The sequence below is a fragment of the Paenibacillus sp. MER TA 81-3 genome, from assembly GCF_023713585.1.
Classification (GTDB): domain Bacteria; phylum Bacillota; class Bacilli; order Paenibacillales; family Paenibacillaceae; genus Paenibacillus_B; species Paenibacillus_B profundus.
Genome location: NZ_JAMAWB010000011.1, coordinates 1 through 115,343, shown reverse-complemented (window position 1 = coordinate 115,343; position 115,343 = coordinate 1). Strand labels below are relative to the sequence as shown.

101 protein-coding genes, 2 tRNA genes and 10 pseudogenes are annotated in these 115,343 nt (G+C 48.3%); 78 read left to right on the top strand and 35 right to left on the bottom strand.

What is annotated here, in order from left to right:
• Positions 1-7: 7 nt before the first annotated feature.
• From M3650_RS17675 to M3650_RS17665, 3 genes are all read right to left on the bottom strand, one after another.
• Positions 8-457: a helix-turn-helix domain-containing protein gene (locus M3650_RS17675; protein ID WP_019424286.1), complete on the bottom strand. Its 450-nt coding sequence runs from the start codon at positions 455-457 to the stop codon at positions 8-10.
• A 402-nt stretch (positions 458-859) separates the two neighbouring features.
• Positions 860-1,378, bottom strand: a complete 519-nt coding sequence (locus M3650_RS17670) for a M67 family metallopeptidase (protein ID WP_251576734.1) — start codon at positions 1,376-1,378, stop codon at positions 860-862.
• Positions 1,379-1,486: 108 nt separating this feature from the next.
• Entirely contained in the window at positions 1,487-2,695 is a 1,209-nt protein-coding gene (locus tag M3650_RS17665; RefSeq protein ID WP_019424289.1) for an MFS transporter, read from the bottom strand.
• Positions 2,696-3,022: 327 nt separating this feature from the next.
• Between M3650_RS17665 and M3650_RS17660 the strand changes: the two genes are divergently transcribed.
• Complete coding sequence (locus M3650_RS17660; RefSeq protein ID WP_251576732.1) at positions 3,023-3,592, top strand: TlpA family protein disulfide reductase; 570 nt, start codon at positions 3,023-3,025, stop codon at positions 3,590-3,592.
• 170 nt (positions 3,593-3,762) lie between these two features.
• Here M3650_RS17660 and cimA read toward each other — a convergent pair whose 3' ends face one another.
• Positions 3,763-5,376, bottom strand: a complete 1,614-nt coding sequence (gene cimA, locus M3650_RS17655) for a citramalate synthase (protein ID WP_251576730.1) — start codon at positions 5,374-5,376, stop codon at positions 3,763-3,765.
• 319 nt (positions 5,377-5,695) lie between these two features.
• Here cimA and M3650_RS17650 point away from each other — a divergent pair, with 319 nt between their 5' ends.
• From M3650_RS17650 to M3650_RS17585, 14 genes are all read left to right on the top strand, one after another.
• The gene (locus tag M3650_RS17650; RefSeq protein ID WP_019424293.1) at positions 5,696-7,000 is read left to right on the top strand and encodes a DNA polymerase IV; all 1,305 of its coding nucleotides are present in this window, start codon (positions 5,696-5,698) and stop codon (positions 6,998-7,000) included.
• Positions 7,001-7,152: 152 nt separating this feature from the next.
• A complete protein-coding gene (locus M3650_RS17645; protein WP_019424294.1) occupies positions 7,153-7,386 on the top strand; it encodes a ferredoxin in 234 nt (77 codons plus the stop codon).
• A 197-nt stretch (positions 7,387-7,583) separates the two neighbouring features.
• A complete protein-coding gene (locus M3650_RS17640; RefSeq protein WP_251576728.1) occupies positions 7,584-9,428 on the top strand; it encodes a CHASE2 domain-containing protein in 1,845 nt (614 codons plus the stop codon).
• A gap of 210 nt (positions 9,429-9,638) precedes the next feature.
• Complete coding sequence (locus tag M3650_RS17635; RefSeq protein ID WP_251576726.1) at positions 9,639-12,521, top strand: FecR domain-containing protein; 2,883 nt, start codon at positions 9,639-9,641, stop codon at positions 12,519-12,521.
• Positions 12,522-12,615: 94 nt separating this feature from the next.
• Positions 12,616-14,307, top strand: a complete 1,692-nt coding sequence (locus M3650_RS17630; protein WP_251576724.1) for a stalk domain-containing protein — start codon at positions 12,616-12,618, stop codon at positions 14,305-14,307.
• A 29-nt stretch (positions 14,308-14,336) separates the two neighbouring features.
• On the top strand, positions 14,337-15,782 hold the full coding sequence (locus M3650_RS17625) for a L,D-transpeptidase family protein (protein WP_251576722.1): 1,446 nt from the start codon (positions 14,337-14,339) through the stop codon (positions 15,780-15,782).
• A gap of 486 nt (positions 15,783-16,268) precedes the next feature.
• Complete coding sequence (locus M3650_RS17620) at positions 16,269-17,363, top strand: quinone-dependent dihydroorotate dehydrogenase (RefSeq protein ID WP_251576720.1); 1,095 nt, start codon at positions 16,269-16,271, stop codon at positions 17,361-17,363.
• Positions 17,364-17,445: 82 nt separating this feature from the next.
• On the top strand, positions 17,446-18,255 hold the full coding sequence (yjbM, locus tag M3650_RS17615) for a GTP diphosphokinase (RefSeq protein WP_019424300.1): 810 nt from the start codon (positions 17,446-17,448) through the stop codon (positions 18,253-18,255).
• Positions 18,252-18,674 (top strand): DUF309 domain-containing protein, encoded by a 423-nt coding sequence (locus tag M3650_RS17610; protein WP_019424301.1) that lies wholly within the window; start codon positions 18,252-18,254, stop codon positions 18,672-18,674. Before yjbM ends, M3650_RS17610 begins: the two co-directional genes overlap by 4 nt.
• A gap of 294 nt (positions 18,675-18,968) precedes the next feature.
• Positions 18,969-19,745, top strand: coding sequence for a DeoR/GlpR family DNA-binding transcription regulator (locus M3650_RS17605; RefSeq protein WP_251576718.1), 777 nt, complete (start codon positions 18,969-18,971; stop codon positions 19,743-19,745).
• On the top strand, positions 19,738-20,970 hold the full coding sequence (locus M3650_RS17600) for an MFS transporter (protein WP_251576716.1): 1,233 nt from the start codon (positions 19,738-19,740) through the stop codon (positions 20,968-20,970). Before M3650_RS17605 ends, M3650_RS17600 begins: the two co-directional genes overlap by 8 nt.
• Positions 20,971-21,199: 229 nt before the next feature.
• Positions 21,200-22,399, top strand: coding sequence for an FAD/NAD(P)-binding oxidoreductase (locus tag M3650_RS17595; protein WP_251576714.1), 1,200 nt, complete (start codon positions 21,200-21,202; stop codon positions 22,397-22,399).
• Positions 22,400-22,463: 64 nt separating this feature from the next.
• Positions 22,464-23,909 carry an MBL fold metallo-hydrolase gene (locus M3650_RS17590; RefSeq protein ID WP_251576712.1) on the top strand — a complete coding sequence of 482 codons (1,446 nt, stop codon included), beginning with the start codon at positions 22,464-22,466 and terminating at the stop codon, positions 23,907-23,909.
• A 260-nt stretch (positions 23,910-24,169) separates the two neighbouring features.
• Positions 24,170-24,547 carry a hypothetical protein gene (locus M3650_RS17585; protein WP_251576710.1) on the top strand — a complete coding sequence of 126 codons (378 nt, stop codon included), beginning with the start codon at positions 24,170-24,172 and terminating at the stop codon, positions 24,545-24,547.
• A 150-nt stretch (positions 24,548-24,697) separates the two neighbouring features.
• On the opposite strand, the gene M3650_RS17580 is transcribed toward M3650_RS17585, so the two are convergent.
• Complete coding sequence (locus M3650_RS17580) at positions 24,698-25,504, bottom strand: DUF1836 domain-containing protein (protein WP_251576708.1); 807 nt, start codon at positions 25,502-25,504, stop codon at positions 24,698-24,700.
• A gap of 225 nt (positions 25,505-25,729) precedes the next feature.
• Between M3650_RS17580 and M3650_RS17575 the strand changes: the two genes are divergently transcribed.
• From M3650_RS17575 to M3650_RS17545, 7 genes are all read left to right on the top strand, one after another.
• A complete protein-coding gene (locus M3650_RS17575; RefSeq protein WP_251576706.1) occupies positions 25,730-27,016 on the top strand; it encodes a hemolysin family protein in 1,287 nt (428 codons plus the stop codon).
• Between the two features lie 196 nt (positions 27,017-27,212).
• Entirely contained in the window at positions 27,213-27,851 is a 639-nt protein-coding gene (locus M3650_RS17570; RefSeq protein WP_251576704.1) for a GNAT family N-acetyltransferase, read from the top strand.
• A 100-nt stretch (positions 27,852-27,951) separates the two neighbouring features.
• A complete protein-coding gene (gene hxlA, locus M3650_RS17565) occupies positions 27,952-28,584 on the top strand; it encodes a 3-hexulose-6-phosphate synthase (protein ID WP_019424310.1) in 633 nt (210 codons plus the stop codon).
• Positions 28,585-28,590: 6 nt separating this feature from the next.
• Positions 28,591-29,148, top strand: a complete 558-nt coding sequence (gene hxlB, locus M3650_RS17560) for a 6-phospho-3-hexuloisomerase (protein ID WP_251576702.1) — start codon at positions 28,591-28,593, stop codon at positions 29,146-29,148.
• 118 nt (positions 29,149-29,266) lie between these two features.
• A complete protein-coding gene (locus tag M3650_RS17555) occupies positions 29,267-29,647 on the top strand; it encodes a winged helix-turn-helix transcriptional regulator (RefSeq protein ID WP_251576700.1) in 381 nt (126 codons plus the stop codon).
• 940 nt (positions 29,648-30,587) lie between these two features.
• On the top strand, positions 30,588-31,892 hold the full coding sequence (locus M3650_RS17550; RefSeq protein WP_251576698.1) for an MFS transporter: 1,305 nt from the start codon (positions 30,588-30,590) through the stop codon (positions 31,890-31,892).
• Between the two features lie 11 nt (positions 31,893-31,903).
• Positions 31,904-32,530, top strand: a complete 627-nt coding sequence (locus tag M3650_RS17545) for an ArsR/SmtB family transcription factor (protein WP_251576696.1) — start codon at positions 31,904-31,906, stop codon at positions 32,528-32,530.
• A 190-nt stretch (positions 32,531-32,720) separates the two neighbouring features.
• On the opposite strand, the gene M3650_RS17540 is transcribed toward M3650_RS17545, so the two are convergent.
• From M3650_RS17540 to M3650_RS17530, 3 genes are all read right to left on the bottom strand, one after another.
• Positions 32,721-33,803, bottom strand: coding sequence for an efflux RND transporter periplasmic adaptor subunit (locus tag M3650_RS17540; RefSeq protein WP_251576695.1), 1,083 nt, complete (start codon positions 33,801-33,803; stop codon positions 32,721-32,723).
• Positions 33,804-33,874: 71 nt separating this feature from the next.
• Positions 33,875-35,260 (bottom strand): ABC transporter permease, encoded by a 1,386-nt coding sequence (locus M3650_RS17535; protein ID WP_019424316.1) that lies wholly within the window; start codon positions 35,258-35,260, stop codon positions 33,875-33,877.
• Positions 35,257-36,009: an ABC transporter ATP-binding protein gene (locus tag M3650_RS17530; protein ID WP_019424317.1), complete on the bottom strand. Its 753-nt coding sequence runs from the start codon at positions 36,007-36,009 to the stop codon at positions 35,257-35,259. The genes M3650_RS17535 and M3650_RS17530 overlap by 4 nt, the downstream gene beginning before the upstream one ends.
• A 343-nt stretch (positions 36,010-36,352) precedes the next feature.
• On the opposite strand from M3650_RS17530, the gene M3650_RS17525 reads away from it, so the two are divergent.
• The 4 genes from M3650_RS17525 to M3650_RS17510 all read left to right on the top strand — a co-directional run bounded on the left by M3650_RS17525 (position 36,353) and on the right by M3650_RS17510 (position 40,642).
• Complete coding sequence (locus M3650_RS17525) at positions 36,353-37,960, top strand: RsmB/NOP family class I SAM-dependent RNA methyltransferase (protein WP_251576693.1); 1,608 nt, start codon at positions 36,353-36,355, stop codon at positions 37,958-37,960.
• A gap of 3 nt (positions 37,961-37,963) precedes the next feature.
• Positions 37,964-38,716: a pseudouridine synthase gene (locus M3650_RS17520; RefSeq protein WP_251576691.1), complete on the top strand. Its 753-nt coding sequence runs from the start codon at positions 37,964-37,966 to the stop codon at positions 38,714-38,716.
• 36 nt (positions 38,717-38,752) lie between these two features.
• Positions 38,753-39,553: a Cof-type HAD-IIB family hydrolase gene (locus tag M3650_RS17515; protein ID WP_251576689.1), complete on the top strand. Its 801-nt coding sequence runs from the start codon at positions 38,753-38,755 to the stop codon at positions 39,551-39,553.
• 330 nt (positions 39,554-39,883) lie between these two features.
• The gene (locus M3650_RS17510) at positions 39,884-40,642 is read left to right on the top strand and encodes a hypothetical protein (protein ID WP_251576687.1); all 759 of its coding nucleotides are present in this window, start codon (positions 39,884-39,886) and stop codon (positions 40,640-40,642) included.
• Between the two features lie 124 nt (positions 40,643-40,766).
• Here M3650_RS17510 and M3650_RS17505 read toward each other — a convergent pair whose 3' ends face one another.
• Positions 40,767-42,224, bottom strand: coding sequence for an RsmB/NOP family class I SAM-dependent RNA methyltransferase (locus M3650_RS17505; protein WP_251576685.1), 1,458 nt, complete (start codon positions 42,222-42,224; stop codon positions 40,767-40,769).
• 448 nt (positions 42,225-42,672) lie between these two features.
• Here M3650_RS17505 and M3650_RS17500 point away from each other — a divergent pair, with 448 nt between their 5' ends.
• Positions 42,673-43,602 (top strand): ABC transporter ATP-binding protein, encoded by a 930-nt coding sequence (locus tag M3650_RS17500; RefSeq protein ID WP_251576683.1) that lies wholly within the window; start codon positions 42,673-42,675, stop codon positions 43,600-43,602.
• Entirely contained in the window at positions 43,599-44,357 is a 759-nt protein-coding gene (locus M3650_RS17495; protein ID WP_251576681.1) for an ABC transporter permease, read from the top strand. The genes M3650_RS17500 and M3650_RS17495 overlap by 4 nt, the downstream gene beginning before the upstream one ends.
• 513 nt (positions 44,358-44,870) lie before the next feature.
• Here M3650_RS17495 and M3650_RS17490 read toward each other — a convergent pair.
• The gene (locus M3650_RS17490; RefSeq protein WP_251576679.1) at positions 44,871-46,046 is read right to left on the bottom strand and encodes a GGDEF domain-containing protein; all 1,176 of its coding nucleotides are present in this window, start codon (positions 46,044-46,046) and stop codon (positions 44,871-44,873) included.
• Between the two features lie 101 nt (positions 46,047-46,147).
• Between M3650_RS17490 and M3650_RS17485 the strand changes: the two genes are divergently transcribed.
• The 3 genes from M3650_RS17485 (at position 46,148) to M3650_RS17475 (ending at position 52,300) form a co-directional block, all read left to right on the top strand.
• On the top strand, positions 46,148-47,284 hold the full coding sequence (locus M3650_RS17485; protein ID WP_251576676.1) for a glycosyltransferase family 4 protein: 1,137 nt from the start codon (positions 46,148-46,150) through the stop codon (positions 47,282-47,284).
• A gap of 169 nt (positions 47,285-47,453) precedes the next feature.
• Positions 47,454-48,818, top strand: coding sequence for a metallophosphoesterase family protein (locus tag M3650_RS17480; protein WP_251576674.1), 1,365 nt, complete (start codon positions 47,454-47,456; stop codon positions 48,816-48,818).
• A complete protein-coding gene (locus M3650_RS17475; protein WP_251576672.1) occupies positions 48,815-52,300 on the top strand; it encodes an AAA family ATPase in 3,486 nt (1,161 codons plus the stop codon). The genes M3650_RS17480 and M3650_RS17475 overlap by 4 nt, the downstream gene beginning before the upstream one ends.
• Positions 52,301-52,385: 85 nt before the next feature.
• Here the strand turns inward: M3650_RS17475 and M3650_RS17470 are convergent, their stop codons facing one another.
• Positions 52,386-53,516 (bottom strand): YkvI family membrane protein, encoded by a 1,131-nt coding sequence (locus M3650_RS17470; RefSeq protein WP_019424329.1) that lies wholly within the window; start codon positions 53,514-53,516, stop codon positions 52,386-52,388.
• A gap of 126 nt (positions 53,517-53,642) precedes the next feature.
• Here M3650_RS17470 and M3650_RS17465 point away from each other — a divergent pair, with 126 nt between their 5' ends.
• Positions 53,643-54,257: a DedA family protein gene (locus M3650_RS17465; RefSeq protein WP_019424330.1), complete on the top strand. Its 615-nt coding sequence runs from the start codon at positions 53,643-53,645 to the stop codon at positions 54,255-54,257.
• Positions 54,258-54,297: 40 nt separating this feature from the next.
• Here the strand turns inward: M3650_RS17465 and M3650_RS17460 are convergent, their stop codons facing one another.
• On the bottom strand, positions 54,298-54,939 hold the full coding sequence (locus M3650_RS17460; protein ID WP_251576670.1) for a DNA uptake lipoprotein: 642 nt from the start codon (positions 54,937-54,939) through the stop codon (positions 54,298-54,300).
• Positions 54,940-55,197: 258 nt separating this feature from the next.
• Between M3650_RS17460 and M3650_RS17455 the strand changes: the two genes are divergently transcribed.
• The 5 genes from M3650_RS17455 to M3650_RS17435 all read left to right on the top strand — a co-directional run bounded on the left by M3650_RS17455 (position 55,198) and on the right by M3650_RS17435 (position 56,784).
• Positions 55,198-55,521, top strand: coding sequence for a hypothetical protein (locus M3650_RS17455; RefSeq protein ID WP_019424332.1), 324 nt, complete (start codon positions 55,198-55,200; stop codon positions 55,519-55,521).
• A gap of 89 nt (positions 55,522-55,610) precedes the next feature.
• Positions 55,611-55,850: a hypothetical protein gene (locus M3650_RS17450; RefSeq protein ID WP_251576668.1), complete on the top strand. Its 240-nt coding sequence runs from the start codon at positions 55,611-55,613 to the stop codon at positions 55,848-55,850.
• Between the two features lie 103 nt (positions 55,851-55,953).
• Positions 55,954-56,298 (top strand): carboxymuconolactone decarboxylase family protein, encoded by a 345-nt coding sequence (locus tag M3650_RS17445; protein WP_251576666.1) that lies wholly within the window; start codon positions 55,954-55,956, stop codon positions 56,296-56,298.
• 170 nt (positions 56,299-56,468) lie between these two features.
• A tRNA-Leu gene (locus M3650_RS17440) sits at positions 56,469-56,555 on the top strand.
• A gap of 70 nt (positions 56,556-56,625) precedes the next feature.
• Positions 56,626-56,784, top strand: coding sequence for a hypothetical protein (locus M3650_RS17435; RefSeq protein ID WP_483311755.1), 159 nt, complete (start codon positions 56,626-56,628; stop codon positions 56,782-56,784).
• 228 nt (positions 56,785-57,012) lie between these two features.
• On the opposite strand, the gene M3650_RS17430 is transcribed toward M3650_RS17435, so the two are convergent.
• Together M3650_RS17430 and M3650_RS17425 are read right to left on the bottom strand one after the other, a co-directional pair.
• Complete coding sequence (locus M3650_RS17430) at positions 57,013-57,453, bottom strand: DUF3888 domain-containing protein (protein WP_251576664.1); 441 nt, start codon at positions 57,451-57,453, stop codon at positions 57,013-57,015.
• 570 nt (positions 57,454-58,023) lie between these two features.
• Positions 58,024-58,167, bottom strand: a complete 144-nt coding sequence (locus M3650_RS17425; RefSeq protein ID WP_251576663.1) for a hypothetical protein — start codon at positions 58,165-58,167, stop codon at positions 58,024-58,026.
• A 165-nt stretch (positions 58,168-58,332) separates the two neighbouring features.
• Between M3650_RS17425 and M3650_RS17420 the strand changes: the two genes are divergently transcribed.
• Positions 58,333-59,184, top strand: a complete 852-nt coding sequence (locus M3650_RS17420; protein WP_251576662.1) for a CPBP family intramembrane glutamic endopeptidase — start codon at positions 58,333-58,335, stop codon at positions 59,182-59,184.
• Positions 59,185-59,201: 17 nt separating this feature from the next.
• The gene (locus tag M3650_RS17415; protein ID WP_251576660.1) at positions 59,202-59,810 is read left to right on the top strand and encodes a TetR/AcrR family transcriptional regulator; all 609 of its coding nucleotides are present in this window, start codon (positions 59,202-59,204) and stop codon (positions 59,808-59,810) included.
• A gap of 107 nt (positions 59,811-59,917) precedes the next feature.
• On the opposite strand, the gene M3650_RS32645 is transcribed toward M3650_RS17415, so the two are convergent.
• Together M3650_RS32645 and M3650_RS32640 are read right to left on the bottom strand one after the other, a co-directional pair.
• Positions 59,918-60,103: a hypothetical protein gene (locus M3650_RS32645; RefSeq protein WP_369011130.1), complete on the bottom strand. Its 186-nt coding sequence runs from the start codon at positions 60,101-60,103 to the stop codon at positions 59,918-59,920.
• Between the two features lie 116 nt (positions 60,104-60,219).
• The gene (locus tag M3650_RS32640) at positions 60,220-60,357 is read right to left on the bottom strand and encodes an SDR family oxidoreductase (RefSeq protein WP_369011129.1); all 138 of its coding nucleotides are present in this window, start codon (positions 60,355-60,357) and stop codon (positions 60,220-60,222) included.
• On the opposite strand from M3650_RS32640, the pseudogene M3650_RS17410 reads away from it, so the two are divergent.
• Positions 60,350-61,027, top strand: a pseudogene (locus M3650_RS17410) (aminotransferase class I/II-fold pyridoxal phosphate-dependent enzyme); the annotation flags it as partial. The gene M3650_RS32640 and the pseudogene M3650_RS17410 sit on opposite strands and share 8 nt — an antisense overlap.
• Before the next feature lie 171 nt (positions 61,028-61,198).
• On the opposite strand, the gene M3650_RS17405 reads toward M3650_RS17410, so the two are convergent.
• The 3 genes and pseudogenes from M3650_RS17405 to M3650_RS17400 all read right to left on the bottom strand — a co-directional run bounded on the left by M3650_RS17405 (position 61,199) and on the right by M3650_RS17400 (position 62,340).
• On the bottom strand, positions 61,199-61,366 hold the full coding sequence (locus tag M3650_RS17405) for a hypothetical protein (protein ID WP_251576657.1): 168 nt from the start codon (positions 61,364-61,366) through the stop codon (positions 61,199-61,201).
• A gap of 157 nt (positions 61,367-61,523) precedes the next feature.
• A pseudogene (locus M3650_RS33160) lies at positions 61,524-61,708 on the bottom strand (cystathionine beta-lyase); the annotation flags it as partial.
• 95 nt (positions 61,709-61,803) lie between these two features.
• A complete protein-coding gene (locus M3650_RS17400; RefSeq protein ID WP_251576656.1) occupies positions 61,804-62,340 on the bottom strand; it encodes a pyridoxamine 5'-phosphate oxidase family protein in 537 nt (178 codons plus the stop codon).
• Between the two features lie 125 nt (positions 62,341-62,465).
• Here M3650_RS17400 and M3650_RS17395 point away from each other — a divergent pair.
• Positions 62,466-63,173, top strand: a pseudogene (locus M3650_RS17395) (MFS transporter); the annotation flags it as partial.
• Positions 63,174-63,400: 227 nt separating this feature from the next.
• Here M3650_RS17395 and M3650_RS17390 read toward each other — a convergent pair.
• Positions 63,401-63,664 (bottom strand): annotated as a pseudogene (locus M3650_RS17390) (aminotransferase class I/II-fold pyridoxal phosphate-dependent enzyme); the annotation flags it as partial.
• A 297-nt stretch (positions 63,665-63,961) separates the two neighbouring features.
• On the opposite strand from M3650_RS17390, the pseudogene M3650_RS17385 reads away from it, so the two are divergent.
• The 4 genes and pseudogenes from M3650_RS17385 to M3650_RS17365 all read left to right on the top strand — a co-directional run.
• Positions 63,962-64,150 (top strand): annotated as a pseudogene (locus tag M3650_RS17385) (phosphoglycerate dehydrogenase); the annotation flags it as partial.
• Between the two features lie 65 nt (positions 64,151-64,215).
• A complete protein-coding gene (locus tag M3650_RS17380; protein ID WP_251576653.1) occupies positions 64,216-64,959 on the top strand; it encodes a YggS family pyridoxal phosphate-dependent enzyme in 744 nt (247 codons plus the stop codon).
• A 21-nt stretch (positions 64,960-64,980) separates the two neighbouring features.
• A pseudogene (locus tag M3650_RS17370) lies at positions 64,981-65,999 on the top strand (benzoate/H(+) symporter BenE family transporter).
• A gap of 11 nt (positions 66,000-66,010) precedes the next feature.
• Entirely contained in the window at positions 66,011-66,163 is a 153-nt protein-coding gene (locus tag M3650_RS17365) for a hypothetical protein (RefSeq protein WP_251576647.1), read from the top strand.
• A gap of 37 nt (positions 66,164-66,200) precedes the next feature.
• On the opposite strand, the gene pdxR is transcribed toward M3650_RS17365, so the two are convergent.
• Positions 66,201-67,631 carry a MocR-like pyridoxine biosynthesis transcription factor PdxR gene (gene pdxR, locus M3650_RS17360; RefSeq protein WP_251576645.1) on the bottom strand — a complete coding sequence of 477 codons (1,431 nt, stop codon included), beginning with the start codon at positions 67,629-67,631 and terminating at the stop codon, positions 66,201-66,203.
• 172 nt (positions 67,632-67,803) lie between these two features.
• Between pdxR and M3650_RS17355 the strand changes: the two genes are divergently transcribed.
• From M3650_RS17355 to M3650_RS17330, 6 genes are all read left to right on the top strand, one after another.
• Positions 67,804-69,048 carry a serine hydroxymethyltransferase gene (locus tag M3650_RS17355; protein ID WP_251576643.1) on the top strand — a complete coding sequence of 415 codons (1,245 nt, stop codon included), beginning with the start codon at positions 67,804-67,806 and terminating at the stop codon, positions 69,046-69,048.
• Between the two features lie 145 nt (positions 69,049-69,193).
• Positions 69,194-70,192 (top strand): helix-turn-helix domain-containing protein, encoded by a 999-nt coding sequence (locus M3650_RS17350; RefSeq protein ID WP_251576641.1) that lies wholly within the window; start codon positions 69,194-69,196, stop codon positions 70,190-70,192.
• 429 nt (positions 70,193-70,621) lie between these two features.
• Positions 70,622-70,834, top strand: a complete 213-nt coding sequence (locus M3650_RS17345; protein WP_251576639.1) for an ATP-binding cassette domain-containing protein — start codon at positions 70,622-70,624, stop codon at positions 70,832-70,834.
• The gene (locus M3650_RS17340) at positions 70,813-71,370 is read left to right on the top strand and encodes an energy-coupling factor transporter transmembrane component T family protein (protein WP_311295100.1); all 558 of its coding nucleotides are present in this window, start codon (positions 70,813-70,815) and stop codon (positions 71,368-71,370) included. Before M3650_RS17345 ends, M3650_RS17340 begins: the two co-directional genes overlap by 22 nt.
• Positions 71,371-71,388: 18 nt before the next feature.
• The gene (locus M3650_RS17335; RefSeq protein ID WP_251576637.1) at positions 71,389-73,185 is read left to right on the top strand and encodes an ABC transporter ATP-binding protein; all 1,797 of its coding nucleotides are present in this window, start codon (positions 71,389-71,391) and stop codon (positions 73,183-73,185) included.
• Positions 73,178-74,923: an ABC transporter ATP-binding protein gene (locus M3650_RS17330; protein ID WP_251576635.1), complete on the top strand. Its 1,746-nt coding sequence runs from the start codon at positions 73,178-73,180 to the stop codon at positions 74,921-74,923. The genes M3650_RS17335 and M3650_RS17330 overlap by 8 nt, the downstream gene beginning before the upstream one ends.
• A 169-nt stretch (positions 74,924-75,092) precedes the next feature.
• On the opposite strand, the gene M3650_RS17320 is transcribed toward M3650_RS17330, so the two are convergent.
• Entirely contained in the window at positions 75,093-76,193 is a 1,101-nt protein-coding gene (locus tag M3650_RS17320; RefSeq protein ID WP_251576633.1) for a hypothetical protein, read from the bottom strand.
• 326 nt (positions 76,194-76,519) lie between these two features.
• Between M3650_RS17320 and M3650_RS17315 the strand changes: the two genes are divergently transcribed.
• The 6 genes from M3650_RS17315 to M3650_RS17290 all read left to right on the top strand — a co-directional run bounded on the left by M3650_RS17315 (position 76,520) and on the right by M3650_RS17290 (position 82,232).
• Positions 76,520-76,825, top strand: a complete 306-nt coding sequence (locus M3650_RS17315; RefSeq protein WP_251576631.1) for a hypothetical protein — start codon at positions 76,520-76,522, stop codon at positions 76,823-76,825.
• Between the two features lie 133 nt (positions 76,826-76,958).
• A tRNA-Leu gene (locus M3650_RS17310) sits at positions 76,959-77,045 on the top strand.
• A gap of 453 nt (positions 77,046-77,498) precedes the next feature.
• Positions 77,499-78,824: a glycosyltransferase family 2 protein gene (locus M3650_RS17305; protein WP_251576628.1), complete on the top strand. Its 1,326-nt coding sequence runs from the start codon at positions 77,499-77,501 to the stop codon at positions 78,822-78,824.
• Between the two features lie 41 nt (positions 78,825-78,865).
• Entirely contained in the window at positions 78,866-79,966 is a 1,101-nt protein-coding gene (locus M3650_RS17300; protein WP_251576626.1) for an acyltransferase, read from the top strand.
• A gap of 2 nt (positions 79,967-79,968) precedes the next feature.
• A complete protein-coding gene (locus M3650_RS17295; RefSeq protein ID WP_251576809.1) occupies positions 79,969-81,105 on the top strand; it encodes a glycoside hydrolase family 18 protein in 1,137 nt (378 codons plus the stop codon).
• Between the two features lie 98 nt (positions 81,106-81,203).
• The gene (locus M3650_RS17290) at positions 81,204-82,232 is read left to right on the top strand and encodes a Gfo/Idh/MocA family protein (protein WP_251576624.1); all 1,029 of its coding nucleotides are present in this window, start codon (positions 81,204-81,206) and stop codon (positions 82,230-82,232) included.
• 219 nt (positions 82,233-82,451) lie between these two features.
• Here the strand turns inward: M3650_RS17290 and M3650_RS17285 are convergent, their stop codons facing one another.
• Together M3650_RS17285 and M3650_RS17280 are read right to left on the bottom strand one after the other, a co-directional pair.
• Complete coding sequence (locus tag M3650_RS17285) at positions 82,452-82,688, bottom strand: DUF3006 domain-containing protein (protein WP_251576622.1); 237 nt, start codon at positions 82,686-82,688, stop codon at positions 82,452-82,454.
• A gap of 5 nt (positions 82,689-82,693) precedes the next feature.
• Positions 82,694-83,710: an MBL fold metallo-hydrolase gene (locus M3650_RS17280; protein WP_251576620.1), complete on the bottom strand. Its 1,017-nt coding sequence runs from the start codon at positions 83,708-83,710 to the stop codon at positions 82,694-82,696.
• A gap of 447 nt (positions 83,711-84,157) precedes the next feature.
• Between M3650_RS17280 and M3650_RS17275 the strand changes: the two genes are divergently transcribed.
• Both M3650_RS17275 and M3650_RS17270 read left to right on the top strand, forming a co-directional pair.
• Positions 84,158-85,858 (top strand): glutamine--tRNA ligase/YqeY domain fusion protein, encoded by a 1,701-nt coding sequence (locus tag M3650_RS17275; protein ID WP_251576808.1) that lies wholly within the window; start codon positions 84,158-84,160, stop codon positions 85,856-85,858.
• 852 nt (positions 85,859-86,710) lie between these two features.
• Positions 86,711-87,166, top strand: a complete 456-nt coding sequence (locus tag M3650_RS17270) for a hypothetical protein (RefSeq protein WP_251576618.1) — start codon at positions 86,711-86,713, stop codon at positions 87,164-87,166.
• A 95-nt stretch (positions 87,167-87,261) separates the two neighbouring features.
• Here M3650_RS17270 and M3650_RS17265 read toward each other — a convergent pair whose 3' ends face one another.
• The 3 genes from M3650_RS17265 to M3650_RS17255 form a co-directional block, all read right to left on the bottom strand.
• Positions 87,262-87,867 carry a response regulator transcription factor gene (locus M3650_RS17265; protein ID WP_251576616.1) on the bottom strand — a complete coding sequence of 202 codons (606 nt, stop codon included), beginning with the start codon at positions 87,865-87,867 and terminating at the stop codon, positions 87,262-87,264.
• A gap of 6 nt (positions 87,868-87,873) precedes the next feature.
• A complete protein-coding gene (locus tag M3650_RS17260; protein ID WP_251576615.1) occupies positions 87,874-89,061 on the bottom strand; it encodes a sensor histidine kinase in 1,188 nt (395 codons plus the stop codon).
• 206 nt (positions 89,062-89,267) lie between these two features.
• On the bottom strand, positions 89,268-89,798 hold the full coding sequence (locus tag M3650_RS17255; RefSeq protein ID WP_251576613.1) for a YxlC family protein: 531 nt from the start codon (positions 89,796-89,798) through the stop codon (positions 89,268-89,270).
• A 349-nt stretch (positions 89,799-90,147) separates the two neighbouring features.
• Between M3650_RS17255 and M3650_RS17250 the strand changes: the two genes are divergently transcribed.
• The 4 genes from M3650_RS17250 to M3650_RS17235 all read left to right on the top strand — a co-directional run bounded on the left by M3650_RS17250 (position 90,148) and on the right by M3650_RS17235 (position 93,201).
• Positions 90,148-90,567 carry a YmaF family protein gene (locus M3650_RS17250; RefSeq protein ID WP_251576611.1) on the top strand — a complete coding sequence of 140 codons (420 nt, stop codon included), beginning with the start codon at positions 90,148-90,150 and terminating at the stop codon, positions 90,565-90,567.
• Positions 90,568-90,819: 252 nt separating this feature from the next.
• On the top strand, positions 90,820-91,326 hold the full coding sequence (locus tag M3650_RS17245; protein WP_251576609.1) for a DUF421 domain-containing protein: 507 nt from the start codon (positions 90,820-90,822) through the stop codon (positions 91,324-91,326).
• A 322-nt stretch (positions 91,327-91,648) separates the two neighbouring features.
• Positions 91,649-92,053 (top strand): hypothetical protein, encoded by a 405-nt coding sequence (locus tag M3650_RS17240; RefSeq protein ID WP_019424371.1) that lies wholly within the window; start codon positions 91,649-91,651, stop codon positions 92,051-92,053.
• Positions 92,054-92,313: 260 nt separating this feature from the next.
• Entirely contained in the window at positions 92,314-93,201 is an 888-nt protein-coding gene (locus M3650_RS17235) for a divergent polysaccharide deacetylase family protein (RefSeq protein ID WP_251576607.1), read from the top strand.
• A gap of 77 nt (positions 93,202-93,278) precedes the next feature.
• Here M3650_RS17235 and M3650_RS17230 read toward each other — a convergent pair whose 3' ends face one another.
• On the bottom strand, positions 93,279-94,073 hold the full coding sequence (locus tag M3650_RS17230; RefSeq protein ID WP_251576605.1) for an N-acetylmuramoyl-L-alanine amidase family protein: 795 nt from the start codon (positions 94,071-94,073) through the stop codon (positions 93,279-93,281).
• Between the two features lie 163 nt (positions 94,074-94,236).
• Between M3650_RS17230 and M3650_RS17225 the strand changes: the two genes are divergently transcribed.
• Complete coding sequence (locus M3650_RS17225) at positions 94,237-94,527, top strand: YqzE family protein (protein ID WP_251576603.1); 291 nt, start codon at positions 94,237-94,239, stop codon at positions 94,525-94,527.
• 161 nt (positions 94,528-94,688) lie between these two features.
• Here the strand turns inward: M3650_RS17225 and M3650_RS17220 are convergent, their stop codons facing one another.
• From M3650_RS17220 to M3650_RS17210, 4 genes and pseudogenes are all read right to left on the bottom strand, one after another.
• Positions 94,689-95,867, bottom strand: a complete 1,179-nt coding sequence (locus M3650_RS17220) for a phospholipid phosphatase (RefSeq protein WP_251576601.1) — start codon at positions 95,865-95,867, stop codon at positions 94,689-94,691.
• Between the two features lie 289 nt (positions 95,868-96,156).
• Positions 96,157-96,867 carry a YqhG family protein gene (locus tag M3650_RS33155; protein WP_483311758.1) on the bottom strand — a complete coding sequence of 237 codons (711 nt, stop codon included), beginning with the start codon at positions 96,865-96,867 and terminating at the stop codon, positions 96,157-96,159.
• Positions 96,868-97,083: 216 nt separating this feature from the next.
• A pseudogene (locus M3650_RS33150) lies at positions 97,084-97,287 on the bottom strand (YqhG family protein); the annotation flags it as partial.
• A gap of 3 nt (positions 97,288-97,290) precedes the next feature.
• On the bottom strand, positions 97,291-99,282 hold the full coding sequence (locus M3650_RS17210) for a DEAD/DEAH box helicase (RefSeq protein WP_251576597.1): 1,992 nt from the start codon (positions 99,280-99,282) through the stop codon (positions 97,291-97,293).
• 321 nt (positions 99,283-99,603) lie between these two features.
• On the opposite strand from M3650_RS17210, the gene M3650_RS17205 reads away from it, so the two are divergent.
• Complete coding sequence (locus M3650_RS17205; RefSeq protein WP_251576595.1) at positions 99,604-102,219, top strand: adenosylcobalamin-dependent ribonucleoside-diphosphate reductase; 2,616 nt, start codon at positions 99,604-99,606, stop codon at positions 102,217-102,219.
• A 408-nt stretch (positions 102,220-102,627) separates the two neighbouring features.
• Here the strand turns inward: M3650_RS17205 and M3650_RS17200 are convergent.
• Positions 102,628-102,756 (bottom strand): annotated as a pseudogene (locus M3650_RS17200) (Tn3 family transposase); the annotation flags it as partial.
• Between the two features lie 230 nt (positions 102,757-102,986).
• Between M3650_RS17200 and M3650_RS17195 the strand changes: the two are divergent.
• Entirely contained in the window at positions 102,987-103,652 is a 666-nt protein-coding gene (locus M3650_RS17195) for an MBL fold metallo-hydrolase (RefSeq protein ID WP_251576593.1), read from the top strand.
• Between the two features lie 759 nt (positions 103,653-104,411).
• Here the strand turns inward: M3650_RS17195 and M3650_RS33145 are convergent.
• Positions 104,412-104,612, bottom strand: a pseudogene (locus M3650_RS33145) (IS5/IS1182 family transposase); the annotation flags it as partial.
• Between the two features lie 38 nt (positions 104,613-104,650).
• On the opposite strand from M3650_RS33145, the gene M3650_RS17185 reads away from it, so the two are divergent.
• On the top strand, positions 104,651-104,806 hold the full coding sequence (locus M3650_RS17185; RefSeq protein WP_251576591.1) for a hypothetical protein: 156 nt from the start codon (positions 104,651-104,653) through the stop codon (positions 104,804-104,806).
• A gap of 127 nt (positions 104,807-104,933) precedes the next feature.
• Here M3650_RS17185 and M3650_RS17180 read toward each other — a convergent pair.
• A pseudogene (locus M3650_RS17180) lies at positions 104,934-105,202 on the bottom strand (YitT family protein); the annotation flags it as partial.
• A gap of 198 nt (positions 105,203-105,400) precedes the next feature.
• On the opposite strand from M3650_RS17180, the gene M3650_RS17175 reads away from it, so the two are divergent.
• From M3650_RS17175 to M3650_RS17125, 11 genes are all read left to right on the top strand, one after another.
• Positions 105,401-105,772 carry a hypothetical protein gene (locus tag M3650_RS17175; RefSeq protein WP_251576589.1) on the top strand — a complete coding sequence of 124 codons (372 nt, stop codon included), beginning with the start codon at positions 105,401-105,403 and terminating at the stop codon, positions 105,770-105,772.
• Entirely contained in the window at positions 105,769-106,548 is a 780-nt protein-coding gene (locus M3650_RS17170; protein WP_251576807.1) for an alpha/beta fold hydrolase, read from the top strand. The genes M3650_RS17175 and M3650_RS17170 overlap by 4 nt, the downstream gene beginning before the upstream one ends.
• A gap of 178 nt (positions 106,549-106,726) precedes the next feature.
• Entirely contained in the window at positions 106,727-107,260 is a 534-nt protein-coding gene (locus M3650_RS17165) for a WD40/YVTN/BNR-like repeat-containing protein (protein WP_251576587.1), read from the top strand.
• A 112-nt stretch (positions 107,261-107,372) separates the two neighbouring features.
• Positions 107,373-108,068, top strand: a complete 696-nt coding sequence (locus M3650_RS17160; protein ID WP_251576584.1) for a response regulator transcription factor — start codon at positions 107,373-107,375, stop codon at positions 108,066-108,068.
• Positions 108,061-109,359 carry a sensor histidine kinase gene (locus M3650_RS17155; protein WP_251576582.1) on the top strand — a complete coding sequence of 433 codons (1,299 nt, stop codon included), beginning with the start codon at positions 108,061-108,063 and terminating at the stop codon, positions 109,357-109,359. The genes M3650_RS17160 and M3650_RS17155 overlap by 8 nt, the downstream gene beginning before the upstream one ends.
• Before the next feature lie 308 nt (positions 109,360-109,667).
• On the top strand, positions 109,668-110,396 hold the full coding sequence (locus tag M3650_RS17150; RefSeq protein WP_019424389.1) for an amino acid ABC transporter ATP-binding protein: 729 nt from the start codon (positions 109,668-109,670) through the stop codon (positions 110,394-110,396).
• Positions 110,397-110,455: 59 nt separating this feature from the next.
• The gene (locus M3650_RS17145) at positions 110,456-111,262 is read left to right on the top strand and encodes a glutamate ABC transporter substrate-binding protein (RefSeq protein WP_251576580.1); all 807 of its coding nucleotides are present in this window, start codon (positions 110,456-110,458) and stop codon (positions 111,260-111,262) included.
• Positions 111,263-111,347: 85 nt separating this feature from the next.
• Positions 111,348-112,019: an amino acid ABC transporter permease gene (locus tag M3650_RS17140; RefSeq protein ID WP_251576578.1), complete on the top strand. Its 672-nt coding sequence runs from the start codon at positions 111,348-111,350 to the stop codon at positions 112,017-112,019.
• Positions 112,019-112,669 (top strand): amino acid ABC transporter permease, encoded by a 651-nt coding sequence (locus tag M3650_RS17135; protein WP_019424392.1) that lies wholly within the window; start codon positions 112,019-112,021, stop codon positions 112,667-112,669. The genes M3650_RS17140 and M3650_RS17135 overlap by 1 nt, the downstream gene beginning before the upstream one ends.
• Positions 112,670-112,765: 96 nt before the next feature.
• Positions 112,766-114,058, top strand: a complete 1,293-nt coding sequence (locus M3650_RS17130) for a sensor histidine kinase (RefSeq protein ID WP_251576576.1) — start codon at positions 112,766-112,768, stop codon at positions 114,056-114,058.
• Entirely contained in the window at positions 114,036-114,959 is a 924-nt protein-coding gene (locus tag M3650_RS17125) for a response regulator (protein ID WP_251576574.1), read from the top strand. Before M3650_RS17130 ends, M3650_RS17125 begins: the two co-directional genes overlap by 23 nt.
• The last annotated feature ends 384 nt before the right edge of the window (positions 114,960-115,343 follow it).

Below are 115,343 nucleotides of genomic sequence, written 5' to 3'. Positions count from 1 at the left end.
CTTTCATTTACATCATAAAGTGGTTGTTCCCTTTGTCGATGAAGGTGAGAAGCACTTCTACACAAGCTGCGCTTTGTGTCGCCAAGCGGTTGAACAGAGAACTGGTATGCTTCGCCTTGAGCTTATCGATCATTGGCTGCAGTTCCTTGGCTTCGCGCTCCAGCTTCTCCATATGAAGCTGCAGTTCGGTAAGTCTTGCAGCAATATCGTGCTCCGCAATCACTTTGCTTAGCTGAGAGAAATATTGTTTGATCTCCTCTAATGAATATTTCTCTTGTTTTAATTGATTAATACGTTTGATTCGCTCGATCGTTTCATGGCTGTACAGACGATAGTTGGTATCCGTGCGCTGCACAGGCTCAAGAAGACCGATCGTCGTGTAATAGTCTATCGTACGCTGACTGACGTTAGCAGCACGAGCGAGCTCACCAATTCGAATTAAATTCCTTCTATCCATCGTCATTCACCTCACTTATCTAATGTATATGATACTAAAAAACAAACCATACAGTCAAACGTTATGGTTTTATATATGTAATATAAACTAACATAATAGACGAGTATATTTAAAACAAACACAATGAATATTAAATGAACATTATTTAAGTAAAAATATATCACATATATTTGTCGACATACTCATTTACAGCTTATAATGACTCGAATAAATTAACAATATGTTGGATTATCTGACATATTGTTCGAGGTATCGTTTATAAATTTAGAATGAGTGAAAGAGAGGAATTCAACAGTACGGATGAAGAGGATATGGGGACTATGGATCATACAGATAAAGATATTCGGAGAAGATAAGCGCGATAATTTGGTATCAGCACGTAACCAATCGCTCTGAGTCATCTTACCTCTCCACAATTGTGATATGAGCTAGCTCAAACAAAATATGGCGGCTGCCATGTCTGTGCTGCGTACTAGAAGCGTGAAGGCGGTATGCTCGTGTATCGGGAGGATCGCCATCCGTTATTTTGTGATGAGCCCCATCCTTATGGAAAGAAACAATGATATAGGCGTCAAATAGGGCAGCGCTTAATGCTATGCCATCCGCATCGTCTGTAGAAGGGATAGGGGGCCTTCCAGGGTGAGAATGGACGAGCAGCAGCGTGTGCTGTTCACGCTCGGCTTGCATGACGAGAGCTACCCATTCTTGGGCATCGGGCTGGAAGGAGTGAAGCCGATCAGAGGCCAGATTCATAAGCGGTCTAAATTCCCTGTACATCCGGCAATGACGCGGTTTGATAAGGACGCCGCACGTTTCGAATGGCAGCTGGGAGCGTGCATGGTTCACCATCGCCTCCCAGACGGCACACTCGATATGAATCGGATCTCTCGTATCCAGTTGATTGTTGATGGAGTCGTGCATTGCTTGAAACCCTCTCTTTGTCCTTGACTTGTCCCAATGAGTGACGAAATGTCTAATCTCATGCAGACATCCAAGGTAAGTGTATCATAATCAAGACTCCTTTTTTGTTTAGCGTACTTCTTTGTCCGGTTTGATGAAGAGGAACACTAGCACGAACGCGATTACAGATAGTGCGGTGACTGTAATGAAAATAACACGGTGTGAGATGTCCATCATCCAACTGAAGAGCGGGGGACCGAACGCAACACCGAAAAAGCGCAAGCTGTTATACAGTGATAAGATCATGCCGCGCTCGGCCTTGTCTATAGAACCGGTAATCATCGTATTCAAGCACGGCAGCAGCATTCCTGTTCCGATACTGCTCACGGTAATGAGACTGATAAAGCCGTACACATTTTTATTGAAGAAAATCGTGAATCCAAGCGAAATCGCCATCATCAACAATCCGATATTCATTAGCCAACGAATGAGCACGCCATTCTTTTTAATTAAATTCCCTGTGATGTAAGCCGTCGTCACCATGCCCAACAGCGGGATGGCGAGCACCAGACCTTTCATGATGCCTTTAATCGAATAGGGCTTCTCTTCCAAAATATCCGACAAATAAAATAAAATGCCAAACAAAATAAATAAGGCTAATGATCCTGCAAAAAAAGCCGGAATCAACCAGCGTCCCTTCTGCTTGAAGATGACCTTAATATTTTGCAAGTACTTCTTAATCGGAACCGGCTCTGGTCTCTGATCTGGCTCATGGATCAGCCAAATAACGGCCACTAAGGACAATGCACAGAAGAAAGGAAAGGCAAAAAAGGGAGCCGTCCAAGTCCACAATGCAAGTGCCGAGCCAAGTATGGGGCTTATTACCTTTCCCGCACCGTTCGAAGCTTCAATCAAGCCGAGAGCTTGGCTTTCCTTCGCATCTTTATACAAGTCCCCGACTAGCGCCATAGCGATTGAGGAGGTTCCTGCTGCTCCCAGGCCTTGCAAGGCTCTAGAACCGATGAGCATCCCGTAGGAGCCCCACAGTGCGCCAAGTCCAGTCAGGATACCTGCAATCCCGTAGACGATGAGTGACGGAATGATGACCTTTTTACGGCCAAAGCGATCGGATAAGTACCCGGTAAACGGTATAACGATACCTGCCGTGACAGAGAACAATGTAATGATAAGACTTGTTTGCAACTGCGTTAAGTGAAGATGACGTTTTACTTCTGGTAAGATCGGCACGAGCATCGAATTGCCTAAGACAAGCACGAGCGGCACGGTAGCGAGTGCAGCATATTCCAGCCACATGGACCGAGCTTGTTGTTTCTCCATTATTCCTCGTTCCTCCGTTTCATAACATTTACCTCGTTACTGTACCCCTGATAACGATGTGTCATTCGATTCGTTACATTACAGGATCGTATTTTTACTGGGAAAGGGGTACAATAACTGTAAATGGATGATTAAAAAGGTCACTTTTCAGCACAGAGAAGTGCAGAGCAAGTTTTCGCAAGAAAACAGCATCGGAAGCATAGGACTTCAAGAGTAAAGGCAAGATTCGATGACTAATCACATCCTGAGATGCATCGTAAAACAAAAGGGGACTTTTGAATAACGAATAACCTCTGTAAGGAGTCCAGCAAAGGAGAAGCAGGTTTTATGAAAAAGAGCGTACTCGTACTTATACTGGGCATTGGACTCATTGGCTTTGGGGCATGGCAAAATCAAATGGGCAAAGCCGCAGATACGTCTGGGCGGGAGCATGGTTCTGGATCCAGCACAGTCCTGCCTACAGAAACAGGTCCTCAGGCCGGGAAGCTGGCGCCTTCTTTCTCGTTAACAAGCACGAATGGAACGACTTTTCAGGTTGGCGGCAAGCAGGAGAAGCCGATCTTTATTAATTTCTGGGCATCGTGGTGCGATCCATGCCAAGCCGAAGCGCCTGATCTGGTGAAGCTGTATGCGAAGTATAAGGATCGAATGGAAATGCTGTCAGTCAACGTCACCTCCTACGATTCAGAAACGAAGGCGAAAGCATTCGTGGAAAAATATGGTCTAGTGAATCCTGTACTGATGGATAAGAAAGGCGAAGCATTTAAGCTTTATAATGGAATCGCATTTCCGACAAATGTGTTGGTTGACAAGAATGGGGTCATTCGTGAATTGTTCGTTGGGCTTCGCCCGCCGAAGGATCTGGAAGAGGCAATCGAGAAGCTGATCGAGGAATGAATGAGCAATCAGAAAAGTGCAGGGAATGGATAAGGAACGGCCGCCTCTACGGAGAGAAGCGCCGTTCCTTATTGGCGTTGCGGAGCATATGGAACATATAAGTGCGTGTTCAAAAAGGCCGCTTTTCAGCACCGTGATCAAAAGGGGACTTATTAAATAACCTCTATAAGCTAATGGTTGACTAGACCGATTTGCTCTTTCCGTTCTGAGGTGAGCTGACGCTTTTCTTTGCCTATTAAGGCGTAGCGAATGCTGTCTACGAGCGCCTCCCAGCTTGCTTCGATAACGTTGCTGGAGACGCCAACGGTGCTCCATGCATTTTGTGAATCCGTAGATTCGATCAGAACACGGACTTTGGCAGCAGTCGTATCGTTTTCATCCAAGACGCGCACTTTATAATCGGAAAGATGCATTTCTTCAATATAAGGATAATGGCGGATGAGCGCTTTGCGCAACGCGTTATCAAGTGCATTTACTGGACCGTTGCCTTCTGCAGCCGTATATATTGTCTCGCCGTCAATATTAAGCTTCACGATGGCTTCCGACACGACGGAGCGCTGTGCGGACTTCTCCACCAAAATCTTGAAGGATTCGAACGCAAATGGCTCCTCCGTCTGACCGGTCGCTTGGCGAAGCAGCAATTCGAGCGAGGCGTCAGCGCCTTCGAATTGGTAGCCTTGATGCTCAAGTTCCTTGATTCGTTCCATGATGGAGCGGGTCTCCGGCTTGCTTGCATCCAGTTCGTATCCGAGCTGCTGCGCCTTGGACAGCACATTGCTCTGTCCTGCGAGCTCAGATACGAGCACGCGCTGCTTGTTGCCTACAAGCTCCGGCTGAATATGCTCATAGGTGCGCGAGTCCTTCAAGATGGCCGAGACGTGGATGCCGCCCTTGTGCGCGAAGGCGGCATTGCCGACATAAGGTTGATTGACAGGCATATGCACATTGGCAATTTCACTTACGTAGCGCGCAACTGTGGTCAATTCTTGAAGCTGCTCGTCTTTTACGCACGAATAGCCCATCTTCAACTGCAGCGTCGGAATGATGGAGCACAGGTTCGCGTTGCCGCAGCGTTCACCGTAGCCGTTCATCGTCCCTTGAATCTGGGTGACACCGGCCTCTACGGCTACTAGGGTATTCGCTGCAGCCAGCTCGCAATCGTTGTGCGTATGGATGCCAAGCTTAACCTGCACTTGAGTGCTGATTTCACGAATAATACGCCCGATTTCGTTCGGCAGCGTGCCGCCGTTCGTATCACACATGACGATCCAGTCTGCTCCGGCTTCTTGTGCCGCTTTCAGCACCGCGAGCGCATATTCGGGATTGTTCTTGTAGCCGTCGAAGAAATGCTCGGCATCGAGCATCACTTCCATCTGCGCGCGTTTAAGGTAAGCAATGGAATCAGAAATCATTGCCAAATTTTCTTCCAGCGTTGTCTGCAGCGCCGTATGAACGTGAAAGTCCCAAGACTTCCCTACGAGTGTCGCTGCCGGCACGCCAGCTTCAATGATCCGATTCAAGCTCGTATCATGCTCGGCCAACGATTGTTTGCGACGTGTGCTGCCGAATGCGGTCAGCTTGGCATTCCAAGCGTATGATTTGACTCTCTTGAAGAATTCAATGTCCTTGCCGTTGCTGCCCGGAATGCCGCCTTCAATATATTGAGCGCCAAATGCGTCAAGTTTGCGTGCAATTTTTATTTTGTCGTCCGCGGAAAGGCTGATGCCTTCTCCTTGGGTGCCGTCACGCAGCGTAGTATCAAAGATAGAGATGACATTCGACATTCTAGGTACCCCCTTAGGTTATGCAAGGATGAATATGGAAAGAAACTATTTTCCTATTATAGCACTGCTTTCAGCGTTGTATAGAGCCGATTTTTTGGATCGCGAGTGAATGGGGAGTCTATGAGTGCCGGACGTATGTCCTCTCCAACGCTCCATTGCGTGCATTTTCAGCTTTATTATGCATTAGGAATTTTAAATCAATCGCTCATTATTTCATTTTTTTGCCTGTTATTTCTTGCATGGAGAAGCAAGTGTATGTAAGCTATAAATAGAACAGGGGTTCTGTTTTGGTTCATAGGTGTAAAGGATGTGAGAGGTTGTGAGCGGCAACGATAGAACCGGTGACGAAGTTCGTCAATATTACCCTTCCAAAGGACGTGTCATCCTGCACCTCGATATGAATGCGTTCTACTGCTCCGTCCATGAAGCGGAAGACCCGGAACAATATAAAGGGCAGCCGACAGCGGTGGCAGGCAGCATTGAGCTGCGCAAAGGAATTATCGTTACTTGCTCCTATGCGGCAAGAAGGCTTGGCATTCGCACCGGCATGCATGTGAGACAGGCGCTTCGCCTTTGTCCTCATTTAATGCTAATCCGTCCAGATTTTCATTTATACCGGCGGTATTCCCGCGCATTTATCGAAATCGCGAAAAGTTACACACCGCTTGTTGAAGTGATGTCAATCGACGAATGCTATATGGATATTACCGGTTCCAAAATATTCGGCACGCCTTTATCGATCGCAGACGAACTGCAGCAGCGGATTCGGGAGGAGCTGTCTTTGCCTTGCTCCATCGGTGTCGCGCCGAATAAGCTGCTGGCGAAGATGGCTTCGGATATGAAGAAGCCGAACGGAATTACGGTGCTGCGGATTCGGGATGTTCCGAAGCTGCTGTGGCACAAGCCCTGCGGGGAAATGTTCGGCATTGGACATAAGACGGCCACGAAGCTGTCGCGCTCAGGCATCCGCACGATTGGAGAACTAGCGCAAGCGGATGAAGAGCGGTTGGTGTCCATGTTCGGCGTACATGGCCATTGGATGAAACGGGCCGCGAATGGTCAAGATGAAGGTGTGGTGAATCCTGAAAGGGAACAGAGCAAGTCCATTGGCCATACGACTACGTTGCCGAAGGACGTCGAGGCGGTTGAAGAAGTACGACGGGTGCTGCTTAATCTAGCTGACCAAGTAGCGCGGCGGATGCGAAGACAGCAATTGATGGCCCAAACGGTGCAGCTGACAATTCGAACGCCGGACATGAAGACGATTACCCGTTCCAATACACTCGAAGATCCGACGGATGACGCCGCGAAGCTGTTAGAAGAAGCGTGGCGGCTCTATGAGCGCCATTGGTCTGAACATAAGCCGGTTCGACTATTAGGCATTACGGCTCAGAATCTGCTCGCGAAGCAGGAAGCAGCTATTCAGCTCGACTTGTTTGATTACGAGCAGCAGCCCAAAAGAGAGCAATTGAACCAGACGATGGACAAGATACGGGACAAATATGGAGAAAACGCACTCGTCACGCTGGGAATGCTTGGTGATGATCCATCTACACTGTTGCGGAACCATCGTGTTCGGGGAACTTCGCTGCAGACTGATTTTTTGCGAGATCAAGACGAATAAGGCAGATTGCAAGTGTTATTCTGCAAGAGCTGCATAGATTGTACAAACGTCTCTAAAAAGTTGGAAATCGTTTGAATTTCGGACTTGTTTGTATTATATTGATAACGGAGGAACCAAGAAGATCTGTACTTTTACAGGAGGGAACTAAACCGATGGCAAAATACACTTGGGTTGATAAAGACACTTGTATCGCATGTGGAGCTTGCGGCGCAACGGCACCAGATATTTATGACTACGATGATGAAGGAATTGCGGAAGTCATTTATGACGGCGACAACAACCAAGGGGTAACCGATATTCCGGAAGATCTGTTCGACGATCTGCAGGATGCTGCAGACGGCTGCCCAACAGATTCTATCAAGATTGCGGACGCACCTTTTAACTAACCTGCTGCACGAATCATTTATAGAGAGAACCTACAGCATCCCCGCGGATTCGCGGGGTTTTTATTTTTTTACAGCTGGAAATTGCCAACGATGCGCTCCTCGTTCTACAATGAGATAGATTGTGATCAAACGAAATGACTATATCATTCTATCAGTATTACGTTGTAGGTGTGGTTCATGTTGTAAAGGAGAAGCGAATGAAAAAAATAGCTGTACCGATGCTAATCGTTGGCATCTTGAGCATGATTACGGCGTACTTGTACAGCTACGGCAATGGCGGCGTGTTCCAAATGGTGGAGCATGCGTTTCGGGACGCCTTGCGGACGAAAAGCGTCGAAGAGCAGATCCCCGACGACAGAATCAAGATTATTGCTATTGATGAAGCGTCATTGCAACAATTGGGACCGTTTCCTTGGCCGCGAGCGGTGTATGCCCAGCTTGTAGGCGAACTTATGCAAGCCGGCGCTCAGGCGGTCGCGTTGGATCTGCTGCTGATTGATCCATCCGAAGAAGTGGAAGACGATCGCGCATTATCCGAACAATTGAGCAAATATGCACACATCTACTTGCCTGTGCAAGTGACGCTGCGCTCGCTCCAACCGGATGGCCAATCGCTTGTCGTGGAGCGCGTCGATCGGCCCGCCCCTTCCATTCGGATTGATCCAGGACAACTCGGGCATGTGAACGTGCTTCCGGATTCCGACGGCGTTATCCGTAATATGAGCTTGGGACTGCCTGATGAGCAGGGGATGATGCTCCCGTCGCTCGACATACTTATGGCCAACCGGCTCTTGCCGAAGGAGCAGCAGATTCGTTGGGACCCGAATGACAATGGGTGGTACCAGGGGAGGGAACGAATTCCGACAGACGACCGCCACCAAGTTGCCATTGATTTCTTCTCATCACCTTATGGATACGGGGAAGAAGCGATGAACGGGTATGACCGGCAATCATTCTGTGATGTGCTGGCTGGAATTGTAGATCCTGCTTATTATAAGGACACGATTGTGCTGATCGGCCCTTATGCGACTTCACTCAGCGACCGTCATATGACTCCGCTGAGCCGTTCGATGACGCTTTATGGCGTCGAAATTCACGCTAACATGATTCAATCTTTGGTGGAAGGACGGTTCTATAAAGAAGCTCCCTTCGGATGGAGCGTGTTCGCCTTAATTACGGGCATCTTTGCGGCCGCATGGTGCGCATATCGGATTCGCGGCGTGCGTGGAGCTCTGTGCGGATTGAGCATGATCGTCGGTTACACTCTCATATGGGTCGGGATATATAGTATTGGGGCGGTATTTATTCCGTATTTAACGGAAGTTATCGGTATGTCCGCGGCCTATATCTTAGTTATAGCGTACCGCAGCCGGGAAGACAGGCGTGCGCGCCAACAAGTGGAAGAATTGTTCGGACGCTACGTTTCTCCGGCTGTCGTGACGGAACTGCTGCAATCCAATGTTCCGATTCGGGCGGGGGGCACGAAGTGCGACATTACGGTTATGTTCATTGATATCCGCGGATTTACTCCGCTGTCCGAGCGGCTCGAGCCGGAACGGACGATCCAAGTGCTGAACCAATATTTACACTTGTGTGCGGAGACCATTTTTCAGCATCATGGCACTCTCGATAAGTTCATTGGTGACGGAGTGATGGCCATATTTGGCGCCCCACACACATTGGATCGACATGCAGAGCACGCTGCACGTGCGGCCATGGAGTTGCAGCAGCGCTCGGAAGATCTGTACCGTAAGATATCTGCAGAGCTTGATGTATCTGTACGTTTTGGTATCGGTATCCAAAGCGGAGAGGCGGTGGTCGGCAATGTTGGTTCGGAGACGTTGCGGCTTGACTACACGGCAATTGGCGACACCGTCAATGTAGCGGCACGGTTGGAATCGCAGGCGAAGCCGGGACAAGTGCTGGTTGGTGAAGAAGCGAACCGACGCATTCAAGATGCGTTCGAGACCCAATCGATCGGGCCGCTTCGGTTGAAAGGCAAGGCGGAAGCCGTCATGGTGTATGAGCTTATATCAAAATAATTGTAAGTCGGCTTGTTAGCAGAGTTAGCAGAACACAAATTTTAAATATAATAACTTAATTGGATGAAATATTTATAAATGTATTTTTTATATTTTTGTGTAATGATCTGGATAAAAACAGAATATTTTTTTACATTTTCATGAAAAGAGGGACACGCATATAGTAGAAATGTGTATAATGTCCGATATGTAAAGGAGAGGAGGGTGAAAGTGAAACAAATTGCAACGTGTAGTCTGGCGTTCATCTTCTTATTTGTCACCTTCATCGGTCCCGGTACGGCGAAAGCTTCGGATAAAGCGGTTCGGTTTGCAATAGTGAAAGAATGGAAAGGGAGCGTGACCGTCACTAAATCAGGTGGGGACAAAGCGCTTCAAGTATTTAATAAAATGAGCATTAACCAGGGAGACCGTATTGAAACCGGACCGAAATCGAGTGTTGTGCTGCAGTTGGCAGGCAATGATGAAGAAGACGAGCTGACCATTGGTGCTGATGCAGATGTCAGTTTTACGGAGCTGAAAATTAAGGACGGGGTAAAGACACGAATCGGTGTGTTGGCCGGTTCGGTGTTCACTAAGGTGAAATCGTTAACAGGGGCGGATGACCGCTTTGAGTTAGAGACGCCAACGGCTGTTATGGCTGTGCGCGGAACGCAATTCGGCGTCTATGTGCACCCTCGGTTAGGCTGGACGCAGTTGCACGTGATAGCAGGTGTCGTACAAGCACAATACCCCGTTGCATCTGAGAGTGGTGGCAAAGATCGCCTAACAGCTGATGGAACAAGCACGTCAGCGGCGGTTAATAATCAAGGCAAGATAACACAAAAGGAAGCTAAGGGTGATGCGGCGTTCGTTACGTTCGAGCATCAGTTCGTATACCCAGCGCAAAGCGCAACGTTCATACCGGCAAGAGGGCGTGGCATTGAGGCTCTCTATGAATATGCCAATATCGAAGCGGTACTTACCGAACTTGATCCGGCCATTCTTCGATCCATGGTCACTGGTTATGCGGATGCCGCTAAGGAGAACGATCAATATGTGAAGGCTTGGCAAAAAGATGGATGTGCCATTGATTACTCTGGGTTGGTTCACAAATCGTGCGAAATACTGAGATCGTTCAGTCGATTGGACGGCGATACGGTAAGCATCCAAGCTGCAGAGAACGAACAAAGCTTTGAAATTCGCGTCGTACATAACATGAAGGTTTATTTGGCTGCACTCGTGCGAGTCGCTGTAGATTCTGGCATGCTTACCCGGAAGGAAGCAGATGCAAGCCGGATTCCATGGCGGGAGGCGACACTTCAAATCAGTGAAACGGAGAGGCAGCAGCAGCATTGGGTTCTAAAGCGTCTGGAGAAGTGGATAAGCGGGCAGAAGAGAGTAAATCCACATGATTCAAGTATTACATCGGCTGGATGTAAGCAGAAGGTAAATGGAATCGAATCTCAGGTTCTTGACGAGTTAGAGTGGAAGTACGCCAATTCACTAAGTCCGTCAGAACGGATACGATTTATAGAAAATTTGAAGGTTGCTCAGTTGGAATTATGCAAGAATACTTATGAATATTTAGTATGTTGTGAATCGAGTTCATCGGTAGCGGACGGTTCTTTAGGGAATAGGGATGGAGATATTATCACTCCGAACCCAGATCCCGATCCGAAACCGGATCCTGACCCGGATCCAGATCCAAAACCGGATCCCGAGCCGGACCCCGATCCGAAACCGGATCCTGACCCGGACCCAGATCCAAAGCCGGATCCTGACCCGGACCCGGATCCAAAACCGGATCCTGACCCGGAGCCGGATCCAAAGCCGGATCCCGACCCGGACCCAGATCCAAAACCGGATCCTGACCCGGATCCAGATCCAAAGCCGGATCCCGAGCCAGACCCGGATCCGAAACCGGATCCTGACCCGGACCCAGATCCAAAGCCGGATCCTGACCCGGATCCAGATCCAAAGCCGGATCCTGACCCGGATCCAGATCCAAAGCCGGATCCTGACCCGGATCCAGATCCAAAGCCGGATCCCGACCCGGACCCGGATCCAAAACCGGATCCCGACCCGGACCCGGATCCAAAACCGGATCCCGACCCGGACCCGGATCCAAAGCCGGATCCTGACCCGGACCCGGATCCAAAACCGGATCCCGACCCGGATCCAAAACCGGATCCTGACCCGGACCCGGATCCAAAACCGGAACCTGACCCGGATCCAGATCCAAAACCGGATCCTGACCCGGACCCGGATCCAAAACCGGATCCTGACCCGGACCCAGATCCAAAACCGGATCCTGACCCGGACCCGGATCCAAAACCGGATCCTGACCCGGATCCAGATCCAAAGCCGGATCCTGACCCGGATCCAGATCCAAAGCCGGATCCTGACCCGGATCCAGATCCAAAGCCGGATCCTGACCCGGATCCAGATCCAAAGCCGGATCCTGACCCGGATCCAGATCCAAAGCCGGATCCCGACCCGGACCCGGAACCAAAACCGGATCCTGACCCGGATCCAGATCCAAAACCGGATCCCGAGCCGGACCCAGATCCGAAGCCGGATCCTGACCCGGATCCAGATCCAAAACCGGATCCCGACCCGGATCCAGATCCGCAGCCCCAAGCTCATGTATTTGAGATCGCAAGCAGTGTCGATCATGTAGCACCTAACAGCAGATTAGTTGTTGATATGGTGCTGAAGCGATTGAAGACAAAGTTGAATGTAGTGGCTGTGGAGTTCACGGTGGAAATATCAGGGGGTACATTGGATTCTGTTGAGTTAAATGATGACAAAGCAGTCTATCGTCATGGCGGAAGTAAATTCGTAATCGCTCATCATCCTAACGATTATGACAAGAGCAACAGCGTTGATTCGATAACAGTTTCAGGTAATCGGTTCGTGTACCGATTGGTTGTAACGACACCGGAAACGGTATCGCTTGAAAGCGATGATCAAATCCTGAGCTTGCCATATATTGCTGGCGAAAGTGGCACGATGTCTCTAAAGCTGTCGGAGGTTCGGTTTTACGACGCTACCGGAGCCTTATTAGAATTAAACACGATGGACCAACCGCTTGAAATCATGGTGAATCCGTAACAAATGGAGGGGATAATTACGGATGAATCTAAAGCTTAGTAAGATCAGATGCAATTATTGCCTCGCTGTAATTCTTGCAGCATCCATTCTCGGTATGAGTATCGATAGTACGGGATACGCGTTAGGGGCAACTACAGACTTGAACCAGCGTTCGGCGGCAAAATGGGACGACAAATCGATGGAACGTTTTGAAACGCCAGCAGTGAATTGGAAGTGGTGGAAGACGGGCCCACAGTGGTATGAGGTCGTTCATTGGGCCGGAACAGGGGTATCGGGTTGGAAGGATGGTCTGAAAGGAGAGGCCGAATTCCGCTTCCCTACCGGACTGATGGCCGAGCCAGACGGCTCGCTTCTCATAGCAGATACACGTAATCATCGCCTGCGGAAGGTGAATGAAGGAGGTCAAGTCCGTACGGTTGCGGGGACGGTAGCTCATACCAGCGCCGACACAATACCGAAGGGGGGCTTACGTGACGGGGGCGCCTCACAGGCGATGTTCAATGAACCTGTCGGTATGGCGAAGGATAAAGCGGGAAACCTGTATATCGCAGATTCAGCAAATCATGTTATTCGTAAGCTTGACCGGGATGGCCGTGTTACGACTGCAGCCGGAGACGGAGTGGCGGGTTGGCGTGATGGATCAGGGACGTCAGCACGATTCAATCAGCCTCGCGCCATCGTCGCAGCCAATGACGGTACGCTGTATGTGGCAGATACTCTGAATCACGTTATCCGCCGCATCGATCCGAAGGGGAACGTCAGCACCTTGAATGCGCGCTCGGAGCGGATAGTGGAGTATTCACCAGGTGCGGTAGCTGCAGCTGGGGATTATCTCGACGGAGCGCTTGCGCAGGCCCGATTCAATGAACCAAGCAGTCTTGTTATGAACGCCGACGGTCAGCTGATTGTAGCCGATACGGGCAATCATCGGATCCGCCTCGTTGACGTAGCGAAGCAAAGCGTTACTACGCTTGCAGGGAACAGTTCAACCGCCAACTATTCCAAGCATTTTCCTGATGCGTCTTTATATGCAGCGGGAGGCTACCGGGATGGAAAGGCGAGCGAAGCGCTCTTCAACAGCCCAACAGGAATCGCGCTCACGGATGAAGGCGGTGTTGTTGTGGCGGATCGTTGGAATCACGCGATCCGTTATGTGTATAAGGGAAGTGTGTGTACGCTGAGCGGGCAAGCGGAACCAAGCGGGGATGCGGATGGGTTGGCCTCATTCGCCGAATTCCACGAACCGGCAGCGGTCGCCGTGCTGCCGAACGGCACGATTGCTGTAGCGGATGCCTTTAACAACGCAATCCGCCTCATTCGCCGCTACGAGCTCCCGCAAGGTGTCATTCCTTCGGGCAGAGAGCTTGGCGTAAAGGACAAAGATATTCAGCTTGTCTATAATCGGCGATTAATCAAGACGGATGCAGCACCCGTCATTCAGAACGGCCGCACGTTTCTGCCATTGCGTGTGGTGGCGGATACTCTTGGTTACAAGACAGAATGGTCAGCAGACGGTCAGGTTCGTTTCTCGTTCGGAGAGATAGAATTCGAGATGAAAGCAGGGAGCAAGCAGGCAGTGCGACGGGAACACGGAACGGTATCGGAATTGCAATTGCAGGATGCCCCGTTCGTTCATGAGGGCCATATCGTCGTTCCCGTACGGTTTGTCGCCGAACAGTTCGGATTTCATGTTCAATGGATTACTGAAGCGCGAGCGGTTGTTATTCGCGATCAAATCTATGTACGCTACGCAGCAACGGGATCACATTTTCCGCCGCGTCGTTAGCAAGCAGACAATAGAAGGAGGGGAGCGAAGTGCCGCCGGAATCAGACGCGAAGCATCCGCAATGGACAGAGAAAGACCAAGCCTATATGAAACAGTACATCGAGGCGCATCCGGATAACCGTATGGCGTGGTACTTGTTGGGCAAACAGTACGAGCGCTCCGGTGAGCAAGGTAAAGCCAATTACTGCTACAATCAAGCAGGCGAGATTTACAACGCATTCGAAAATGTGCCGCTCCCTTCCGAGACCGTCGAGGAATGGGCTAAAAAGCGCGAAGAGCAGGAGAAACTCCGCCGTTCTCGCCGCAGTCTGGTGCGTCTGATTCTATTTGTACTCTTGTTTTTCATTATGATAGGATCCATACCGGGCGGACAAGCATCGGCACCATCTTGGCCGATGAAGGCAGCCGGAGAGCAGGACCCCTCTGACAAGCGCGTCGGGAAATCTAAGGCTGCCGCAATATCCAACGATGAATCCAATGAAGCGGCACAGCAAGCCTTTCTGGTTCCGGCTTCGGATGATGGCGCGTATGCCGCTGCGGTGAAGCGGGTATTCGGAACTTCCGTTGATGGAGAGTGGAAGAAATACCTTGTGAATATCCCAACTTATGATTCGTGGTGGCTATGGTCGCACTCGCTCCATGCGATTCTTCAGGCTGAGTCAAGCGAGGAAATGAATCACATTATGGTCACGCCGCTCCAGGATCCTAAATGCAATTGTGGCGAGGAGCAGGAGCAGGCAAGTTCATTTGTGAGCGGTTGGATACAAGCCAGCGAACAGAGGTTAGTTGCCAAGTCGGCATTGACCGCTATGGTTCGCCGTCACGGAACCGCTCCGAACGAGTGGGGGAAGCTTGCCAAAGGCTATCCTTCCAATGTGGTGTCTGGTACGTCAACGGAAGTCGAAACGGCATATGACAACGTATATAAGCAATACAAGGACGGGGTGCAAGGGAAGAAGGCGGACCCGAAAGCAGCAAAGGAACACGCGTTGAAGCGGGTATGGAGCGACCAATCTGATCCTTTCCGGGAGCCGCTGCGCATCGTAGTGGACAAGAAGAGCCATCGATTGGCGGTCGTGAGTGGGAACATTATCGTTCGCAATTATAAAGTTGGGCTTGGAGGAAAGCGGACGCCGGAAGGGCGGTTCCAAATTACAGAAAAAGTTGTGGATCCGAACGGTTCTTCTACCGGTGACTTCGGAAGCCGCGGCATGACGTTATCCGACTCGTTATATGCCGTACATGGTACGAATGAGCCAGATAGCATCGGTAAGGACAGATCTCTTGGATGCATTCGCATGCTGCGTGAAGATGTTGAGGAGTTATTCGATATGGTTCCTATCGGTACGGAGGTAAGCATTGGAACGGATCTGCTTCCGGAGCAGCCAATCGTGCCTGACACAGAGAAGCGCTATCGCTTGGATTTAACGCCGAAGCAGGACAACCCGAAGAAGATTTACCGTTGGTTGGATTAAGAAGTAAGAATGTGAAAGAGCCGGGTCCACAAGGAAACTTGGAACCTGGCTCTTTGTCCGTTCGTCGTATTAAATTATCCATTCGTAAGAAGTAAAATTGAGACGATAATGACAATAAGCACCAGAACTCCCCCGAGCCAATACAGAGCTTTCTTGTTCATTACTTCATTTGATTTGGTCGGTATTGTTGGAGGTTTTCGTTTCGTTGCCATAGGTCATCACCTTTCATCGTAGTAACCCTATCTATAGTTGTATTGTAATCGGTTTCTAAGCAAAAGGCCAGACATGTCTTAGGGACAATACAGACTTTTCTTTTTAGGAAGAAAGCTTTAAACTATTTCATAGAGCCTAATGCCGCTAGAAGCTATGTATACATATACCACCATTTGGGAAAAATGAGAGGCGCATCTTCTGCGGTATGGTAACTTCACGCATGCTGTCAGTACCATGGCTTGAATGTATGGCATAATGAACGGAGTGGAACCTTTGTTGTATCGCACTATTGCTAAACCGTTATTTTTCAAAATGGATCCTGAACAAGCGCATCATCTTGTCATCGGAGGAATGTCAAAGGCCGCTAAAATACCGGGAGGGCTTGCCCTGATGCGGGGAATGTACGGTATCAAGCCGGACCCTGCCTTGACGAGTTCCTTGTTCGGCTTAACCTTCGACAGCCCGATCGGACTTGCGGCCGGACTCGATAAGAACGCGGAAGCCGTGCGCGGATTTTCTACCATCGGTTTCGGGTTCATGGAGGTAGGAACGGTGACGCCGCAAGGACAGCCGGGCAACGACAAGCCGCGCATGTTCCGACTGCCTCCGGATGAGGCACTCATTAATCGCATGGGCTTTAATAACGAAGGAGCGAACGCGATGCGCGCGCGCCTCTCTTCCTTAACGGCAAGACCAATTCCGATATGGGTGAATATCGGTAAAAATAAAGTGACTCCGAATGAGGAGGCACATGAAGACTATTTGAAGTGTGTCCGGGCTTTATATGACGTTGCGGATTTATTCGTCGTGAACATCAGTTCTCCGAATACCCCGGATCTACGCAATTTGCAGCATGGAGATGAACTAAAAGCGCTGCTGCAGGCGGTTGTGACAGAAATGAATGAGCAGAATTCTGCACGCGGCCGCAGCAAGGCCGTCCTCGTAAAAATTGCTCCGGATGTGTCCGACAGCGAGCTGCAGCATATGACCGAGACGATTGTGAATAGTGGCGTATCCGGTATTATAGCTACCAATACGACGTTGTCACGCATGGGGGCTTCCCATGTGCACCGATTGGAGACGGGGGGCTTAAGCGGCAGGCCGCTGGCGGAACGATCTACCGAAGTGATTTCACAATTGTATCAAATGACGAACGGATCGATACCGATTATCGGCTCTGGCGGGGTCTTCACCGCTGAGGATGCTTACCGCAAGATTCGGGCTGGGGCTAGTCTGGTGGAAATATATACAGGGCTCATATATAGAGGACCGGGTATTAATCGGGAATTGGCATCGGGGCTTAAGCGGCTGCTGGCGCAGGACGGGTTTCAGCATATTTCCGAGGCTGTCGGCACGAATCATCGTTGAACGGGGCATAGACTTCTGCAAGCTAGTCATAGACATCGCCTATAACATAAAGTAACGGGTGGAATGGACAGGAGGCGTTCACATGGACGGAAGAGATTGGGGAAAATTTTTGCTGCCTTATGAACAGGCCGTCGAAGAACTTAAGGTCAAATTCAAGACGATGCGCTCTGAATTGAAAAAACGTGAGGAGTACTCACCGATTGAATTTGTGACTGGACGCATTAAACGTATCTCCAGCATACTTGACAAGGCGAAGCGATTGAACGTTCCACTTGAAGAGTTGGAGCGGGGGATTGAAGATATTGCTGGTATACGCATTATGTGTCAATTCGTTGATGATATACATCGAGTGGCTGAGTTTATCCGCCACCGCAAAGATATGAACGTTCTTTACGAGAAAGATTATATTACGAATTACAAAGAAAGCGGGTACCGCAGCTTTCATATGATTGTAGAATATCCCGTGCAAACGGCGCTCGGCCAAAAAGTCGTGCTGGCAGAAATTCAGATTCGAACGCTAGCCATGAACTTCTGGGCTACGATTGAACATTCGCTTAATTATAAATATAAGGACAGCCTGCCGGACGATGTCCGCGACCGGTTGAAGACGGCAGCCGAAGCCGCATTTATTCTCGATAATGAAATGTCCAGCATCAGACAGGAAATTCTGGTCGCGCAGAGCAGCTTTGAAGACAAGTCCAAAATTGTGCATAACTGTTTGGCATTTATTCAAGAGCTGTATTACTATCATCGAATCTCCGAGGCGATCCAACTTCAAAATCGTTTCAATGAGGTGTGGGAGCGGAACGATATAGACGAGCTCAAGCGGCTGGAAGAGGATATTATCGCTGAAATGCAACGGGCGAAGAAGAACGGAGATCCGATTGAATGAGCGAAATGGCAGATGAGCCGTCAATCGCATATGACTGCTTGTATGTCCAGTTCATCAAGCTGTTCAATGAAAAGCGGGACTACTACGCTTGTCACGATGTCATGGAGGAACTGTGGCTGGAGGAAGGGCGCAAGCCGTTGCTGCAGGGGCTTCTGCAGATAGCTGTCGGGCTGTATCATTTTCAGAATGGCAATCATCGGGGTGCCATTAAGCTGCTTGAAGCAGCCCTTGACAAGCTGAGCTTGCATCCTGAATACATAATGGGCATTCATCTGGAGAAGCTTCGTCATGACGCGGGGGAGATGCTGGCGCTGCTGCTGCGTTCACCAGAACTTCCACCGTTCTGCGACCTCACGATCGTCATTGCGGACGAACGATTGCAGCAGGAAGTCGATACCGCGATTCTCCCGCCCGAATAATGTGAAGGGACGCTGCACGATGTGCGCCGTCTTAGCCTGTTGAGAAATCTCAACAGGCTATTTTTTATTTGTTTTCTTTATTTATTCACCGCATTAATGTGTTGCGCTGAATTTGGTTAAGTTATGGTTATGCAACTATAGCTACAATATTTCGTCATGTGCGCATACCATCATCCTAGAACATTTCGCCTCTTGACAGCTGCTGGTTCTTACTTATAATCATTACTATCACTTATTATTGCTTAGTATAACTTATTAATACTTAAATTAACTTAACTGATGGGAGAGAAAGGCATGTTTCAAGAGGAACGGCTCGTCGCTATTCTGCAACATTTGCAGGTCAATAAGCGCATAGAAGTCGACGAAATCTGCGATCTGCTGAGCGTGTCGCGCGATACGGCCAGACGGGACATCATCAAGCTGGAAGAACGGGGTTGCATCGTCCGCACCCGCGGCGGAGCCATCCTGCCGACGATATCGAAGGAAATGCCGAACTATGAGCAGCGACTGCAGAAGGAGACGACGTCCAAGCAGGCGATCGGCCGCTTGGCTGCCTCTCTGCTTCATGATGAGGATTACCTGTACGTCGACTCTTCCACGACCGTTCGTTATGTGGGGGAATATATGACGACCAAGCGGAACGTCGTCGTTACCAATTCCATCGACATGGCCGGCATGCTGGCGTCAAAGGACGAAGCGCGGATTCATCTGCTCGGCGGTCTGCTGTATAACGGACAGCGCATGGTTTATGGCGCCCGAGCCATCGAAATGATGTCCGACTACCACCTCGATAAGGCGTTTCTCGGCACGTGCGGCCTTTCGATGGGCGGCCTGACGACAGACTTCGAGGAGGAGAGCTATCTCATCCGTCAAGTCATACGGAAGGCCGATCAAGTCATCGTGCTGGCCGACCATTCCAAGTTCGGCAAAACGATGTTTCACCGTGTGACCGGATTAGAGGACATCGACCTTATCATTACGAACCGGGAACCGGACGAGGAATGGAAACGGCAGCTGCACGAGGTCGGCGTGGAACTGGTGGTAGCGGACGGAGGTGTGCGGCATGATTAATCGGCTCATTTGGATGGGCTGTCTATCGTACGTCGTGACTGGCGTGACGCTCGTTATTATGGGTGCCGTCCTTCCCGAACTGCTCGCCCACTATGGGTTGAACTACACCGATGGCGGGGTGCTTATCTTCGTGCAGTTCATCGGGATGCTCATCGGCGTGCTCGGCATGCCGGCCGTCTCCCGCAGGTTCAGCCGCAAACGGGGCGTCATGCTGGGGCTTCTCCTCATCAGCGTTGAACTGCTGCTGTTCTTTCTTCCGCCTTGGCCGGTCGTCGTTCTGCTGGCCGGACTGGCCGGTGCCGGAGCAGGGCTAGTGGAATCGTGCATAGGCACGATTATTCTCGTGGCCGTTAAGGAACGGCAGGCCGTCGCCATGAGCAAGCTGGAGGTGACCTTCGGCATCGGCGCTTTGACGATTCCGTTCGTGGCGAGTTTCTTGATTGCGCGCGGCATATGGGCCTACTCGTTCCTGCTGCTGGGCGTGTGCGCGCTGGTGACGGTCATCGGGTGGCAGAGGCTGTCGTTCGGCAATATCGATGCAATGCTGACCCGCACGGTGGAACGGGGCAACCGAGAGACGAAGCCGACTGCGTATACTGGCAAGGGCCTGCCATTTCTTGTGCTGTGTGCCGCATTTTTCATGCTTTACGGGGGAAGCGAAGTATCCGTTGTTCATTTCTTCCCGTCTATTTTTATCGAAAAATGGGGCATCGCCAGCTCCCAAGCGACGCTGACCGTTACCGTCTACTGGCTCGCGATGGTTATAGGGCGGGCGTTGTGCGGCGTGCTCGCGGAGAAGCTGACGTATTACCGCTTCCTCTGGCTGACCACCTCGGGGAGCTTGCTTGTGCTGCTTCTGTTGCCGTTCAGCACGCAGGCATGGGGCGGCTTCGCGATCAGCTTCCTGCTCGGGCTCGGGATGGCGGGCATGTTCGCGGTCATGCTTATCTATGCCAACCAGGCGCTGCCTGGCATGACGGAGCGGACGACAAGCATTCTGCTGGCCGCCAACGGGCTTGGCGGCTCGCTCATGCCGATTGCCGTCGGGTGGATGATGGACGTATGGCCGGTACAGACCGTGCTGTGGCTCTTCGTCGGAGTCATGTTGACGATGCTGCTGCTCGTGTTCGTCTCCAGACGCTGGCAGGGGATGACGTCGATGACCCGTTCGACGGGCCCTATTAGCGAAGCGGGGATAGCGTGCGAGGAGGCGCTGTACGAGTAGTCGAAATGGGTTGGACGACAAGCAATTCCGGCTGCCGGGCAACGGGAGCGGAATTGCTTTTTTGCCGTACAATCATAGGAACCGGATTCCGGCCATATAATTTGACCATTGGTGCAATAACTCTTTGCTTGCGCAATTTTCTTGCAGTGGAATGCATGATTACGTCTTATCGATTCATTATCCATCCTGAAGCAGGCTAGCAGCATTTGGGAGCAGAGGAGGGCAAGTGATGCCGAGACAACTTCACTATGCCGTCGCCATCGTCGGGGCGGGCAGCGCCGGATTGTCGGTTGCAGCCCGCTTGCTGCGCGCATCGAAAGGGCTTCACGGTTCAGTCGTACTTGTCGATCCGCAGACCAAGCACTATTATCAGCCGTTGTGGACGCTCGTCGGCGGCGGGGTCGTCCGCAAGGAGATGACGGAGCGCAACCAGAAATCGCTTATCCCGAAGGGCGCCGACTGGCTGCAGGAAGCAGTCGTGCGCTTCCATCCGGATGAGAACCGCTTCGTTACCGGGGCTGGAACCGAAGTCCGATACGACGTCCTCGTCGTTGCGGCGGGCATCCAGATTGATTGGGACCGGATTAAGGGCTTGAAGGAGAGCATCGGGTACGGCGGCGTCTGCAGTAATTATGATTACAACTACGTGGACAGTACTTGGAAGTCCATCCGCGAATTCCGGGGCGGCACCGCCATCTTCACGCAGCCGAACACGCCGATCAAGTGCGGGGGTGCGCCGCAGAAGATTATGTACCTGGCCGACGATGCGTTCCGCCGGTCGGGTGTCAGAGAGAAGACTGACGTCGTCTTCGCTTCGGGCAATGCAACCATCTTCGCCGTCCCGAAGTATGCCGAAGCGCTCAACCAGGTCGTGGAACGGAGAAGCATTACAGCGAAGTATAAGCGCAATCTGGTGGAGCTCATCGCGAGCCGGCGGGAAGCCGTGTTTGAGCATACGGACACGAAGGAGCGGGAGACGATTCAATACGGCATGATTCATGTCGTCCCGCCAATGTCCTCCCCGGCCTTCATCCGGGACAGTCCGCTCGCAGACGCGGGCGGGTGGACGGAGGTCGACAAGCACACGATGCAGCATGTCCGGTTCGCGAACGTGTTCGCCTTGGGGGATTGCAGCAATCTGCCTACCTCGAAGACCGGCGCCGCCATCCGCAAGCAGGCGCCTGTAGCGGCCTGTAATGTGTTGAACGTGCTGGCGGGACAGCCGCTAGATGCGAGCTACGACGGATATACGTCCTGTCCGCTCGTGACGGGATACAACCGGCTCATTTTGGCGGAGTTCGATTACGATCTGACCCCGCGTGAGACGTTCCCGTTCGACCAATCGAAGGAGCGTTATAGCATGTATGTGCTGAAGAAGAGCCTGCTGCCGAAGCTGTATTGGCACGGCATGCTGAAGGGACGCATGTAGGTGGCGGCAATGAGACAGGTATCTCGACTAATGACTGTACCAGAGAAAGGGGAGAGCGGCATCCATGCTGCTGCGTTATTTCTACGATGAGAAGCTGGCCCATGCGTCGTATCTTGTGGGCTGCCAAGCGACGGGGGAAGCGATCGTCATCGACCCGGCTCGCGACGTCACCCCGTATTTGAAGACGGCCCAGGCGGAAGGGCTAACGGTCGTCGCTGCGGCGGAGACCCATATTCACGCCGATTTCGTATCGGGCGCCCGCGAAATGGGGGCAAAGCACAAAGCAACGCTGTACGTGTCGGGCGAAGGCGGACCGGATTGGTCCTATGCTTACGTGAGTGAAGAGAACGGGCATCAGTTGAAGCACTGCCTTGTGAAGGACGGAGATCGATTCAACATAGGCAGACTTGAGTTCGAAGTGCTGCATACGCCAGGGCATACACCTGAGAGCGTATCGTTCCTATTGACTGACCGGGGCGGGGGCGCTGATCGCCCGATAGGTATATTCACGGGCGATTTCGTGTTCGTCGGCGATGTCGGCCGGCCGGATCTGCTGGAGAAAGCGGTAGGCTTGGCAGGCACGGCCATGGAGGGAGCGCGGCTGATGTTCCAATCCCTACAGCGCTTCAAGCGGCTAGACGAGTACGTGCAGATATGGCCGGCACATGGGGCTGGCAGCGCGTGCGGCAAGGCGCTCGGCGCTGTTCCGTCCTCGACGGTCGGATACGAAAAGAGGTTCAATTGGGCGTTGTCCTTCAACGATGAGCCATCATTTGTGGACGCCCTGTTGGCCGGGCAGCCTGAGCCGCCGACCTATTTTCCGCGCATGAAGCAGGTGAACCGGGAAGGGCCTGCGCTGCTCACGGATCTTCCCGCACCGGAGTGGATCGAAGGGACGGTTGTTGCGGTTGTAGGCAGCCTCGTGCAAAGAGGTGCGACCGTCATCGACACGAGAACTTCACCGGCGTTTGCGGCCGGCCACGTGGAGGGGACGATTAATCTGCCCTACAACCGCTCCTTTACGTCATGGGCCGGGTGGCTAGTCGATGACGAGCGGCCACTGTACGTCATGGGGGAAGCGGATCAACTGCCTGGGATCGTCCGTGATATGCGGGCCATCGGCATCGATCGAATCGCTGGAACGATAGAAGCTTCGGCGATGTGGAGCGGTGCCCAGTCGGGAGTGGCGGGCTTGCAATCGTACGCCGAGGTAACTCCTGCGGACATTGCCGGCAAGGTAAGTGAAGGGGAGGTGGTGGTCGTGGACGTGCGCTCCGGCGCGGAGTGGGAGGAAGGCCGAATTCCGGGCGCTCGGCACATCCTGCTCGGAACGCTGCCGCAGCGTATTCGCGAGGTGCCTGCCGACAAGCCGGTGCTCGTCCAATGCCGGACGGGGATGCGCTCCGCAATTGCGGCTGGCATTATGCAGGCGCACGGCATCGCGAACGTCATGAACCTGCAAGGGGGTATCGTGCGATGGCGTGAGGAAGGATTGCCTATAGCAAAGTAAGCTGCCTTCCTAATATTTTGCCCCCTTGTTATCTGAACCAAAAGAGAGGCTCGTCCAAATAGGTCTAAATGACCTATTGGAAAGCCTCTCTTTTTATTCGCTCTATTGAAAGAGTTGTGAGACAAGGCGAATTCCGTCTATAATTCCTATAAAAAAGATAGGAATTTACTGTTTACAAGATATTATATTTTTGTTATATTTAAGAAGAGACAACTTCCAGAATATTGCATCAAATACAAAAACCTAAGGAGTGATTCAAAATGAAGAAATTACTTATTTCCCTGTCAGCGCTGGCCGTTCTGGCTGCAGCTTCGCCAGCGTATGCTTCCCCTGTCGTACCTTCCGAATCGGCGGTTCAGAAAGCGCAACAATTTACCAAGTACTATGCGCTGCGGCCGAATGAAATCAGTTCGCTGGAAGGGATTTATTTGAAGAAAGGCCAGCAACTTACTATTTTTGCCCAAGGCAGCTATGCCTACTATTCGGTGTATGATTCAAGCAATCATCTAGGGACCTTTTTCAATAGCAACGTTGGAAGAATATTCACTGCCACGGAAGACGGCTATCTTTATGTTCAATTTGCCGCCCCTTCTTCGTATACGATTAATCACATCACCGCTACATACCAAATCAACTGAACAAGGGCTCTATTATTATCAAGCTGCATGAAGCAGAGTGCAGCTTGCCGCTAATTAAAAAAAGGTGAATCAGGGATGTCCCTGATTCACCTTTTTCCATATTTGCCGTTATGATTAACAGGCTTGTCTCTCCACCATGTGGGCTGCAGTTCATTCATTCTTTCGGCTGGTTTGGCCAGACAGCAATGTGGCGTTCATATACTTTTTGGCCAAATATTGAAAATAAGTCGTCTGCACGGAAGTGATCGCAATGACAAGCGCATTGCGGATAAGAGTACGGTGGCAGTGAGATTGCGGCGCCAGCTTGCTCATGTGATCATCCGTCTTATTGGAGATAATCAGCTCCAGCATATGGTCATGACGCAGCCGCAGCGGGTCGTGTCCGTGAACGTCAAGCACTTGGTCGTTGTTCTGATCAAGCTCTTCGTAGAGTGTGGCGTAGGCAGCATAGAAATTAAGCGGATGAATCACGTCATCCTCATCCTGCTCCGGGTTCATAAATAGCAGCGCTAGCAAGCTTCGTATCGAATCAAAATGAAGAGTTGCCCGTAGATCCTCTACAATAAGAATGAGAGCGGCTTGCTGCAGTGAATACTTCTTGCCAAGCCGGGGGGAGCCTATAAAGTCTTTAATGTCACGCTTGACCCAATTCTGTATGGATGTGATCGAAAAGTTGGAATACTCTACTTGGTTTCCGAGAGCTGCGATTTCATTCAAGGACAGCCCCTCTTTGTGGGAGCGCCCACGCAGTAACTTTTCATAAATGGGCGGTAATGTTGCAGACAGCATAGGAGAAGCGGTTATGTCGAGACCGCTCAGCTGCTGTTGGAATTCCTCCCATGCCTTTTGCAATATCGCTTGCGGTGCTGGAGATTGCTCCCTTGCTGTATTGTCAGCAGGTTGCAGAGCCATGAGAAGTTCAGACATTTTTTTGCGTGTAATGACGAAGCTATCCATCTTTTAACCACCTGATTATTTTGAAATTGCAATAAGCCTATCATAAGATTTTATCGAATTGAAAGTCAAAGCTGAAAAATAAATAAGAGAACTCGGTTTCGTCAGTGGATTGAACTCATGAAGTCAGATTTGACCCAAAACGACTGGATACTCCCTTTGTTTTCTTAGTTATAAGTTCTTATAATAAGTTCAGATGAACTCGAAATGATAAAGGAGAAATTAAATTTGTCTACAGGTGTCAGTTTTTTCTTGTTTGCTATCTTGATATTATTAACCGGTTTCTTTGTCGCAACAGAATTCGCCATTATTAAAATCCGATCCAGCCGAGTGGATCAGATGGTTATTGAAGGACGCAGGAACGCGCTTGCCGTCAAGCAGGTCACCAGTAACTTGGACGGATATTTGTCCGCCTGCCAGTTGGGCATTACGATTACCGCACTGGGACTAGGATGGTTGGGAGAACCGACGATGGAGAAGGTGCTGCATCCGCTCTTTAACTATTTTGCGCTTCCTGTGCAAGTGAGCTCTGTGCTTTCATTTGCCATCGCGTTCATCGTCATTACGTTCCTGCACGTAGTCGTCGGCGAGCTTGCGCCCAAGACGCTTGCGATACAGAAGGCGGAAGCAATCAGCGTGTTGTTTGTGAAGCCGATTATTTGGTTTTACAAACTGATGTATCCGTTTATATGGATGTTGAACGGGTCGGCGAACGCCATCATCCGCTTGTTCGGTCTCAAGCCTGCGAAGGAGCATGAAGAAGCACACTCCGAAGAAGAGCTGCAGATCATTCTGAACGAGAGCTACGAGAGCGGCAAGATCAACAATACGGAGTACGGTTATGTGAGCCGGATCTTTGCCTTCGACGAATTGCATGCCAAGGATATAATGGTTCCCCGTACGGATATGGTTTGTCTCGAAGTGATAGATACGGTGCAGGACAGCATCTCGACGATCAAACGGGAACAATATACGCGTTATCCAGTTATTCAGGACAGTAAGGACCATGTAGTCGGTATGGTCAACACGAAACAATTGTTTCTCCAGTTCGAAGAGATTGCCGATGCTCCGTTATCAGAAGTGATGCATCCCGTCCTGAGCGTGTCAGAGGCAATTCCGGTGAAGCAACTTTTGAAGCGGATGCAGCAGGAGCGCGTGCATATTGCGATTCTCATTGACGAATTCGGTGGTACATCGGGCATGGTTACGATTGAAGACATTTTGGAGGAAATCGTCGGTGATATCCGGGATGAATTCGACGCCGAGGAGAAGGCTGACATTGAATATATTACGGAAGACCAGATTATCGTGGACGGTAAAGTTCTGCTCTCCGACATCAACAACATGCTCGGAACCGATATCGAGAGCGAAGATATCGATACGATTGGGGGCTGGCTATACGATCGCATTCCCGACAGCAGGAAGGGAAGCCAGTACCAAATCGATGGTGTACAGTTCACCATTCTAGAAAAGGATAAACACCGCGTCCGCAAAATTGAGATCGTAAAAGGATAACATAAATTGCCGCTTTTTTCCATCACAGGAATAAAGCGGCTTTTTCTTGCCAGGGCGACGGTGATATGCAACAATTAGGGCGTGTGCGTTCTGTAATTGTTGCGATGCTGGTCTCGAAGCCCCGCATGAGGTTTTTGACTTCATTGTTTTTGCCATAGGCAGCATTATCGGGATCATGTTGAAAAGGAGTGGTATGATGATACAGATAAAAGGATTAACAGAGCTACAGATATATGGGCTCGCCGAAAAGATTGCGGATGGATTTAAAGATAACGCCGGATTTTATTGTTGGGGAGATAGTCCTGAACAAAGAAAATATGTGTTGACTCATTTTTTTAATCTCAACCTTCAGATATTGATCGAAAACGAAATGGCCTACGCGACCTCAGAAAATTATGAGGGGATTTGCGGATTTTGGACAAAAAGCAACAGTTTAAAGCTATCGGAAAAGCTGAAGCTGCTTAAGTTGGCAAAAGTGATTTCAGTTAGCAGTTTCTTGAAAATTGCAAAACAGTTTTCTAAATTGAAAAGAGCAGAAAGCTTTGTCAAGGGCGAAAAGGATTACCTTTTTGTATTTATGATTGTGGTGCAGGAACAGTACAGGCATAAGGGGTATATGCGGCAATTGATGGAGTTTGTGATGGGACAGGCGGATGAGAAAAATATACCCTGTATTTTGGAAACGGACAGCCAAAAAAACGAACAAATTTATAGCCACTATGGAATGAAAACGTTGAGCGTTCAACCGTTGGCCGACGATTTAACTTATTATATTATGGCTTACAATATGGATGGCGATCTTTCTGATCAACCTGCAATAGTATCCTCTAAGTAACTACCTCACTTGAAAGTGCCTACTTCCTAAATTGACAGTAAGGCTCTACAATGAGCGTGTAATTCATAATAAATTGACATGCAAAAGGAGTGGCACAATAATGGAACTTCAATTGGCATTGGATCTGGTAAACATTCCTGAAGCCAAGCAGCTGGTAGCAGAGGTTGCAGAGCATATAGATATCGTCGAAATCGGAACACCGGTCGTCATTAACGAAGGGTTGAGAGCGGTCAAGGAAATGAAAGAAGCGTTCCCGTCCTTGCGCGTGCTGGCCGATCTGAAAATTATGGATGCAGGCGGATATGAGGTCATGAAGGCGTCCGAAGCAGGAGCGGATATCATTACTGTTCTGGGCGTATCGGACGACTCGACAATCAAAGGCGCGGTTGAGGAAGCCAAGAAGCAAAACAAAAAGATTATGGTGGACATGATCAACGTGAAGGACATCGAGGAAAGAGCGAAGGAGATCGACGCGCTTGGCGTTGATTACATCTGTGTCCATTCCGGTTATGACCACCAAGCGGCAGGCAAAAACTCCTTCGAGGAGCTGACGGCCATCAAACGCGTGGTCAAGCATGCGAAAACGGCTATTGCGGGCGGCATTAAGCTGAGTACGCTGCCAGAAGTCATTAAGGCCAATCCAGACCTCGTCATTGTAGGCGGAGGTATCACCGGTCAGGGAGATAAAAAAGCGACAGCAGCCGAAATGCAGAAATTGGTTAGACAGGCCTGATTGCCCATGGAAACGGTAAAATATGCAGCAGAGATCGTACAGGAACTGCATCACGCGGTGGAACGTATCGCGGAAGAAGAAGCTGAGCAGTTGGCCGATATCATTTTGCAGTCGAAGCAGGTGTTTCTGGCAGGCGCCGGAAGATCGGGGTTAATGGGACGGGCTTTCGCGATGCGCCTTATGCATTCGGGGATGAATGCATATGTGGTCGGAGAAACGGTAACCCCCGGCATATCCAAGGATGATGTCCTCATCATTAGCTCGGGTTCAGGGGAAACGAAAAGCTTAATTCCGATGGCCCAGAAAGCGAAGAGCTTGGGGGCATCGGTTGTTACCGTCACGATTAATCCAGAGTCGACAATCGGCAGATTATCGGATGTAGCCGTTATGCTGCCAGGGGCACCGAAGGATAAAGCAAATGGCAGCTATGCCACCATTCAGCCTATGGCGTCATTATTCGAGCAGACATTGTTGGTGTTTTATGACGCGGTTATTCTCCGAATGATGGATAAACGGGAACTGGATTCTGACCGGATGTACGGCAGACACGCCAATCTGGAATAGAGTCGCTCCTCAAGATCGACAGCCATAGGCAGAGCATGCCAGAATCTCGAACCTCAGCTATACATGAGAATAAACACTTCGTGTTATAGTATTCTACAGAAAGGAGGGGCCGGTACGAATGGCAACAGTAATTAAAGACCGCATTAATCTCAAGGAAATCAATTGTGAAAAAGAACTTACCTTGGCCGTCATCGGGGGCAAATGGAAGCTGATTATATTATGGCATCTTGGGCTTGAGGGCACGAAGCGGTTCAGCGAGTTGAAGAATTTGATCCCGCATATTACGCAGAAAATGCTGACGAACCAGCTTCGAGAACTGGAGGAAGACCAATTGATCTCCAGAAAGGTCTACCCGGAGGTCCCTCCCAAAGTAGAATATTCTCTTACCGAACACGGTCAAAGTCTGATGCCGGTATTGCAGATGATGTATGACTGGGGCAAAAATTACGGTGAGAATGTGATCTGGAAAGGTTCAAAGCCATCTGTTACATGTGAATAGCGGTAGCAAGCTCATGTAATACTTTATTTTAACTCCTCATGTTCGCCTTTATTAGGTTGAAACGTGGGGAGTTTTTTGTAGCGAGAAAATATATTGTCACTGGCTTTCCCTAGCCAAAATTTACAGCCTAATCCATCGAGTTTTCACGCTGCCGTTTAACGTATCTCGACACGCCTTCACGTATTCTCATCAACCCTCAACCTACCTCGCTGTACCCTTTTGTTCACTCTCCCAGTGGTTCAGATTGAGCAGGCAAGAGTCGTCAAAGCGTTCTTTAGTTCACTTCCCGGTGGTTCAGATTGAGCAGGCAAGAGTCGCCAAAGCGTTCTTTAGTTCACTTCCCGGTGGTTCAGATTGAGCAGGCAAGAGTCGTCAAAGCGTTCTTTTGTTCACTCTCCCAGTGGTTCAGATTGAGCAGACAAGAGTCGTCAAAAGCGTTCTTTTGTTCACTCTCCCCATGATTCAGTTTGTGCAAGGAACAACAGCCCAGCAACAGAAGGCAATGGCGTATTGGATAAGATACGGATGAATTCATGTTCTTTTTGGAGCGGGTCCTCGAGGTGTCTTGTAAAGAAGGGTCTGATTCTAGCAGTGAAGAACGATTGAACTTTACCAAATGGTGATTCGATTAGTTCTCGTTTTCTGAATTAAGGGGTTAGTGGCCCAAAGGACTTTTTGGAAACCTCTTTTTAGAGGAGAGAGTCGGTATCATACGACTGCTTATAAATGGTCTGGACTAGCATGAAGCGAATCCTGTCAGTTTGCACGCGCCATTGTTGATTTTCCTTAAGGTGAATGTTTGTGAGCATTGCAGCTGGCCATTCTTAAAGCCTCAACAGAGTTTTTCCCATTTGATAGGCGAATTCCTTATTTACAAAATTATTTTTAACGTTAAAATAAGTTTTAGCGATAAAAGTAATTATAAACGGAGGCCTTATTCATGAAGCTGCTGCTAAACAATCGCGCTTTTCGCCATCTCTGGCTCGCGCAAATCGTCTCCGAGCTAGGGGACGGCATCACTCGGCTCGTCGTCATTTTTCTGGTCGCGCACTTATCGAGCAATCCGCTTGCCTTAAGTGTGGTCGTGCTGGCTCAAGTACTGCCCAACATGCTGCTAGGCACGTTCGTCGGACCGTTCATCGACCGCTTCCGCCGCAGCCTCATCATGGTTGCCGCCGACTTGTACAGAGCCGTCATCGTCCTGCTGCTCATCGTGTTCCAGAATGAGCTCTACGGCATCTATGCGTTGGTGCTGCTGCAGGGCATCGGGACTGTCCTCTTCGAGCCCGCGCGCACAGCTATCGTTCCGCGTGTCGTCGGCCAAGAGAACATTACGCAGGCCGTATCGTTCTCGCAGGCGACCTATATGGCGATGAAGCTCATCGGCCCAGCGCTTGCCGGACTGCTCATTCCCTTTGGACATTTTGGCTGGCTGTTCACTTTTAATTCATTTACATTTGTGTTGTCCGCCTTGTTCATCTTTGGAATGTCGAGAGCGCTGTCTGAGGACCTGACGACAGCTCAACAGACAGCCATGACGGGGCAAGAAGAAGAGCAGGTCGTTGCGAAGGAGCCGTATTGGCAATCGTTAAAAGATGGGCTGTACACCATTTATCGCCACGATGGCTTGTTCGCTCTGCTCATCCTGCTTGTTCCCATCATGCTCGTCATGGGAGTCATCAACACGAATTTGAACGCGGCGCTGTTGCAGTCGTTCCGGATTCCAGCTGAGCATTTCGGCTTCATCTCCAGCATGATTGCTGCCGGAAGCATTATGGGAGCGTTGGCCGCCCCTTCTCTGCTGCAGCGGCTCAGAACGAATGTGATGCTCTTGGGTGCCGTGGGCGCCATCGGCTTGTTCTGCATGCTGATTGTGCCGTTGTTCCATTTATATCAGGAAAGCGGGGTCCTCAGCGTCTATGTATGGGCGCTTGGCGTTGGCGTGTCCATCTCATGCACGAACGTGCCGCTGAGCAGCCTGTTCATTACGCTGATGCCGGATGAGATGCGGGGCCGAGGCTCGGGTGTGTTCGAGTCCGTCGCGCAAGCGGGAACGGTGCTCGGCATCGGTGCGGGCGGCTTGTTCGCCTCTCTGTTCGGCGTATTGACGGCTACTGCAATTGCCGGATTGCTGCTTATCACTGTCGCTGCCGTTTTCCCTCTGTTAAAATATAATCAAGCGCTTCGGCAATCGAACGAGACGAAGCTGTCGGGAGGAGGCCAAGCCGCGTCTTCTTCGGGATAAGGGGGGACATCTTGCGAGAGAACAAGATTATTGATGATATCGAGTTGGCAAAAATATTGCTCGACCCGCGCCGCATGCACATATTGCGGCTCGCCCAAGACGAGCCAGTCACGGTTAAGCAGATGGCAGAGCAGATGGATGAGAAGCCGTCCCGGCTCTATTATCACGTCAAGAAGCTGGAAGAGGCTCATTTGTTGGAGCTTGTGGAGACGAAGCAGCAGGGAAATCTGATTGAAAAATATTACCGGTCGAACAATGAACATCGGAGCTTTACGTTCGGCAAGCAGCTGACCGCGGAATACTCCAGTTACATCGTGCAGGAAATACTTCGCATCACCCATCAAGGCATGGGCTTGATTGAAGAGGGAATGAAGATGGGTCAGATCGGCGAGGGCATGCTGGCGGAAGCCAATATCGCATACGCATCGTTGACACCGATGGAATGGGCAGAGAAAACGCATCTCGTACAGAACGCGATTTCCTCTAACAAGGAGCAGTCTCCGTTCGAGCCGTCCGAATCGGATATCGCAAAGAACGCCGAGTTATCCAAGCAGACGACGAAGGATGATTACGTATTCGTGATGCTCAGCTATCGGTTGAATGACGTGCCGGACGGACAGAACGAGCCTGAAGCGTGAATAAGCCGGTGCAAGCTTACCCGTGTCTAAGTAAGATGGATCGATAGTGAGCAAGTCTACGCAAGTTTCGGATATCGCAGCACAACCAAAAGGCCAACCAGAAATCTCTGACTGACCTAATCATACGAAAGACCGCTCTGCATCCTTCCCAGCGGGACAGGAGAACGAGAGCGGTCTTTTGTTATTTGTATTATTGCAGGACGACGGTGTCGCCTTCCTTTAAGCCTTCCAGAACTTCGGTCTTCTCTGGGGTCTCCATTCCAATCTTGATGTCACGGCGTTCGTATTGGCCATTGCCTTTGTCCAGCATGACGTAATAGTTGTCCTTCTCACGCATGACCGCCACGGTTGGCACGACGATCGCATTTTCTTTGCGGTTCGTTTCGATTTGGCCTGTCAGGCTGAGACCCGCAATCAGATGCTCATTAGCATCCAGCGCGATGATGACTTCGAATTGTGCGGGCTGGTTCGCGTTTTGTTGATCGGTCACGCTTTTGGCAAATTTCGAAACCTTCAACACTTTGCCTTTCAGCTTCTCATTCTTCATTGCATTCATCTTCACGACAACCGGCATGCCCGCTTTAATGCGGAACACATCTTGCTCTCCGACTGGCGTTACAAGCTGAAGCTTGCTTAAATCGACGATTTTGCCGATGCGGTCATTATCCTTAACGGCTTGCGGCAGCTTGTTCGGATCATCATATAGGAAGATGCCGGAGGCAGGCGCCGCATAAGTGGCTTCCGCTAGCTTCTTCCGTTTTTGGTCTAGATCCTTCTGTTGGATGTCGAGTGTTACATTGTTCAATTCCGACTGCAGCTTGGCTGTTTCCTTTTCCGCGAATTTCTTTTTCATCTCCGCTTCCGTTGAAGGAAGCAACTGATCTTCGTCGGCAAGCTTCAACTGCATCTGTGCCAACTGTGCTTCAAGCCGCTGCTTCTTGATGGCGGCTTCCGACTGCGCGAGCTCATTCTGCAAGGCGCTCGGATCCAATCGGAACAGCACCTCACCCTTCTTCACCTGCTGACCGTCCTTGACGGCCCACTGCTTCACTTCCGAACCGAATGGGGCATAGATGAACGTTTCCTGTTCATAGGTTGACTTACCCTTGACCTCTATGTTGTTCACCAATGTCTCCTTCGTTACCGTAAACGGAATCGCGCCGGTATTTTCCATCGTATCTGCCGGTTGAGACGGACTGGCGAAATTGTATAAGCCATAGCTGATGCCGGCGAGCACGAGCAAGATAATCGCCCATTTGATCTTCTTCTTCATTTTCGTCGCGGACCTCCTTCAAATTGCTACCTGTCTATCATGAATGTATAAAAGTCACTATTGCTGCATCTCTAGTCACGTTTAATCGCAGTTAACGCATCTGTGCGCGAGGCGCTAATCGCCGGGTATAGTCCGGACAACACACCGGTCATTATCGCAAACGCAATGCCGATCGGTATAAAGGTCGGTGAAATAAACAGAATCGATTCTCCGCCCCCGTCTGACATGGAGCCTGCGGTCAAGCCGTTAATGCCCCACACAATCCAATAGGACAGCATGATTCCGATCAGTCCGCCAAGCAAACCTAGCAGCGCTGCTTCGATAATGAACATGTTGCGAATCTGCTTCAAGTTCGCGCCAAGCACCTTCATGATGCCGATTTGACGGCGGCGCTGATACGTGGACATCGTCATCGCAACGACAATGGAGATGGAGGCGATGAAGAGGACGAACAGCCCGATGCCGAGCGCAATCGTGCGCACTATGGCAAACTGCTCATTCAACCGATCTTTCTGATGCAAATTAGTGCTCGTGTTCAGCATTAGTTTTTTGATTTGCTTCTCGACTTGCTCCACATTGTTCTGATCGTCGACCTTCACGACTAGCGAATTGTATGTACCTGGCTCTGTCGCATTCTCTCCGTTTTCCAACCGGATCTCCTGCTTCAGAAGTTCGCCTGTTTCAATCGAGACATATACCTTTTTGTCATAAGCGATCATATCATCCCTGCTGCCGCTCGGTTTCTTCAATACACCCGACACGCGGAGCGGGGAGCTTAAAAAGGATTTTCCATTCATATCGGTACTGCCAAGTCGTACTTGGCGCTGGTACAAGGAGGATGGAATTCGGTTCATGTTGCGATACTGTTCCATGAGCGAATCATCGTACGGATTGTCCTGCAGCTGTTGGATGAGCTTGTCCATCGTCTCCTGATCGACAAGACCCAGAGTTGCCCCGTAGTTCAAGACGGCAGTTCCCGCTAAATCGGAAGCAGCTCCCTGCATGAAATCGTGTCCGAATTTGGTTAATGAATCAAGATCGGTTGCGATCACTTCCACCATGGCTCTGCGCTCATCCAGCGTGTTCATTTCCAAATATCCGAGCTGTTGGTTAGCCGCGACGGCTTTTACGTGCGGAATATTTCGGATGACCTCGAGCTTCTGTTGTGTTATTTTACCGCGCTCTTGGACCTCGTCCGTTTCTGACGATTTAGCGGCTGCACCGTTGTTGCCCGCTCCGCCTCCGCTCACGCCTTTATTTGGAGAAACTGTAATTTCGTCCATTTTTAAAAAGGTATTAAGCTGACTCTCCGCATACACCTGCGCTGACTCGCCCACGCTCATCGCAACGACAATCGCTGCGCAACCGATGGAAATACCAGCGGCGCACAGCGCGGTAACGACTTTGCGGCGTTTCAGTTGATCCCAGGAGAGATTGATATAGTCCCGAATTCTCATGTCGTCTTACCTCCCGCAGGAACAGGCTCTTCCGCGACGTTGTGGGGCGGCATAGCCGGAACAATCGGAGCGCCTGGAGCATGATCTTCCACCAATTTTCCATCGCGTAACGTAATGATTCGTTTCGTCTGCTCTGCGACTTCAAGCTCGTGCGTAACGATGATGAATGTGGTATCCATCGTTTTATTTAAGCTTTTGAGAATAGCAATAATTTCTTCCTCTGTGCGCGTATCGAGGTTCCCTGTAGGCTCATCGGCGAAAATGACCGAAGGCTCCGTAATCAAGGAACGAGCAATACTGACACGCTGCTGCTGCCCACCGGATAATTGGGAGGTGAACAGTTCCGATTTATCGGGAATGCCGACCTGCTCCAGCAATTTCAACGATTTCTGCTTCCGTTCAGCAGGGTGAACTCCTTGGAAAATAAGCGGGAGCTCAACGTTCTCGCGAACGGTCAAGTTCGCTATCAATTCATAAGCTTGAAATATAAAGCCGATGTGCTTTCGCCGAAATTCGGCCAGCTGGTTCTCATTCATTTGCACGATGTCATGTTCGGCAATGAAAATATTGCCTTCGGTCGGCTTCATCAACCCCGCCATCAAGTTAAGTAACGTCGATTTACCGGAACCGGAACTGCCGAGTAAAGCGACCATCTCTCCACGCTTGACCGAAAAATCAATGGAATGCAGCACTTGGGTCGTCTCGGGGCCATTCTTAAATGCGTGGGATAGACCTTCAACACGTAACATTCGGCTCCTCCTTTCTCTCAACTCTATACACATTAAATTAAACAGTGTTTCATACGGCTGGCGCAAGGCAAAGTTTCTCAATCATGGCCAATGTGACAATAATGTAAGTATTATTAATGAGACGGAGGGAAGCGCGCCTTCTCCTTCGCCACTTTCGTTTAAAAACGATAGGGATCATGGTATGCTGTTATCATTGCTGTTTTTAAGAGGTTGTTCAAAAAGCTCCCTTTTGACCTTCCGATGCAGTTTTCTAGCGAAAACATGTACTTCTCGATGCTGAAAAGTGGTCTTTTTGAACATTCATCTTAAGACGATATGAAGGCAGATTTGAAAGGATGAATGTATGAAGAGTCTCCCGACAGCGTTTGTTCAGACCATGCAGAAGCGGCTTGGCGAACAATTCGATGAGTTTATGAAAAGCTACAACCAAGAGTCCTATGCCGGAATTCGCGCAAATGGCCTGAAGTTGGATGCTGCATCGCTTCAAAATATAGTTCCGTATCCACTGCGGCCGATTCCTTGGACGATGGACGGATATTACATCTCGAATAAGGCTCGTCCCGGCAAGCATCCCTATTATCATGCGGGGCTATATTACATTCAGGAACCAAGCGCCATGGCACCGGTTCAATGTTTAGATGTTCGTCCCCACGACCGTGTATTGGATTTATGCGCGGCTCCAGGCGGTAAGTCGGTTCAAATTGCTGCACGTCTCGGAGAAGAAGGCGTGCTTGTCACGAACGACATCCACCCAGATCGGACCAAAGCGCTCGTCCGCAATATCGAGCTATACGGGGTGCGGCGCGCGGTTGTGCTGAATGAGAAGCCAGAGCGGATTGCGGAAGCATTCCCCGGTTTTTTCACGAAGGTGCTTGTCGATGCGCCATGCTCTGGAGAGGGCATGTTCCGCAAGGAGCCGGATATGGTCAAATCGTGGGAGCGCGAGCCGGTGCTGACCTATGCCATGATGCAGCAGGATATTATGAACAGCGCAGCCAAGCTGGTTGCGCCTGGGGGACGGCTTGTCTACTCAACGTGCACCTTCTCGCCGGAAGAGAACGAAGCGTCCATTGCCCGCTTCGTAAGCGCGCATCCGGAGTTCTGTGTCGTCCCGATTCCGTTAGCCAACGGATTCGCTGCCGGACGACCGGATTGGGCACGTGACTGCATGAACGAGCACGGCTGGGAAGCAGACGAGCAGGCGATCGATAGCACGGCTGGCACGGCGCGTCTCTGGCCGCACCGCTTGCAGGGCGAAGGGCATTTCGTAGCGGTGCTGGAACGGTGCGATTCAGAGTTAGCGGAGTCGGAAGGGCAGGAACGTGTCGAGCTTCAAGAACAGGCAGATAGCATCGATAAGGTGTCGCACGTTGGATCCGTTGTCGTGAACGCCCAGCCATCAAGGCAGGGAGCGAAAGAGCAGAAAGCGAAGCAGCGTTCCAGTCAGGAACGCCTCAAGCAAGGGGGCAAGCCTGCGCCGATTAAGTCGAAGGGCATCGTTCCGCCGACTCCAGATCAGCTTGAAGCATACGGTTGCTTCTGCCGCGACCAGATGTCGACGGCGATTGCCGAGGCGAATGCGGCGATCGGGCCTTACTTATATGCGTGCCCGCTTCCGATTCATCGGTTGGGTGCGCTGCGCGTCATGCGTCCGGGGTTATTTCTCGGCACGTGCAAAGGGGAACGATTCGAGCCTGCGCACGCTTTGGCGATGGCAATGACGAGCTCGCACATGAAGCGTGTGCTGCCGCTTCGATTAGGTCAGGACGAAGTGATTCGGTATTTGCGCGGCGAAACGTTAACGTTGGGAGAAGAGCATATTGAACGGAATCCAGCTACACCTGCGAAAGGGTGGCTGCTGGTATGCGTGGACGGATATAGCTTGGGCTTGGCCAAATGGGCGGGAGGAACGGTGAAGAACGAATACCCGCCAGCATGGAGGTGGACGTAAGCAATGGCGAAAAAAATGCGCTTGGATAAGCTGTTGGGACATATGGGGTGCGGTTCGCGCTCAGAGATTAAAAAATGGGCCAAAGGCGGCTTGATTGTTGTCAATGGCCGGGTGGTGAAGGATAGCGGATTGCAGGTGGATCCGGAGCATGACGAAATACTATTGGACGGAGAGCGGATCCGATATCGTGAACATATTTACGTCATGATGCACAAGCCTCAGGGCGTCATTTCTGCGACGGATGATTTGAGGGAGCAGACGGTGGTTGATTTGCTGCCAGAGAAAATTCGCCACTTCGAGCCGTTTCCGGTAGGGCGGCTCGATAAAGATACCGAAGGCTTGCTGCTGTTGACGAATGACGGCAAGCTGGCGCATGAGCTGTTGTCACCGAAGAAGCATGTGCCGAAGACGTATTTTTCTATCGTAGAGGGTGAGGTTGGTGATGATGATGTCGAAGCATTCCGCGATGGGGTAACCCTTGATGACGGATATGAGACCCAACCTGCGGCCTTGACGATCCTTCGGCATGAGCAAGAGGAACATCGCATCTATTCACATATCGAATTAACGATTACCGAAGGGAAGTTCCATCAAGTGAAGCGCATGTTCGAGGCAGTCGGCAAGCGGGTGATCTATTTGAAGCGTCTCTCGATGGGGACGCTCATGCTAGACGCCGCGCTGCCCCTGGGACAATGGCGGGAATGCTCGGAGGACGAAATCGACCAGCTTCGGCAAGGAAAATCAATAGAAAAATAACCTTGAAAGGGTTATGAAATGAGAGGAGTGCACCATATGAAATATCGTATCGTCGCCTTAGACATGGATGGGACTTTGCTGTATGACGACCATTCGCTGTCTGTTAAAAATGCGGACACGATTCGCGAGGTCGCGTCTCAAGGAATTGAAATCGTGCTTTGTACGGGACGCAGTCCGATAAGCACACTGCCTTATTTAGATGAATTGGGTCTGGAAGGGATTGTAATTACGCATAACGGTGCAGCTACGGTCGCATCCAATGGACGACGTGTGCTCCATCGTTTTGAAATTCCGCCCATGGGGCTTGAACCGTACATTCAATACTGCCGTGAGAACGACGTTCACTTCGATATTAATACTGCGTTCGATCTATATGTAGACAAGCTGGAAGGGTTGACCCCGGAAATGCATGATGTCTACGGTCAGTTTCTTATCGAGCCGAAGCAGTTCCCGGGGTGGGAGGGTCTCACAGACGAGCCGCTCAAGCTGACGATGAGCGGGATGAAGGATCAAATGGATCAGGTCGAGGAGGAGCTCAAGCTGTGGAAGCATGAGCACAACTTCATCCGTTCGGGCGATTTCTTCATTGACATCATGCATCGCGATGCGACCAAGGGCAGCGCGCTGCGGGAGTTAGCCGATAGGCGCGGCATCCCGCGTGAACAGGTGCTGGCGATCGGCAATTACTTCAATGACATGACGATGATTCAATTCGCTGGCATGGGCGTAGCCATGGACAATTCACCATTGGAAGTGAAGGCGGCCGCGCAAGATGTGACCTTGTCCAACAACGAAGACGGTGTGCATGAGGCGCTTCGCAAACATTGTTTGTCGTAACATGAATTTTCATCTATGCATGTCCGCAATGGCATCACAAAAGGCGGGGAAACCATTCCCCCGCCCTGCGTGGTGTCGTTTTTTTTGTTTCATGAGCGCGAAACGATGACCAGAAAAATGAACCGAAGCAGGGAACGTGGTTCCGTGCAATTGGAGGATGCGGCGGAACATACGTCATTCGGTATACTGTATACTATGGTATCGGTTAGTTCGCGTATGGACGATTGCCCTCACCTATAATTTTGGGTGCATGTTCCATCATTGCAGCGGGAATCCTAATGCCAAACTCTTGATGTAGAAGAGGGTAACGTCAGGATGGAGGTATGGATGATGGCAGAGGTTCAACTGCGGCCGGATTTCAGAACGATGAGCGGAGAAGCGATAGACGTTCTGTGGCAAGGCACCTATGTCGGTGTATTATCGTTATTATATCGTGAACAAGAACGGCTGCAAGGGTCATTTATCATTGATGCTCAAGCATGTCAAGACGAGTCGCTTGTTATTGTGGAGCAAAACATTGAGCGGTATGTCCGCCATGTGGCCGAAGCATTAGGAGCGGCTGATTTCGAAGTCGTGTTCGTGCTAGGGCAAGTGCGGCGGATCGTGGCGGGTGACGAAGAAAAAGGTGAATTCGAGGATGAAGCGGGCACTTATGAAATGGAGTATGAACAATATGAAATGGAGCCGACAGCCTTGGTCGTAACTTCTTCTGCCTGTTGTACAACATCGGATGAGACGCTTGGCGACCGTTCTGACATCGTAGCGCAGCCTAAGCGCTTGATCGGAGAAGCGAATGCTCACATTCATGTCGTGCTGGCTCGTGACGATGGGAATGCGCTTCTGTATGATCTGTATAGCGATGCAAGCGGATCGCTGCCGATCGGTGCCGCGACCGTCAGTACAGACGGGGAACAGTTGGCTGGCTACATCGATTTTCGCGTGCCAGGTACTTGTGCCGAGCGTGAAGTAATCGCAAAAGCGCTTGTCAAGCAGCTAGCTGAGGAGCAAACCTTTGATGTGCTCCATCTGACGATGATGTTCCGTAATGAGATTATCGACGAACTGTTGATGTATTGCCATTCGTCTTAAGAAACGAACCGTTAGCCTTGCAGAAACAAAGCTTCGTATGGAGCATCGTGTCTGCAAGGATAGCGGTTTTTTAGTATTAATACGTGTTATACTGCGTGTTCAATAGGCGGCTCTTTGAACAACTCTATAAGGAACGAAGCCCTTTGGGGTAATGATTCTTCAACATGCCATCGGACGCTTTGCCCCAGCCCAACGGTAATCCGTCGACGGTAACGAGCATCCAGCCCTTAGTCCGGACTGACTCGGAATCTGATGACAATGCAATCGATTCTCCTCTGAGAAAGGCGCGAATCCGCGTATCATCTGCTGTCGCTTGCAACGTATGTGCTGCTTGTCCACCTGTAATGCACGCCAGTGCCAAGGCGTGCGCGGGTTCAATCCGATTCTTCCGCATATGGGCGAGATGGAGACCGGCACGTGGCACGCGCAATCGGTCTAATGCCGCTCCGTTGTCCAGGAAGACGGTCGCAGCAGCATTGCCTTGCGGCAGCCAGTACAGCTCTTCGCCGAACAGCAGCGGCGTCCCTGGAGGAAGGGAGAAGTCAGGAATATGATCCCCTGCCCATGCTTCGAACTGCCTGAATGAGTCGTTAACATCTGCTGTTCGGGATGTCCCGCGCTCCGAATGGCCCGAACTGGAGCGTCGACCTTTTGACTTGGCAGAAGCTCGGATAGAGTTCGAGACAGCGTGCTGTTCAAGCACGTCTTCTAATCCATCGGACGTCTTCTGAAATACGGCCACGAAATGCCCCTCCCCCTCTGCAAGGTGCGGCCAAATCCGTTCTGTTCTTACAAGCTGGAATTCGGGATAAGCGGCAAGCCATTTCTCTACGATGTCTTCGTTCTCCCTGCGATTGAACGTACAGGTGGAATAAGCAATCGTGCCTCCCGCCTTGAGCATGGTGACTGCTGCTTGAATAATGTCCCATTGCCGCGCAGCGCAGGCTTCCACATGGAGAGGGGACCATTCCTCTATGGCACTAGGGTCTTTGCGGAACATCCCTTCTCCGGAACACGGGGCATCGAGCATAATTCGATCGAAGGCCAATGGAAATTTGGCTGCTAGCGAGTGCGGATCCGCCTGTGTGACGATAGCGTTGGCAATACCCATGCGCTCGATATTTTCGGCGAGAATCTTCGCACGCTGCGGATGGATCTCGTTCGCGACGAGTACGCCTTCCCCTTGCATGCGGCCGGCGATCTGCGTCGATTTCCCTCCCGGGGCGGCTGCCAGGTCCAAAATGAATTCGCCTGGCTGCGGATCCAGCAGCGCCACCGCAGACATGGCGGACGGTTCTTGGATGTAATACAAGCCAGCGGCATGATATGGGTGCTTGCCTGGACGCGAATGTTCATCATAATAAAAGCCTTCTTCGCACCAAGGTACGGACCGCAATTGGAATTGCTGCGTTGCGAGTTCGCGCGCAGCGGCATGGTGCTCCCATTTAATAGAATTCACCCTTAAGCCGAAAGCCCTCTGCGCGTCATAGCTGTGCAAAAATGCGTCGGCTTCTTGGCCGAGCAACTGCTCCATTTGCTGGATATAGTGCTGCGGCAGTTGGGGTAATGGTGATGGTGACATCGTACAACTCCTTGTATAATAGAATGTGCAAAAAGGGAATTAAAAATAAAATTTCCTTATTATTTTACCGGACAAAAAGATACTCATGCAACGGAAATTGAAATGTAAAAGAGATTTTGCCTCTCAAGGGGGGCGCCACGAATAGTCCGCTACTTGCTTTCATAGCCCCCCTTACTTTTTTGGCCATGAGAGCAGGATGAAAAAATACTGAACACTTGTCGAAGGGCACTCCTTAGGTGACAATAATGTAAGTCGAAAATACGAAACGTTGTTTCAGGTCGTTACGTATGGAATAAATGGCAGAGCAAGCTTTGCGGTTAACGAAACGCATGGAAACAATCTGACAGGGGTAAACAGATAAAAAGTGCGTGTTCATAAAGGGGCTTTTTGAACAATCTCTAAAGTGATGAAATGATGAAGGTTTAATTTGAAAGGAGTGAAGTGCTTGATGAACGATGTCGTGGTGGAACTAAAGAATGTCACGAAAAAAATAAAAGGCAAGACGATTATCGATGATTTGTCGTTCAGCGTTCGCCGCGGGGAAGTATACGGATTTCTCGGTCCGAACGGAGCCGGCAAAACAACAACGATTCGGATGATCGTGGGACTGATGTCGATGACGAACGGTGATATCGTCATCGAAGGTCATAACATTCGGACCAATCGCGCGAAGGCAATGGCGAATGTTGGGGCTATCGTCGAAAATCCGGAGCTGTATAAATTTATGACCGGACGGAAAAATCTTATCCATTTCGCGCGCATGAGCGGCAAGCCGATTCGGGAAGAACGGGTTCAAGAAATTGTGAAGCTCGTTGACTTGGAGAATGCGCTGGATAAAAAGGTGAAAAATTATTCGCTGGGGATGCGTCAGCGTCTAGGCGTCGCTCAGGCTCTGCTGCATAATCCATCTATTCTTATATTGGACGAGCCTACGAACGGGCTTGATCCTGCGGGAATTCGCGAGCTGCGTGATTACTTGCGCCATCTTGCGAAGAAAGAGAATATTTCGATTCTCGTATCTAGCCATTTGTTGTCTGAAATCGAGCTTATGTGTGATCGTGTTCTCATTATCCAGAATGGAAAATTCATTGGCGAGCGTGCAATGGATCCGAATGCGGACGGTGCTGCATCTGTACCGAAGGCCATTCATTTCGATGTGAGTGAGCCAGACAAAGCGCTTGCTGCGCTTGCATCCACTACATGGTCAGCTTCGCTAGGAGAAGGCGGGGCGCTCTCCGTTGAACTATTGAGAGAAGATATTCCGAAGGTGGTAGAACATCTTGTGCAGCATGGAGTCGCTATATATGAGGTGCGTACGGTTGCTCCGACTCTGGAGGACACGTTCTTGTCCATGACGAAAGGAGGCCGTATCGAATGAGATATTTCGTATCCCTTGTGCAAAATGAATGGATGAAAGTGAACAGTAAACGGCAGGTCCCTTACTATTACGCGTTCATCGCCGTCATTTCCTTGCTGTTAGCCGTTGTAATGCGCTTTTTTATTTTTAAAGATCAGCCCTATTCATTCATCTCCTTTACAAGCGACGTCCATTTCGTGTCAAGTGCGCTAACGAGCATCTTTATTATGGTGGTGTCGGCTCAGATTATAACGGATGAGTACAAAGACGGAACCATTAAGCAAATCCTGATTCGCCCAGCGAGCCGGACGATGGTGCTGATGTCGAAGCTCGTCAATATATTGCTTATTTTGCTAGTGGTCTACATGGTTACCTTGTTTATTGGATTGACGTTAGGCGCCATCTTCTTTAATATCATCCCGGCCGATGTCAAGCTGATGCAGATTGTAAGCGATATGGCGCTCAGCCTTCCGAACGTGCTGTTCTATGCGCTGGTTGCCTTTACGACTGCGGTTCTGACGCACAGCTTAGGGTTGTCGATTACGATACCTATTATTTTGAAATGGGTCCTTGGTTCGTCCATCGTTTTCCTATCAAGCAAGAGCTGGTACAAGTTCCTTATCTTCCCGAACCTGGACTGGAAGCCGTATTTTACGGGCGATACGCTGCCATTTAAGGGCGCTTCGTTTGGCTACAGCATCACCATCTATGCGATCTATATGATTGTGCTGCTTGGCATTTCGATAGTTGTATTTAAGAAGAGAGACGTGCAATAAGCGGCTTTCAATAGTATCTTTCCTCGCTTGTGCAATATGAATAAAGGGAACTGTCCTAAAAGAAGATAAATGCACTTGGGGGATAGCTCGGTTCATTACAAATATAGTGAAGTTACAAAAAAATGGTGAGGCAGGGGCTATTCCTGCTTCACTATTTTTCGTTTTGCCGGGGTTTCACTTTCTTGAGTAAATGATGGACAAGCTCTGCCTCTGGATCAATCCATCATCTGCCCAGATGGAAAGCGCACAGCCTGCTTCGCTAATGCAGCTTTTCCCGTGCCTGCTGGTTGTAACGCGTGCAGAGAAACTCAACTTTCTGCCAGAAGCAAAGCATCATTGGAAAATGTACAGCAGAATGTACGATTAGGGCGGCCGAACGGTATGCAGACTGTAATTTGTACAGTGGATCTGGCTGCTTTTCAGCTATATACAACACCCCGCCCTTCAGCAAAGAAAACGGGGACTGTCCTTGAGGTCATTCAACCTTTTGGGACAACCCCCTTTGTTGTATGGTCAACGTTTAGCCCGAGATCGGGGAGCGTAAGAGGCGCTGTATACGGATTGGAAAGCGGTCACCCGATTTTTGCCGTTCGTCTTGGAATAATACATTGCCTGATCGGCCTCGCGGATCAAATCCTCGGCCGTCATATGTTTGCGGAGATTGCTGATGCCGATGCTGATCGTGACACTAGTCTCGGTCTCTACGCGCTGACGTATCTTCTCGGCAATCTGATCCGCGCGTGCATTCCGATGCAGAATGAGCCCGATCAATTCTTCGCCGCCGAACCGTCCGGTAATTCCGTAATCGTCAATTTCTTCGCGCATGATGAGGGAGGTCTGCTTCAATATTTCATCGGCCTGGTCGTGACCGAACGTATCGTTTACCTTCTTGAAATTATCGATATCACAGAAAATGAACGAAATTTTGTATTCATTTCGAATGTATTGGCGCATAACCTTCAATACGTACCTGCGATTGAATAACCCAGTTAGGCCATCAGTGATGGACGTCCGGTATGTTGAGTGCAGCAGTTCCACCACGCGCTCGAACAGAATAAAGAACAGAAGCGTGTAATAGATAAGCGGCAGCAGGCGTTCCAAGATAAGAATGAAAGCATTTGAGCTTTCAAACCATGTGGCATTGACAGTTACGAGCAGAAGCATGGCAAAGTGCGCCGCCAAGCTGCATATGTATTTGACTTGTTGGCCGATGCGTGGGGCAATCACCGTATAGCAATAGATGGTAATGATCATATGATAAACGATGAGCGGCAACGCATGAAAGAATGGTGACACCGAGTGGGATGTCAACAGATGTGATAATACGGCTATTGCTGGAATGCAGAGCAACAGAAAGCCGAATTGCAGCCGCGAGCCTCGGGTGGAACGTTTGTACATCCGCAGAATAGACATATTTACAAACACAAAAGAAAACGCTTGCAATGCGGTTCTTCCTACGAATATTTCATAGGAATCCTGCTGCAGCCAAGATACATTCACTAAATCGAGCGATCGTTCCGCAGCCATGATCACAAAAGAGGTCATCAGTAAAATATAAGTATTGGAACGCTGGCGGGAATAAAGACGAATTGCCATTAGAAACATGATGAAAATGATATAGAGCATGCAGGCTGACGTCATTTCTACAACCTGACTTACTTCTGAAAAGGGGATTGCAGCTTGAATCATATTGAGTTACTCCGTAGTTTAGGTTCTTTACTGAAACATATGTTCTAATATATCATAAACGATAGGTGGCGAAAAGCGCGAACATAAAGGAGGCGCAAGACATGAACATATTACAAGCCTTATTTTTCCCGCCTGAACAACCGGGAGGCGTGTCTTCCATGGTTCCTTATATATTGGATCGGTTTCAAACGCCGAATTGGGAAATGGAATTGTTCTCACTGCCGAAGCGCATTCGGGGAAAAGGACAAGAGGATGTCCGGTTTATGACGTTCGATTGGACGCAGTACGAAGCAAGTCCAACCGTGCAAAAATATATGCAAACGTACAAAGATTACGTATGGTGGTGTAAGCTCCGGTTATCGAAATCGTACGACCTGATACATGCCCATCACCCGATAGCGGGACTGGTCATGAAGCAGCTGTATCCGGATACGCCTGTTATCATGACGCTGCATTCCAGCTTCGAGCGGGAGTTGATTCTGAACGGAAAGATTGAAGCAGGCGGGTTGGAGCACTGCTTCTTGACCTCGCTATATCGTGAGTTGGAAGAATGCGTGGATCAGATGATGACCGTATCGAAGTCGTTCCTTGACTACGTCTCGCCTTATGTCAGTCATCCCGAACGTATTGGCGTGCTGCCGAACGGGTTCGATGAGAAGCGATTCAAGCCGATTGCTCATGATAACGCCGTTCCACAGCTTATTGTTGTATGCCGGCTCGTACCTGCCAAAGGGCTGGATGTGCTGCTGCATGCGTGTGCCGAACTGAAGCGGAGAGGTCATGCCTATGTGCTGCATATTATCGGTGACGGGCCAATTCGAGAAGATCTGGAACACTTGGCGCAGGAATTGTGCATATACGAGGAGACAATCTTCTATGGTTATATGCTGCATCCGGAGGAATTCATGCCGTTCTCCGATATTTTTGTGCTGCCTTCGCGTGCGGAGGCGTTCGGTTCTGTGTTCGCAGAAGCAGCGTTGTGCTGGTTGGCGCTCGTGGGCACGGACGTGGGCGGCATTGCCGAACAGATCGATGACGGCGTGAACGGGCTGCTTGTGCCGCCGGATGATCCGATAGCGCTAAGCAATGCGTTGGAGCGGGTCATGACGGACGGCTCGTTCCGTTATGAGCTGGCGCGGGCCGCCTGGGCGAAAGCGAAGCAGACCTATTCTCTATCGCGCATCGTTAATGAACTGAAGTGCATGTATGTAAGTTACAGACCGGAACAGCACGATTAAGACTGCGCAGCCGGCGCTAATGATGCGCTGGCTATGCTTGCAGGCTAATGCTGTACAAGCGCTGTAAAGGCTGTAGTGCTGGTAATCCTGGCTATGCTGTGCAAGCTATGGGCTGCGCGATGAAGCAGCAAGAGTTCGGGGTGGGATAATAGCGACAGGAGGTGGAGCGTTGAATTCCTTTCGGTTTATTCATGCGGCGGATTTGCATGTGGACAGCCCGTTTCGCGGACTGACGCAGCTGCCGGAGGCGCTGAAAGATATGGTGCTGCAATCCACCTTTGCCGCCTGGGAGCGGCTGGTGGAGCTGGCGATACAGGCTGATATCGATTTCGTGGTTATCAGCGGTGACTTATACGATGGCAAAGACCGATCCTTAAAGGCGCAATGGCGACTGCAGCGCGGTATGGAAAGGCTAAGCGCACACGGAATACCGGTGTATCTCATTCACGGCAATCATGATCCGCTGCATGAAGATGTGCGCTGGAATTGGCCTGAAGGCGTCGTTGTATTCGAAGCGGATAAGCCCCGTACGGTCATTGCCTGCCGTAGAGACGGGGAGCCGGCAGCGGTCATCAGCGGAATGTCCTATCGAGATTCAGCGGTATATGACAATTTGGCATCCATGTATCCGGATGTGCCCGAACAGGCAGCAGAGGCGGAGCAATCGGTTGGCAGGGAAGGCGGCTTCTCTCGCTCATCACACAGATCTCCAGACGGCAGGCTATATCGTATCGGGCTTCTGCATGCTACCGTAGACGGGCGGGCAGGGCATGATCCATATGCTCCCTGCTCCAAACGGGAGTTAATCGAGAAGGGATACGACTATTGGGCGCTTGGTCACATTCATTTGCGCGAGGTGCTGCATGAATATCCGTTTATCGTCTATCCGGGCAATACTCAAGGAAGACATGTGAAGGAGACAGGGCCTAAAGGCGCTTATGTAGTCGATGTGGACGCTCACGGACATGCATCCTTGCAATTCAGGGCATTGGATAGCGTGCGTTGGCGCAATGAGCAGCTTGAGGTAACCGATCTGCCTGACTTGCAGTCTATCATGGAGCTGCTTGATGTCAAGATGAATGAATGGCGCCAGGAGGCAGAAGAGCGGCTGACGCTGGTTCGCCTCACGCTCACGGGCAGAACGGCGCTATACTCCGAGCTTCAGCGGACGTTGCTCGTGCAGCAGTGGATCGAGTCATGGAATCAGCAAGAGCTGGAACGGCTGGAGCGCTTTGGCGAAACGGACATTGTATGGCCTGTCGGCATTCGCTTAGAATGCAGTCCGGATATGGATGTGGACGCATGGCGTGCGTCGGACAGCTTCCCAGGCGACCTTGTCCGTCTGGCGGATGAAAGCCTGCGCGATGCGGCGAAGCGGGATGACCTGCTCGAGGAAGCGCTGGGCGCTTTCCGGCAGCAGCCGCGCTTGCAGCAATGGCTTGCCGTGCAGCCAGACGACATCCGGAACGACTGGCTGCGCGAAGCGATGCTGCTGTCATTGGAATGGCTGCAAAGCGAGGTGAAGGATGCATGAAAATCATCAAGCTGCATCTTATCGGCTTCGGTGAAATGAAAGATGCTGTCTTTACGCTGGCAGATGCATCAACTTCGCAGGCGGTGACGCTCATTGCTGGCCCGAATGAAGCGGGGAAGAGCACGATTACCGCCTTCATTCGCGGGATGCTGTATGGCTTTCCGAAGCGTAGGAGCGGGAGTGCCCGGTATGAACCGGCCCATGGAGGCGCCTATGGCGGCCGGATGATCGTCCAAGATGCCGAAGGCTCTGAATGGACGATTGAACGCTTAGAACGGAACGGATCGATGCAGACAGCGATACATAAACGTGACGCGAATGGGCAAGTCCAGTTGATGAATCAGCATCAGCTAGAGGCTGAGCTTGCCGGCGGACTTAACGGCGATTTGTTCTGCCGCCTGTTCGCCATCACGCTGGATGAGCTGCACGAGCTTCAGACGCTGCAGGGCGAGGACGTCGGGGCCTTCTTGTATGACACGGGGCTGAACGGCGGACGCGGCGTTGCAGATGCGGAGCGTTGGCTGCAGCAGGAGCTCGAGCAGCTGTACAAGCCTCGCGGGCGGACACAGGAGATCGTCCACACGCTGCAGGCGATCGAACAGGCGGAGCGATCGCGCCGCGCTGGGATGAAGCATGCAGCCCGGGTGGATGAGCTCGTGCAGCAGCTGGAGGCAGCGGGAGTGGAGCTGGAGGCCAGCGTCCATGAGCGCGGGCAGCTTCGCGAACGGCTGGCCTTGACCGAGCGCGCCGCGAGCGTCAGCGGAACATGGCTGCGCTACGTGGCCGCCAAGCAGGAGCTGGAGGGCCTGCCGGATGTATCGGCATGGCCGCCGGATGGCGGCGCGCGCTGGCAGGCCGCCGAGCTGCGGCTCGCGGAAGCCGAGCTTGCGCGGAAGCGGGCGGAGGAGAAGCTGCGCCTGATGGAGCAGCGGCTCGCGGCGAAGCGCCCGCACACGGCGCTGCTGCAGCTGGCGCCGGAAGTGAGGCGGCTGGCGCAGCTGGCGGATACGGTTCAGCATTGGCGTGAATCCGTCAGCGAAGCCGAAGCCGAAGCGAGCCTGGCGGAAGCCGAGCTGTGGCGTCTCGCGCGGCAGAGCGACCCGGCCTGGACGCCGGAGCAGCTGCTTGCCTGTGGCGCGTCGTCCGCCCTCGTCGAGCGCGTGCAGGCCGAGCTCGCGACAGCGGACGCGCTGCGTATCGCGAAGGCGCAAGCCGAAGACGCCGCGGCGAGGGCGGCTCGTGAAGCCGCTGCGGCAGAGGCGGAGCGGCAGGAAGCGCACACGGCGCTGGAGCGCTGCGAAGCGGTGGGGGTCAATGGGATGGGCTTCGCCCCTCCGGCGGCCCGCGTCGAAGAAATCAAGCGCAGGGAGCAGGCGCTGCAGGATGCGCTGCATGCATGGCGGTCGTCTGAAGCATCGCGCGGGAAGGCGAACGTTGCTGCAGACTCTGCTCCCTTACCGTCTCAGCGGCATTCACGTACACGGTCGGCGCGAATAGGCGGGAAGTCGGGAGCCGCCTATCTGTTCGGTGTGCTGGCTTTGGCAGCTGCTATCGGATTAGGCGCTCTGGCAGGTCAGTGGCTTGCAGCCGGAGCGGTGGCATTCGTCGGCATCGCTGGCGTGGCAGCTATGGTGTACTTATCGTCTGGCCGGAGCAGCGCAGATGGACGGAATAATGAACAAGTGACAGTGGCTGATTATTACGCTGCTGACGGTGCAGAGCATCAAGCGTCCGTGCAGGTCGAGTCGCTTACTGAGCTGATGCAGCCGCTTATGCCGGCGTCCACACTCCATATGGGCAGCGGCCGGATGGCATCGAGAGCAGGGCACTCCAGAGAAGGCAGAGGAAGTGTCCACGTAGGACAGTCTCTGCGAGAGCAATCGGGCTTGGGAGCGAAGCTCCCTGCTCTACGCGCGGCGCTCGCGGCGCTGGACGAATGGGCTCATGAGCGTTCACTTCTGCTGGAACGTATGCGCTTGACGACAGAAGCACTGGCCGTCGCTGAACGCCGGGCGCGGACGGCAGCTCTGGAAGCGGAAGCAGCGGCGGAGAAGGAAGCAGAGCGTGTCGCCGGATGGCAAGCGTGGCTGTACATGTCGGGTCTTCCGGCGGGGTTGAGTCCTGCTGGCGTTCTGGAGCATTTCCGGCGCGCTGAACAGGCAGCTGAAATGAAGCGGCAATCAGACCGGCTGTATGCGCGACATGAGCGCCTCTGCGGGCAAATTGAATCGTTCGAGCAGGATTGCCGGCGCTTGTTCCAGCAAGCGCAGCAGATGGCAGCAGTCAATTCAGTAAATATAGGCAAGACAGAGACGGAAGAAGAACCTCGAGGGAAGACAACGGTTCACAATCCAGAGGTAGCTGCAGCAGCGGAACAAACGTCGTTCGATCGAGAAAGTGAACCTGCCACAGCAATGGTTTCCCAACAACCTGCTCTTAGTGGTTCTTTGGATACCGATTCGGACAACCCGATGTTTATGGGCTCTGTGCTGGGCGGTCTCTATCGTCTCGTGGAACGAATCGAGCAGGAAGAGAACATGCTGCGGGAATATGAACATCTTGAGCAGCAGCGGGTAACGTTGCTGGAGGAACGGGATGAGAAGGCGGTTGAGCTTGAACATGTTGACCAAGCGAAGCAGAAGCTGCTTGAGGAAGCGCAGGTTAGAGACGACGGGCAGTTCAAGCAAAGAACGGCAGATTTCGAACGGAAGATGGAGCTTGAACAGCGGATCCGGGAAATGAATGCCATTCTGTACCGCGGCGGTGAACGCAGTTCTTTCGCGGCAATGGACGAGCTCTTGAAGCAATATGATACACGCGAGCTGGAGCAGCGTTGTTCTGAACAGCAATTGCAGGTCGATGAACTGGATCGCCGTATTCGCGAGGGAGAAGAACGTCGAGGTCGCTTAAGACAAGAGTATGAGCGTCTGAAGACGGAGGTCGAGGGGGCCGCATATCGTCAGGAAGCGGCCGTGCATGAGGCGAAGCTGGATGAACAAGCATCCCGTTATGCGGTGTTGTCTCTCGCCAAGACATTGATTCAGCGTACGCGGCATCTATACGAGGAGGAGAAGCAGCCGCTCGTATTGCAGCGGGCTGGCTTCTATATGGAGCGGCTGACGGCAGGCCGTTATGCGCGTGTGGTCGCGCCTCTCGGAACGAAGCGCATCGCTCTAGAACGCAAGGATGGGGAGCTTGTCTGGAGCTCGGAGCTCAGCCGAGGTACGGCGGAGCAGTTATATTTAGCGATGCGTTGCGCATTAGCCGAAGCAATGTCCCACAAGGTTGCCATTCCGTTGATATTGGATGATATTCTGGTCAATTTCGACCGTGAACGGCTCAGATCGGCTGTGCAGGCGCTTGCTGCTTTATCCGTTACCCATCAAGTTATCATGACGACTTGTCATCCGCATATCGCAGATATATTTCGTGAGGCGATTCCCGATGTCAAGTTGGTCGAGCTGGAACGAAGGGGCTTGTGACGCTAGGCAGGCACATATAAGGAATTGCTCGTATTTGCTTATATATGGCTTGTTATAAGATGCGTAATGCCGAGTCATAACGGTATTACGCTTTTTTTCTGTCCGCCCGGGATGGATTGGGCTGCAGCGGAGTCATGGCATGGGATGTGCCATTCGGTGCGGGCTTGTTATCCGCAGGCAAATTAGGCGGATTGGATGTACGCATAAGCAAGTACAGCCAGACTAAGCTGAACATGCCGAATAATGGATACAAGAATGACATCAACGATCGGAAGCCGAATTGGCTGACGACATAGCAGAAGAGCATAATACAGAAAATGATCAGATTTTTATTGGCCCGGGTACGTTGGTGAAGCTGCAGTGTCACGCCATACACGTCAGATACGAGGGTCGTAAAGATTTCTGAGAAAATAAGCAGAATATATATAAGCTGTATCGTTAAGCCTAGACCCGATGCAATTTGTCCCATCGGTATATCGAACTGAGTAATTCCCGGCATCTGGGCAGAGAGCGCGAAGTGACCTGCCAGCAGCATCAGTCCAATGATGATGCCTCCAATGATGCCGCCCATCCGTATGACGCTTTTGCTCGGCATAGTGGCGCCCAAAGGGACTAGCACGGCTTGAGCCATAGCCAAATTGAAGGCGCCGTATAAAAAAGGAGCAGTCCAAGCGGCATAGAAAGGCTTATCCGTTGAAATCGTTAGCAGTTGACCGGCGTTGGGCATTTGCAGCGTATGGATCATGATAAGCGTCGTGAAGACAAGCATCGTCGGTACGACGAAGGAATTTAACTTGATGATGGCATTCATCCCCCGGCTGATAACCAAGAAAGAAGCGAAGAGCGTCAGCAATAGTCCGGTCTGGTAATTCATATTCAAATGTTCGACGAAGACTGAGCCAGCGCCAGCAAGCATGACACTGTTCACGCAAATGATGACGACCATCGTAAATAGACTGATGGATCCGCCCAGCCGTTCTCCAAACAACAGCTTATTCACGTCTTCATAAGACTTCGCTTGAATGTGATGGGACAAGACCATTAGCTTGGTGCCCAGCCAGACGAACAACATGGTGGCAAGTCCTATCGTCAGCGGCGCCCACCAACCGTATACGGTGAAAAATTGCAAAATTTCTTGGCCAGTGGCAAATCCAGCGCCGACAACGGTCCCTGTGTACGTAAACGCAATTTGTAATACTCGCAGCATATTTTTCAATGAGATGCCGCCTCCTAACTTGCATGGCTTGTACGCATTAATACAAGGTATGATGGAGAAAGGTCGGACATGACATCATTGTTATGGTAATATAGGAAGAGTTATCAAGTGAAAGGGAGGCTTGCGATGAGCGGAATTATGTGGGCGCTATCCCATTATGGCTACATTGCATTGTTTTTCTTACTGGCGTTGGGAATCGTCGGCATCCCTATACCTGATGAAACGCTAATGGTGTTTGTGGGGAGTCTTACGGTAGACGGGCCGTTTCGATTCATGCCTGCCTTCATCGTCTGTCTGGCAGGGAGCTTGAGCGGAATGTTCATCAGTTATCTTGTCGGACGCAAGGTTGGCAAGCCGCTCTTAGACCGCTACGGTAAGACATTCAAGTTAACTCCGGCACGGGTGGAACGAACGGAACGCTGGTTTCAAAAATACGGCCCCTGGGGTATCGTATTCGGTTATTTTGTTCCGGGGTTGCGCCACCTGACGTGTTATATGGCGGGAATGTCCCGATTGAACTGGTCGACTTATTTTATTGCTGCCGGTACGGGCGCATTGATTTGGGTAGCAACGTTTCTTACCTTGGGGCATATGGTCGGCAACCACTGGCAGTCGGCCGTGCGTTGGCTGCACGCCAAAGGCACCCCGTTTTTATTTGGCTTTATCGTGTTCGCTCTTATTACGGGAAGTGCTGTTTATTTGATGATGCGGCGTCGCACGCGGGAAAAAGGAACGCCTTGATTCTTAATCGAATCAAGGCGTTCTGCTTGTATGAATGATACTATACGTTGTTGTTCGGGAACAGCTTCACGGATTGAATCTTGTTCGTCTTCGGATCCATATCTAATCGAAGCAGGGCGCTCTTTATTTCATAGCTCCATACATAATTAGTGTCATGGTCTGGTTTACCGAGAGTGCGTTCGGCCTGGTCTTCGTTGTCTCCGATTTTCAATCCCTTGATACCAGTAGATTGGCCTTCTCCTGAGACTTCGACGAATACGACATCACCGCTCTGATGGCATCCGAAAGAGAAACCGCCATATTCGAGTACGTCGATCGGATCAATTTCGTCCATCACGAAGTGGTTATCCGGCTCTCCCCATAAGGTGCGGATATCCTTATCCGTTGATTTCAGAGAGATGCCCTTCAGCTTCGGCTGAGTGCGGTCAAATGTTTGCTCTGCAACTGAACCTTCACCCTCTGATGAATTTTCCTTAGGAGATGCGATAACGGTCTGTTCGTTTTTCTTGTCTTTCTTCTTTGTGGCAGAACGCGAATCCGTTCCATTATGCTTGGTGTAGGAAGGTTCCGTGCTGGTCGGCGGCATGCTTCCTTCTTGTGCCGAACATCCGTACAATAGCAAGGTTATGTTAATTAACAGAATAGCGGCTGTTAGACTTGGTCGAAATAAGGGGCGCTGCATGGTCTGACCTCCTTTACCGCCTCGCGGCGGGCTTAGAACATATTACCCTTTCTTAAATAGCTGAATCAAATAGGCAGACAAGCGTTATGAGGCTAATTAGGACTATTATATCCTAAAGAATGACGTTTTGCTGCTTCTATTATACTTAGACGTGGCTCAGAACCAATTGTTGCAGTTGATTGCAGGAATTGCCCGCTTTTCTCCATTCACCTGTTTGGCATATAATAAAGAATAAGAAGGTGAGAGGGGGCGACGAATATGGTTGATGAACCAACAGCTCGATTTTTGCAAGAAAAATTGACGGAGGCCAAAAACCATTTTGAGCGGGCGCTGGCATGTAAGCATACGGAGTTTGATGATTTGTACCCCTATATGATTGAGCACCCTCAATTTTTCTGGTACAAACGATATGTGGCTTGGTCCGAATTGCTTACGATTGTGAAGCTGTGCGAACAGCTGCAGGTTACTTGGAAGGAACAGTTCACCACTCAGCAAGTCGAATATATCCATAAGCGCGTCATGTCTGCCAAAGTGTTGGATTATTGGTTTGAGACGAATGATTCGAAGGAACACGTCGGATAAGCCGATATCGTCGAAACGTGCGTAAAGACCTGTCAGCGGTTGTGCTGCAGGTCTTTTTACAACATATGAAGTGATGGAGGTTACAGGGGATGATGGAAGAACAAGTGTTGGATCTTTACCGTCAGGAAGGCACACTGGTGCGTATCGTTCGAGATATGCTGAAAATGAATGATATCATCGGCTGGGTCGTCGCTTGGGATGAAGAACAGGTCATGATTCGCAAACGAAACCGGCGTATCGTCAAGCTGAGCCGCACATACTCGATTCAGCCATCCAGTGAGCCGCGCTTGGAGCTTGAGCTGCTGGATTCGGAACAAGAAAGCCAGTAGGGATGAAGTACGCTTGGACAGGTTATCCTAGGATACGTAAAGATCGGTCGCTGCGCCTGAGAATGACTCATCATCTCGGGAGACAGCGGGGGAGGTAACGAACATGTCCGAGATGGATAACAAGGTACAAGCTTACAAGAATGAAATATCAGAATTGGAATCTACCCTGCCTGACGTCGTACAAGCCTATCATGTCTTTACTGGCGCTTGCTTCTCTGACGGGGCATTGGATGCGAAGACGAAGCAACTTATCGCCCTCGGCATCGGATTGTTCGCCAATAACGAGGTGTGCACGTTATATCACGTGAACGAGGCTAGGCACAAAGGGGCGGCTGATACAGAAATTATGGAGGCCGTAGCCGTCGCAGCCGCCCTTGGAGGCGGACACGCGCTGTCTCAAGGCGTTACGCGGGTGCAGCAGGCGCTTAACGGCACCTATTTAACCTAAGCGAACAAAAAAGGAGCAAAAAAATCAAGCGAAGAATCCCCCTGATTATGGTTGGTCCAGGGGGATTTAAAAATATTTTATGAGAAATGGTTGACGGAGCTTTGTGTACATGGTATTATATTTTTTGTCGCTAAGAAAAATATGATTACAAAATGAAAGTTACTAAATATGCGGTCATGGCGGAATTGGCAGACGCGCTAGATTCAGGTTCTAGTGGGGTAACACCCGTGGAGGTTCGAGTCCTCTTGACCGCACCATAACTCATACATCCCGAAATCCTTGATGCAGAATGATGCAGAAGGGTTTTTTTTGTATATGGAATAGAACTTGGACTATAATTTATCTGCTCCAACTTCTTATCAGGTTAAGGTGGGGACGGGGGGCGCATTTACGATTGCAGCCACAGCATTTATAAATGACGCTGGCATGGCTGCAGCGGCATTTCCTGCTTCACCTGCCTATTACAACTTTTTTATTACACCATAACAGCGCTGTCAATCCCGGGGGGCGATGCACTTGACTTTGCTGTCCCAGTTATGGTGGAATTTGTTGTAACCTAATAATAATGCCAACATCCATTGGAATAGGATGTGGCACTTACATTGGCTGCGCTAGAGATAGGCTGACTACTTTAGGGCAGCCTTTTTTTATTCAATCATAAATGTCTATTGCAAAGCCCTGAATTGCTCCGAGGACTTTTTGCTGCGCTCAAGGTCATTTCATCAGGTGTTGCCAATTAGGCGGGAGCGCATGCGTCTCCAAATGCTCGAATTTAACCAGCTTTCCTGTGCCATGTATCGTCGGAGCCACTTCAAAAGTCAACCGATCCTTGCCTACCGTAATATGGGGTCCGATAGTAGGAGTAACTTCAAGTTCGATCATGAAATGAAATTGTCGAAATCCTCCCAATCTTTTTGCTTGCACCACATCAATCTGATAAGGGTACACGGTCGGAGCGGCGGATAACGTTTTTGCATAATAGCCGGCCACTGCCGCATCGATCTTCGGACCGAGAAAGAGCATCAGCATATCTTGGTACAGCAGTATTTTCGAGTCTTCTTGGGGCAAGCCTTGTGTCCCGGCGGCATTAGATTGTGCAGGGAAACTCATGATCATGATAATGAGTAAAGAGACAGCTATGTGGCTTTTTTTCATGTCCATTACCTTCTCAAATAGATGCTTACTTCCTATACTTCCTCTTCGCTCAACATTTCATGTACAGAGGTGTATCGAGATCAGGCGAAAGATTGAATGAACAGGGGTTACAGAGACATCTTTAAATATGAAGCTGTACAAGCATGAAATTGCCGTGAAAGAGAAACGGATTTCAATTGATATGATTTACGATATTTCGTACTACCGAAAAAGCCCCGACAGTCCTCGCTTTGTAATACCCGAGTTCGGCGAATACGTCGACTGCTTTGGCCAAAATCTGTTCTATGCGATCTTGCCGGACTGCCATCTTTGTTGTTTATTTATTGGTAAATAAATACTGCCTCCATTATTTCCGAATGTCAACAATTATTTCTTGCTGTCTTTTATTGAGAGCCCGCAGCTTGCATGGCGCATTGCTCCGGTGTTGTCCCCGTTCAGCGCAGCACCCAACATTGAAAAGGGACAAGGCTGATCTGGAAGGGGGCAATTCGCCTTCAAGTCAGCCCTGTTTCGATTGCTTTCGTTTATTTTATAGGGGATGGTTGGAACCAACGGTCTCGCTTCTCAAGATTACCTCCCGCCAGGCAGCACCTTATTCAACACAATCGCAATCGAAGCAGCCAAAATAGGCGAGCCCAACAGATATTGCACGAACGTAGGCAACGAATGCAAGAAATCTTGCGGAATCATCACTAGAGCCAAGGTTATGATCATCGGGATTAGCTGCTGATCAAGCAAAGGACCGATGGTTTTTTTTCGCCAACCACGCGATAGCAAGCGTCAAAATCTTTGTTCAATGTTGACAGACATATATTAGATATGTACATTGTAATTACCGACTATATAGTCGGTAATTACAATGAGAGATGGGTGTATGTCATGGAAAAAAAGTATGGCCTTCAACCGCCGATACCATTCAGCTTCAAATCTTTAGCAGGGTTCATTGTCATTTTTATTATTTGGCAAGGCGGCACTTTATTGTGGTTCAATCTACTTAATACTTTGATTCCCGCTACTCGCTCAGGATTACCTAGTTTGATCACACTTTATTTGTCCTTTTTTTTCCTGATTCTCGGAGTCTTCATTATCACCAAGTATTTCTTCAAGATTCCTTTTAGTACATTTTTGTTTGAAGGTAAAAGGCCCGATTTCCGGAAGTTTGTAATTTATTTTTCATGGTATTTTTTAACACTTATCCTGTATTTACTTGTCGATATAGGCGTGCATCCACAAGCTTTTACGCTTCATTTTGATCCGCTTCCGTGGTTAGGTGTACTCATTGTTACCGCTCCTTTGATTTTGCTTCAAAGTGCTGCTGAAGAGATTTTGTTCAGAGGCTATATGTACCGTATGTTCAGATCATTAAGAGGCGGTGTATTCTGGTCCATCTCCGTCACTTCCCTAACCTTTGCCCTGATCCATGGTTTTAACCCCGAAATGCTAAGCTACGGGATTTTTGGACCGTTGTATTACCTGCTGGGGGCATTCTTTCTGGGAATCGTTGCTTACCACACCAATGGTCTGGCTGCTCCCATCGGGATCCATTTTGCCACGAACATTTTTAATACATCCATTTGGGGATATGGATCATCGACGTTGGAGAACATGGGGCTGCAAAATATTGTATACCGCCACACGCTAGATATGCCGTTTGCATTCTTTGTGATTTTTGCTATCGTTATCTCATATGGTGCTTTTCAATTTTCCAAGCATAAAAGGAACCGTTCATAAGGTTCCGGGAGGAGCTTATGACCAGAAGGCGATTGCCAGCAGAAGAAGCAAAAACGATTATTTTAAACCGTGCCAAGTTATTATTTATTGAAAAAGGTTATGATCGAACTACTATGGACGACTTATGTGCATCGACACAGATGAGTAAAGGCAATTTGTATCATCATTTTAAAAATAAAGAGGTGCTCTTTCTCCAATTGCTTACCCAGCATGCCGAACAAATGTCACAAAAGTGGCTTCGTTCGATTGAGCAATCCACGTCTCCCAGCGAACAGTTGCTTGAAATGGCCGATTTATTCGGAAGAGATTGTGAAAGTCCATTAATCCAAGCACTCGAAGAGTATGCCAGAACACTTTCTAGCGAATCCGAATCATTGGCTACATTGAGAGAGATCACAGAAGTAGCCTATTGTGCAATAAGACAAGTGCTGCAAACAGGGATCGACCAAGGCGTTTTTATTAATGAAGATATCGAAACGTTGAGTTTTGGTGTGATGTCCACATTGGCTGGAGCAACGCAGCTCTGCCTAACGATGCCAAATTTAAGCGGGGACGAATATGCAGCCCTGCATGTCAATGCGATCAAGCTGCTTTTAAAGGGAATTTCGATTGATGATCCCAACTGAAAAAAGAGAACATACTTGCTGGAAAACACTCATTGCTCGGACTTAGTCGGGGAAATTCCCGCCACTCCATTATGAGTCGACTGTAAGAAGCAGTGCTGAATAGTTTGTTATCCCGAAGACGTCCTGGTACTCGATCCGGGCTTGCTGTACTGGGAGTCAAACTTCGGGATAACGAATATTTCGGGATAATGGTTGCTATCCAGAATTAAAGATAACAGCCAGAAGCTGATGTATCCCAGTACAGCAGCTTGAGCTTGTTGCGCTCGGCGATTGCAAAAGACGAAGAGACTCACGGAGAACGGATTCGGGCCAAAGCGCTCCTGGACGACCGCGGCCAGCGCGGCGACAGCTTTTGATTCGATTAATCATTAAATGCGTCACCGAAAACTCAACGGAGCTATGGTCCGGATCAACTTGGTATTGCGCCGTGTATGCAACTGGCAGCATCGCTCGTCAGGAATGCAATCGCCTCAGCTATTTCATCCGGCTCGGCGGATCTCCCTGCTGGTGCTTGGGCAGAGAAAGTACCGTCTGAAGCGAAACTCATTTTCGTTACTCCCGCTCACCAATGCGCCGTAGGTGTGATGTTATCGGAACCACGCAGGCAACAGCTTTTGCATAAAGCCGCTCAGCAACGTGCATGGATTATCGAAGATGATTACGACAGCGAATTTCGATACCGCGGAGATCCAATGCCTACTTTATTTAGCCAACTTCCACAAAATTGTCTCTATTTAATGAGTTTCTCTAAATTGACTGCGCCAGGCATTCGCATATCCGCTGTTATTGGACCTGCCGAAGCGATTGCTCAACTGGCTCGCGTTCAAGCGTTCACCTATCGTCATCTTCCCGTCATGGAGCAAGTGACATTGGCACACTTCATCGAGCACGGGTATTTTATGCGCCATATGCGACGAGCCAGAAATATCTACCGACGGCGCCACGAAATCATGCAAAAGGCGATTGTGGCAAGTGGTCTCGGCAGCAAATTTACGTTGCGAGGGATTGAAAACGGCTTGCACGTGCTACTGGAAGCGGATGAATCGTTTGACGAGGATACGATGACCCTTCGGGCGCTTCAAGGCGGAGTTCGTGTGCATCAACTCCATTCCTATTGTTTGGTGAGTAAAAGCAAAGGGTGGGTATTGGGCTTTGCTAAGGTGGACGAGGGACTAATTGAGGAGGGTATGTACCGACTTGCTGAAACGGTCTTATAGAATGGATGGGGATTCATTCATCAAGGCCATGCCGTAATAAATTTCGTTTCCTTGCTCAAAAGTCAATAATAGAGCCACCGTCTCTGCTATCAGGACTCGTGGCTCTTTGTTGTTGCTCGACTTGGTCGGCGAGAGCTAAAATATTGAAGATGACATCATACATCTCCAAGCCTATTTTGCCAGCCGCACTTTTTCCTCCGTTGGATGGAATGTAATGCTTAAAATTTCTTTTGCCAACTCTCCAACTTCCATCATTATCCAATCTGTTAGTGCTCGGGCCACACCGATCATTTTATCCCCAAGCCAGGCGGTCAGCAGGATATCCGCGTTGTTCATCATCGCTTGGATCGTTCAGATTGATCAATTGGTCGTACAATCCCGCTATTTTTAAACACCCGAATCACATCTTCAACGTTCACATCTTTATTGTTCCTGTAAGTGATATTCAACTCTTTTCGTCTCCTTTCAGCTATGGAAAAGTTGTATTTCACACAAATTAGCTTTCTGTCTTGGCCGCGCGACAAAATTGTTCCAGCGCACGTTGTAAGGTAGCCCGGGGACACGCCAGATTGATTCGCAAAAATCCCTGTGTCTCTTCCCCGAAAACGGAACCTTCGGAAAAAGCAACCCGGCTCGATGATACATCAGATGCTTCAATTCTTCCACGTTGCGTCCCCTGCATATGGCAAACTTTTTTTATGTCGATGCTGTCATTGCGGCGTAATTCGATGATTTCGGAGAGACTCTACAGGTTCTTATGTATAAATAAAAACATCTTACACGGTTTTTCCAGGTTTGAACATTTTTTCTTCTTCAATCGGATTTTCTTTCGCGGTGATATGATGTGGATCTATTCGGTACACCTGAACCGGACCTCCGAATACTGCTGACCGGTATTTGTCTACATGCTGCTGGGGTAACGGCCGATTATAGTAACCAGGCACATACTTATAAATCATTTCTTGCAACATGTGTGTAGCTTCATCCAGATCGACGATGGGCTGTGCCTTGCCAAAAATCATTACACTCATATACGCTGTGTCCGTCTTGGCTGGCACCGGATCAGTAATAGTTCCATATTCTTCACAAACCGTAAAACAGACCTCCGGATTAGCACCCATAACCTGATTTCTTCTCCCACCGGTGGCTCCATGGAAATAGAGCTTCCCATTTGTCCAAACAAAATTGAGCGGAACAACATACGGCAGATGACCATCGACCATTCCAAGATGTCCAATTCGAGCTTGCTGCAGAAATGTCTCAATCTTGCTCTTGTCCAACACTTCTCTTATCTTGTAACGCACTCCATTCATTGTTATCACTCCTATTGTATTGAAGTATTATTATGTAAGTTTATCAGTCATTGGAATGAATATAAAAGTCCATAAATACAGAATTTTGGCAATCCATATCTGACATTAAGCAATGATCCCCTAAGAAGGCTGTTTTTGGAGGAATTGCCTTACTTGGATTACTAGCAATGGTTGTAATTTCCTTTACAATTCCTAAAACCCAAGGGGATAAATCGGCACCTTTAATCCAACAACTCGCTCTATTAAAAAAGCCAAAAGTGGCACTGGGATTAGCCATCACCTTTTTCTGGCTTGGCGGATATTCCATTGTTTATACCTACTTATCACCCTACCTGCTAAATATATCAGGTGTAAGTGATGAATTGCTTAGTGGAGTTCTCCTTATATTCGGTATTGCCAGTCTAGTTGGATCAAAGTTTGGTGGATTTAGTACCGATCGATGGGGGATGGGTTTCACACTAATTAGTGAAATGATGTTACACATCATCATGCTAGTTCTGTTTTCACTAGTTACCCACTCTTATGTTGGAGTGTTGGTCATTTTAATATTATGGTCATTTGCGGCATGGTCTTCTGGCCCGACTCAACAATATCACCTAGCTACAATAGAGCCAGAGTCATCTGATGTACTCCTAGGTCTCAATCAGTCAATGATGCAATTGGCCATGGCTGCAGGTGCGTGAATTGGTGGTATCTTTGTAGAGAGAGTTTCCCTATCTTCAATTACCTGGCTAGGGGCTTTGGGGGTTGCAATCGCGATCGTTGTAACAATTTTGGCTTCACGTTCTACTTCTAAAAAGATATCAGTTGGCTATAACGTTATGAACCAGTAATAAAAATACCAAATACCAATTAAAACAGTGTATTTTTTGTCAAATTGTTGAATTTAGATTATAAAGTAAGGATTTCATAACTAAATATTAAATACTCAAACACACAACCCCTAATCTAACAAGATTGAGTTGATCATGCAAAAAAGGTGATAATCCCTGTATGGTGATCTTCAACAAACGGGCGCTTTAATGAAGTAACGGGATGCCCAATTTCTCTATTTTAATTACTCATTAACAGGAACTGGAGCAATCTTCATTTGTTGGTACTTCATTGTCATCCAAGCGACGGGATAGCCGGGATCTTCGACCGTCACGATGTCTCCTTTGGCCAAAAGCGTTTGTGCGATGAGATCAATACTATGCTGGGCTCCGGATGTCAACAAGATTTGATTCGTTTGAACATGAATTCCACGCTCTAGCGATAAATAACGTTGGATCTGCCTCCGTAAAGGCTCGAAACCATAAGCATCGCCGTATGACCAAGAGGATACCTTTAATTCCTAAGAGGCATTCAAATACGCCTGATCGAGCAATTGCTGCCAAATGGGCCTTTTGTCGGCGCGATTTATTTTCATCAATTAGATTCCCCCTTTATATGTGGAATGAATTAGCACTTTTTTTGGATTGTTCAAATACATCGTTTTTGGATATATATAACCAATCCATCTATTGATATACTAGCATAGCGCTCTTCAACCATGCAATGTTATACAGGCTGAACCCATCACTAAATACAAACCCACAATTCAACTGCCGTACAGTCTACGCATAGAGAAGGAGGAAGGTCGATGTTTAAAGTTTTGGTATCGGATCCCATAAGTGATTTTGGATTGCAGCAACTGACGCGTGCTGAAGATGTGGAGGTCGCCAAAATAACAGGGTTGAGCGAGGAGGAACTCATTTCCATCATCCGTCCCTATGATGCGCTGCTCGTCCGTTCTCAAACGAAAGTCACTCGGCGTGTCATGGAGGCCGGTGTTCAATCAGCGTACAGGGATGTAATTATGGACTTATAATGTGGAGCAGAAAGAGGGTAGGAGACATGGGTCATCTAGTTGAAGAGAATCTTAAAACCGTGAGGCAGCAGATGAAATTGGCTTGCCAAGCCTCGGGGCGCAAGATAGAGGACGTGCAATTGTTGTTGGCGACCAAAACCGTACCGCTTGAAAAATTGCAAATGGCTATACAAGCGGGTGAAACTCTATTTGGGGAAAACAAAGCGCAAGAACTTCGGGACAAATTTCCACTTATGCAGCAGTATAATCAGGTGGAATGGCATTTTATCGGACATCTGCAAACGAATAAAGTGAAGGACGTTGTCAAATATGTTACGCTCATTCATTCTGTGGACCGTTTGAAATTGGGGCAGGCCCTGCACCATCAGCTCGTCAAAGAGAACAAGACCATGGATATTCTGGTACAAATCAACACGTCCTACGAAGACAGTAAATTTGGTGCTTCTCCGGAAACGGCAGTGGAGTTGGTGGAACAATTGTCCCAGTTCGAAACGTTAAACGTGAAAGGCTTAATGACGATTGGAAAACTGAATGCTACAAACGACGAGACCCGGCATTGCTTCCGATTATTAAAATCTATTCAAACACAAATTAGGGAGAAAAAGTTTCCGCGTGTAGAAATGGATATCCTCTCGATGGGCATGTCCGGTGATTTCAAGGTGGCCATCGAAGAAGGAGCTACCATCATCCGCGTAGGGACAAGCGTATTTGGCCAACGTTACTTGCCGGATAGCTATTACTGGAACGAAAACGCACGCCAGGACGATTAGGAGAGAGGCAGGAGAACGCTTATGAACCCAACAACCCCTTCGCTGCGCGGCCGCGATTTGATATCGCCGACCATTGCCGCTTTAATATCTGTCATTGTCAACTACGGGGGCACCTTTATTCTCGTGTTTCAGGCAGCAAAAGTCGCGGGTTTAAGTCCCGAAATGACCGCTTCATGGATTTGGTCGATCTCCATTGGAGTGGGTGTAACCGGGATATGGGCATTTTACTGCAGTTTGGCATTTCGGCCTTTGGAGGAGCGAAAGTTGACCCATTGCTTGTCGTTGTACTATTTGGCGCGTATATCGTGCTAAGACGGTTTACATCCCGCTATGCGATTGTTGGCATACTGGCAATCGGACTGATTTATTTGATTTGTATGGGGAAAGCGGATTTCAGTACGATCCAATTGGCGATCGCATCACCGGTATTTGTCGTTCCGGAGTTTTCGTTACATGCTTTATTGGGCGTTGCATTGCCGCTGTTTATTATTACCTTGACGGGACAATACATGCCTGGAATGCTCGTATTGCGGAATGACGGGTTCAAGACGAGCGCGAATCCGATTTTGACCATAACGGGTTTGGGTTCGCTCCTTGCAGCACCATTCGGCTCGCACGCTTTTAATGTAGCAGCCATTACTGCAGCGATTTGCACAGGGAAAGACGCGCATGAGGATTCGACAAAACGTTATATTGCAGGCATTGCCTGTGGCATTTTCTACATTGTTGTCGGCATTTTTGGCGTGACGTTGGCTGCTCTGTTTTTGATTCTTCCTGCTACCTTTATCGCAACGTTAGCGGGATTGGCATTGCTTGGCACAATTGGCGGCAGTCTTGCCAACGCTTTAACGGATCCCAAGGGTCGTGAAACCGCATTGATTACGTTTTTAGCAACCGCCGCGAATGTGACCTTGCTTGGCGTCGGCGGCGCATTTTGGGGACTTGTCGCGGGTTTGGCAGCACATCTATTGATTCATGGGAAATTTCATAAAAAACAATACAGGCCGAGTGGAGTACAACAAGCCGAACAAAAACAATAGGAGTTGTGAAAATGAAAACAGGTACAGAACGAACTACTTGTCTTCCGGGAGGAACCCATGTCATCCGATTTATGCCAAGCTTGTACATAACCAACAATGAAATAGATCAAGCGCTCGACATACTAGGTCATGTGCTGAGGGAACTGGATGGCAGCACGAATTGACTGTAAGAAAGAGCAAATTCTGGCGAGGATGCTTGTATTATAAAAGCATCCCCGCTAGACGATAAATGCCTTCTTCAATGGCTGCTTCATCTACTTTAGCAAAACCCAGTACCCATCCTTTTCGATCGCTTTCCAAACAATACGTGCTAAGCGGATAAACACGGATTCCTTTTTCGAGTGCTAGGTTCGTCACGGCTTCTTCGTCAAATGATTTATCCGCCTCAAGAAGCATATGCAGCCCCGTTTCTACGCCGCTTAGTGTGAAGTGTTCACTCAGACCTGTCGTGATGATGGCCTTCGTCATGGCTTCGTGTCTGCGCCGATATACATTTCGAACTCGTCTCATATGGCGCATGAAATGACCATGTTCGATAAAATGAGTAAGCGTTAATTGCTCCATAATAGGAAGATGACGATAGGTTAATTCATGGACTTGGGCAAGCTGACGAATGGCCTCTTTGGGACCAATGATTGCCGATATCCGAATACCAGGAGCGACCATTTTGGAAAAACTCATCATATACAACGTGTTCTGAGGTCGCTGACTGAACAAGGTTGGAAGTGGGTCACCGCGATATCGAAATTCGCTGTCGTAATCATCCTCAACAATCCAGAACCGCTGCCCAGCAGCCATGTGTAACAATTGTTGCCTGCGAGGCTCCGACATAATAACTCCAACCGCACACTGGTGCGATGGCGTAACAAACACAAGTTTGGATTGAGGGTGAATGCGGTCGACGCATAGCCCGTACTCGTCGACCGGAACGGAGACAACTTGCATACGCCGATACTTCATCGCCATCCAGGCAGCAGGGAAGCCGGGATCTTCAACCGAAACCGTTTCTCCTTCATGTAAAAGAGCTTGTGCGATCAAATCGATGCTATGTTGTGCGCCTGAGGTTAATATGATTTGATCGACATTCACATGAACGCCCCGTTCAAGTGACAAATAACGTTGAATCTGTTCCCGTAGCGGCAGGAATCCATAGGCATCGCCGTAAGCCCAACTGTCCAGGTCTGTTTCTGTGGAGGCCTGTAAAAATGATTGTCTCCAATTCCTTTGAAAATGTTCGTCTAAATAAGGCTCATGAGGACTGAAATCGATCTCTACTTTTCGATGTTCTTTGTCTCCGAACCAACTGTGTAAATGGCCGACTGCAGTGTTTAATAAAGGCAATTCGGGGGGGACGGGTCCTGGTGTGGCAGCATCCTCTGAAGGACGAGCCTCATATGTCCATTCGCTAACTCTAGTACCGCCGCGACGAGAGGTTACGGTATACCCGCGGCTGAATAATTCCTCGTAAACTATCTGTATGGTTGAACGGGAAACGCCAATCAATTGAGCGAGTTCGCGGGATGGGAGCAGCAATTCGCCTGGAGGCCATTTTTTGGTTGTAATATTATGGATCGCTTGGTCCAGAAGTTGCTGCCAGATAGGACGTTCATCATCTCGGTTTACTTTTAGCATTCATTCACCTTCAGTGTTTCTATTGGAATTATGGATTGATCAAAATGATGATGTATGGATATTTGATAACAATCCATTTATTGATATACTATCATGACAATAATTGCTTTTGCAACACGACAGAATTAGACAAACGAATTTACGAAATATGCAGACAGAAAGGAAGATGTTCATGAAACATTTGGAACAACAAGACAAAGCAGTGGCCAACGCTATTCGGCAAGAGCTTGTACGGCAGCGGGATAAAATAGAACTGATTGCATCGGAGAACTTTGTAAGCAGGGCTGTCATGGAAGCCACTGGTACGGTACTGACCAACAAATACGCTGAAGGGTATCCGGGAAGAAGATATTATGGCGGATGTGAGTATGTCGATATGGTCGAGGAACTTGCCATTCACCGTGTCAAAGAGCTTTTTGGTGCTGAACATGCCAATGTGCAGCCTCACTCCGGCGCACAGGCGAATATGGCGGTTTATTTTGCTTCAGTCAAGCCTGGTGACACGATTTTGGGCATGAATCTATCCCATGGTGGCCATCTTACACACGGGAGTCCGGTGAATTTTTCCGGAATATTTTACAATTTCGTTCCTTATGGTGTCGATGAACAAACGGGGCGCATTGACTTTGACCAAGTGCGAAAACTCGCACATAAGCATCTTCCGCGCATGATCGTTGCTGGAGCCAGCGCCTATCCACGAACGATTGAATTTGAGTTGTTCGCCCAAATTGCGGCCGAAGTTGGGGCCCTTTTCTTTGTGGATATGGCACATATTGCAGGAATTGTCGCGGCAGGTTTGCACCCTAACCCGGTGCCGCACGCACACTTTGTTACGACGACAACGCATAAAACGTTGCGAGGACCAAGAGGCGGTGTCATCATGTGCCGTAAACCATGGGCGCAAGCCATTGATAAAGCGATATTTCCCGGGTCACAAGGCGGCCCGCTTATGCATGTCATCGCGGCAAAAGCGGTTGCGCTAGGCGAGGCATTGCAACCGGATTTCAAAACGTATATGGAAAAAACTCTTGAAAATGCTAACGTATTGGCGGAGGCATTAATGAATGAAGGGTTAACTATTGTATCGGGAGGAACGGATATTCATATTGTTTTGGTTGATTTGCGCACGATTGGACTCACGGGCAAAGAAGCTGAAACAATACTCGATGAAGTGGGGATTACGGCTAATAAAAACGCAATTCCTCATGATACGGCAAGCCCGTTAGTAACGAGTGGCATTCGCTTCGGGACCCCTGCGATGACATCAAGAGGATTAGGACCCAAGGAAATAAAAGAAATTGCCCAGCTTATTGGACTTGCCCTTAAAAATCCCAAGAGTTCGACGGTTAAAGATCAAATATTAGGAAGTGTGAGTGAAATTACGTCTCAGTTTCCTTTATATGAAGGACTTCAATAGTTTGATAGCATGTATTTGATTGGCGAATAGAAGCTCTTTGGGCCATGGAACCTAAGGTTTTTTATTTGTATACTTGCTATATGAGAACTGTACAGTTTTTTATTGAAGATGCAACATCGATCAGTTTTATCGAAGAGGGAGGCAGATGATTATAGCCGGCGGTTACGATAAACACGTATTTTACGGTAATAGTATTGAGATACATAGGCAGGATGAAGAGTGTACGATATTTATGATGAAGGCTGATAGCGGTACAGGCGTCATGACGAGCTACGATGTGTTTCCCGGCATTAAGCTCATGTATAATGATTTTCAAATGAAAAGCTGTTTTTCCGAGTTCCGGCCGTATGCACAGATGCTTACGATTGATCATTGTCGTGAAGGTCGGATTGAATGTGAAGTTCAAAATGGTTCTTATATGTACCTGGATGAAGGAGATTTGCAAATCAGCACGAAAAATCATCCTGATCAGACGTTTGGATTTCCGCTGAATGAATATAGAGGCATTACTATCGGTATTTATCTGGATGAAGCCATGAAAGCATCTGCTTCTATATTTGAATCATTTTCAGTCGATCTGCGTTTGCTGTGTGCAAAGTTTTGCAATGAAGACCTCTCATTTCTGATGCGAACTACAGAACCGATCCGACAAATTTTCACAGAGTTGTATGCTGTTCCAGAACTGATCCGAATTCCGTATTTTAGAATCAAAATTATAGAGCTGCTGCTCATTTTAAGTGCCGTAGACGTTTCCGAAGATGGGGAAAGCCGCCCCTATTTTCCTAAAAAGCAAGTGGAGACGGTGAAAGTGATTATGGATTATATTCGTAACCATTTGGATCGGCATATGACATTGCAAGACTTATCAAGTCGATTTCATATTTCGCAAACGGCGATGAAGCTATGCTTCAAGGCTATTTACGGGCTATCCATCTATGCCTATTTACGAAAGTACAGAATGGAAAGGGCTGCCTATTTACTGAGGCACAGCGATGATACAATAACGATCATCGCAGGAAAGGTCGGATACAGCAATCCGAGCAAGTTTGCAGCAGCATTTAAAGCGATTAAAGGGATGACGCCAGCCATGTATCAGAAAGACGTTGTCCGAATGGAGCATACTCAGACGGATTGGAGCGGTTAAACCGCTCTTTTTTTATGTATGATATTAACTATGCAAATGACATTGATTATCAATGAGAAAAAAGGATGGTGGGCGGCCTGGTCATGCTTCCATTTACACCCTATGGTTTAATCGGAATTGTATGGGCAGCCGTGGCCGGGCTTGAGTGCGAAGTGCTTTTTTAGCGGTAATGTATAGAAAATATTCAACTCTGTTTTTGATGATAAGTGGCTCGGTCGCCACCATTTTAAGCACTCTTCTTGAATACCCCTTATACGGCCATGCGGCATTATCGATTGGAGTGCAAATCACCATGCTCGTGGTGAGTGCCGTAGGCGGAGCGATCGGTGGAATATTGTCCAAATTGTTGGCAGAGTCGATGTTGAAATTAGGTTTGTTAGCAGATTATCGCAGATCATCATTAGATCATACTTACAGGAAGTGAAACTCATGATTGAAATGCACGATGTTCACTTTGCTTATGCGGGAACAATCAAGCCTGTACTGGACGGCATAGATGTAATGATCGGCAATAATGAAACGGTTTTGCTGCTTGGTGCTTTCGGAGCGGGGAAAAGCTTACTTGTGCTCTGCTTGAATGGCTTGATTCCGAATAGTATTTATGGGGAGTTCGCGATCGGATCAACGAAGGCTCGGAACTAATATTTTCTTTCGGTTTCGTTGATGTATATGAATCGGGGGTATTATTTGGGTTAGCTACAGGATTGCGATTGCTTGCCATGCTCGTTCTATCGCTGTTATTCACCTTGACGACAGACACAGCGGATCTTATTCGCGCGCTCATTCAACAATGGAGAGTCAACTATCGCTTTGGATTCGGTACACTGGCTGTTCTTCGTTTCATTCCTATTCTTATGCAGCAGTTTCAGCTTGTCAAAATGGCTCACCAGGTTCGCGGCTATACAGGGAAAGGGTCTCGCAGAATCATTGAACGAACTCAAAGATATGCACTGCCTCTCCTATCCTCATCCTTACGTCACGCAGAACGTATGGCCTATTCTATGGATTCGCGTGCCTTCGGAGCTTACCGAACTCGTACTTATTTTCGCCGATCATCAATGGCGAGGCAGGATTTTTTCTTTATAGGAGCTTTTTGGATCGGATCAACCTTGGCAGTCCTCATCCTGTTTCACTTTGACATGCTTGGCAAGCTTTCTTTATTCAAAACATATCATTAGCGGGTGTGAATAATCTTAATGAAAAATTCAAATTGGGTTTCCATTGTCTGGTCGTTTGCCGATGCCTGTAAAAGTCGGCTGGCGCTCTCTGTAGCGTGTGCAATCATTAGTGTTGCTGGAGGAATTATCCCTTATTTCGGCGTCTATCAGATCATTCATTTGTTCATGACTCATGAAGTTCAGTTTCGCGACATTGTTTTTTGGGCTGGTGTTTGTCTTGGAGGCTATGGGGTGAAAATCATTTTTCATGCTGTTTCAACGACGCTAGCTCATCATGCAGCTTATCAAATCCTGGAATCCATGCGTGTTCGGATTGCTGAACGGTTAATGAAAGCTCCGTTAGGAACGGTACAGAACCAATCGGTAGGCAAGCTGAAGAATGTCATGATCGATCGGGTAGAAACGATCGAGCTGCCGCTTGCGCATATCATCCCTGAAGGCATTTCAAACCTTTTATTGCCGGTCTGCGTGTTTGCGTATTTGCTGTTTATCGATTGGCGGATGGCATTTGCATCCCTGCTAACCGTACCGATTGCGGCAATCGCCTTTGCTTATTTAATGAAATCCTTTAATAAGCAATATGCGTCTTACATGGAATCCAGCAATCACGTCAATAGTGTCATTGTGGAGTATGTAGAAGGAATTGAAGTCATCAAAACATTCAATCAATCATCGTCCTCTTATGAAAAGTTTGAGCAAGCCATTCAATCCTTTAAAGACTATACGCTGAGCTGGTTTCGCAATACCTGGAAGCTGATGAATTTCTCCAATGCCGTCTTACCTTCAACCTTGCTCGGTACTGTACCTGTCGGGATGTACTTGTATCAGACGGGGACATTGAGTCCTTCCGAGCTGGCGATTTGCTTCATTTTATCCTTAGGAATTGTTGGGCCGCTCACGAGCTTCACCTTATTTGTGAATAACGCGAAGACGATCGAATATGCCGTTATGGAAGTCAATGAATTTTTACAGTTAGAAGAGCTGAAGAATGCATCAGAACAAGTCCAATTCGATCAATACGGAGTAATCTTTACAGATGTTTCCTTTTCGTATTCAGCGCATTCACAAGACACAGTGTCCGCACAAAACAAGGTGCTCCATTCGATCAATCTAACGTTTCCGGAAGGAAGCTTTACGGCACTGGTAGGCCCTTCGGGAAGCGGGAAATCGACCATTGCCAAATTGATTGCGAGGTTTTGGGATGTAACGGACGGGGAGATTTCGATTGGAAATGTTCCGCTCAAACAAATTCCCCTGGATCAATTAGCGAATACCGTCAGCTTCGTATCGCAAGACAATTTTCTTTTCGATTGCTCCTTGATCGACAACATTCGGCTCGGCGATCCGAATGCGACAGATGAAGAGGTGATTGCAGCGGCTAAGGCCGCTTGCTGCCATGATTTTATCGAGCAATTAGAGCATGGCTACCATTCTCTTGCCGGAGAGGTAGGGGGCAGGCTGTCCGGAGGAGAAAAGCAGCGAGTGGCGATTGCCAGAGCAATGCTAAAAAATGCTCCCATTATCATTTTGGATGAAGCGACCGCTTTTACAGATCCCGAGAATGAAGAGAAGCTGCAGAAGTCGATTGCCGCTTTAACAAAAGGAAAGTCTTTGTTCGTCATTGCCCATAGATTATCAACGATTCAGCATGCGGATCAAATTATCGTGCTCAATCATGGACAGATTGAATCCACAGGAAGTCATAACCAGCTTCTTCAGACATGCGAATTGTATCGGCATATGTGGGAGGCCCATATCGGCGCAAAAGCATGGGCAGCGAGCAGCAGTGCCAAGGAGGTGCATGACAATGGTTAGATCGATCCAGCGTTTGCTGAATTGGACGGGTACTCGGCGAAAGCGTATCTATATCGGGTTTGTCTATTCTTTTTTCCATACTGTCTTCACCGCCTTGCCTGTCATCATTGCCGCTTATAGTTTAAAGCTGATTCTGGAAGATATGAATGGCAAGGAGTCGCTCGCGACAAGCTCTATCGTGTATATCGCCATTTCTATGGTGATCGCTGTGGCCGGCCGTTTTATGTTTGGCTATCTTCGTGCATCCACGCAAGAAAGTGTGGGGTATGAAGTGACGGCTGAACAACGAATTCACATTGGCGGACTCTTAAAGCGGGTATCATTGGGTTTTTTTCATCGTAAAAAAGCGGGAGATATTACTTCGGCTGTAACGACAGATTTATCCTTTATCGAAATGCACGGCATGAAGATGATCGATGTCATCGTAAACGGCTACATCAGTGTATTTACCCTAGTTCTGTGCTTGGCTTTTTATCATTATGCAGTTGCGCTTGCGGCTATTGCAGGCATTGCGTGTTCTGCATTATTCTTAAAATTGCTGCGCAGCAAAAGTGAAGAGAACGCACCGATTCATCAGCAAGTCAAGGATCGCATGATTTCAGCGACGATTGAGTATATTCGGGGAATGCCTGAAGTGAAAGCCTATCATCAGCAGGGCGTTACGAAAGAAAGTATTCATAAGGCGTATGAAATGGGCAAAGAGATCAATATCAAAATCGAAAAAAATTATATGCCGTACAATAGCCTGCATCTGCTCTCCCTTCATGCTGCTTCAACTGGCATCGTTGCCGTCTCAGCATGGCTGGCGATGAATGAAATCATTCCGTTATCGACGATGATCATGATGGTTATTTTTTCATTCGTGATCTTTAATCAGGTTGAAGCGATGAATAACGCCTCCCATGTATTGAAGGTGATTGACGCAACGCTGGACAAGCTGGAAGAGATGAATGAGACGGAGGTTCTGGATAAGCATAGTAAAGAAATCCATTTGGAGAAATTTGATATTCAATTCACGAATGTATCGTTTGGCTATGAGCGACGGCAGGTGATTCGGGACGTTTCCTTTACGGTTCCGGAACATACAACTACGGCAATCGTCGGACCTTCCGGAAGCGGGAAAACAACGCTATGCAAGCTGATCGCGAGATTTTATGATGTGGATCAGGGGCAGATCGAAATCGGCGGAGTAAATATCCGCGAGGTTACGAGTGAAAGCTTGTTGAAAAATATGAGTATCGTATTCCAAAAGGTATATTTGTTTCATGATACCATACTAAACAATATCCGCTTCGGAAAGCCGGATGCCACCTTGGAGGAAGTCGTGGAGGTATCTCAAAAGGCACGCTGCCATGAGTTTATTATGGCATTGCCGGATGGCTATGACACGATGGTTGGAGAAGGCGGGTCAACGTTGTCGGGCGGTGAAAAGCAACGGCTTTCCATTGCAAGGGCGATGCTGAAAGATGCGCCTATTATTATTCTGGACGAAGCAACGGCAAGTATTGATCCGGAGAACGAGCATGAAATTCAAGCAGCGATCAGTGCGCTAGTTGCAGGCAAGACGATCCTTATTATTGCGCACCGTTTGGCGACCATCCAACATGCGGATCAAATTATTGTGCTTGATAATGGCGGAATCGCTCAAAGGGGAACGCATGAAGACTTAATAAAAGAAGACGGAATTTATAAGAACTTTTTGCAAATAAGAGAAAGAGCAGAAGGTTGGAGTTTATGATTAATAGGTTTGATAATGATCGTGGAGGTTCGAGCCCTCTCACCGGTGACTTTAGCGTAGAATGAAACGATTCAATGGGGGCATTATCAGCGGGCGTTCCCTTGCGGGACATGCTCATGATAATGCCTTTTCCTTTTACGGCTTCCTAAGCCTGAGACGTATATCTTGGTTAATTTAAATAAGTGATGGTAGGTATGGCTTCGACTCCGCTTGCATAGTAGAAGTTAAGAACGCTGAAAAAGTCAATTGCCTTGTTTTCGTTTAAATCATACACGAGAATGTGGTCGCCCCAATTCTCCAAATCGTCCTCGTCAATCCGTCTCGGAGTTGTTTTTCCCAGCGTATCTACAAATGAGTTATGGTATTCATGGTTAGGTCCGGATTGATAAGCGGACACGAAATACGTAAATAGCGTCCCTTTATCCACATAGATAAGAATCGCCTTATTGGAAGACGCGGATGAAGAAGAATAATTGACCGGAGCGGAAATGGACTTTATTTTGACGCTAGATATGTTATGCGAACGATGGGTATATCCACTTCCCCAAGAGTTAGTAAACTCGCGCTTCCATTCAAGATGTGGATTTTCTCCCTTTCCCGTACCAACGTAAACCCCATTGGAATAAACGGCGCCATCCGGATACTCTGCCACTACATTCAATAAGGAAGCGGAAGCGTGCAATATGCTTGAATAATTTGCCTTATTCAGGGCATTCATCCGAATTGTATAAGAATCGCCAACTGTTCCATCGGAATAGACGCGAATGGCGTAATCTCCTGCAGGCAGCTCTTTCAAGGAGACTTGATGGCCTGCAGAGACTGACACGTTAGTCGCCGCAGCTTCTCCAGTGTTCCAATCAACCAGATACAGCCGCGCCACATAAGCGGAGTTGCTGGACACCAGGTTCATGATCATGCTTCTGTCACTAGGAACTTTAAAAAACCACAAATCATCAGGATCCTCGGCAGTTAACGTGTCATTAAAATTCATGAGAGCGTCGGCAACATTATAGGAAGACTTTGTTGAGAAGGAAGGCTCAAGGGTGATGTTGTCGTCTTTCTGTTCAATGAGTGCATCAACAGCAGTCATATCAAGCGAATCCGGGAATGCTGGAACAGAAAACCGATTTACGGTTTCCGGAGTGAGCGGCAGAATGGCCTCTGCACTTTCTGGTGCCGATTCTGCTGAAACGGGTACAGTAAAAACACTGAAAAATAAAGCCAATATCATGATAACGCTTAATGCTTTGGAACTTTGTCTTTTTCTCATTTAAACCTTCTCCTTTTTCAGATTATTTTAGGCAACCCAGCTAAGATGACATCCACCATGTGGAAATATAAAGTAAATTAATACCTATATGTACCATTTATAGTAGACTTCATCCTGTTAGATTGCAATATGATTTTCATTCGTTTGAATAATGTTCATAATTTTCAGAACAAGCACGTGACAAGTAGAGAAAAAAATTGCAACCGAAAAAGACGAAATTGTACGACGTTGCGGCCAGAGCACGGCTCCGCGGAGAATATCGGCAGAGAATCATGTATAATGTAAAGCATCGTATGGCACGGTTGCCGGAAAGGAGGATGTCATCTATGAAAGCATTGGCAGCTCAGAGGTGTATCGAGATCAGGAGAAAAATTGAATGCACAGTGGAGCGAATTACGGAGACCTCCTTCCATATGAAGCTGTACAGCCATGAAATTACCGTGAAAGAGGAACGGATTGCAATGGATAGAATTTACGATATTTCGTACTACCGAAAAAGCCGAGAAGAAGATGCTATCGGTTTCCTCTACTTGCATACCAATCGAGGCGTTCAGACGTATTACGTAAAAGACGATCCGACTCAATTTATAGAAGCCTATAGAAAGCTGAATGAGTTAAATAGAAGAAAATGAGCAAGAAGCTCAGATAGAAAAAATTGCATATGTTCATTCGTTTCAACACGCTTGACACGGTTAACACATCATTATATACTAATGAAGTGTTGAGGCCGCATCAGGTCTCAGAACGATAACATAATCATAGTTTGCGGTCATGGCGGAATTGGCAGACGCGCTAGATTCAGGTTCTAGTGTCAGCAATGACGTGGAGGTTCGAGTCCTCTTGACCGCACCACCAATGTAAACGACAGTCCTTGCGAGCAGCAAGGGCTTTTTTGTTGTGCCGCGCTCTTTTCCCTCGGAAAGCCTCAGAATGGTAAAGATGAGTTGAAAATTCGATACCATGTAAAATGGAACAAATGGAAGATTGTACCCGAATGAAAGCGATGTATTCGTTTTCTTTAAAATTAAAGCGGTTTTACTTTTGGGTAATGAATAGGATAGTTTGATAATAGAAAAGATTTCATGCTCGTTTTCAGAAAGAAGGTGAAACAAATAGAATACCGGTGACATTCTCTCCGGCAGCTCACGCATTTACTCCCCATCAATAAGACATCTAAGAGATAACCCGCATTTTCACAGTGGAAGAACATACATCCATAGTGCCTGCAGAATATATAGAACTTCCGCCTAACGCCAATACTGTATCATGCATTATCGTGTAGAAAGATAAGAAGGAGTGGGCGCTATGCAATACTTTTTTTATGTAACCACAACTGTATTTCTAGTATTTCAATTGCTATATACCATCGTCCCCTTATTATTCAGCAAAGTAAAAAAATTAGACAGCAATCTTTCCGAAAAATCAATATCGGTGCTGGTCCCCGCTTATAACGAGGAGCTTACCATTGCAAATTGCATCAAAGCGATGGAGGTGCTGAATTACGGCGACCATGAAGTCATCATCATAAACGACGGTTCGAAGGATGATACATTCCGGCGGCTTCATGAGCTGCTGGAGTTGGAGCCCATTGACAGAAAACCGGATCAAAAGCTTGCTTATAAGGAGATTAAAGGGATATATGGCTCGAAAATCTATCAAAATATATTCGTCATCGACAAATTGAACGGTGGAAAAGCGGATTCCTTAAATGCGGGCATCGATTGCGCTCAATCCGACATTGTCATAACGCTGGATGCGGACAGCATGCTCGAAGTCAATTCGCTTAAATATGTCAATCAATATTTCCATGACAAGGAAATAATCGCACTGGGTGGCACCGTTAAAATCGTGCAAGGCGCCCAAAAAAAGAACGGAGTCATTGTAGAGCAATTTGCGGGCAAAGGGATTATCAAAAGCCAAATTATCAATTACATTCATGGTTTCTATGTCCGGAAATTAACGCAATCTGTATTTAATTCCATTGTTGTCATCTCAGGCGCATTCGGCGCGTTCTACAAAGAGATCTTGATCCAAGTTAATGGCTTCAGAAGCACGGTTGGAGAGGATATCGACATCACCCTGAAAATTCATGAGTATTTGAAGGCGAATAAGTTGAAGCAGAAGCTGGTGTATGCCCCGGAGGCGGTATGCTATACGGAATGTCCGGAAAACATCCCCAACTTCTATAAGCAGCGGATCCGATGGCAAAAGGCTTTTGTCGATTGCATCTTAATATATTGGTCCAAACTGTCGGAAAAGTTCAGCTTGGGCGTCAGCCTGTTTTTTGCGATTGACGGTTTTGTATTGGGAACGCTGACCGCCTTCACAACCATTTTTTATTTGTTGCAAATCGCGCTTTTTGGCGGCGACATCATTCAAGCGCTTATGATGTTAAGCATCACATTAATCGTGAATGCCACACAAATTATCATCTCGCTGTACCTGTGCCAAAAATACGAAAGCAGTTATGCGTTCAAGGATTATTTGAAAATGTTCTTATTCAGCCAGTATGAATTGTTAACGTACCGAAATTTATTGCTTTATTTAAATATTGTCGGAACCTTTAAATATTTCGACAATGATGAAGGCTGGGGTTATGTAGAGCGCAAAGGGGTTGCAACCATCAGTTAATTTTGCCCAACAGATCATATAGGCTAACTTAGGAGGCTGCCATGGAGAGTGTTTTCAAAAATAATAGAATTATATACATTGACATATTGCGGATCATTTCCATTATAGCTGTTATTGTGCTGCATATTACCGCGGATTTGCTGACCAGAACGAACGATTTTGACACCCCGTCATGGTGGGTCAGCAATGTGTTTAATTCCATTTCGAGATTTGCGGTTCCTGTATTTTTCATGATTAGCGGAGCGATGATACTGCGGATTGACGTCCAATCGTACAGGGACTTCTACATAAAAAGAGTATTGCCTTTAGTCATCTCGCTAGTGAGCTGGTCTTTGATTTATGCCTTGTACATGCAGTATTTTATCGTTAACAGCCATATGAACGTCTATCAATTTCTCGGAGATTTCGCTTATAAATTACTGACAGACGGGAACTATATTCATTTATGGTTTTTGTATGCTATCATCGCCATTTATATGACGGTTCCTTTGATTAGCAAATTGGTGAAGGCGTGCAGCGAGAAGGATTTGCGTTATTATTTGACGCTCTGGTTCATTATCAGCATCCTGTATCGCTTGATATCTGATATCGTACTAAAAGCAACTTCGCAATATATAAATATACCTATTTTGAACATTCCTTTTTTTATGGGTTTTTTGGGGTATTTTGTATTGGGATACTATATGTTTACATATGGGCTGCCGGAGAGACCGAAAAGATTATTTTTTAATTTGGGCATTATCTCGTTTTTTGTTACTCCGGTGGCGACTTATTTTGCATCTCTGTACAATGGCGTGCTGGATGAAATGTTTTACGGGAATTATTCCATCACGACGTTCTTTATGGCCATAGCCATGTTTATTTACTTTCAAGAGAAAGACAGCTCATTAAGGGAAAAAGTAAATCACAAAATCAAAAAAATGATCGGTTCCGTGTCAAAAGCGAGCTTCAGCATTTATCTTATTCATTTGCTAATCGAATTGCTCGTATCCCGACGGGCCGACACCGAGGGAACGCTGCTGCAAACTTCGTTCAACCTTGCGTTTAATGTAGTTGCCATCTTTGCAATCAGTTACATTACGGTCAAATTGTTGAATCTTAATAAATTCATAACCAAAGTGCTATTTGGTGGAAGAGGTTAATGATGCGTGTAAGCCATTATACAAAAGCGTTTATCGTGTTGTTAATAATAGGGATGGGCTTCTATTTTTATAATTTGCACCATACAGACCATAAAATGAATACTGTTTATATTCCGATATGGAAAAATTTAAGCGATATCAAGCTGCAGGATAAGAAGGTGGATATTGCATTTATCGCCTTCGCAAAAATAGATAAAAACAATATTTATTTTCATGAAGATCCTGCCTCAAACGATCAAATCAAAGCGAACATCAAAAAGCTGAAAGAGAATCATCCGCAAACACGCTTTGTGCTGGCTGTCGGAGGGTATAATGTGGATGGATTTTCGGATGCATCGCTGGACGCCAATCGGTATCAATTTACTGAAAGCATTGTTGGGATGGTGCAGGAGCTGGATTTGGACGGAGTGGATATCGACTGGGAATTTCCGGCTTTTGATGCTTGGGGGACGCAAAAGGCACGAGCCGAGGATACTGCGAACTTTACGTACCTGATGAAAGAATTAAGGGAAAAGCTTAATAAGCTGCCCCATAAAAATAAAAAATATGTGTTGACCTTTGCTGCGGGAACGCAAGACTGGTATTTCAACAATGTAGAGGTTAAACAAGTAGAGAAATACGTCAATTTCATCAACGTTATGAGCTATGACTTGACGGGCCGATGGTCTGATACGACAGGGTACAACGCTAATCTGTACAAGGATGCCAACGAGAAGGCCAAAGATAGCGTGGATGAAATTATCAATATGTATTTGCAGCACGGCATTGACAGTAAGAAGCTGCTTCTGGGCATTCCGGCCTATTCGTACGGATGGGAAGGCGTGAAAAGCGAAGGAGGAGGCAACGGAGCGTTTGCTGCCGGAAAACCAATCGATATAGACAAAGTGGATTTGAGTTATAAAACCATCGAACAAAAATATAGGAGTAAAAAAGGATTTAAGCGTTATTATGACGAGAAGGCAAAGACCGCATTTTTATATGATGGGGATATGTTCATCACTTATGAGGATAAAGAAGCGTTAAAGGAAAAAATAGCGTACATTCAAGGTAAAGACTTGGGAGGGGCAATGGTTTGGGAATACTCTCAAGACTCCGAGGATGGAATTGTGAAGTTTTTGGGTGAGCACTTGAATGAGTAATATCAGCCAAATAATTCAGGTAACGCTTAAATCATTCATGGGCAAGTAAGCGATGCCAAGCTATGATAGAGGTGTTACTAGGATGGAGGTTGGTATTAATGAAGAAACAGCGTGTAGGTATCGTGGGCTGTGGAAATATTTTTCCAATGCATGCCAAGTCCGTAGAGCTGAATGAACATGCAGAATTAGTGGCTATATGTGATGTCAAAGAAGATCGGGCACAGAAAGCAGCCAATCAATACAACTGTGCTTATTACTTGGATTATAAACAAATGATTGATGAGGCCGACTTGGACGTTGTGCATGTATGTACACCACACCATATGCATGCTCCTGTCGTCATCTATGCAGCAGAGAAAGGCAAGCATGTCATTACGGAGAAGCCGATGAGCATTACGGTTGCGGATGCGGAGGCGATGATCGAGGCGTGCCGCACACACAATGTCACATTCGGAGTCATTTTTCAAAACCGCTATAATCCAGGCTCTGTGTTGATTAAGGAAGCTCTCGACAGCGGCAAGCTGGGGCGCGTGCTTGGGGCCCGCTGTTCTGTCACCTGGAAACGGACAGACGAATATTACAGCAAGAGCGATTGGAAGGGCACCTGGGATAAAGAAGGCGGCGGCGTCATTATCGATCAGGCCATTCACACATTGGATCTGATGAGATGGTTCATCGGAGACGATATTGCTGCGATATCCGCTCACATTGAAAATCGCACGCATCGACAAATCGACGTTGAAGACGTGGCTGATGGAGTTATCGAATTCAAAAACGGGACGATGGCCTCCTTCTACGCGATGAACTATCATAGCTATGATGCTCCAGTGGAGATTGAATTGCACTGCGAGAAAGGAACCGCGCATATTAAGGCCGAGCAAGGCGCCATTCATTATGAAGACGGCACTGAAATTAGCCGGGACACCGATCGCAACAACGTGATCGATTACGGCGCAGGGGTAAAAACGTACTGGGGGATTAGTCACATCCATCAAATCGGGAACTTCTATGATGCTGTAATCCATGGTGAGCCGTTGCATATTACAGGGGAAGAAGCCTTGAAAACTCAGAAGATGGTCGCGGCTATATATGAATCCGGGAAGACGGGACTAAAGGTTCAATTTTGAGCCTGTGAATAAAAATCAAGTGAAGCTTCTATAGCTTAATGAGGAAGAATCACCTGTTAGATGCCAACATCTATCAGGCGATTCTTCTTTTTTAGATTGGGTCCTCGTTAGCGGATGTCAATTCGCCCTCTCGTGTTCTTCAACCTCGATGCGCTCTTATATCCACTCTCCCAATGGCTCAGATTGAGCAAGTTAAAAGTCGCCGAAGCAGCCTTATGTTCACTCTCCCGTTGATTCAGATTGAGCATTGAACAGCTCGGACATCAAATCTTCTGCTTCCTGCCTTCGCTTTGCTGTTTCTATTGGGTCGACTATTATTTTATCTTTGCAGATGATTACTGCGTCCCCGGCCTGAGCGCCGTCAGGGAGCAATGACTTTTGAAAGTCATGCGTCTTTCCATCAAGCTCAATGACCGCAATATCTCCCTCAATACGGTCAATTATCCCTTTTTTCACATCGTTCACCTCGCTGTTACGAATGTTATCTTCTTCCCGTCACTGATTGCAGTGACCGTTCCTTGCTGATCGGTTCGATATATTTTGGAGTTCGCTTTTTTTAGACGAGTGAGTATGTCCTTCGTTGGATGTCCATACTTGTTGCCTGTTCCTGCACTAATAATGGCATGTGCAGGTTTGACCGCATTCAGAAATTTCTGCGATGTCGATGTAGTTGAGCCATGGTGTCCTACCTTGAGCACATCGGCAGACAATTCGGCCCCGCTTTTGAGCATGTCCGCTTCGCTTTTCAGCTCCGCATCACCGGTAAACAGAAAGGAGGTGTCCTTGTATTGCAGGCGCAAGACCGCGCTCCATTCGTTAAGCTCATTACCGTATTCGTTGACTGGTCCGACGAACTTGGCCTTCAATCCGGCAAGCGGGATGTCAACGCCGGCTTTCGCCGTTTTGATGGTGAGCTTCTGCTTTTTCACGGCCAATAAGAAGTCTTTAAAGGTTTGTGTCGTATGCGATACCTTGGGAGCATAGACGGCTTTGACCGGGAAGGCGTTAATCACATCATCCAAGCCGCCGATATGATCGGCATCGGGGTGGGTGGCAATCACTGCGTCAAGCTGCTTTACCCCGAGGTGCTTGAGATAGGTTACGACGTCTTTTCCCTTGTCATTGTCACCCGCATCAATTAATATGTATTGGTTTTTTGGTGTTCGAATGAGAGTGGAATCTCCCTGTCCTACATCTAAATAGTAGACTTGCAGCGTACCGGCAGCTTGTTTCTTCGGGAGAATCATTGCCGCGCCAGTGCTTTTTTGAGCTGATTTTTTGTCGGTGGCCCTTCTTATGCTGCCATCCTTGTTATGATAATGATACTCTCCATCTGTAAGCCCCCATTGCTCGCAATTGGTACGGCACGTATGCCCCCCATTGGCATCGGTCTTACCTGGATGTGCGATGGCTGAAGCAGGAAGGATGGTAACGATCAACGTTAAAACTAGGAATAGTGGAATCAGATGTCTTCTCATGATGCTCCTTCTACTGTGTGTCATAGAACCAATATTACCATAACTACATGGTAGTTGAAAACAAATGTTCGCATTTAACGGGTGCTTGTATCGATTAATAGGCAACAATGCTTGTACGCTATGGAAAACATATTGGCAAGCTGTAAGAATAATTCACAATCGGGTTGCTTCATAAGAGCTCCAGTTGCTGAAAAGGAGCAAGAGTTATTTATTGAACCAAGCCTCTGAGCAGCATGTCGGAACCTGATGAAGGGGATGAGATGACAGGAGCTCCTGTTACAGAGCTAGAGTATAAGCATTCATTGCAATGCCGTACTTGATGAGGTTAATATGGCGACATATTAATAAACCTGGGGTGGTACCACGAGAATCTCGTCCCCAAGACGCTAAGTCTTGGAGGTGAGATTTTTTTGTTTTGTAACAATATAGAACTGCTATTGACTATAAATAGGAGGGTATGACTATGTTAAGGAAAATGAGACTGTCTCTGAACATTTTATAGATAAGCTGATTCATGACGATCTTCAAGCCGGAACATATAACAGAGATATTTGCACAAGGTTTCCTCCAGAACCTAATGGATACCTTCACATTGGAAGTGCGTATGCCATACACACGAACTATATGACAGCTAAAAAGTTCAAAGGGAAGTTTTATTTGCGCTTTGATGATACGAATCCTTTAAAAGAGGATATGGAATATGTGAATGCCATCATTGATGATATCAATTGGCTGGGTTACAGCCCGGGCGACAATATATTTTATGGATCAGACTACTCGAATGAAATATTCAATGCGGCTGTTGCTTTGATCAAGAAAGGAAAAGCATATGTTTGCGATTTATCGCCAGAGGAAGTAACGGCTTACAGAGGAACCCTTACGGAACCTGGCAAGAACAGCCCATACAGAAATCGATCCGTCAAAGATAACCTCGATTTATTCACAGACATGAAGAACGGTATTTATCATTCAGGGGCAAAAGTTCTGCGGGATAAAATAGATATGGGTTCTCCCAATATAAATTTAAGGGACCCTGTAATCTACAGAATCATTCATGCGGAACATTACAGAACGGGCAAGACGTGGTGCATCTACCCCATGTATGATTTTGCTCATCCCATTCAAGATGCAATCGAGGGCATAACGCATTCCTTATGTTCCAACGAGTTTAAAGATCATCATCGTCCTCTTTATGAATGGGTGATGAATGAGCTTAGTATATGTGAAGCTCCTCAACAAGGGGAATTTGGAAGGCTGAGCATAACAGGTGTTGTTACGAGCAAACGATATTTAAAACAATTGGTTGCTGGGAAATACGTAGACGGATGGGACGATCCAAGACTCCCTACGATTCGCGGACTCAGGAGAAGAGGCTTTACTCCTGAAAGTATAAGAAGCTTTATCGAAGAGATCGGCTTAATTAGACATCAGAACATGGTTGACATCGCTATGCTTGAACATTCTGTAAGGCAGGATTTAAAAGTAAAAGTAAACAGTATTATGGCGGTAGTAAATCCTTTAAAAGTGGTGATCACAAATTATCCAGAAAACCATTCTGAATGTGTAACTTTTGATAACAATAGCGAGAATGATGCTTTAGGGAAGAGAAATGTGCCCTTTACAAGAATTGTTTATATTGAAAAGGATGATTTTATGGAGCAGCCATCCAAAGGGTTTCACAGACTGACTCTACATGCAGAAGTTCGGTTAAAAGGGGCTTATTTCATTACGTGCAATGAAGTGATCAAGGACGAACAAACAGGTGAAATAATCGAGCTCCGCTGCACGTATGATCCGAAAACAAAGAGTGGAACCGGCTTTACGGAACGGAAAGTGAAGGGGACGATTCATTGGGTTTCAGCGCAGCACGGAATAAAAGCAGATATACACATGTATGAGAAGCTGTTAATGGATAACGATCGCATGAAAGATGACAGCCCAGCTTGGGATGAATCAATAAATCCTCATTCGCTCCTGATCGTTAAGGATTGTATTGTCGAGCCGTTCGTGGAAAAAGCGCAACCCGAAGATAAGTTTCAATTTATTCGACATGGATATTTTTGTGTAGATAAAAAAAATACAACGAACGATAAACTGGTATTCAATAGAATCGTACCGCTGAAAGATACATGGAGGAAAAATACGTAATACCACATGTGAACTGGGGCACAGGGTAAAGAACCGGGTAGTCTAAGCTGATATCCGGTTCTTCCTGTTTTCTTGAGAAATTGTTCTTCAGCGAATTTTTAACATTTTATTGGAAAACATCCGACGTGAAAAAATGGAATATTGCATCAGACGATTCGTGAATAATGAGCTCTGCATCTCGTGCAGTTGCTTTGATCCCGAACCTCGCCATTTTCCATTGTTCGTCCCGACAAACCGAACTCAATGCTAGTCTTTTCACTTCCACATTTAGGACATTCCTTGATTAAATGCGTTCCGTCGAAACCAACAATGTTCGTTACCCGTCTGCCGAGACGGTCATAACCGCTCAGGTTCGCGCTAAAGTGGATTGGCTCGCTATTGGAATGAATTATTTTATCATTTTCCTCTCCCAATGTAACAGGAAATTCTACTCTCATCGTTTCCCTAACCTCCAATTCTCAAATATGAAATGAACTTATCTCATTTTGTTCACGTAAGGAATATTATACCATGAGCTTATGAGTCTTTGGTTCTATATCTATTACTTTATATGATAAAAATAGACATAAAAATAGAATACTGTGAAAATTGGTTAGTGAGTGTGAAATCTTTATGTGATAATGATACAAATGCTGGCCTCCCATCGTTTAACACATGAAGAGAGGATGTGAACCGATGCTCGAATTGGAACAGGAGGACCGGGAGGTAGTGCATCTCAAGTATATGGTGGGCTTCGCTTACGAGGAAATTAGCGCGATGGTGGGCAGGACAGAACGTGATTGCGCACCCGCGTGCATCGGATTCGCAAAAAGATGGCCCTGCTCATCGAACGCTGCATGGGGAGGTCCAATCATGTCCGAGTCAAATCCGAAGTGGGTGAATGATTTGAAGAAGGTTCATGACCAGCTTGCCATTGACGAGTCGTTCAAGGCGGAACTGCGCTGCAAGCTAGTACAGGAAGGCTTAACCTTCGAGCAGACCTCTCGGCGAAATCGTGACAACGACGGAAGCAGATCAGAAGGGGGACCTCATATTCAAGCTGGAGCAGGTGCCGAGCATTCCTCCATGATGATACTCGATGGTAACGGGGAACGGGCTGTGATGGATGTAACACGAGAAGATAATCGTGCAGATATCGCGATTCTGTCAATAGATGGGGCAGATATGGCTCCTGTGTACTTGTATGATAAGCTTCAAGGCCCGAATTACGAAGAGATGGGTACCCGTCTATGGGATGGAAGTATGCTGAGCTTCTACATTGCAGTGGATGGACGTGACTTCTTCTTTAAGTACAACGCAGCACAATAGTGCATCAGCAATCGAATAACCGAACAATCGAACGATTGCCGAGGGAAGCGGAGCGCCGGATGAACGGCAGCGGCCAGGCGCTTCCCCCGAGTGCGTCAGTCGAGCCAGCCCTTGTCGCGGGCAGTGCGGATCGCTTCAATGCGCGTGCTCGCACCAAGCTTGCCGATGGCTTCTGACATATAGTTGCGGACGGTACCGTGCGACAAATACAAGCGAGCCCCGATGTCCTGCATGGTCAGACCTTGCGCCGCAAGCTGCAGCACCTCACGTTCGCGTGCGGTGAGCGGGCACGGATTATCCCATACCGCAAGCGATAGCTCAGGACTGACGACCCGTTTGCCAGCATTTACGCGCCGGATGGCATCGGACAGCTCATCACTCGGACTGTCCTTCAGCAAATATCCGGCAACGCCGGCTGCCATCGCCCGTTGAAAGTATCCCGGCCGAGCAAATGTCGTTAGGATGATGACTTGGCAAGGCAGCCTGCTTTCCTTAATCGCTTCGGCGACATCCAACCCGGTCATGAGCGGCATTTCGATATCCAGCACGGCGATGTCCGGCTGGTGCTGCTTAATGAGCGCCAGTGCGGCTTCGCCGTTCTCTTCTTGGGCGATGACTTCGATGTCATCTTCGAGTGATAATAACGTTGCCAGCGCCCCACGCAGCAATCGTTGATCTTCTCCTAAAATGATGCGGATCATACTGCTTCACCTGCTTTCCACGTTTCGTATGACGCATGGCATGTACAGCGTCAGCTCCGTGCCCGCACCTGGATGGGAATCGAGCTCCAAGCTGCCATCCACGAGTGCCAGTCTCTGCCGTAATCCAGCAAGCCCTCTGCTCTTGGCTTTTAGAGTCTGTTCCGCCGTAAGTCCGATGCCGTCGTCCTTCACGACGAGCCGCACGCAGCCTTCTTCTACTTCAAAATCGACATGGCAGGAGGCTGCGCGGCTATGACGGACAACGTTCGTCAGCACTTCCCGGAAGCACATGGCCAATATCGTTTCCTGCAGTGCCGTAAGCGGGAGTGGACCGTCTGCAATCGATCGGGCCTCTGCCATTGCCGGATCGACACGTCCGTCCCATTCGGATAGCCGCTCTGGCAGCGATATTTCGATTCCCGCGGCTGCGCACAATGTTCGCGCGTGACCGAACTCTTCTATTAAACGGACCACCTTCATCTCGGTGACAAGCTCCCGCATCTGCTTGAGCGCAGACCGGGCGGTCTGGCGAATGTCATGCGCCTCTTGTGAGGCCTTCTGCGGATCGCGGGGGACGATCTTCTCTACGACCTCAGCCTTCAAGGCAATGAGTGATAGCGTGTGACCGAGCGTATCATGCAGTTCGCGCGCAATCCGCTGCCGCTCTTCCTGCTGTGCCATACGTTCCACTTGGGCTGTGGCAGCCTGTAGTCGCTCTTCCATCTGCTTGTATTGCGCATAAATCCGAATCGTGAACGGAAGCATGCTGAATACACCGAACAAAGGCGGCAGCAGACCGATCGATAGCTCCCAGCCGACTGTGCCGATATATGGGGCGGCGCATGCCGCCATCCCAAGCGTGAATACAGAGGCGATGGATACGATGAAGGCCGTTTTTTGTTGGCTGAGCTGGTTAATAAACAAGAAGCTGATAAAAGAATACATCGGGTGATACACAGCCGCCAATATTAATGTAATCAACACTTGAAGCGCCAGCAGCAGTGGCACCCATCGCACCGTCCAGTACAACTGGCGGTACAAGATGACGAACAGGGCGAGCAAGGCAAGCCCGGGCAGCAACCGCTGCACAGGCTCGCGAAATAAGAATGATAATGGAATGATGAGGTTGGCGAGAAGAAGGTACGGAACGAAGCCTTCTGCCGCGGGAAACGGTCTCCAATTATATGTAGTCACTTACATCGCTTCCCGTCTGTTTAGGATATAACTTGATATTATCATAAATACAATTCCACAGCCTGTATGAATGAGCCAATCAAGCGCTGCAGGGGCGCTATTCACAAGAATGTTCCAGGCGCCATGAGCGCTTGATCCCTTGCTCTTAAATCTTGCAACCCGTTAGTTAAATATGTGTATGCCCTATTTTATGTTGTTAACTGGTGTTACTTATTATTTAGGATGGATTTAACTGGTCCGAAAACTAACCAAATTATCACAGTACCTATAATATTCACAACCCAATAAATTAGCCAAAAAGTATCTTCAAATGGAACAATGAAAAAAGCTATTCCAACCAGAGTTAATATAATTACAGCACAAACAAAAAAACGACTAAATTCTCGCCACTGATATTTTACTTTCTCTTTGCCATGCAACTTCTTTTTTTCAGGACGCTCTCCAGAGGCCCACTTATAAGCAGCCCATTGATCTGCCCATTTAATAGTTTTATGACCATACGTAATTGAAAAACCGATATACGTTGCTGATAGGCCATGAAAAAAATGTGGCTTGGTACCATTAGATAAATCGATAAACGTGATAATCAAAAGAAAAATATCAATTAACGGAGTTGATGCTAATAAAATGATAGATAATTTATTTAACCCCCATACGTATCGAAGTAGTAATCCGCCTACTAAGAATATCCAAAAGGCTATTTCACCTATAATGATAGCGAGGAATATTAAGTTCATTTAATTAAGCCTCTCCTCTCGCCGAATTGTTTCATTACTTGCCTACATTCGATTGCATATGTCATTGTTCATCATCCTTTTATTTATCCGTCTGGCTTACATATGCATTGTAGCGAATGCAGGGCATGCCGCATTAGTGTGTAATGTCATCTTCTCGATATGACAAATGTCAGCAAACATGAACGGAGTGCTCCCGGGTTATGGTGGGGAAGAATGCCGATGTTCGTGACTTCCTAGGATGCACTGGCATGCCGCTATAAATTAGGCAGAACGTAGACTATAGCCGTTCCCAAGCAGTCGGTATGCTCGTAAAATAGGGTGTAAATACAAAGTAGGGGGATGAGAACGGTTGGAAAATCGATTAAGCAGAAAAGTTAAATCGAAAGAACAGTCCTGCTTATGCAATCAAGGCCATGCGTCACAAGTGCGGTTCCAACACCGCATGAGCGGCCGAACGTCGTTGACACAGGGCCACCGGCACCGGTTTCGCAATTTAACGGATCGATTTATTCCGGGACGAGGCACCCATCGGCATTCATTTAACGGGGTTACCCGAATTGCCGACGGCCATCGGCATGCTTATTCCGGTATTACCGGACCAGCGATCAATGGTCAAGGGCCGCGCCATTTCCACCGTTTCCGTCAAGTAACCCAAGTAGCCGACGGCCATACCCACATCATATCGGGACGAACGAGCGTGCCTATCCGGGTGAGCGGATCGGCGAAGCACCGGCATGGATTAATTGTGGAGAGCATACAGCGAATCTAATAGAGCGATAAGATTTCAGCATAGTCGGCTGAAATCTTTTTTCAATTTAATTAGAACTCTAACTATAACGGTTAGATGATAAAAATATGACTTCGAGGGTACAGTATATTTGTAATCCAACCATAAACAGGAATTCGGCATCGTCATAGATAAAGTGGAGCGAGGGATGTTATGTTTTTTGTTGAGGCATTAATTATATTGAGTGTAGGGTTTTGCTTGTTGCGCATTCTTGGAAAAAAGACAGTATCTGAAATGACGGGATTAGAGCTGATCACGATGCTGTCGATGGCTTCTGTAACAGGGCACGCGGTATCGGAGGACGGATTAGGCAGAACGATTATTACGTTATGCTTGTTCGTCGCATTGCTTATTACCATTCAATACTTGGCGATTAAATTTAACTTTATTGAGAATATAATTATTGGAAAAGCTACACCTGTCATAAAAGACGGACAGCTCGATCCCGTCAATTTAAAACGACTGCGCATGTCCGTAGATCAGCTCGAAGCAAGGATGAGAGAGAAAGGCATAACATCTATGGAAGACATCAAATGGGGTACAATTGAAATTAGCGGTGAGCTGGGCTATGAGTTAACAAGCAAGTCTAAACCGCTTACCGTAGAAGAGCTCGAGAAGCTGTTGGCGCAATATGGTCTGGTGCAGCCGGCGAAAGCCAAACCGAAGAACGATTTGTTCCAGGAAGTATTTCAATATCACGAGTCAGATAAGAAGGAAGCCGATTCAATCCATTTGGAGTAAGGAAGGAGATGATGCGAAAATATGCTTGACATCCTGGAAGTGGGCGAGTATAATACTTAGTTAACAGGTTGTACATCACTTGTTGTGCACTTCCTCAACAGAACAATTTCATCTTTCACCATCATTTCAGCTTGTCCACCGCTCCTTCGGAATTTTCCCTACGCGCCCGTTATTCCGTTGAATCAAGTTTCTAATGAATAGGTTCGATTGTGTAGTATGTTTATTGTTTCGTATGTTTGATTTCAGGTTAAATGAATATCGTAATGAGGAGGGCTTGTATAAAGTACAGCCGGAAGGTCTTTTTAGTTGGAGGTAATTACAAATGAATACAGTATTGGTTAATAATTGGTTGAATCATATGGGAGGATACCGTGCGAGCCGTGCGCTAAACGAACGCCGCTTGTCGTACCGTATGTCTTATGTGCAGGATGTGAAGAAGAACTTGGCAGGTCGCCGCGAGCAGGATAAGCTCCGTCACGCGATTCATCGTGCGAAAGAGCAGGAGATGATTTTACACATTGCATGTGCGAAATTGTCCACACCTTACCGTGAAGCGTTGACCACGCGCTACGTTCATGATCAACGAGGTATTGAACCGGAAGTGATCTCTGAAGCGATCGATGCGTTGACCAACGTGTTGAGCCAGATGGAGAAATCCGGGGTGATTCAATTCCGTGTCATTGAAGGCTATGTTATTTTGCAATATGTACATCAACGTACAGCGTAAACCGTCGTATAAGCAGAATATTGTTAGGTAGAGCTATCATCTCACGGATGGTCTTTATCGTCCGTTCCCGCATCTCATTTCACAGTATTGGGTGAGCATATGAATCAGGAACTATAATAACCCCTTAAGGATATACATCTTAAGGGGTTTATTCATGTTTGTATACAGGCATCAGAGTAGCTTGGCCTTGGTTGGCGCATATTAGTATGGAAGCAATGAACAGCCTCATCTCGTGAGGTGACTATTTGGGGAGGCATCGTATGTTGAAGTGGATGAGTATGTTGCGCAATCAGCGGCGTAAATACGCTTTAATCAGTACGGCTCTGTTCGTACTCTGGGCATGGCTTGGATCCGGTGGAGCGGCCGGGGCAAATGGCAGGAATGAGTTACATAATCTGCTTCCATCTCCTGCATATTCTCTGGAACCCATATCCGGGCGGACGGCAGCGGTAGTTATTGATGATTTCGGCAATAATATGGCCGGAACGGAGGAAATGCTTGGCCTGCCAATCCCGCTTACGGTCGCGGTGATGCCGTTTCTTCCCTCTACGAAGCAGGATGCCGAACGAGCGCACCAACGGGGTCATGAGGTCATTGTCCATATGCCGATGGAGCCTATTTCAGGCAAGGCAAGCTGGCTTGGACCGGGAGCAATCTTAACGAGCTTATCCGATAAAGAGATTGTACGGCGCGTCAACGCAGCCATCGATGAAGTTCCACATGCGGTAGGTATGAATAATCATATGGGATCCAAGGCGACTGCGGATCGGCGTGTAATGCGGCTCGTATTGAAGGTGTGCAAGGAGCGCGGACTGTATTTTCTGGACAGCAAGACGAATTATCGCTCCGTCGTAAGCGAGGTCGGGAAAGAAATCGGTATCCCTATCGTCCAAAATCATCTATTCTTAGATGATGTGTACAAAGAGTCCCATATCGTGAAGCAATGCAGGCTGCTGGAAGAGCATCTAGCCCAGCACGATTCTTGTGTAACGATTGGCCATGTAGGGAGACCGGGATTGAAGACAGCGGTAGTGCTTCGTCAATACGTGCCCCGAATTTCGAAGAAGGCTACGTTCGTGCACATCTCATATTTAGTAAAAAAGCAGCAGCTTCAAGAACTGGAGTCGAAGACGAATCAAAAAAAATGAAATGAAAAGCGCCCTTCTCGTCCATTACGATGGATTACGATAGAGGGCGCTTTTACTTGCAGACGATGAAATAAGCATTAGAACAGTGCTTGGTAATGAACGATCGCATCACTTATCCGGGAAGCAATCTGGCTTTGTGTACGGGGATGAGTAAGAAGGGCACGATCACGAGCATTGCTTATAAAGCCTGCCTCCACGATGACCGCAGGCTGCTGGACACGACGAAGCAAGTAGTAGGTCTTGCCAATCTCTGGTTCGAACCAGGTTCCGAACATAGGATTCAGCGAGTCCTGAATGATTCTTGCCAACATACGGCTCCGTCCCTCGTTCTGATGAAGAACGACTGGACCGCGTGCGGCATTATTTTTGGCCCAATTGACGTGAATGCTAACGAACATTGATACGGGAATCTCTTCGCTTAATTGGCGCCGTTGCGCTAGATCCTTGCGGTGTCTCGAACGGGTGGCAGACCATCGATTGTCATCGCTGAGCGCATAATCCCCGGTCCGGTTCAGAATAACAGGAATCCCGCGCGCTTTCAGATGCAGATACAGCTTCTGAGCAATGGCCAGATTAATATGTTTTTCCAATACGTCGCCGTGACTCGTTCCGCCGTCAATTCCTCCGTGACCTGCATCAATCAGCACTAATTTGGAAAGAAATACATTAGGAAGCGGTTGTTCCCCCGGCAGTACAGTATCGACCGCTATATGATTGTCCGGTATGCGGAAGATATGTTGTTCATCGGTGCGAATGGATGTGGATTGGGCATAAACAGCAGTGCCGGTCATCATAACAGCAGTGCCAAGCAGCAGCACGCACAAGGCTCCGATAATCCATTTGAGATGGTTTGGCAACGAATTTCGTGTCATCGACGGCTCTAACCTTCTTTCTGCATTGGTTCTATACTTAGCGTGCGCAACGATGCTTTCCTTCATTCGAACAAGGGCAAGGTTTGATTGAAGCTTATGATGGGGATGCTAATAAGGGACGAGTCCATGCAGCTAGATGAGGTGTTAAAGGAGGTGACCGTCTGTGGCTAAAGGTGAAGATTTAATTAAATTCATTACACAGCGCGTCGTCACATATATCGACACACCGGTGGAAGCGCGACGGGAGCGTAAAATGGAACGGAAAAATCGTGTGAAAGAGCCATGGGGGACGAAATGGTTCGGAATGATGCCGCTCGGTATGAAAATGTGGGTTAGTCAATGGAGAAGTGCAAGCAAGCCGCTGTATAAGCGAGTCAGCCAGCTTACGCTCGTTCGCTGGTGGAAATCTTCTTCGAAATCCTCAAAGTCATCTTCACAACAGCAGCAACGATGAGATTACCTATATCGAATCCTTTCAAAGATGATCGACTGCATTAGTAACAGGTTTTATCGCCATAGGAATGATTGATTTCGCTTAATCGCTTTATACAACATAAATATTACTTAAAGTTAAAAAAGGCACTCTTTCGAAAAGAGGGCCTTTTGCATAATTTGTTAGGACTGTGGTATGAAGGATCCGTGCTGCAGCGCGTTGTCTGCCGAAATCCAACGCAATGCTTTCATATCGGCTGAATTTACAACGATATACGTGCTGGCCGTGAGTGACTCCTTGGTATCGGTAAAGAGTGAGGTCAGGGAAGACTGCTGCCACTGCTGCATTCCGATAAGCGCGTATGGCTGATTTACAGATGTGCTTGCGTCTTGCTGTACATAAATCCATCGTTTGAATTGAAAGTTGTCCGGAACTTTACCGCTGAGCCGCTTTTGCGGTTGCTCCGCCATCCATAAAATGTTCCCGTATGGATCGAATGGTGTGCGCATCCGGCTGGGCGACGGTGCTGCCTGATCTATCCGATCTGCCTTTTCGGAGAGCAGCTTTCTATCATGCGAAGTTGCAATCTGTAGGCGGTCATTCGCCATATGGGTAAGTTGGGCAGGCTCTGCATTGTTCATTACGGATTGTGAGTTGATCTTAATATCAGGATTGAATTGCTCTGGCAGCCATTCGCCGCTCTGCGCATCCAACCAACCTGCCGTGCCATCCTGCCAGTCTACGCGCCAGACCGTGAAGAGCGGCTGCAAGAACAACGGTTGAACGTTCGACACTGTCTTATCTCCTAAGTCACCAGATTGGAGCACATCGGCAATCGCTTGGTGCAATGTCGCCTCATCGTAAGGCAGGTTCTCGCCTTGCCCATATTCCTCTAAGCGTATTTCACCCTTGTTGGTCGTTTGCAATATCATGTAGCCAATCTGCTTATCGTGATCCATAACGCGAACGAACCAACCGTGCATCCCCGGACCTAACGGCATTAACTCGGTCATCGCTTGACGCCATGCTTCGAATGGCTTATCCTTCGCCAACTGGTCTTTATATTGTTGGACCGCTTCGTTAATTGTTGGTCCTATCACATCCTGCTCTGCCTGCAACTGTGAGCCGTCAGATATAAGCTGAAGATTAGTGTTAGAGTGCTTCGTCGTGAGTGAGAATTCGGCTAGTTGAGCGGTAGAATGCGCTTTCGATACCGTTATGGGCGGAAGTATTTCGCTCGAGGAACTGAATTGGTTCGATGCGATCAATACGGCACATGTGACGCCGCCCGCAACGAGCGAGGTAAGTGCCGCTGCCGTCGTCAGTCTCGCGAACTGGGTCCACCACGGTTGTTTTTTCATGATCGTTCACCTCTCTTATGTTCCAAAATAATAGTTTGTCCGGCCTTTTTTCTATTTGTGCGTCTATTAACCAACCTGCGGTACGTTTCAACCATTTCATTGTAGCGGACAAGCTATGAAAAGACTGTCGGACGATCGTTTCGAGAGGCCGTTCGGAACCGTTCTATTTTTGCCGCTTTCTGACGTTTCCCCGCATATATTCGGCGATTAAGCGAAAAGTGCGGGGATGGTCAGACAGAGCTTTTGTCGGCGCATACAATAGGGAACATCGAAAGTGTAAAATCCAACATTATCGCGTCACCGTCGACGGTACATGAATCACTCCGGCATTAATAAGCGACAGGTGTATCCTCGGTTCGAACTGCCAGCGAAGCTCCTGACTTCTCATGTCGTATTGCTGTTTGATTTGAGTCAGCTTGTCTGTTGGTTCAGTCTCCTCTGCTTCCCGCGTACTCCTCTTCTCTGCGGCCGTCTCCTGCAGCAGCGGCTCATAGTAGGCAGCGAGCCTGGCAAGCTCTTCCTCGAGTCTTGCGCTCGCTTCGCTTGCCCAAGTGTCGTCATAGCGTGAAATAATCTCGACAAGATGCTCCTCGACAGTAGAGCGGGCCTGTTGGATCGTCATACGCCAAGGCAGCACATGCACGTGGGGCGGCAGCTTCGGCGTAAGCTGCATTGCAAGCGCTTCCTCCATATAAGAGGTGCGCATTTTGCCGCTGACGAGCGAAATGCCGTAGCTGTGAATTTCCTCGCGCTTCAGATCGCAGGCGAATTCGAGCTTCAGGTTGAGCAGCAGCCACGGTTCGTAAGGGGTAGAACGGCGCGTGCCTCGTGCTGGGCGCGCTGCCGCTTCGTCCGCCGCCGGCTCCACGAACAGGCTGACGAAGCGGCCCTCACTGTGGGCGGCCTGCATAATCTGCTCGAGGCGGCGGCTTCCGTGGGTGACGTCCTCGCGTGGGATGCGCCCGGGGCCGCCCCCGCCGCCCGTGAAGGCCGGTGCCACGCCGAAGTAGCGCCCGAGGATGGAATCCCCGGGCGCGATCGCAGGCGAATCCGGCGCCGTGCCGGGCACGGGCGGCGTTGCGGCGGCAGTGCCCGCCGCGGGCGTGCTGCCGGGAGCTGCAGCCGGCACGGCAGCATATGGCGCCGCGTCACCCACAGTTGGCGCCATAGGCGCGCCGCCAGGGCCTCGCGGCGGCTCCTGCGGCATCGCCACCGGGTCGAACACGAACGTGAAGCGCATCGTTTCCGGCTCTGCCCCCGTGCGATCGACAAAGCCCCAATAATAGGGGCGGTTCGTCAGCACGCGGTCGGCGCGTTCGGACAGCTTCACGGTCGTGTGCGCGGGCGACTTCTCGAGGATATGGCAGTCCGTTGCCTCTAAGTAGCGCATAACATAACGGCGGACTTGTTCGGTATTCATCTATTAGGCCTCCGCTTCCGTACTTATTTGATCAAGCAACCGGCCTAGGGCCTCCGTCGAATTCCCGCTTTCCGTCTCCACTTCCTCGCGAATGGAGTTCAGTGAATGTCCAAGGCGGTCGACCTGTTGTCTAATATCCTCCTCGGTACCGGCTTCCAGCAGGATGCGGGATAAGCTTCGTTCCAGCGAATCTTGTTTCTCGAAGCGTTCCAGAATCATGTCGAGGCGGCCGATGACTAATTCAAACATATTGATTTTTTCATGGAGGAGATTAAGAATGTGTTCCTCAATCGTTCCATGTGTGGACAGATTGTATATTTTCACGTCGTTCATTTGCCCGAGACGGTGGACACGGCCAATGCGCTGCTCGACGCGCATCGGGTTCCACGGCAAATCGAAGTTGATCATATGATGGCAGAACTGCAGATTGATGCCCTCGCCGCCGGCCTCGGTCGCAATCATCACTTGGGCGCGGCCTCGGAACAGATCCATCATCCAGTCTTTTTTGCCGCGATTCATACCGCCGCTGTACGGTACCGCAACGAGTCCGTGCTTGCGGAAATATTGCAGCAAATATTCTTGTGTCGCCCGGTATTCGGTAAAGACAATGACCTTCTCGTTCATCTCGCGTATGAGCTGAATGGCCGTCTCGGCTTTCGTATTCGCGGTGATGCCCTTGATCAGATCGACTAAGTCCCATATATGGTTCCGCACCGGCGAATCCTCCGGCAGCTTCTTCGACAAGTTGACCAGCGTCAAAAATACGGCATCCCGGCTTGAACATACCTCCCGCTGCAGCGTAATGAGGGAGAACATGCTGCCGATATCGCCGCCGTTCGCTTGATACTGCTCTTTGACGAAGCGGGTCACGCCTTCGTACAGCGCTTGCTCTTCTGGAGACAGCGTCAGCGGCACATTCTTGACGATGCGCTTCGTGAACTGCACGCTGCCTTCGCCGCGCCGATTGCGGACCATCACCTTGGACAGCTCGGTCTGGAGCTTGTTCTCGTTCTTCGGTATCCGCTTATCGGCCACGAAATTAGTGCTGAATTCGTCTTGTCCGCCGAGCTGACCGGGCTTCAGCAGCGTAATTAAGTTATATAGCTCGTTCATGTCGTTCTGAACGGGGGTGGCGGTCAGCAGCAAGCAATATTTTTTGCGCAAGTGCTGAATGAACTGGTAATTCGTCGTTTTGCGGTTTTTCAGCTTGTGCGCCTCGTCGATAATGAGCATGTCGAATTCTTGCTCCATCAAGAATGCTTTATGCGGATCGCGCTTGGCCGTATCCATTGAGGCGACGACGACATCTGATTGCCACTGGTATGCTTTCTTCTGCGCGATGGCGGGGATGCCAAATTTATGATTCAGCTCCCGCACCCATTGCAGGACTAGCGATGCAGGCACCAGAATAAGTACGCGTTTGACGAGACCGCGAATCATGTATTCTTTTAGCACGAGCCCGGCTTCAATCGTCTTGCCGAGCCCGACTTCGTCCGCGAGTATGGCGCGTCCCCGCATCTCGTGCAGCACTTTGCGCGCGGTCTCCACTTGATGGGGCAGCGGCTCGACGTTTTGGACATGCGAGAGACAGAGCAACTCGTCGAAGGCGTGAATCCGCTTCGCTTGCTCGGCTTCATAGGCAAGTTGAAACAGCGTGAAGTCATCCCACGGGCCGTTCTTCTCGAGCCTTGCAGACAAATCTTCCGTCCATTCGTGATCCAGATAGAGCGGTACTTGGCCGACTAACCTGTCCGGCGTCGGCAGGGATTCCTGTGGTTCGGGAGCTGAGGCGTCAAGCGACGGCTTCGTCGCTTGGGGCGAGGCTGCGATCTGGGCAAAGCTATGAGCAGCACTCGCATGACCATCATGTACATGGTCTCCGTCTGGCTGCCGCACGATTTCCATTGCAGACGCAGCATTTATGGAAGATACGGGCGCCGCATTGTTGGTTGCGGGCTGCACAGTATTGGATTTCGGCGATTCGTACGTTGGCATCCACTCGACCTCCTTGCTTTAGCTGTAGTATGGTCCTTTTTCGAAGGTTTCATAACCTGATTGGATGTAGTTGGAGGTGGCTTGCACGCAAAAATGGACAGAGTGCAAGGAGTAAAAAAGGGAGATTCATAGAGAAAAAAGAAGCTTGGCAAACTCAGTCTCCATTCTTTGCGGGTTATTTCACCTTTTTACATTAGAAATTCTATATATAGTATAGTACAATGATTTTCGCACACAATATATTGTGGAAGATACATACAATATCGAGAGGTTTGATTACAAGTGTGCTTACAGTGAAATTGAATTAGGAGGTTGTTTTCTTTGAAAACGGTGCAGAAGCAACGCTTGGAAGGGCTAAGCGAAAAAATATTTTTGGATCGCTACGCATGGAAGGATGCGGATACGAACAATACGAAGGTCGGTGACGTCGTATTGGTGTTGACGAAGGACGATCCGAAGTTCCCAGCCAAAGAAGTCGGTGAAGTAATTGCGCGTGACGGACGTTTTGTATCGGTCAAGGTGCGCAGCGGCGAAGTGGTGCAATCCACGGTAGAGAAGCTGACGCTAACGATCGAAAAAACGCCGGAAGAAATGTGGGACCGACTCGCGTCTGCGATGGCATCGGTAGAAGCAACTCCGGAAAAACAAACCGAATGGACTGAAAAGTTTCGCTATATATTGGATGACTGGAAGCTCGTTCCGGGCGGACGCATTGCGGCTGGAGCAGGGGCAAGCGAGGAGCTTACGCTCTTTAACTGTTATGTAATACCTTCGCCGAAGGATAGCCGTGGCGGCATTATGGAAACCTTATCGGAAATGACGGAAATTATGGCCCGCGGCGGCGGGGTCGGCATTAACCTGTCTTCGCTTCGTCCGCGGCGCGCCATGGTACGCGGCGTGAACGGATCTTCAAGCGGCGCCGTATCTTGGGGCGGCTTGTTCAGCTACACGACGGGCTTGATCGAGCAAGGCGGCAGCCGGCGCGGTGCGCTCATGCTCATGATTAACGACTGGCATCCCGACGTACTCGATTTCATAACAGTGAAGCAAACGATGGGTCAAGTGACGAACGCCAACCTGTCCGTCTGCGTGAGCAACGACTTCATGAAAGCCGTGAAGGAAGATCTGAATTGGGAGCTGGTGTTCCCGGATACAGCGGATCCGGAGTATGACGAGCTGTGGGACGGCGATTTGGACAAATGGAAAAAGGCAGGCAGGGCGGTTATACCGTATCGTACCGTAAAAGCGCGCGAAATTTGGCATACGATTATCGAGTCCGCATGGAAATCGGCGGAGCCTGGCGTCGTGTTCATGGAGCACTACAACCAAATGTCGAACAGCTGGTACTTTAACCCGATCATCTGTACGAATCCGTGCGGCGAGCAAGGGCTGCCGGCTTGGGGTGTATGCAACTTGTCCGCGATCAACCTGTCCAAGTTCTACGACGAAGACAACGATGATGTCGCATGGGACGATCTGTCGATGGTTACGCGATATGCCGTGCGCTTTTTGGATAACGTCATCGACAAGACACCGTACCATTTTGAGAAAAATAAAGAGAACCAGCAGAACGAGCGCCGTGTCGGCCTCGGCTCCATGGGTCTGGCTGAGCTTATGATTAAGCTCGGTGTTCGTTATGGCAGTCCGGAATCGCTGGAGTTCCTCGATAAATTGTTCGGCTTCATCGCACGCGAAGCGTATCTGGCTTCGTCTGAAGTTGCGGCGGAGAAGGGCTCGTTCCCGGCATTCGAGACGGAACCCTATCTTCACAGCGGGTTCATGAAGAACATCGTCGACGTCTATCCAGAAGTAGGGGAAGCGATTCGCGCGAACGGCATGCGGAACGTGACCGTCATTACGCAGGCGCCGACAGGCAGCACAGGCACGATGGTCGGCACATCAACCGGGATTGAGCCATACTTTGCATTCAAATATTTCCGTCAGAGCCGTCTCGGCTTCGACGAGCAATTCGTGCCGATTGCGCAGGAATGGATGAACGCGCATCCGGGCGAACCTTTGCCTGACTATTTCATTACGGCGATGGATCTGTCCGCTGAGGATCATATTCGTGCGCAGGCGGCTATCCAGCGCTGGGTGGACAGCTCAATCTCGAAAACGGCGAACTGCCCGAATGACTTTACCGTAGAAGAGACAAAAAATCTGTATGAGCTGGCGTTTGACCTTGGTTGCAAAGGTGTCACGATCTATCGTGACGGCAGCCGTGACGTTCAAGTGCTCTCTACAGACAAGGGAGATAAGAAGAAGGAAGAAGGTAAGGCGGAGGCCGCTGCGACATCCGAAGATGCAGCTCAAGAGACAGAGAAGGAGGCCTCCAGCTCGATCTCGACATCGGAAACCATTGCCGTTACATCTCAGCCAGAGTTGAGCGGAAACAACGGATCGAATAACGTCTACAAGCGTCGTCCGCAGGTGCTGCGCGGCGCGACGTACAAGATTAATACGCCGTTCGGCATGGCGTACATTACGATCAACGATTTGAACGGAATTCCGGGAGAGATCTTCCTGAATGTAGGGAAGGCCGGATCGGACGTATTCGCGATGGCGGAAGCGCTTGGCCGCGTATGCTCCCTGTTCCTGCGTTACGGGGATCATGGCAACAAGGTCGAGCTGCTCATCAAGCACTTGAAAGGCATCGGCGGCTCTGGTGCTATCGGGTTCGGAGCCAATCGCGTAGAATCGATTGCCGACGCCGTGGCGAAGGCGCTGGAGATTCATCTGCAGGAGACATGCGACCATGGGTCCGCAACCGATCCCGCGCCAATCGCGGCGACGATCGCCGCACCGGTCATCGGTCAGGAGCCAACGAAGGGCGAAGTGACGTCCCGTGACCTGTGCCCGTCCTGCGGCACGGCCTCGCTCCTGAACGTGGAAGGCTGCAAGACGTGCGCGAACTGCGGATATAGCCGTTGCTCGTAAGTGGGAGGACGAGTCTATTCCGTTGTTGCGTGTGTTGGTGTCATAATTATTGAGGAAATTTTTAAAATTAATAAGATAAGATTCTCGTATTTATTGAGAAGTGTATAAATATACATCAACATACAGAAATGTTGTAATATAATTAGAAAAGTGTAATAACTTTATATGAAGGCAAGAGTGGAGTGCTTAAAGTGCTTCACTCTTTATTTTTTCATACGAGGTGAAAGTAATGACACAACCCTTATTAATCCGTTTGACGCCTTTTGTTGATGAAAGTTTAAGCGGGTTTGTTGTAAGACTCGCTGAAATAAATCTTATACTTCCTAAGGAGTTACTTAAAATTGCAATTTGGATATGAAAGACGTTAATAGAACGGTAAATGAGGAATCTGGAAAGCAGTGGTGACCCATTCTTGGATTCACCTTTGTTCAGGCCAACCTGTACCCGGCGGCGTAGCTCAACATTTTGGAGCCAATCCAGCGTGAAAAGCGTGCGCTCCATACGTCCTAATTCCCGAAGTGCAACGAACAAGTGGTTGTAAAAGTTACACCATTTACGCAAATAGTTTTTCCATTGAAACCTCCGTATCTTTTTACGGTCTCAGTTCGTTTACAAGGAGAAATCAACTGAAACAGGAAAGTGGGGGTATAAAAAATGAGTGTTTATGTTCCTTATGTTGTCGAGCAAACCGCTCGTGGTGAAAGATCAAGGGTGAGGACTTTAATATTATTTTATGTATAAATTTCATTTTACGGAGGCCCGATATTATGGAAATTTCAAAGGGAGTAGAAATGCTTCATCTAGATTTTCATGGGAATATTATTCACCCAATTCTTTTGTGGGATCGAGAAATGGCTGTTTTAATAGACACAGGATTCCCAGGGCAAATTGAAGATTTACGCGTGGCAATGGAAAAGGTAGGAGTGTCGTTCGACAAACTAAAAGTTGTGATTTTGACGCATCAGGATGTGGATCATATAGGCAGTCTTCCTGAGATTTTGCAGGAATGTGGAAATAATGTTAAAGTATATGCACACGAACTGGATAAGCCGTATATTCAGGGGGAGATACCTCTTTTAAAAGATGGTCACCTTGAGAATCCCCCGAAGGGCAAAGTGGACGATATCTTAATAGATGGTCAGGAACTGCCGTTTTGCGGCAGGATTCGCATCATCCATACTCCTGGGCATACTCCTGGTCATATTAGCCTTTATTTAAGGCAAAGTAAGACTCTCATTGCCGGGGATTCGATGTACAGTGTAAACGGGATTCTCGGGGGAATTCATGTCCCGACCACACTGGATATGAATGCAGCTCGTCTCTCATTGAAAAAGTATTTAGATCTCGACATTGCATCCGTGGTTTGTTATCACGGGGGATTAAGTAATGTAAATGTTAATGATCAGATATTAGGACTTAGCCAGGGATTATAAAGGTAAAGTTTCAGCAAATTATTTTTTGGTGAAACGATGTTGTTCCGCTAACGAAGAACGTTAGTTGAACTTCACTCTAGCTGCGATTTCGAAACCGGATTCCCTTGTAGATAGTAAAGGTCCGGTTTTTTCATGTAACGAATTGCTTAGCGTACAATTTTTTCCGTTTCGTGAGGTGACTCCTATTAGACTAAGAAAATAAAGTCGTCGAATAGGAAAATAAAGCCTTAGACTGACGGTGCGTTAAACGGGACACGAGAATTTTAGTTGGAATGGCTCGCAGCGGTGAAGCCTACAACCCTCCTAAAACGATGCCAATCCAGATAGCAGTTTAACCTACAATTATCGTTTTGTTGTACGAGTTTTGTCTTATTCGCGGGATTTCAAAGAAAGCACGAAGTACCGGATGTATTTAACCAAAGGGCACCGACCCGTAACGATAGCAAGACCGGCCTCCACCCCTTGGATACGGGGGTTTGATCTTCCCCTGTATTTCCTTGCGCCTTCATGTTGCTCAGGTCTATTATGAGGTCCCTCATCCAATCATTCTTTGCTTCTAGCAAGGGTGAAATCCTGTGAATAAGTGAGCATTCGTGTGAAAACTATATCGTACCGAGGGAGTTGAATAGCAAATAGTTCCGGTAAGTTCCATTGACTTTAGCATTTCATAACCTGTCACGCAATCATGGCTTTGGCCGCCAGTGAAATCAAAATGCAAGGGATTGCCTAGCGCATCTACAATGGCGTGGATTTTAGTCGTTAGTCCGCCTCTAGAGCGCCCGATACCTTGGAATTGCTGCCCCCTTTTGCCCCGGCTCCATGCTGATGGACGCGGACAATCGTTGCATCAATCATCACATTTTCGAAATCGGGTTCAATGGAAATATGGTCAAGAATCTGCTCCCACACACCCGACATCTGCCAGCGGCGAAACCGGGTGTATACGGTTTTCCACGAACCATAGCTACTCGCTGAAAGAAATTCGGGAGACGCTGCGAATGCTTAGTCAAGATATGGAAAGCGAGACGTTGTTGAAGACGATGGTGGGCAATAAGATTGAGGAAATCGAAGCCATATCCAAACATTGCGATCGTTGCAGTCCATGCTGGCAGGGCTGCTCGAAACGCCGCAGGAGCACATTCTCAATTATTTGAACTCTTTCAAAATCCCAGATTCGTCCAAGTTCAGAGTCTTCGTCATCCGTTGCTTTACTTCAATGAGAAGAAACTTACTACGCGCCAGAAGGCAGCAAAAGCGACTCCTTCTAGGCTCCACCCGAACTCAGTGAATAGCGGATTTCTCGAAGCCGCCGCCAAGCACATCGGAGACATGCTCAATAGCGATGAATGCTTTTGGATCGATTTCCTGGACGATAGCTTGGCAAGCTCCAGCCTGATGACAACACAGTAGATGACTTGCGTTTCCTCCTTGTTGTAGCCTCCTCTGGCGTAAATGAAGGTGGTCGTCCGGCCGAGCCGGCTCATAATCGCCTCCGACACTTCCTCGAAGTCCTTGGTAATTATCGTCACCGATTTCGATTCGTTCAAGCCTCCCAGAAAGAACTGCAGGGATGCTGCGGTAAATCTCCGGCCATATCGTATTTGAACAAGGAAGCACCTCAAAGCTTTTTAGAATAATTTTTGTTGAGAATGTGTCACGTTTTGGGACGGCGAAATGTATCGTGTGGTAGCATCATTATGAGGATTATGCCGGTTGGAAAACTCAATTGACAAAGGAGGGGTTCTGGCATGCAAATGGCACTGCATTTGATGGAACCGTGGTTAATCGAAAATCAATATACGAAATATAATCTAGGGGAAAGTGGTGTAGAAGACCTTTCATTGGGAGAAATTCTGGAGCTCACATCTGGTGCAAATGTCATTGTTCCCTTTCCGGCATTTCAGATTCTATATCAGGCTTTCCCGTTTCTGAAAGATAAAACAATCAGCAGCCAACATTTTGCAGTAAAGCTGGTTGCGAGTACGGAGATATCTGTTCTTCCCGGTAAAGTCTTCGAGCGGCCTGGACACTTCAGGGTTGGATTTGGCCTTCACCCTGACAAATTCCGCAGTGCAATGGTACTGATGTCTGAATTTATTGCATCAAGAGCATGGGAATGAGACTAGACGGTTCAAAATTCCACGGTCGTTATTTTGAAAGCTTCCATACCTGCGCTAACGCTAAGTTGTACAGTAAATATTCACGAAAAAGTACACCGAGCGTAATTTTTATAGCCGGATTAGGCGATAGCTGCGAGACATGGAATGAGGTCCAAGACCGGATATCGCAGGAAACATCAACCTTTTCCTATGACAGGGCGGGTGCTGGCAGGAGCCAAGCGGCGTCCGTCCCGCGGACTTGCCATAGTCTGGTCGAGGAGCTCTCCGAATTGTTGCTGGCGCTTGACGTGGAACCGCCCTATGTATTAGTGGGACATTCTTTTGGTGGTTTGGTTGCCAGATTGTATGCAAGCCTTAATCCGCAGCTCATTTCCGGTATGATTTTGGTTGACGCTGCGCCCGAATATAAAGAGGTTGCGTATGAAAAGGTTTTGCCTGAAAAGCTGGTTTCAGGAAATAGGGAATATCTTGAAAACCCTATGTTGAATAGTGAGAAGATCGATAAGGTACAGAGCTATAAGCAAATCGTTGATCATTCCCGACAAAGTGACATTCCTCTCTCCATTATTACAAGAGGATTACCCGATATGGGTGACGAGGAATGGCCTCATCTGGAAATACTCGGAATTGAGCAAAGGCTGCAAGCTGAATTTCAGTGGCTGTCAACGTCAAGCAAGCACCGGATTGCCGGTCGCAGCGGACATTATATTCATCACGATGAACCTGAAATTGTGATAGAGGAGATTATGATAATGTTGAAGGGGATAGGAAAGTGAGAGATACAAGGATAAAATTCATGCTGGACCTGCAAAGAATTGAGGAGGAGCAAAGCTGTTCACCCGGGCAATCACTGATTTGCGAATGAATTTTTTTATTTAAGGTTCGTTAAAGGTATGGTGTTTATAATAAATTCGTAAGGTAGCTGCCTACAAGAAATCAACATGGAGGTATCGTATGAATAACATTATGAACACAGCAAAAAAGAAAGCGGGCACAGCCATCCTGTGCGGCGCACTTGTTCTCACATTAGGAACAGGAACTACCTTTGCAGCCGATTCGACTGATTCTGTTCTTATGAAAAGCGAAGGCGGAGTCAAAACTTACTCCACAGATGGCGGTCAAACATGGAGAGAACAGGTTCCGGAGGGTGTGCTGACATTTGGCAACAAAGATAGAAAAATCAAAATCAAAAATGCCTCCGCATCCAATGATGTAATTGGAACAAAGGTTATGGTAAAGTCCGAGAACGGTGTTAAGTTGTACTCTACTGACGGAGGTCAGTCTTGGAGTGAGAACGCCCCTGAAGGTATGCCAACATTCAACCCTGGCGCAGGAAATATCAAAATCAAAAACGACTTCGAATCAAAAGATGGAATTAAAACAAAGGTAATGATAAAGTCGGAAAACGGTGTTAAGTTGTACTCTACTGACGGAGGTCAGACATGGAGTGAAAATGCTCCCGAAGGCATGCCTGTAAAAATGAAATAAGCATTTGTTAAAGCGGCAACCAGAGAGTATCCGCAACAAATTGGTGTGACGGCCAATTTGTTGCGGATTGGATTATATCAACGCTTATGCATATGTTATAGGGGGCATGTACGTGCGAATTTTAATGGTTGAAGATGAAAAATATATGGCCGAAGCCATAGAGCAAATCCTGAAGAAAAATAATTACAGTATTGATTTAGCGTTTGACGGGGAGTATGGCTTAGACTGTGGCCTTTCCGGTATTTATGATATTATCATTCTCGATATTATGCTGCCTAAAATGGACGGCATCATCGTACTGAAAGAATTGCGCAATAACGGCATTCAAACTCCGGTGATACTGCTGACGGCAAAGGGGGAAACCGAAGATAAGGTAGAAGGTCTTGACAGTGGAGCTGATGATTATTTGGCAAAGCCATTTCAGACTGAGGAACTGCTGGCTCGATTGCGTGCCTTGGGGCGCAGAAAAAATGAAATGATACACGATAGCATTTTACTATATGGAGACATTGAACTCGATCCGCACACTTTAAACCTCAACTGTGGGAATAAAGAGTTTAAGCTGACCTTAAAAGAAAGCCAATTGTTAGAGCTATTAATCAGTCGAAAAGGTATTATTGTTTCCAAGGATTCCATCATTGAGAAGCTTTGGGGTTACAAAACCGATGCGGAGGATAACCATGTGGAGGTGTATATCTCTTTTTTACGCAAAAAATTTAGCCATTTAAAATCTACGGTTCGTATTCAAACAGTGAGAGGTGCAGGGTATGTATTAAAAACGTCAAAAGATGGGAAAACCTATGTTTAAAAAACTGCGCAACCGACTTCTTATACTGAATATGTCAATTATTTCTGTAGTGATGATTGGCGCCTTTGCCGTTATTTATCTTACAACCTATAACAACATACAAACCGAAAACCAAAACAAACTGGAATTGTTATCTTCCAAACCAAACGCAGCCTATCTTAACTTACCGGACGATACAAAAAAAGAAAAGATAATCATAGGTATAATCCCTTCTGAATCTTCCCTTTCTTTCAATATGCTTGTAAATTCAGATTGCGAGATTCTTAAAGTAATTTCACATATTGATATGCCGGAGGAAACATATTTTAAAGCAGCCGAACTTGCCCTAAGTGGGAAAAAGGGTAATAGCATCATATCTCTTGAAGATAAACGGTGGCAATATAAAATAACTCCTTTGAATGGCACTCTTGTAACTCGTGAACACGGAAAAAAATTCATAATAAATTCGAATGGAGAAAATGTTCAGATTACATTTTTAGATATAACGGATTCCCACAAAACATTGATGGAACTGTTTACTACATTGTTTTTTGTAGGTATTATCATGCTTTTTGTAATATTTGCAATCAGTCTTTTCTTTGCCAGTCGGTCGATTGCGCCTATTGCCGAGACTTGGGAAAAGCAAAAACAATTCATTGCAGATGTCTCCCATGAACTGAAAACACCTCTTGCCATTATAAATGCCAATTCCGATGCCCTTCTTGCAAACGAAGGAGAAACCATCAAAAGCCAGAAAAAATGGCTTGATTATATAAAGAATCAAACCGACAGAATGGGCAAGCTTGTAAACGATCTTTTATATCTGGCTAAGACAGAGGACACTAACATCAAAATGCTTGATACCCCTTTTGATATCAGCGAAATTGTGAGTGATGTCCTATTATCAATGGAAGCTGTAGCGTTTGAAAAGGACATTACGCTTTTACAAGAGGTGGAATCGAACATTATTATAAAAAGCGACTGCGAAAAAGTCAAACAGGTCATCACTATCCTGATGGATAACGCGATAAAGTATACGGAGAAAAAAGGCCGTATTAATATTACACTGAAAAAAACAAGGCATCAGCTTGCCTTTTCAATAAAAAACAGCGGCAAAGGCATACCCCAAAAAAATCTATCAAAACTGTTTGACCGTTTTTACAGGGTTGACCCTGCAAGAACACAGGAGAACGGCGGTTATGGTTTGGGACTGCCTATAGCCAAAGCTATCATCGACAGGCTTGGCGGTAAAATTTACGCCGACAGTAAGGAGAATGATGGCGCAACCTTTACTTTCACACTTGGATTATAAGCAGCCTATACACGCTGTAACCATTGATGATAGCCCTTCGGTAGTGGTTCTGAACTGGGCGGGGGCTTGCAATCACCGAACAAGATGCATGTGAAACCCGCCTATGTGTCCGGGTGCTACTTGTATAAATGTATTCCCATCTTTATTGGTTCCCCAATTTAAAAGTTTGGCTATATTAACAGACGAAGTTTTTTATTCATTTCCTAAAATTTTTAATATTCAATTCTGTCGGATTTTGTAGTTTTTCGTTGTTTCCCTATTAACTTGGTGTAATCACATCTTTAATCCTAACGAAAAGGGGGAAAGCAATGATTCATTTCCATCAGATCAATAAACATTACGGCAATTTCCATGTGCTGAAGGATATTAACTTATCGATTAAGCAAGGTGAAGTTGTAGTCGTTATCGGACCGAGCGGTTCCGGAAAAAGCACGATGGTTCGCTGTATTAACCGATTGGAGCTGGTTACGGACGGCGAGTTGATTGTAGACGGCATACGAGTAAATGACAAGTCCACCGACATCAATCGATTGCGTCGGAATATCGGGATGGTGTTCCAACATTTCAACTTGTACCCCCATAAAACGGTGCTGCAAAACATTACTCTTGCTCCCACGCAAGTAGCCGCAATGTCTAAACAGGAAGCGGAACAGGCGGCAATGTTGTACCTTGAGAAAGTAGGCATCGCTGATAAAGCAGATGCTTTCCCGTCTCAGTTGTCCGGTGGCCAGCAGCAGCGCGTCGCCATCGCGCGAGGGCTGGCGATGAAGCCTAAAATTATGCTGTTCGATGAGCCTACTTCGGCACTGGACCCGGAAACCATCGGAGAAGTGCTGGATGTCATGAGAACGCTAGCGCGGGAAGGAATGACGATGGTTGTCGTCACTCACGAGATGGGCTTTGCCAAAGAAGTGGCGGACCGTGTCGTATTTATGGATCAAGGGAGAATTATTGAAGAGGCGGAACCGGCACAATTTTTTACTAACCCGCGTGAAGAGCGGGCTCAGATGTTCCTCAGTCGGATATTGAACCACTAATAGGGGTTGTTCAATAAGTTCGCTTTTGATCACGCACTAATAAAAAAGGAGAGTTCTGCATGAAACGTTGGAGCAAAGTAATCGGTATATCATTAGCCGTCGCATTATTTGTAAGCGCTTTATCAGGGTGTGTAAAACAGGCTTCCGAAGACGAGGGAACGATTGCCAAGATTAAAAAGCAAGGGAAAGTCATTGCGGGCGTGAAGTATGATCTGAATCTGTTCGGACTAAAGGATCCGGCTACCGGGCAAGTGCAGGGTTTAGACATCGACATTGCGAAGCGGGTCGCGAAGAAAGTACTCGGGGACGAAAATGCAATCGAGTTCATGGAGGTTACGTCCAAAACGCGAATTCCAATGCTTAAAAACGGTGACATCGATATGATCGTTGCGACAATGACAATTTCGGAAGAACGGAAAAAAGAGATCGATTTCTCGGACGTTTATTTTACGGCAGGCCAATCGCTGCTTGTACCCGCTGACAGCCCGCTCAACTCCATCAAAGATTTGACGAAGGATTCAAAAGTACTGACCGCAAAAGGTTCAACATCCGCAAAAAACGTTCGCGAGGCGGCACCGGACGCGCAAATTCTGGAATTTGAAAACTATGCCGAGGCGTTTACGGCATTAAAAGCGGGCCAAGGCTCCGCATTGACGACAGATAATGCCCTGCTTTACGGAATGGCGCAGCAAGACAATAACTTCCGCGTCTTGGATGAGACTTTCACAGAAGAGCCTTATGGCATCGGAATCCGAAAAGGCGATAAAGAGTTTGCGGAATTGATCAACGATACATTAAAAGAGCTAAAGGACAGCGGCGAATACGCTCAAATTTATGAGAAATGGATCGGCAAAAAACCGATCTAAACGCAGATGCCGAGGGGATAAGCGCTGGCCGCTCGTCTCCTCTTTTCTTATTAACGAAGCTAACGAATCTAGGGAGGGTAAAAATATGTTTATCCATTTTTCGGTCCTTACTGAGCATCTCGACCGTTACTTGATCGGATTGGGGGGGACCGTCGCAGCAAGCGTTATTTCTCTCATTGCGAGTTTTATTCTTGGCGCAATCATTGCGGTGTTCCGCATTACCCCCGTTAAGCCGCTTCAATGGATCGGCACCGCCTATGTCGAGTTTTTCCGCAATATTCCGCTCATGCTCATCGCATTTTTTGTTCTGGTCGGACTTCCGCTCTTGACGGGTGCTATTCTTGTGCCGTTTGTATCCGGCCTGACCGCCTTGACTGTGTACACTTCCGCATTTATTGCGGAAGCGATCCGTGCTGGAATTCAGGCAGTTCCCAAAGGACAGATGGAAGCGGCCCGTTCTTCCGGATTAACCTATATTCAAGCTATGCGGCACGTCATCATGCCGCAGGCCGTCAAATTGGTTATTCCGCCGTTAGGCAATCAATTTTTGAACCTGGTGAAAAATTCTTCGATATTTACGATATTATCGGCATCGGACTTAATGTATCAATCCGATTTAATTAATTCGGACACATTTGACACGTTCAGCACTTACATTTTTGCCGCACTGTTTTACTTAATCTTGACGATTCCGCTTAGTTTCGGTATCCGTTACTTAGAACGCAGGTTTCAGATCGTAAAAGGAGTTGAGGCGTAATGGATTTTATCGGAGCATTGTCCCCTGTAAATATGCAATTTTTGCTGAATGGGTTTCTAATCACAATTGAGGTTGCCCTTATATCCATTGCGGTCAGCTTTATAATCAGCGTGCTTGTGGGTACGGTCCGGTACGCAAAAGTGCCTGTGCTAGGCAAGTTATTCGCGGTCATCGTAGAGATCATCCGCAACCTGCCGCTACTCTTGATTATCTTTTTTACCTACTTTGCCCTGCCGGAGATCGGTATCAAGCTTGATAAATTTACTGCAGCAGTGATTGCGCTTGTCATCTTTGAGTCAGCCATGATCTCCGAGATCGTGCGGGGCGGACTGAACTCAGTCGAGAAGGGCCTTATTGAAGCAGGGCGTTCTTCCGGATTGACGGCTGTGCAGACACTTAGGCACATCGTGCTTCCGATCGCATTGCGCCGCATGGTGCCGCCAATGGTGAGCCAATTCATCTCGCTGCTGAAAGACACGTCTTTAGCAGTTGTAATTGCCCTGCCGGAATTGATGAACCATGTGCAGATCATCAACGGACATAATATCAATTACGTCATTCCGACGTTTCTGTTTGCCGCTCTGCTTTATTTTGCGATCAATTATTTGCTCTCGATCGCTTCGCGCAAGCTTGAAAATAAACATTCCTGAAAATGGTTGTTTTTGCGCGACAAAATGCCCCTCTTCCGGTACGATAAGAAGGAGGGCTGGGGGGCATCATGAGCGGAAAGGAGCGCGCAAATCGGTATGCGGGACCATAGACTGTTCATTTGGATTATGATTCTCTTGTCGACGGGACTGCTCGGAGAAGTGAAAATTACCCCGTTCGGCGGAGATTTTCGGTTTTCGCTCGGTATTATGGCGTTTTTTTTCGGGATGTTATGGTTTTCTGTTCCCGTGCTTGGGACAGGCATTTCCGCGGGAATATTCGTCGTGTTGTTCCGGATTGCGATGGGTGGGTTGCTGCACGGTATCCCTCTGCACGAAGGGTTTGTTCAGCATATGCCTGTATTTTTCTATTATGTCACGTTCGCTTTTGTCATCTCACTGCTTAAAATTAAAACGAATGTTGAATATCACTTGAAAGTCGCATTTTTTGGCGCGTTTGCGGATATGGCATCCAATGGAGCGGAATTGCTGATTCGTATGGCTTCTGGCGAAGCGTCACATGTGACGTCTCAAGAGGTGATGTTGATCGTTCTCGTTGGTTTGCTCCGCAGTTTCTTTGCCGTAGGACTGTGCAATATGCTGGCGATTCGTCAGGTTCGGGCGCTGGGAGAGCAGAGGCGGTTGGAATTAGAGCGTTTAATGATGATTAATGCGGATTTGTTTGAAGAGGCCTTTTATCTCCGGAAGTCCATGTCTCATATTGAAGAAATTACACGTGAGAGCTACTGGTTATACAAATCACTCAAAAGCCAGTCGTACCCGGACGCGGCACAGGCTCTCCATATTGCGGAACATGTCCATGAAATCAAAAAGGATTCGGAACGGATTTTATCGGGTTTATTTAAGATCATCCAACAGGAACGGATGCTGTCGAAGCGCATAACCGTTTCAGATCTATGTGCAATGGTGAAGCGTGCCAATACGAATTACAGCTTGCTGCTCGGAAAAGACGTCGAAATCGATGCGAGATGCGACATCAATCTTTCAACCAACGAAATTTATCCGCTTCTCTCCGTACTAAACAACATCGTGTCTAATGCTGTAGAAGCGATTCCACACCAAGGTCAGATCCAGATGCAGGTTGATCTTCACGATGATTCTATCTTCTTCACTGTCACGGACAACGGTCCGGGCATATTGGCCGATGAGTTGGAATTGATTTTTCATCCCGGATTTACGACCAAATTCGATGCCGAAGGAAACTCGTCAACAGGCATCGGTCTTTCCCACGCTGCGGATATCGTTCGTTTGCTTGGTGGAGACATTAGCGTTTGCAGCAGTCCTGGACGCACAAGCTTTGAAATCCGAATTTCTGTGGAACGTTTAACTGAGAGAGAGGGTGTCGAACATGCTGAAATTTTATCTGGTTGAAGACGACCATGCCATCCGCAAAATGTTATCGCGCATCGTAAACGAAAGTGGTCTTGGCGAGGTAGTTGGCGAAGCGGGAGACGGATCTTGCGCGTCTGTGATAGATGTTCAAGATGCGGACGTCGTGATCATTGATCTGTTAATGCCGGGCCGCGACGGGATTGAGACCGTCAAAGCGCTGCGCGAAGAAAATTACGGTGGCAGATTTATCATGATCTCCCAAGTGGAGAACAAGGAGATGATCGGCGAAGCTTATCAGCAAGGAGTCGATACCTTTATACAGAAACCAATCAATCGCTTGGAAGTTCTAGCGGTGCTGCGGCGTGTATCCGAACACCTGTTGTTGGAGAAATCCGTGCAGACGATCCGTAACTCGCTTAGTTTGCTAGAGGTATCCGGAACCGCGGATATCAAGGCAGGAATGATCCTCCAAAAGGAAAGATCGATCGAACAACAAGCCCGCTCCTTATTGCTGCAATTAGGAATTGCTGGCGAAGCGGGCACTTCTGACCTCATCCGTATTATGAAATGGCTGAAAGAGCAGCAGCAGGAGCATGAGCAAAGTATACTGCCGGACTTGCCGCCGCTCAAAACCATTTACGAACAAGTGGCGATAAGCAGCCGTCAGCAGCCTGAGACAAATCTGAAAAAGGACGTGCGTGCGATTGAACAGAGAATACGCCGGTTAGCCTTGCAAGCGCTTACCCATCTATCGTCTTTAGGCTTGACCGATTATGGGAACCCGACATTTGAATACTTTGCTTCGCGGTTGTTTGATTTTCAGGAAGTGCGCCTCCGTATGCGGGAGCTGGAGGAACAGAGCAAGTCATCCGCTTCCAAATTAAACCTTCGAAAGTTTTTATATGTTTTTTATATAGAGTCCTGCTCCTCTAGTCATTGATTTGATATAGCTGTAATTACATATGAGATTCAAACTTGAGCTCTTCACTCCCATACCCTGCATCCGCAGTCACACGATTAGCAAGAATTAAGTTGTCAAATCTCGTTCACAGCCTCGCTCGATAGGCGATTGTGCAACAATACCTACCTATAACTCATCAAGAACATACATTTCGAAATATCTATCTATATAACTGTGCATGCCAAAGTTCACTGTAATTAAATGCAAAAAAGAGACATTCTCGACCCTCTGTGTACAATAGAAGTACCACCAACCACTCTACGCAGAGGAGAACAAGCAATGTCTCATACGCATACGTTAGCACAACATCTGAATTGGTACAATATCTTTCGAGAATGGAAACTTCCGTTGTATTTTTCCAAA

Bases quoted from the DNA above. Each gene is read 5' to 3' on its own strand.
- M3650_RS17675 (WP_019424286.1), bottom strand. From the start codon at position 457: ATGGATAGAAGGAATTTAATTCGAATTGGTGAGCTCGCTCGTGCTGCT.
- M3650_RS17670 (WP_251576734.1), bottom strand. From the start codon at position 1,378: ATGCACGACTCCATCAACAATCAACTGGATACGAGAGATCCGATTCAT.
- M3650_RS17665 (WP_019424289.1), bottom strand. From the start codon at position 2,695: ATGGAGAAACAACAAGCTCGGTCCATGTGGCTGGAATATGCTGCACTC.
- M3650_RS17660 (WP_251576732.1), top strand. From the start codon at position 3,023: ATGAAAAAGAGCGTACTCGTACTTATACTGGGCATTGGACTCATTGGC.
- cimA (WP_251576730.1), bottom strand. From the start codon at position 5,376: ATGTCGAATGTCATCTCTATCTTTGATACTACGCTGCGTGACGGCACC.
- M3650_RS17645 (WP_019424294.1), top strand. From the start codon at position 7,153: ATGGCAAAATACACTTGGGTTGATAAAGACACTTGTATCGCATGTGGA.
- M3650_RS17640 (WP_251576728.1), top strand. From the start codon at position 7,584: ATGAAAAAAATAGCTGTACCGATGCTAATCGTTGGCATCTTGAGCATG.
- M3650_RS17630 (WP_251576724.1), top strand. From the start codon at position 12,616: ATGAGTATCGATAGTACGGGATACGCGTTAGGGGCAACTACAGACTTG.
- yjbM (WP_019424300.1), top strand. From the start codon at position 17,446: ATGGACGGAAGAGATTGGGGAAAATTTTTGCTGCCTTATGAACAGGCC.
- M3650_RS17610 (WP_019424301.1), top strand. From the start codon at position 18,252: ATGAGCGAAATGGCAGATGAGCCGTCAATCGCATATGACTGCTTGTAT.
- M3650_RS17605 (WP_251576718.1), top strand. From the start codon at position 18,969: ATGTTTCAAGAGGAACGGCTCGTCGCTATTCTGCAACATTTGCAGGTC.
- M3650_RS17600 (WP_251576716.1), top strand. From the start codon at position 19,738: ATGATTAATCGGCTCATTTGGATGGGCTGTCTATCGTACGTCGTGACT.
- M3650_RS17595 (WP_251576714.1), top strand. From the start codon at position 21,200: ATGCCGAGACAACTTCACTATGCCGTCGCCATCGTCGGGGCGGGCAGC.
- M3650_RS17590 (WP_251576712.1), top strand. From the start codon at position 22,464: ATGCTGCTGCGTTATTTCTACGATGAGAAGCTGGCCCATGCGTCGTAT.
- M3650_RS17585 (WP_251576710.1), top strand. From the start codon at position 24,170: ATGAAGAAATTACTTATTTCCCTGTCAGCGCTGGCCGTTCTGGCTGCA.
- M3650_RS17580 (WP_251576708.1), bottom strand. From the start codon at position 25,504: ATGGATAGCTTCGTCATTACACGCAAAAAAATGTCTGAACTTCTCATG.
- M3650_RS17570 (WP_251576704.1), top strand. From the start codon at position 27,213: ATGATACAGATAAAAGGATTAACAGAGCTACAGATATATGGGCTCGCC.
- hxlA (WP_019424310.1), top strand. From the start codon at position 27,952: ATGGAACTTCAATTGGCATTGGATCTGGTAAACATTCCTGAAGCCAAG.
- hxlB (WP_251576702.1), top strand. From the start codon at position 28,591: ATGGAAACGGTAAAATATGCAGCAGAGATCGTACAGGAACTGCATCAC.
- M3650_RS17555 (WP_251576700.1), top strand. From the start codon at position 29,267: ATGGCAACAGTAATTAAAGACCGCATTAATCTCAAGGAAATCAATTGT.
- M3650_RS17550 (WP_251576698.1), top strand. From the start codon at position 30,588: ATGAAGCTGCTGCTAAACAATCGCGCTTTTCGCCATCTCTGGCTCGCG.
- M3650_RS17540 (WP_251576695.1), bottom strand. From the start codon at position 33,803: ATGAAGAAGAAGATCAAATGGGCGATTATCTTGCTCGTGCTCGCCGGC.
- M3650_RS17535 (WP_019424316.1), bottom strand. From the start codon at position 35,260: ATGAGAATTCGGGACTATATCAATCTCTCCTGGGATCAACTGAAACGC.
- M3650_RS17530 (WP_019424317.1), bottom strand. From the start codon at position 36,009: ATGTTACGTGTTGAAGGTCTATCCCACGCATTTAAGAATGGCCCCGAG.
- M3650_RS17525 (WP_251576693.1), top strand. From the start codon at position 36,353: ATGAAGAGTCTCCCGACAGCGTTTGTTCAGACCATGCAGAAGCGGCTT.
- M3650_RS17520 (WP_251576691.1), top strand. From the start codon at position 37,964: ATGGCGAAAAAAATGCGCTTGGATAAGCTGTTGGGACATATGGGGTGC.
- M3650_RS17515 (WP_251576689.1), top strand. From the start codon at position 38,753: ATGAAATATCGTATCGTCGCCTTAGACATGGATGGGACTTTGCTGTAT.
- M3650_RS17510 (WP_251576687.1), top strand. From the start codon at position 39,884: ATGGCAGAGGTTCAACTGCGGCCGGATTTCAGAACGATGAGCGGAGAA.
- M3650_RS17505 (WP_251576685.1), bottom strand. From the start codon at position 42,224: ATGTCACCATCACCATTACCCCAACTGCCGCAGCACTATATCCAGCAA.
- M3650_RS17500 (WP_251576683.1), top strand. From the start codon at position 42,673: ATGAACGATGTCGTGGTGGAACTAAAGAATGTCACGAAAAAAATAAAA.
- M3650_RS17495 (WP_251576681.1), top strand. From the start codon at position 43,599: ATGAGATATTTCGTATCCCTTGTGCAAAATGAATGGATGAAAGTGAAC.
- M3650_RS17490 (WP_251576679.1), bottom strand. From the start codon at position 46,046: ATGATTCAAGCTGCAATCCCCTTTTCAGAAGTAAGTCAGGTTGTAGAA.
- M3650_RS17485 (WP_251576676.1), top strand. From the start codon at position 46,148: ATGAACATATTACAAGCCTTATTTTTCCCGCCTGAACAACCGGGAGGC.
- M3650_RS17475 (WP_251576672.1), top strand. From the start codon at position 48,815: ATGAAAATCATCAAGCTGCATCTTATCGGCTTCGGTGAAATGAAAGAT.
- M3650_RS17465 (WP_019424330.1), top strand. From the start codon at position 53,643: ATGAGCGGAATTATGTGGGCGCTATCCCATTATGGCTACATTGCATTG.
- M3650_RS17460 (WP_251576670.1), bottom strand. From the start codon at position 54,939: ATGCAGCGCCCCTTATTTCGACCAAGTCTAACAGCCGCTATTCTGTTA.
- M3650_RS17455 (WP_019424332.1), top strand. From the start codon at position 55,198: ATGGTTGATGAACCAACAGCTCGATTTTTGCAAGAAAAATTGACGGAG.
- M3650_RS17450 (WP_251576668.1), top strand. From the start codon at position 55,611: ATGATGGAAGAACAAGTGTTGGATCTTTACCGTCAGGAAGGCACACTG.
- M3650_RS17445 (WP_251576666.1), top strand. From the start codon at position 55,954: ATGTCCGAGATGGATAACAAGGTACAAGCTTACAAGAATGAAATATCA.
- M3650_RS17430 (WP_251576664.1), bottom strand. From the start codon at position 57,453: ATGAAAAAAAGCCACATAGCTGTCTCTTTACTCATTATCATGATCATG.
- M3650_RS17425 (WP_251576663.1), bottom strand. From the start codon at position 58,167: ATGATCATAACCTTGGCTCTAGTGATGATTCCGCAAGATTTCTTGCAT.
- M3650_RS17420 (WP_251576662.1), top strand. From the start codon at position 58,333: ATGGAAAAAAAGTATGGCCTTCAACCGCCGATACCATTCAGCTTCAAA.
- M3650_RS17415 (WP_251576660.1), top strand. From the start codon at position 59,202: ATGACCAGAAGGCGATTGCCAGCAGAAGAAGCAAAAACGATTATTTTA.
- M3650_RS32640 (WP_369011129.1), bottom strand. From the start codon at position 60,357: ATGAGTTTCGCTTCAGACGGTACTTTCTCTGCCCAAGCACCAGCAGGG.
- M3650_RS17405 (WP_251576657.1), bottom strand. From the start codon at position 61,366: ATGATGAACAACGCGGATATCCTGCTGACCGCCTGGCTTGGGGATAAA.
- M3650_RS17400 (WP_251576656.1), bottom strand. From the start codon at position 62,340: ATGAATGGAGTGCGTTACAAGATAAGAGAAGTGTTGGACAAGAGCAAG.
- M3650_RS17380 (WP_251576653.1), top strand. From the start codon at position 64,216: ATGGGTCATCTAGTTGAAGAGAATCTTAAAACCGTGAGGCAGCAGATG.
- M3650_RS17365 (WP_251576647.1), top strand. From the start codon at position 66,011: ATGAAAACAGGTACAGAACGAACTACTTGTCTTCCGGGAGGAACCCAT.
- pdxR (WP_251576645.1), bottom strand. From the start codon at position 67,631: ATGCTAAAAGTAAACCGAGATGATGAACGTCCTATCTGGCAGCAACTT.
- M3650_RS17355 (WP_251576643.1), top strand. From the start codon at position 67,804: ATGAAACATTTGGAACAACAAGACAAAGCAGTGGCCAACGCTATTCGG.
- M3650_RS17350 (WP_251576641.1), top strand. From the start codon at position 69,194: ATGATTATAGCCGGCGGTTACGATAAACACGTATTTTACGGTAATAGT.
- M3650_RS17345 (WP_251576639.1), top strand. From the start codon at position 70,622: ATGATTGAAATGCACGATGTTCACTTTGCTTATGCGGGAACAATCAAG.
- M3650_RS17335 (WP_251576637.1), top strand. From the start codon at position 71,389: ATGAAAAATTCAAATTGGGTTTCCATTGTCTGGTCGTTTGCCGATGCC.
- M3650_RS17330 (WP_251576635.1), top strand. From the start codon at position 73,178: ATGGTTAGATCGATCCAGCGTTTGCTGAATTGGACGGGTACTCGGCGA.
- M3650_RS17320 (WP_251576633.1), bottom strand. From the start codon at position 76,193: ATGAGAAAAAGACAAAGTTCCAAAGCATTAAGCGTTATCATGATATTG.
- M3650_RS17315 (WP_251576631.1), top strand. From the start codon at position 76,520: ATGAAAGCATTGGCAGCTCAGAGGTGTATCGAGATCAGGAGAAAAATT.
- M3650_RS17305 (WP_251576628.1), top strand. From the start codon at position 77,499: ATGCAATACTTTTTTTATGTAACCACAACTGTATTTCTAGTATTTCAA.
- M3650_RS17300 (WP_251576626.1), top strand. From the start codon at position 78,866: ATGGAGAGTGTTTTCAAAAATAATAGAATTATATACATTGACATATTG.
- M3650_RS17295 (WP_251576809.1), top strand. From the start codon at position 79,969: ATGCGTGTAAGCCATTATACAAAAGCGTTTATCGTGTTGTTAATAATA.
- M3650_RS17290 (WP_251576624.1), top strand. From the start codon at position 81,204: ATGAAGAAACAGCGTGTAGGTATCGTGGGCTGTGGAAATATTTTTCCA.
- M3650_RS17280 (WP_251576620.1), bottom strand. From the start codon at position 83,710: ATGAGAAGACATCTGATTCCACTATTCCTAGTTTTAACGTTGATCGTT.
- M3650_RS17270 (WP_251576618.1), top strand. From the start codon at position 86,711: ATGTCCGAGTCAAATCCGAAGTGGGTGAATGATTTGAAGAAGGTTCAT.
- M3650_RS17265 (WP_251576616.1), bottom strand. From the start codon at position 87,867: ATGATCCGCATCATTTTAGGAGAAGATCAACGATTGCTGCGTGGGGCG.
- M3650_RS17255 (WP_251576613.1), bottom strand. From the start codon at position 89,798: ATGAACTTAATATTCCTCGCTATCATTATAGGTGAAATAGCCTTTTGG.
- M3650_RS17245 (WP_251576609.1), top strand. From the start codon at position 90,820: ATGACGGGATTAGAGCTGATCACGATGCTGTCGATGGCTTCTGTAACA.
- M3650_RS17240 (WP_019424371.1), top strand. From the start codon at position 91,649: ATGAATACAGTATTGGTTAATAATTGGTTGAATCATATGGGAGGATAC.
- M3650_RS17235 (WP_251576607.1), top strand. From the start codon at position 92,314: ATGTTGAAGTGGATGAGTATGTTGCGCAATCAGCGGCGTAAATACGCT.
- M3650_RS17230 (WP_251576605.1), bottom strand. From the start codon at position 94,073: ATGACACGAAATTCGTTGCCAAACCATCTCAAATGGATTATCGGAGCC.
- M3650_RS17220 (WP_251576601.1), bottom strand. From the start codon at position 95,867: ATGAAAAAACAACCGTGGTGGACCCAGTTCGCGAGACTGACGACGGCA.
- M3650_RS17210 (WP_251576597.1), bottom strand. From the start codon at position 99,282: ATGCCAACGTACGAATCGCCGAAATCCAATACTGTGCAGCCCGCAACC.
- M3650_RS17195 (WP_251576593.1), top strand. From the start codon at position 102,987: ATGGAAATTTCAAAGGGAGTAGAAATGCTTCATCTAGATTTTCATGGG.
- M3650_RS17185 (WP_251576591.1), top strand. From the start codon at position 104,651: ATGCTTAGTCAAGATATGGAAAGCGAGACGTTGTTGAAGACGATGGTG.
- M3650_RS17175 (WP_251576589.1), top strand. From the start codon at position 105,401: ATGCAAATGGCACTGCATTTGATGGAACCGTGGTTAATCGAAAATCAA.
- M3650_RS17170 (WP_251576807.1), top strand. From the start codon at position 105,769: ATGAGACTAGACGGTTCAAAATTCCACGGTCGTTATTTTGAAAGCTTC.
- M3650_RS17165 (WP_251576587.1), top strand. From the start codon at position 106,727: ATGAATAACATTATGAACACAGCAAAAAAGAAAGCGGGCACAGCCATC.
- M3650_RS17155 (WP_251576582.1), top strand. From the start codon at position 108,061: ATGTTTAAAAAACTGCGCAACCGACTTCTTATACTGAATATGTCAATT.
- M3650_RS17150 (WP_019424389.1), top strand. From the start codon at position 109,668: ATGATTCATTTCCATCAGATCAATAAACATTACGGCAATTTCCATGTG.
- M3650_RS17145 (WP_251576580.1), top strand. From the start codon at position 110,456: ATGAAACGTTGGAGCAAAGTAATCGGTATATCATTAGCCGTCGCATTA.
- M3650_RS17140 (WP_251576578.1), top strand. From the start codon at position 111,348: ATGTTTATCCATTTTTCGGTCCTTACTGAGCATCTCGACCGTTACTTG.
- M3650_RS17135 (WP_019424392.1), top strand. From the start codon at position 112,019: ATGGATTTTATCGGAGCATTGTCCCCTGTAAATATGCAATTTTTGCTG.
- M3650_RS17130 (WP_251576576.1), top strand. From the start codon at position 112,766: ATGCGGGACCATAGACTGTTCATTTGGATTATGATTCTCTTGTCGACG.
- M3650_RS17125 (WP_251576574.1), top strand. From the start codon at position 114,036: ATGCTGAAATTTTATCTGGTTGAAGACGACCATGCCATCCGCAAAATG.